The sequence below is a fragment of the Streptomyces sp. 3330 genome, from assembly GCF_031456635.1.
Classification (GTDB): Bacteria; Actinomycetota; Actinomycetes; order Streptomycetales; family Streptomycetaceae; genus Streptomyces.
Genome location: NZ_JAVDVA010000024.1, coordinates 57,026 through 143,288 on the forward strand (window position 1 = coordinate 57,026; position 86,263 = coordinate 143,288).

The window sequence follows — 86,263 nt, forward strand, 5'->3', positions numbered from 1 at the left end:
CGGCGACTGCCGGGTGCGGCACCACGGGGACGTCGCCCGGATCGAACTGCCGATCGTGGAGATCGCGCGGGCCGCCGGCCCCTTGCGCGAGGAGCTGCTGACAGCGGTGCGCGACGCGGGGTTCCGGATGGTGGCGGTGGATCTGGCGGGTATCCAGTCCGGTGCGTTCACCCTGCCGCTGGTGGAGGTGTCGCATGGCTGAGGCCTGGACACCGCCGACGGAGCTGGCCGCCTTCGCCCGGCTCGACCACGACCGGGCCGTCCGGCGAGGCTACCCGGAGGCGGTGTACTGCGAAGGGAAGACCGCCCGCCAGGTGGGCGCCATCGCGGCGGCGGTGCGGTCCCGAAACACGAGCACGCTCTTCACCAGGGCCGGTGCGGAGCACGCGGCCGCCGTCCTGGCCGAACTGCCGGATGCCCGGCACGATCCGGAGGCCCGCCTGCTGGTCTGGCCGCCCGAGCCTCCGGCGCCCTCCGGCGGCCGGGTCATGGTGCTGGCAGCGGGAACGTCCGATCTGCCGGTCGCCCGCGAGGCGGAACTCACTGCCCGTCACCTGGGCCGCTCCTGTGAACTGGTGGTCGATGTGGGGGTGGCAGGTCTGCACCGGGTACTGGCCCACCTCGACCGGCTGCGCGAGGCCCGAGTCGTGGTAGTGGCCGCCGGCATGGACGGCGCGCTGCCCAGTGTGGTGGCGGGCCTGATCGCGGCCCCCGTGGTGGCGGTACCCACCTCCGTCGGGTACGGCGCGGCACTGGGTGGCCTCGCGCCGCTGCTGTCGATGCTCAACTCCTGTTCCCCGGGCGTCGCCGTGGTCAACATCGACAACGGCTACGGGGCCGGGCACCTCGCGGCGCAGATCGCGGCACCCGGCGGAGAATAGCCCCCACACCTAACAGCGCCGTACGCCTGAACACCTGACCGCGATTCCGCGGCGGGCCTCACGGATCAGTCCGCCGCAGGTTCGCCGTACGGCTCCCGGCGCCCCAGCCCCGCCGGCACCGGTGCCCCGGGCGTCAGGCCGCGGTCCGCCGCCGCGGCGGCGGTCTCGGCCAGCACCACCCGGGGCGGCAGGCCCAGATCGGCGGCCAGCCGGGCGACGTCCTCGAACTCCGGGGTGGCCTGCACGATTCTCCCGTCGCGGTGGCCGACCTTCACCGGGAGCCGGGAGCCAAGCACGTCGACGCCGCACCAGCCCCGTTCCAGCGCCGTCTTGCGCACCCGGTGCTCGCGCACCCCGAGGGTGCTCGTCTGCCGGAACACCGTGTCGCGCAGCGCGTCGGCCCGTCCGTACGGCGCCAGCACGCACAACGTGTGGGCCGGCCGCCCCTTCTTCATCAGCACCGGCACCAGCCACGCGTCCGAGGCGCCCCCCGCCAGCAGCGCCGACAGCACCCCGGGCCACAGGCGGGGGTCGAGATCGTCCACGTTCGCTTCCAGGACGACGTCCCCTCCGGGCCCGGCGGTGTCGCCGAAATCCGGGGCGGGGGTGCCCAGAAGCACGCGGACCACATTGGGCCGCCCCGGAATGTCGCGGGTGCCCGCACCCACTCCGGTGGCCTCCAGGCGCATCGGCGGCAGGTCCGAGCACTCCTCGGCGAGGGCCGTGACCAGCGCCGCTCCGGTGGGTGTGGCCAGTTCGCCCCGGCCGCCGGCGAAGACCTGCCAGCCGGTGGCGAGCCGGGCGACGGCGGGGACGGGTACCGGGATCTCACCGTGGGCGGCCCGAACCGTGCCGGCCCCGACAGCAAGGGGGCTGGCCACGACCCGGCCCGCGTCGAGCAGGTGGAGAGCGGCGCAGACCCCGACCACGTCGGCGACCGAGTCCCAGGCACCGACCTCATGGAAGTGGACCTTCTCCGGGTCCACCCCGTGGACATGTGCCTCGGCCTCGGCCAGCCGGGCGAAGACGGCCAGGGCGTTTCCGCGCGCCTGCTCCGGCAGAGCCGGCGGCGCATGTTCCAGGAGGGCCCGGATGGTGCGCCAGGTGCGGCGCGGCTGGTCGGTAGCCGTGGCCAAGACCCGCACGCGGGTGGCGCGCAGCCCGGCCCGGGTGACCTGTTCGCAGGTCAGCCGCACGGTGTACGGGAGCACCGCGTCGACTGCTGCGCGCACGCCGTCCAGGGGGGCGCCCGCATCGAGGAGGGCACCGAGCAGCATGTCGCCGGCGACGCCCGCGGACACGTCGAGCCATGCCGTCCGCATCTCAGTGCCCGCCGCCCGCGCCGGGCTGTCGCAGCCGGTACAGGACCTCGCCGGCCTCGGGCACCACCAAGGTGTCCGGGGCCGCGGCGTACGCCGCGATGTCGACTTCGGCGGGGTCGAGGTGACCGAGATTGGCGGCGCGGACGACGTCCTCCGGGATGCCCGTGGCCAGCGTGACGGTCACCCGGCAGCGCTCCCCGTTCTCCGGGTCCCAGCTGCCGGCCCCGCGCAGGTGGGTGGAGTGCGCGAGGACGCCCCAGTGAAGGTCCTTGAAACGGTCCCACTGCCCGGTGAAGTAGTCACGGCAGTGGTATCCCACCTGTTCGATCTCTGGGTGCATCTCGGAGATCCGGGTCACGTGCGGGGCGTAGAGGATCACCTCACCGCCGTCAGCGACCACCGGTTCAAGCTTGTAGAAGCCCTTGGCGGCGGTCCAGATGTCGTCGTACTTGGCCGGCATCAGCGACAGTACCCTCCGCACTGGAGCGTCGAGATAACGCACATGGGTCTCGGCGGAGACGTCGGCCGCCGCCGACCAGGCGTCCTCCGGGGTGCCGTACGCGGCCGCGTGCAGATCTCCCGTACCGGACCGGGCGACGACGCACAGCGCCCGCCGGCGGCTGGGGACGAGCGCGGCGGCCTCGTCGATCAGGGCCCGTACGGGGGTGATGCCGCGGGTGCCGATGATCTCGGCGCTGGTGATGAGCGCGCCGAGCCAGTGGGAGACGTCGATGATCTCGGGGCCGGCCACACCGGGGAAGAAGTATTTGTTGCCGCCGGAGAAGCCCACCACCTCGTGAGGGAACACCGGTCCCACGACGAGCGCGACGTCGTGCTCCACGACCGCCCGGTTCAGCCGCACGTCGACCTTTTGGCTGAGCAGTCCTCCGGAGAGCTCCTCGACCCGGGAGGCGGGGATGGTGCCCACCGACGCGAAAGCGGCCGGCTCCCACCATTCGTGGTTGACGACCGTCATGCCGGGATAGGTCTCCTCCAGCCGCCCCTCCTGGTAGCCGAGGTGGGCAGCCAGCTCGGGCTCGGCCATGGGAGCGTGGGTGCCGAGCGCGATCAGCACGGTCAGCCGGTTCACCCGTCCGTGGAGGGCGGCGTGGATGCCGGAGAGCAGCAGCGGCAGCGGGCAGCTGCGGGTTCCGTCGGGCACCACCAGGCAGACGCTGCGCCCGTCCAGGTCCTCACCGGCGAGTTGTCCGCCCACGAATCGCCGCAGCCGTTCCTCGGACAGGACCTCGTCCGGCCCCCCGATGCGCGCCGCGGGCAGGGAACCGGCCGCGCCGGCGATCGGGGTGGGAAGCGTCGTCATGACCGCCAGCCGACCACGGTCCCGCCCTGACTGGCAAACGCGCGGGGCAACTCACGGCAACCGGTTGCTGTCCGGCTCCCGGACGTCCGACACTCCACCTCATGCCAGGTTCCATCACTCCCCTTCACCTCTCTCCCGACCGGCTGCTGCCTGCCGATCCGGGGGTCCGCGCGCTCGCACGCCGGCTGTACGACAGTGTGCGCGAGCTGCCGGTCCTCTCCCCGCACGGTCATGTCGACGCCCGGATGCTGGCCGACGACACACCGTTCAGCGATCCGGCCAGCCTGCTGATCACCCCGGACCACTACGTGACCCGGCTCCTGCACGCCGACGGTGTGCCGCTGGAGGAGCTGGGGGTCGGCCGAGGGCCCCTGGAAGAGTCCGAGGCGCGTGCGGTGTGGCACAGGCTCTGCGAGCACTGGGCCGTCTTCCGGGGCACCCCGGTACGCCACTGGCTGGAGTCGGAACTGGCCGGGATCTTCGGCGTCACGGAACGGCCGGGTACCGACAGCGCGGACCGGATCTACGACCAGATCGCCGAGCGGCTCGGCGATGACGCCTTCCGGCCCCGTGCCCTCTTCCGGAGCTTCAACATCGAGGTGCTGGCCACCACCGACGACCCGTGCGACGACCTGGCGGCGCACCGGGAACTCCGTGAGGACCCCGGCTGGCGAGGACGGGTCGTGCCGACCTTCCGCCCCGACCGCTACCTGGAGCCGGGCCGGGCGGACTGGGCCGAGAACATGGCGCGGCTGGGCAAGGCCGCTGACGTCGACACCGGTGACTACGGAGGGTACCTGCGGGCGCTGCGGGACCGCCGCCGCCACTTCGTCGAGCACGGCGCCACCTCCGCCGACCACAGCCACGCGGACGTACGAACCGACCCGCTGCCGCCCGCCGAGGCCGCCCGGATCTACCGGGCCGCCCTCGCGGGTGAGGCGGACGAGGCGCAGAGCACCGCCTTCCGTCGGCACATGCTGCTGGAGATGGCCCGGATGTCCTGCGAGGACGGCCTGGCGATGACCCTGCACCCAGGCGTGCTGCGCGACCACCACGCTGCCACGTTCCACCGGTACGGCCCTGACACCGGTCACGACATCCCCGTGCGGGCCGAGTTCACCAGGGCGCTGCGCCCCCTGCTGCAGCGCTTCGGCACCCGTCCCGGTTTCCGGCTCGTCCTGTTCACCCTGGACGAGAGTGTCTTCTCCCGGGAGATCGCCCCGCTGGCCGGCTTCTATCCGTCGGTGTACGCAGGTGCCCCGTGGTGGTTCCTCGACGCGCCGGACGCCATCCGCCGCTTCCGCGGCGCGGTGACCGAGACCGCGGGATTCACCCGTACATCCGGCTTCGTCGACGACACCCGCGCCTTCTGCTCCATCCCGGCCCGCCACGACATGTCCCGCCGTCTGGACTGCGGATACCTCGCCGGACTCGTCGCCGAGCACCGCCTCACGGAGGACGAGGCGTTCGAGACCGCGACCGAGCTGGTGACCGTCAACCCTCGTAAGGCGTTCAAACTGTGAACTGCGCCCCCGGCACCGCCGTACCGGTCCTGTCCCGGTCCCACCACCGCGACGCCCGGCAGGCCGCCCCTGTCCGCATCCTCCACCTCGGGCTCGGCGGGTTCTTCCGCGCCCACCAGGCCTGGTACACGGACCGCGCTCCGGACGCCGCGGAGTGGGGCATCGCCGCCTTCTCCGGCCGTCGCCCCGACCTCGCCCACGCGCTGGCCTCCCAGGACGGCCTCTACACCCTCGTCACCCGGGGCTCCGACCGGGACCGTCACGAAGTGGTGGGTTCGCTCTCGGCCGCGCATCCGGGCGGCGACCACGCCGCTTGGCTCGCCTACTGGGAGCGGCCCCGGCTCGCCGTGGTCACCCTGACCGTCACCGAGGCCGGCTACACCCGCGGCGGCGACGCCCCCGTCCTCGACACGGGTCGCGCCGACGTCGTCGCCGACATCGCCGCGCTGCGCGCGGACGCGCGGGCCCACGTCGGCACCGCCGCCGCCCGGTTGCTCGGCGGCCTGGCGGCGCGCCAGGCCGCCGGCCACGGACCGGTCGCCCTCGTGTCCTGCGACAACCTGCCCGGCAACGGCCGCGTGCTGCGCCACGTGATGCGGGAACTGGCCGAGGCGACCGGGCGGCCCGACCTCGTCGCCGCCGCCCGGCACGCGTCGTACGTGACCACGATGGTGGACCGCATCACGCCCGCCACCACCGACGAGGACATCGCCGCGCTGCGCACCGTCACCGGCGGCGCGGACGCCGCGCCGGTGCTGACCGAACCGTTCTCCGAGTGGGTGCTGGAGGGGGAGTTCCCCGCAGGACGTCCCGCCTGGGAGAAGGCAGGCGCACGGATGGTCTCCGACGTGTCCCACCACGAGGAGCGCAAGTTGTGGCTGCTCAACGGCGGACACTCGCTCCTCGCCTACACCGGCTCCGCGCTGGGACACGACACAGTGGCGGCGGCGGTCGCCGACCCGCGGTGCCGCGACCGTCTGACCCGGTGGTGGGCCGAGGCCTCCCGTCATCTGCGGCTCCCCCCGGCCGACCTCGCGGCCTACCAGGAAGCCCTGCTGACGCGCTTCGCCAACGCCCGGATACGGCATACCCTCGCCCAGATCGCCACCGACGGTTCGCAGAAGCTCCCGGTCCGCGTGCTGCCCGTATTGCGCGCGGAACGCGCCGAGGGCCGGCTGCCGCCGGCCGCCGTACAAGTGATCGCGGCGTGGCTGCTCCACCTCCGGGGCGTCGGTGCACCGGTCAAGGACATCTCGGCGAACACCGTCACCGCCGCGGCCCGCGGTCCGCTCCCCGAAGCCGCGCGCCGAGTCCTCGGCCACCTCGACCCCGCCCTGGCGCACGACGAGGAGCTCTGCGCTGGCGTGACCGCGTGCGCCGAGGAAGGGTTCGCGTGGTGAACGAGTAAGAGCCGCGTCGCAAGCACCCCTGTCCGCAGTTCCGCGGGCCGGCCACGCACCCTCACCAGGAGCTACCCATGTACCGCATCGAATTCCGGGAACGCGTGGACGGCTCGGGACACCGCGTGACGGAACTGCTGCACGCCGGACGCGTGCTGGGCCACCCGTACACCGAGTCCCCGGCGACGGTCCCGGGTTATCGCTACCTCCCCGTGTTCTTCCTGGCCAACGCCGTCTGTCTGCGCTGGTCGCCCACGCTGCAACGCCTCAGCCCCGGAGCGTTGCTCCCCGACGACCCCGTCGGCGCCGACGGCGAGTCCGCCGAACTGGCGGCCGCCGCACTCGCCCACGTCTTCGCCGTCGACCGGCTGAACACCGACGTGGAGAACCTCCTGGACCCGGATCTCGTCACGGCTGCCACGCGGCTGACCGCCCCCGCCGCTCCCCACCTCGGCACCGCGGACTGGGAATACGCCCTGGGGACGGGGCTACGGGCATGGCGACAGCTCTACGGGGGTTCCGGCGGGGTGGTAGTGGCATCCGTGGAGCGACGCCACCTGTATGTGGGCGAGTGACCGGTGACCTGGCCCCATCGCCGGTGCTCTGCCGAGGCGGGACACCGGCGCCCGTCCGCCCGGTGGTAGAACGCTCGGTCGCGCTGCCGATCAGCGGCTCCCTCCCCCGGGAACACCACCGTCGCTCATTCGATCCGGTCGGCCGGGCCGACCGTGGAGACGGCCGCTGAAGTCCGCTCAGGTGTGCGGACGGTCGGCGCCACAAGGCGCGCGCCATCCCAGAAAGCAGCGCGGGCGGGGTGGCTGTCTCTGCACCGCCCGCCGTCAACGAGATCGAGATGCACCCCAGGTTCCCGCAGGACAATCTGCGCGCCCTGCAGCCGAGCGCTGCATCGCCACCGTCTGCTACAGCCCGCCGGGCCGCGGCAAGGGCCTGATGAACGACCGTGGTGTCACCGATGCCGCCCGGACCCACGGTGTCACCCCGGCCCAGGTGATCCCTCGCCGGCACGTCCAGCTCGGCGCCGTACCGGTGCCGCGGCGCCGGCGCCCCCAGCGCCGGCGCGACAACCTGGACGTGTTCAGATGCACCCTCACCGAGGAGAAGATGGCCATCGTCGGCGACAGACGCCATCGCCGTGTCGGGCATGAGCCGGACGATCACGACGAGTTCTGACCGGTGATGGTGCGCGGAAGGTGAGTCTGCCGGGTCTCCCACGGCCCAGCGCGACGCCGGCGGTCCACTGGATGCGGCCTCGGCGAAGCTCATTCCGGGACCGGCCGGCGTGCCGCGGTCCAGAGGGACAGAACAGATAGGCACCGCCTATACAGGGCATCGATTTTTGGTCGTGGACCCCCTCATCTGTGCCCGGTTCACTGTGGCGAAAGCTGGCGCGGTACCGATCGGGCTCGGTACCGCGCGATCAGGGAGGCTGCAATGACGCATACCCCGGGCAACGAGCGAGCCGGGCAGGCCGCGCGTATCGCGGCCAAGCCGTGGTACCGGCAGTTGTACGTCCAGGTGCTGGTGGCAATAGTGATCGGCATCGTGCTGGGCTGGGGGTGGCCGGATCTGGCCACCGCCATGGAGCCGATCGGTTCGACGTTCATCACCGCGATGAAGATGCTGATCGGCCCGATTGTCTTCCTGACGATCATCGGCGGCATCGTCGGTGTCGCGGACCTGAAGAAGGTCGGCCGCACCGGCATCAAGGCGCTGACCTACTTCCAGGTCGGCACGATCGTGGCGCTGCTGACAGGCCTCGTCGCGATCAATATCTTCCGCCTCGGCGACGGCGTGCACGCCGATCCGTCCACACTGCAGACGTCGGGCGACGCGAGCCAGTACGCCGAGACGGGTGAGCACCAGCACTGGTGGGAGTTCCTCACCAACATCGTGCCGGACAGTTTCTTCGGCCCGTTCGTCGAGGGGAACATCCTCCAGGTCATCTTCCTGGCCGTCGTCTTCGGCATCGCGATCAAGCTGGTCGGGAAGACCGGCGAGCCGATCACGGCGGCCGTGGGAAGGCTGACCGAGGTCGTGTTCAAGGTCCTGTCCTTCGTCATGAAGGCCGCGCCGCTCGGTGCCTTCGGCGCGATGTCGTACGCCATCGGGAAGTTCGGTCTTTCCACGCTGACCAGCCTCGGCTCGCTGGTCGTGCTGTTCTACATCACCTCGGCCCTGTTCGTCGTGGTGGTGCTCGGCGGTGTGCTCGCCCTGTACGTGCGGCTGAACATCTTCCAGCTCTTCCGCTACTTCAAGGAGGAGTTCTGGCTGATCCTCGGCACCTCGACCGCCGAGCCGGCGCTGCCCGGCCTGATGCGCAAGCTTCAGTTCATGGGCGCGGAGCGGTCCACGGTCGGTCTGGTGGTGCCGACCGGCTACAGCTTCAACCTCGACGGCGCCGCGATCTACCTCTCGCTGGCCACCCTCTACATCGCCCAGGCCACCGACACCTCCCTGTCGATCGGGCAGCAACTCGGGCTCCTGGCCGTCATGTTGCTGACGTCGAAGGGAGCGGCGGGCGTCGCGGGCGGCGGGTTCATCGCCCTCACGGCGACCCTCTCGACGGTCGGGTCTGTGCCGGCAGCGGGCATCATGCTCATCTTCGGCATCGACAAGTTCATGTCGGAGTGCCGGGCCCTGGTCAACTTCTTCGGCAACGCCGTCGCCACCCTGTTCGTCGCCCGGTGGGAGAACGGCCTGGACCTGGAGCGGGCCCGGCTGGTGCTGGCCGGCAGGGCAGGCGAGCCACCCCTGACGAGTCAGGCCGAGTTCGAGCCAGAGGCCGAGCCCCGCGTCGAACTCGACAAGCATCGCTCTGCAGTGGCGCAGCCCACGCCCCAGGCGGCCGAGGCGGCCTCCTGATGCCCTCTGTCCTGATCGCCCCGGACAAGTTCAAGGGGTCCCTCACCGCCGACGACGTGGCCCGCGCGCTGGAGCGCGGGCTGCGGGAAGCCGCGCCACACACCCGCGTGACCCGGCTCGCCCTGGCCGACGGGGGCGAGGGCAGCGTGGCCGCCGCCTGCGCGGGTCGCTTCCGCGCCGAGACGGTCACCGTGACCGGGCCGACGGGGGCACCCCTCACGGCTCCCGTCGCGGTCGATGGCCGTACCTTCCTGGTCGAGGCCGCCGCTGTCTGTGGCCTCGGCGTCCTGCGGGAGGGGCGCAAGGCGCCGCTCACGGCCACCAGCCGGGGCATCGGCCAGGCCCTCCGGTATGCGCTCGCGGGCGAGGCCGACACCATCGTCCTCGCCCTCGGCGGGGTCGCGACCACCGACGGCGGCGCCGGCCTGCTGCAGTCCCTCGGCGCGGTGATGACCCGCGAGGACGGCTCCCCGATCGGCCCCGGCGGCCAAGGCCTCGCCGACCTCCACACCGTGGACCTGTCGGAGGCCCACACCGCCCTCGCCGGCGTCGACCTCGTCCTCGCCACCGACGTGGACAATCCGCTGCTCGGAGCGGCAGGCACGGCCGCCGTCTACGGCCCCCAGAAGGGCGCCACCGAAAAGGACGTACGCGAGCTGGACGCGTCCCTCGCCCACTTCGTACGACGGCTGGAGGCAGCCGGAGTGCCGGACGCGGCGCGCCTCGCCCGCACCGCCGGGGCCGGGGCGGCCGGCGGGCTCGGATACGCCGGACTCCTGCTGGGCGGCCGGGTCTGTTCCGGCGCCGGCTACTTCCTCAGCCTGCTGGGCGCCGACGAGTTGATCGCGGGTGCCGACCTGGTCGTCACCGGGGAAGGCAGCCTCGACGAGCAGTCCCTGTCGGGCAAGCTGCCGGTCGCCCTCGCGAGGGTGGCCCGGCGCCAGGGTGTCGCGGTGCACGCCGTCGCCGGCCGCTGCATCCTGCCCCCCGAACGGACCGCCGCCTACTTCCGCTCCGTACAGGCGCTGACGGATCTGACCGACGAGGACTGCGCGCACGACAGCGCCTTGTCCGCCCGGCTGCTCGCGCAGTGCGGACGGACGCTCGCCGAGCGCTGGATCGAAGACGGGGGTCCGGTGGATACATTGGCGCTGCACTAGGACGGATCAGCAGGCGGAGGCACCGTGGACGCCCGACAGCTGGAGTACTTCCTGGCCATCGTGGAGCACGGCGGCTTCAGCAAGGCCGCCGCCGCGCTCCACGTGGCCCAGCCGTCGCTGTCGCAGGCCATGGCGAACCTGGAGGCCGACCTCGGAGTGGCCCTCTTCCACCGAGTCGGACGCGGGGTCGTCCTCAGCGAGGCGGGCACCGAACTGCTGGAGCCCAGCCGCCGCGTCCTGCGCGATCTGGCCGCCGTACGCGACACCGCCGCCGCGCTCGCCGGACTGCACGGCGGCACCGTCGAGCTCGCCACCATGCCCTCGCCCGGCATCGAGCCGCTGACCACCCTCATCCACCGGTTCGCCGAGCTGCACCCCTCGGTGACGGTCAGCACGCAGGCCGCGTTCACTCCAGACGAGGTCGTGGCCCTGGTCCGCAGCGGTGCCTGCGAACTGGGGCTGTTGGGCTCGTCGAGCCCGGTCAATCCTTCAGGGCTGGAGGTCCTGCACGTCGAGGACCAGCCCTTCGTGGTGGTCGCCGCGCCGGGCGGGGCGATCGAGGACGGCGTCGAGATCCGGCCCGAGGAGCTGGCCGGCCAGAAGCTCATCGCCTCGCGCACCGGCAGCCTGATGCGGAGCATCGTGGACGACGTCACCGCGGGCGGCGCCGGCACGGAGATCGTGGCCGTCGTCGACCACCGCACCTCGATCCTGCCGCTGGTCCTGACCGGGGTCGGCCTCGCCGTCCTGCCCTCCTCCTGGACCCGGCTGGCCCGCCGCTGCGGGGCGGTGGTCGCCCCCATCGAGCCGACCGCCCACCTCCATGTGGCGATGGTCAGTCTGCCCGCGCATCTCACACCTGCGGCCCGTGCCTTCCTGACACTCACCAGGTCGCTGGCGGAGCGGCGGGCACGCCTCGCCTGACGCGGGACCGATCGGCCACGCCTATACGTCGTATCGAAAGCAGGTCTTGGACGGGCGGCGACGGCGGTGTGTTGACTCGAGAACGACCGCACGACCGCGAGCCGGAGGGCAAGAAATGACCACCTCACCCCGTACGTTCCGTATCGCCGCCATCCCCGCGGACGGCGTGGGCAAGGAGGTCGTCGCCGCAGGACGTGCCGTCCTCGACGCCCTGGCCGAGGACTCCGGCGGTGCCTTCGCCTTCCAGTGGGAGGAGTTCGACTGGGGCTGCGAGTACTACGAGCGGACCGGCAAGATGATGGACGACGGCGGCCTCGACCGGCTCAAGGACTTCGACGCGATCTACTTCGGCGCCGTCGGCTGGCCCAGCGTCCCCGACCACATCAGCCTCTGGGGCCTGCGCCTGCGGATCTGCCAGAACTTCGACCAGTGGGCCAACGTCCGCCCGGTGCATTTCCTGCCCGGCGTGCAGAGTCCGTTGCGTAAGGCCGACGACACCGAGCTGAACTGGGTCGTCGTGCGGGAGAACAGCGAGGGCGAGTACGCCGGGCTCGGCGGCCGCAACCTCGGCGGTCGCGGGCCGGGCGGTGAAGTCGCCGTCCAGTCGGCCCTGTTCACCGAGGTGGGCTGCGAGCGGATCATGCGCTTCGCCTTCGACCTGGCCCGCACCCGGGCCCACAAGAAGGTCTCCTCGGTCACCAAGAGCAACGCCCAGCAGTACGGCATGGTCCTGTGGGACGACGTCTTCAAGCGGGTCGCGCTCGACTACCCGGACGTGGAGACCGAGAGCGTCCTGGTCGACGCGATGTCGGCGAAGTTCGTGCTGAAGCCCGAGGACCTCTCCGTCGTCGTCGCCTCCAACCTCAATGCAGACATCCTCTCCGACCTCGGCAGCGCCCTCGCGGGCAGCCTGGGGCTGGCCGCCAGCGCCAACCTCAACCCCGAGCGCCGCTTCCCCAGCATGTTCGAGCCGGTCCACGGCTCCGCCCCGGACATCGCAGGCCAGGGCCTGGCCAACCCCATCGGCGCGGTGGGCAGCGCGGCCCTGATGCTGGAGCACTTCGGGCTGCCGGACCATGCGGCCCGCCTGAACAAGGCGATCGAGGCCACGACCGCCGCGGGCGTTCTCACCCGTGACGTCGGCGGCCACGCCTCGACCGAGGACGTCGTCAAGGCGCTGATCGACGCGCTGAACGCCTGACGGAGAGCGAGGAGGGGATTCCCTGCCACCACGGACCGGAACCCCCGGGGTGGCAGGCGGCACCGGCAGCTTTGGAGGGCGTCTGTCCAGGGCAGGCCCTGGATGCGACTCTCGTCCCTGCCATACTCCGAGAGCCTTCATCCCGTAGGCGGCGAATGACCTTCTCAGGGGCGAACGCTCGGTCACCCGTCTCGTTCGCTTCCGTACCTGGAAGTCTGTTCGCGCCGGACGTGGTCGGAACCGCGGAGCAGATCCTGGAACGGCTGGCCGCGGACCCCGTGGTGTCGGCCGTGTCGGAACTGCGCCTGGAACTGCCGTACGAGTTCCACCGGGGCGACTACGAGCAGATCCCGCACGACGTCCGGCACCTGATCGCGCCGGAGCTGGGCCGGCGTCCCTCCGGTGCGGTCACCCCGGCCGCACGGCCGGTCGCCGCCCGGGGCGGCAGCGGCCGGTGAGCGGGGCCGACCGGTGAACACGGCCGGCCGGTGTGCGGGGCCGGGCAGGGGCCGGGCGGTCAGACCAGCCGTCGGATGTCACCGCGGACCCGGTAGAAGCCACCGGCCGCCGTGTGCAGGGCGTCCACCACGTACCGTGCCCCGGGCTGGCGTATCTCGCGCGGGAACTGGACGTTCCAGGACGTGTCGTAGCCGTCGGACACCACGTGCACCCGGACCCGGCCGGCCTCCTGGACGCACTCGACGACGACCGCTCCGGAGGGCGCCCGGGTCACGGTCGCCACCGTGGCCGCGGCCGTGGCCGGGGCGTACGTCGGCAGCGCCTCGGCGAGCTTGACGTCACGCGCCACCGGCACCGTGCCCTGCTGCGCCGCGGCGATGGCCGTCTCGCTCGCGTCCACGCACACCAGCGAGCCGTCGGTGGTCACCAAATACAGCCGCTCGTCGCGGTACTGCATGGACAGCGCCGAGCCGCCGCCGGTGCCCAGCTTCCACAGGCGCGTGCCGTCCCGGTCGAAGCAGTAGACGGACGACGAGGAGTCACCCGCGAACACGAAGCGCCCGTTGGGCGAGGTGGCGCACGAGTACACCGCGCTGTCGCAGCCGTACGTGGCCTCGACCGCGCCGGTCGTCTTCGACAGCCGCTGCACCACCTTGTGCGCGGTTCCCGCGTACACGGCGTCCTCCTCCTGCCAGCCGAACAGGACACCGCCCCTGGTCGGGGTGTGCCAGAGTTCGCCGCCGCCGTCGGGCGCGTAGGCGGTGACGCCCCGGTGGTGACCGTGGTACACGGCCCGGTCGTCCGCCCGGACCATCCAGGCGTGCTCGCCCTGGCTGCGGCGGGCCCACTGGTGCTCGTCCTCGTGGTCGATGACGGTGAGCCGGCCGTCGCGGTCCGAGACGTTCAGCAGGCCCTCGTGGATGTCCAGCCAGAAGATGTCGACGTCCGCCGCGATGTCGTACGCCGCGAACGGCAGCTTCGAGGAGAGGTCGTAGACCTTGCCGTCGTCGCAGCCCGCGTAGATCCAGAAGTCGTCGGCGACCAGGCACTTCACGCCGTCCGGCAGGCTGAAGCGGGCCAGGACGCCACCCTCGTGGTCCAGGGTGTAGACGTCACCGGACTGGTTGCCGACCCAGCAGCGGTCGTCGTCCACATGGATGCCGAACGCCGAGGAACCGGTGCGGAACCGCCACAGCACCGGGGCCACCGCCCGCGCGGTGGACGGCGCCGAGGCGACCTGACGGCGGGTCACCGCACGCGGGGGACGCTGTCCGGCGACGGCCGGGGCGTATCCCTTGCGGACCTTCTCGCCGACCTTCCGCGCGGCGGCCGCCCGGGCCTTCTCGACGGTGGGGAACGTCGTCGTCTGCAGCTGGCCGGCGGCGCCGATCCGCCCGTACCGCACGGTCACCACCACGCCGTCGACGACCACTTCGTAGAACTTGTGCGCTCCGCCGCCGTCCTGCGACAGCTCCAGATACGTCGTCGACACCGTGCTGGAACCGGTAGCCATGACAAACCCCTCCCCAGGGTGGACCCGCGGCCGTTCCGGCGAGTCCCACTGCCTGAACCGTAGGCCCAGGCACTGACAATCACGTCTGCCGGTGCCCGCCCGCTCAGCCCGCCGGCTCAGCCCGCTCGGCCTCTCGTCGCGTCGGCCGGCCCGGCGCGGAGGGCGATCGTCACGTCAGCTGTCGGGGTCCTTCGCGTCCGTGATGCCCCGGGTGCCCCTGGTGTCCTGCGCGTCCTCGGCGTCTGCCGTGTTCTTCGGGTCCCTGGCGTTCCCGGTGCCCGGCGTGCTCGTCGTCTCCCCGGAGTCCTTCGCGCTCGCCGGATCCTTCGCGTTCTCGGTGTCCGGTGGGCCCGTCGTCTCCTCGGTGTTCTTCGTGGGGCGGCCGGGCGGGGCCTCGCCCGCGGTGAGGTGTTCCAGGACCTCCACCAGTTCCTGACAGGCGCGCTCCACGGAACGTCTGGTGTTGCGCTGTTCGGTGATCACGGCGGAGAGCAGCAGGGCGGTCAGGGCCATCGTGCCGTTGAAGGCCTGGAGCTTGATCATCACCTCGATGCGGCTCAGCCGTTCGAAGGGGCCGACTCTGTCCGTCGCGGCGACGGTGGCCATGACCGACGTGAACAGGGCGCACAGCATGCTGCCGGCGAGCTGGAAGCGCAGGGCGGCCCAGATCAGCAGGGGATAGACGAGGAAGAGCAGGCTGACCCGGCTGTGGGTGGCCAGCGGCACGAGGGCGCAGGTGATGAGGACGAGTCCCGCCGCCTCCTTCCAGCGCGACAGCCGGAGGGGCCGGGTGACCGCGTGCAGCACGAGCAGGACCGGGGTGACGATCAGTACGCCCATCGCGTCGCCGACCCACCAGGCCAGCCACACCGCCCAGAAGCTGTGCGCGGCGAGCTTGTCGGTGAGGACGAGGGTCCCGACGCCGATGGTCGAACTCAGCAGCATCGCGGTGAGCGCGCCCAGGAAGACCAGCGCGAGGCCGTCGCGCAAGCGGGCGAGGTCGTTGCGGAAGCCCACTCTGCGGAGCATGAGGTACGCGCAGACGGGTGCGGCGGTGTTGCCGATGAGGTTGCCGATCACCGCGAGCCGTAGCGAGGTCAGGGACATGATGACGAAGAGCGAGCCGAGGGCGATGCCCGGCCAGGCCCGGATCCCGAGGAGCAGCAGACAGGCGACCGCCACACCGGTGGGCGGCCAGATGGGGGTGAAGACCGCGCCCTCCACGACGAGCTCGCGCCTGAGCCCCAGCCACCCGGCGACGTAGTAGCCCAGGGCAACGGCCAGCGTCTGCAGGGCGAAGACGGCTGGCCGACGCAGATCCGGGGTACCCACCACAGCAGCCATCAGACACCTGCGTGGCGCGGTCTGCGAGGCGAGACGCACGGTGTCCGGCCCTATGGCTGAACCAGGGGGACGTCCGGCGCCACCAGGCCGTCGTGTCCGACCACCAGCACGGCCGCGTCGTCCTCGTGCCCCACGCGCTCGGCGCCCTTGATCACCGCGGCGGCGAGCGAGTCCGCCGACATGCCCGCGACGGCGGCGATGCCGGCGAGCCGCACGACCTGGTCGAGTCCCTTCTCGACGGTCAGGGTCGGCCCCTCCACCACGCCGTCCGTGAGCAGGACGAACACTCCGCCCTTGGTGAGCCGGTAGCGGGTGACCGGGTAGTCCATGCCCTCCTGGACTCCCAGGGGCGGGCCGCACTCGTCCTCGGCGACGCCGGACTTGCCGTCCGCCGTGGCCCACACGCACGGGATGTGCCCGGCCCGGGCGCTCTCCAGGACTCCGGTGGCGGGGTCGAGCCGCATGAAGGTGCAGGTGGCGAAGAGGTCGCTGCCGAGGGAGATGAGCAGGTCGTTGGTCTGGGCGAGGAGCTCGCCGGGCTCGCTGGTGACGGAGGCGAGGGCCCGTAGGCCGACCCGCACCTGACCCATGAACGCGGTCGCCTCTATGTTGTGGCCCTGGACGTCGCCGATGGACAGGCCGATGCGCCCGTCGGGCATCGCGAAGGCGTCGTACCAGTCGCCGCCCACATTGAGGCCGTAGCACGCCGGCGCGTACTTGACGGCCAGCCGGAAGCCGGGCGCCATGGGCAGATCCCTGGGCAGCATGCCGCGCTGGAGGGCGAGGGCCAGCTCCACACGGGAGCGTTGCAGCTCCGCGCGCTCGCGCGCCTGGGCGGTCAGCGAACCGAGTCTGGCCAGCAGCTCGTCGCCGTCGTCCGTGGGGCGCTTGCGGGACATTGATCACTCCGGCGGGACGGCAGCTCGTCGGGAGGGCAGCCCCATCGGGCAAACCTCACATTTTACCTTGAGATGATGATAGCGACCTTGAGGCGCGACCCGACAGGATCGGCATCGCACGGTCCTTCGACGGCCACGACGCGAGGCCTGTACCCGAGGAGAAGTCCCGCGCGTCCGGCACAGTTCTGCCGGTCCGCCCGGGCGCCACGAAGCCGGGCACCGCCCGCCCCCCGCAGGGCCGTCAGCCCGCCGGGGCGAGGGAGGGAAGGGGCCGGGCCGGCGTCCGGCGCGAGCCTGTCAGCGCGCGCCGGACGGCGTGCGGTGCATCAGAGCGCCGACCTCCTCCGCTCCCCTCCCCTCGCCTCCGCTCCCCTCCACATCACTCCCCTCGATACCGCTCCCCTCGATACCGCTCCCCTCGCCTCCGCTCGCGCCCTGGGGCCTGTGGGCCCGGCGCCGGGTGGCCCCGTGAACGGCCCGGCGCGGTCCTCCCGGGCTCACACGCTGAGCGCCGCCCGGACGGTCTGCTCGGCGGCCGTTCCGCCGTCGCCTGTGGAGGTCACGCGGCCCGCCTCCAGCACGTAGTAGCGCTGGGCGGCCCGCATGGCGAAGCCCACGTGCTGTTCGACGAGGAGGACGGAGAGTCCGCCACGCCGGGCGAGGGCCAGGATCGTCTCCTCGATCTCGCCGACGACGGACGGCTGGATGCCCTCGGTCGGTTCGTCCAGCAGCAGCAGCCTCGGCCGGGTGACCAGGGCGCGGGCGATCGCGAGCTGCTGGCGCTGGCCGCCGGAGAGCAGACCGGCCCGGCGGCCGGACAGCTCGCGCAGGACGGGGAACAGGTCCAGGGCCTCGGCGATCGCCTCCTTCCCTCCCCCGCCCCCCGGCCGGCCCCGCGGGGCCCGCGGGCGGCCGTCCGCGACGAGCTGGAGGTTCTCGGCGGTGGTGAGGTGCGGGAAGGACTGCTGACCCTGCGGGACGTAGGCCATCCCGCGTGCGACCCGCTGATGCGGCGCGAGACGGGTGATGTCCTCGCCGTCGAGCAGGACGGTCCCGCCGGTCGGCCTGATCAGGCCCATCGCGGCGCGCAGCAGGGTGCTCTTGCCTGCCCCGTTGTGCCCGAGCACGGCCGCGACGCCGTCCTCGGGGACGGCGACGGTCACCCCGTGCAGCACGGTCGTGCGGTCGTACCCCGCCCGGACGGTGTTGATCTCCAGCATGGGCTTCACGCCTCCTCGGCGACGGCTGCGGGGGCGGGCGCGGGCCGGGAGGCGGGCTCGGGTTCGGAGGCGCGCCCGAGGTAGACCTCCTGGACCTTGGCGTCGGCCTGGACCTCGGCGACGGAACCTTCGCTGAGCACCTTGCCCGCGTGCAGGACGCTGACGCTCCGGGCGTAGGCGCGCATGAAGTCCATGTCGTGCTCGATGACGACGACCGTGCGGTCCTCGCTCACCCGCCGCAAGAGCTCACCGGTGGCCTCGCGTTCGTCATGGCTCATACCGGCCACGGGCTCGTCCAGCAGCAGCAGCCGTACGTCCTGGACGAGCAGCATGCCGATCTCCAGCCACTGCTTCTGCCCGTGGGCCAGCACCCCGGCGGGGCGGTCGCGCAGCTCGCCCAGGCCGATGGTGTCCAGGGCCCTGGCGACGGGCTCGGGCACGCCCTTGCGTCGCCGCAGCATGGTCCGGACGCCCCGGCCGGCACCGGCGGCGATGTCCAGGTTCTGCACGACGGTCAGCTCCTCGAAGACCGTCGCCGTCTGGAACGTGCGGCCGATGCCCAGCCGGGCGATCTTCTGCACGGGCTTGCCCAGCAGGTCCTGGTCACCGAAGCGGACCGATCCCGTCGCCTTGACCAGCCCGGTGACCGCGTCGACGAGGGTGGTCTTGCCCGCGCCGTTCGGTCCGATGAGGAAGCGCAGGTCGCCGGGGCGGATGTCCAGGTCGACGCCGTCGACGGCCGTGAACCCGTCGAACGTCACCCGCAGGTCGCGCACGGTCAGTCCCTCGCCGCTCATGCTGTCTCTCCCGTCGCAGGGGTACGGGTACGGCGCCGCCACAGGACGACGCCGAGGGAGGCGAGGCCGCCCGGCAGGAATCCGACCGCCAGGACGAAGAGCAGGCCCTGGAGGTAGGTCCACGCGCCCGGGAAGGCGTCGGAGAGCGTGCTCTGCGCCCAGGCGACGGCGATCGCTCCGAGCACCGCGCCCACCAGCGAGGCCCGGCCGCCGACCGCGGCCCCGATGACGAACCCGATGGACGGCACGATCCCGATCAGCGCCGGCGAGATGATGCCCACCGCCGGGACGAAGAGGGCTCCGGCGAGGCCCGCCATGCCGGCGGCGACGACGTACGCGACGAGTTTGACGTTGGCAGGGTTGTAGCCGAGGAAACGGACCCGTTCCTCGGAGTCGCGCACGGCGACGAGGAGTTCGCCGTAGCGGCTGACGAACAGCTGGCGGGCGCCCGCCATCAGCAGCAGGAGCACGGCGGCGATGACGAAGTACACCATCCGCTGGTTGACGGGGTCGTCCAGCGAGTAGCCGAAGAAGCCCTGGATGTCGGTCAGGCCGTTGGTGCCGCCGGTGGTGGCCTGCTGGCCGATCAGCCAGATTGACAGGGCAGCGGCCAGGGCCTGGCTGAGGATCGCGAAGTAGGCGCCCTTGACCCGGCGTCGGAAGACGAGGAAGCCGAGCAGCGCGGCGACCGCCATGGGCAGCAGCACGGTCATGGCCAGCGCGAAGGCCGGATCGGCGAACGGCTTCCACCACCAGGGCAGCGCGTCGCCGGTGCCGTACAGCTGCATGAAGTCGGGCAGCGTCTCGCCGGTCGCGGCGGCGTCGGTGAGCTTGAGGTGCATGGCCATGACGTAGCCGCCGAGGCCGAAGAAGACGCCCTGGCCGAGCACCATGAGCCCGCCCCGGCCCCAGGCGAGGCTGACGCCGACGGCCACGATGGCGTAGCAGAGGTACTTGGCGAGGAGGGAGAGACGGAAGTCGGAGAGGGCGAGCGGGGCCACGCCGAGGAGGAGGACGGCGCCGAGGACGAAGGCGCCGGGGACGCGCAGCCGGGCCGTCAGTGGCGCGGGCGGGGTCTCGGTGATCGTCGTCATGCCAGGCTCCTGGTGCGCAGTGTGTACAGGCCCTGGGGTCGCCACTGGAGGAAGGCGACGATCGCCACGAGCACGATGACTTTGGCGACGCTGACCGTCGTCGAGTACTCGAGGACCGACTGGAGGACGCCGAGCGCGAAGGCGGTGATGACGCTGCCCTTGAGCTGCCCGATGCCGCCCACGACGACGACCAGGAAGGCGTCGACGATGTAGTTGGTGCCCATCGTCGGGCCGATCGGGCCGACCAGGGTGAGGGCGACGCCCGCCACGCCCGCGAGGCCCGAGCCGACGAAGAAGGTCACGCGGTCGACCCGGCCCGTGGCGATGCCGGACACCTCGGCAAGGTCGCGGTTCTGCACGACGGCCCGGATCCGGCGGCCGAGCGGGGTGAGCCGCAGGACGATCATGAGGGCGAGGACGCTGAGCAGGGCCAGGCCGAGGATGAACAGGCGGCTGCTGGCGAGGGTGACGCCGCCGCCCATCGAGATGTTGCCGGTGAGCAGGTCCGGGGCGTGGGTCTGCACGTTGGGGGCGCCGAAGACGTCCCGGGCGAGCTGCTGGAGCATCAGGGAGACGCCCCAGGTCACCAGCAGGGTGTCCAGCGGTCGGGTGTAGAGGCGCCGGATGAGCAGCCACTCCAGCAGCGCCCCCATGGCGCCGGCCACCAGGAAGGCCACCGGCAGGGCGACGATCAGGGAGACGCCCGCGCCGCTGATGGACTTCTGGAGGACGTACGTCGTGTAGGCGCCGGTCATGATGAACTCGCCGTGCGCCATGTTGATCACGCCCATCTGACCGAACGTCAGGGTCAGGCCGAGCGCGATGAGCAGGAGGACGGCGCCGATGCTGATGCCGGTGAAGGACTGATTGAGGATGACCGTCATGAAGCGGCTCCTGGTCGGGGACGGGGGTGCGGGCGTGCGAGCGGTCCCGGGGGTGCCCCGGCCCCTGGACGGGGCCGGGTCCACCACGGGAACGGGGAGCGGGGCGCGGGCGGCGAGCCGGGACCGGACCGGACCGCCCGGGGACAGGACACGACGCAGATCAGGACGGGCCGGATGCAGGGCGGGCCGGTATCGGGGCGGGAATCTCGGCGGGGTCAGGACAGGCCGGAGGCCCAGTCGTAGCCCTTGAGGTAGGGGTCCGGCTTGATCGGGCCGCCCGAGTTCCAGACCTCGGTGATGAGGCCGTCCGCGCCGACCTTGCCGATCCGGGCCGTCTTGTAGACGTGCTGGCTCGCTCCGTCGACCGTCACCTTGCCCTCGGGGGCGTCGAAGGTGATGCCGTCCGAGGCCGCCTTGACCTTGGCGACGTCGAAGGAGCCGGCCTTCTCCACCATCGCCTTCCACAGGTGGACGGAGATGTAGGCGGCCTCCATCGGGTCGCTGGTCGGCTTGTCCTTGCCGTATTCGGCCTGGTAGGCCGCCACGAACGTGGTGTTGGCCGCGCCGGGTGTCGTCTCGTAGTAGTTCCACGCGGTCAGCTGGTCCTGGAGGTACTGGGTGCCGATGCTCTTCACCTCTTCCTCGGCGATGGACACCGACAGCACCGGCATGCTCTTCGCGGTCAGCCCGGAGGACTTGTACTCCTTGAAGAAGGCCACGTTGCTGTCACCGTTGAGGGTGTTGAACACGGCGTCCGCGCCCGAGTCCTTGACCTTGTTGACGATGGTGCCGAACTCCGTGGAACCGAGCGGCGCGTAGTCCTCGCCGACCACGGTCATTCCCTTGGCTTTCGCATAAGCCTTGATGATCTTGTTGGCGGTGCGCGGGAACACATAGTCGCTGCCGACCAGGTAAAGCTTGGTCAGGCCCTGCTTCTTGAGATAGTCGAGGGCCGGGACGATCTGCTGGTTGGTGGTCGCGCCGATGTAGAAGATGTACGGCGACTCCTCCAGACCCTCGTACTGCACCGGGTAGAACAGCGGCGACCTGTACCGCTCGAAGACCGGTTTGACGGCCTTGCGGCTGGCCGAGGTCCAGCAGCCGAAGGTGGCCGCGACCTTGTCGTCCTTGATCAGGGCCTCGGCCTTCTCCGCGAAGGTGGGCCAGTCGGAGGCGCCGTCCTGGCTGACGGCCTTGAGCTTCTTGCCGAGCACGCCACCGGCCGCGTTGATCTCCTTGATGGCGAGCAACAGGGCATTGTGGACGGTGACTTCGCTGATGGCCATCGTGCCCGACAGGGAATTCAGCAGACCGACCTTGACCGTGCTGCCGGAGGTGTCGGCGGAGGCGCCGGCCGCGTCCGTCGAGGAGCCCTCACCCGTCTTGGCGCCACAGGCGCTGAGGGCGGCGGAGGCGCCGACCGCCGAGATACCGGCCAGCAGGCCACGCCTGCTGATGCTGAGCCCGGACATACAAAACCTCCATGCCCCGAAGGGCGGTGCGAAGTGAGCGGAAGGACTCTGGGGAGGAAGGGGACACAACGCGCTTCCGTAGCCGCGGCGTTGGCGCACAGCCTGCGAGCAAACTGTTTCCGCCGCGTTTCCGCGCAATTGATGAACAGTTTCCGCTGAAAGCAATAAAGCGCGCATTGATACTTCCTGCGGAAAGGACCATTTACGGTAGGCTCGCGCCCAACCCCGCACGGGGAACCCCGGCTTCGAGCGGAGGAGTGCGATGGCGAGACGGCCCCAGGAACTGCTCCGGCTGCTGACCCGGGCCGAGCGCCTCGCCGCGCGCCGACTCCAGTGCGTGCTGGCGGAGTTCGACTGCTCGGTGGAGGCGTGGTGGGTGCTCGACCTGCTCTCGGACGGGCAGGGACACCACATGACGGCCCTCGCCGAACACGCCTTCATGCCCGCCCCCAGCGCCACCAAGCTCATCGACCAACTCGTCGACCAGAACCTGGTGTTCCGCAGGGTCGACCCCGCCGACCGGCGCCGCGTCCTCGCCTACCTCACCCCGCGGGGCCTGGAGCGCCGGCAGCAGCTGGTCCGCGAGGTGCGGGCCGACCGGGCCCGGTGGGAGCCGCGGTGGGGGGAAGAGCGGGGCGAACGGCTGGAGGTCCTGCTGGACCGGCTCGCGGACGTCCTCGAGGAGGGAGACGGCGCTACGACAGCTCGTGCGGAGCGCGCAGTTGAGCGAGGACGTTGAAGTCGAGGCCGTCCGCCTGCGCCAGATAGATGCGCTGGCGCACATGCCGGCCCTCCAGGCCGACCAGGCCCCTCGGGCCCTCGTACGACACGGTGTCGGCCGCGGCCCCGATGGCGTTCACGTCCAGGGTGCGGGCCCGTTCGACGAGCGCGGCGAGCAGCAGCACGCCCTCGTAGCACGATTCGCCGAGACTGCCCGGGGTCGGGGCCGCCACCCCGAAACGGTCGGCGTAACGGCCGTGGAAATCCAGGGTGTTCCGGTCGGCGAGCGACGCGAAGAAGCCTGCCGTGCTGAACAGGTCGACGGTGGCCTCGGGACCGCTGCCGAGCAGCATGTTCTCGTCCATCAGCGTGCTGAGTCTGAGGCAGCGCTGGTCCAGCCCGGCGGCGGCGAAGGCCCGGTTGAAGCGGACCGCGTCACTGCCGACCAGCAGCATCAGCACGGCGTCGGCGTCGGCCCGCTCGATCCGGCCCAGCACCTCGTGGAAGTCGTCGGCGCCCAGCGGAAGATACGCCTCGCCGCACACCCGGCCGCGGGAGTCGCGTGCGTAGCGGCGGGCGGCCCGGGCGGTGTGCCGGGGCCAGACGTAGTTGTTGCCGACGACGAACCAGCGGCGCACACCTCGCGCCTCGGTCAGCAGCCGCATGGCGGGCAGCAGTTGCCAGGCCGGGGTCTCGCTGGTCAGGAAGACGCCGTCGGTGCGCTCACCGCCCTCGTACAGCGCGGTGTAGACGTACGGCACGCGGTGCGCGATGCGCGGGGCCACCGCCTGCCGCACCGAGGAGATGTGCCAGCCCGTGACCCCCTGCACCGCCCCGGTGGCCACCAGGGCCTCCACGGCCTCGGCGACCTGCTGCGGTGCGGCGCCCCCGTCGACCTCGATGAGCCGCAACTCCTTGCCGAGGACTCCACCCGCCTTGTTGATCTCCTCGGCGGCCAGCCGTGCGCAGGTCTCGCAGGTGGGTCCGAACACCCCGGCGGGGCCCTGCATCGGGTACACGAGCGCGACGTTCAGGGTCGAGTCGTCGACCGTGAACCACTCGGGGGTGCGAAGACGGACGGGCCGGTGCATGGCCCCATGATTGCCGCACCGCTCCGCCGGCCCAAGCGGCGGCCCGGATCGAGACCCATTCTTGAGATGCCCCTGCGACCGATGACCGACGGGCGATGACCGAAGGGTGATGGACCGGTCCGGTCCCGCCGTCTGTTCGGCGGTCCTCCCCCGGCCGGTGGGACGGCGCCCCGGCCGGGCCTCTCGCGGGCGCCGGCCGCCGGCGCCGGTCAGCCGGGCCGTTGGGTGCGGTTCTCGTGGGCGAGCCCGTCCGGGTGGGCGTCCGGGCGCGGACCGAGGTCGAGCGGAAGGACCAGGGCGCGGAGCGCCACGGGGTCCGACGGCCGGAGAGCCTGCTGGTCCGGCGGCCGGCGCACCAGCCCGATGTCCTGCCAGCCCCACGACAGGAAGGCGTCGCAGACCGCCGGACGGCCTTCTTCCACCAACGTCGCCCCGAGCGAGGCGTGATGGTCGGCGAGCAGGCGGTGCTGGAGGCGGCGGGCCAGGCGCCGCTCGTCCGTGTGGGGATGGACGACCGTCTCGGTGATCGCGAACACATGGCCGGACGCGGTGAGTTGCTCGACGCTCCGCGGAAGGGGTCCGTCGAACCCCCGCCACCACGTCCCCTCGCGCCGCACGGGGAATCCGTAGACGCACCCGGCGAAGGCGGTGCTCTCCGCGACGAGCAGGGCGAAGCCGGGCCGGCGGATGTCGCCGGTCAGCCGCCGCAGGAACGCCTCCCGGTCCCGGTACCCCTCCCCGGGTCGCGCACGGGAGGACTCCACGTACAGATCGGCCAGGTCCTCCTTGAGGGTCTCGGCCTGCCAGCGGTTCAGCCGGCGCAGGCGTAACACGTCGACGGCGGACGGTGTGCCACCGTCACCCTGCGGCGGCTGCCACCGCCCCGGGAGCGCCGTCACGGTGCACCGCCCATGACGACGGGGATCCCGGACGGCCGCCCGCCGCCGACGGGAACCGGGTACAGCAGGAAGCCGGAGCCGGTGATCTCGATGACGCGGGCCACGCTCCGCGACGGGTGGTGCAGCCGCAGGGTCCTGCCGCCGTCCGTGGCGAACCGTGATGCCAGGAGGAAGGCGTTGAGTCCGCTGGCGTCGCAGAAGGTGACCGCCGTGAGGTCGACGTCGATGCTGCGGATGTCAGGGCTCAGGCACTCGGCCAGCGCCCTCCTCACCTGCGCCGCCGTGACCAGATCGATCTCTCCCGCGAGGGTGATCAGCGCGCGGGCGCCGCATTCGTACCGGTGGACGTTCAGTTGTGGAAGGGCCATGGCTCCTCTGTCCGGACGCATGAGGACGGGGGTGTTCGTGTGCGGTGCGTGGTGACGGACGGGATGAGCCTCCGGTCCGGCGAACCGAGGTGCTGCCCTCGGCGCTTGAACCCGTTCACGGGACGCGGCCTCCGGCTGCGCAGTGCGCTGGGCGACCTGGGCGCTACCGGTCGGGGGCACCGGGCAGTCGGGACATCCGGTCGACGCGGACGGCGCGAGCGCCGACGATCCGGCGGCCGGGACCGGTGACCCCGGCGCCCGTGCCCCGGACTCCCGTGTCGGGGCCGGCCCGGGCGAGCGAACCTGGTCGACAGGTCGACACGGTGTGTGGTGCGGGGAGTTCGGGGGTGGCGTCCGTCGAGGGGCCGGAAGAAGAGGTGGCGGAGGAGGACGGGGGCCGGTCTTCACATGTCGGCGAGAGAGAGCATGTCGGCGAGGTAGAGACGTTCGCAGTCATGACGCGAGCCCTGCTCCGGACCGATCGCGACCGACCCGGCCTGTTCGATCGCCGAAAACGACACGGGCATGGCAGCCGGTGCGCGAAATATCCTCGGTGTTCTCACCCTACTCCTCGGCGGAGGGGTAGGGACCGGCCGAGGAGCACGGACCGGACAAGGCCCATGATCATCGGGCCGGAAGCACCGCTGCCCGGTGGCGGGCGCGACCTCCCCGCGCCGAGTCCCCGCGCGAACCCCGGCCGACGGGCCGCCGGGAAGAGTGGCTGGTCGTACGCCCCACCCTCGGGGACGGGAGTAAGCTCGAAGCACCGGGAACACCTCGCACACCGGATCAGATGCTGGTGCCGTTCGCGGCGAGCAAAGATGACCGGAACGTCGAAGACGAGCCCGGAGACAGGTTCGCGCCATGACCGCGACCAGCAGCCGAAGTCCCCTCCCCGAACACGCCCCTTCACGTTCCCTCGCGTGCGCTCCGGCCGAGGGGGTGAGGACGTGCACCTCGTCGTCACCGCGGCACTGATCATCGCCGTGATCGTCCTGCGGATCGTCTGGCGGACCGTCCTGGTCCGGCAGCCCGTCACGCTGCACGGCGCGAGCCCCTCGGCCGTCCGCCACGGCGATGTGCTGCCGGGGATCGGTCGTCCGCCGGCGAGGAGTCGCCGGTCGGCGAAGACGTCCGCGGCACCCGCCGTCGCACCGCGTCGCGCCGACACACCTCACGCCGGGTCAGGTCCCGCCGGTGCACCTCCTGCCGGGTCACGTCCCGTCGAGACGCCTCCCGTCGGCCCGCCTCGTGCGGTGGACGCCCGGCCGGCCGATGCCGTGGAGGAACCGGCCGGTCCCCCGGCGGAGGCAGTGGGCAGGCACGGTCGGCGGAACCACCGCGTGGAGTCACCGGAACAGCTGTCCGCCGGGAACGTCGACGTACGCCTCGTCGCCTCGTCCCCCGAGGCCGCCCGCCAGGTCGCGGAGGTTCTCCGTCGCTGCTTCGACTCCTCCGAGCAGCGCAGCTATCCCGGCGCGGTGCCCGGCGGAACCCGCCTCCACCTCACGGTGGACACCGAGCGTACGGCGGAACCCGCGCGCTCGTGGCTGGTCACCAGCCGGTCCTCCGGGAACGGCCGTACGCATACGGACGAAATCCGAACCGACGTCCCCCTGACCACGGTGCGAGCGGACGAGGACACCGGGACGACCGACGCCCGGAACGGACGACAGGCGTGAGAGAACGGCGGGGCGGCCCCCTCCCCAGCCGCCCGGCCGGCGTGGAAGGCCGACCCCGGCGCGTGTCCCGCCGAGGTCGTCGGCACAGCGGCGTGTGAGACCCGGCTGCCAGGGAACTCGCCCTCGGACAGAGGGCCTGCGCTGCCGTGACAGACGAAGCAGACGTCGTCCTTGCTCCGCGGTCGCGCCACGCGCACATCGCAACGGTGGAGGCGCACGCCCACGTACGGCCCGGTCTCAGCACTTCCCGAGGCGGCGCCGAGCCAGTCTGCCTCCTTCGGAAAGAGCTGCATCCTCATGACCACGAACACCCCGGTCCGTCCCCCGCCCGCCGAGACCCCGGGCAGCGACTTCGCCCGGCTGTCGAGAAAGATCACCGATGCCGGCCTGCTGGAGCGCCGTCCCGGCTACTACGCTCTGCGGATCACCGCGGTGGCGGTCCTCTACGTCGGCGGCTGGGCCGCCGTCGGACTCCTCGGCGCCAGCTGGTGGACGCTGGCGGTCGCCGCCTTCCTCGCCGTCGTCTTCGGCCAGGTCGCCCTGCTCGCCCATGACGCCGCCCACCGCCAGGTGTTCCGCCGGCGCCGGGCCAGCGAGACGTCCGGACGCATCGCGGGCGCCGGGGTCGGGATGGGCTACGGGTGGTGGCAGGACAAGCACACCCGCCACCACGCCAACCCCAACCACGAGGGACTCGACCCCGATCTCGACCCCGACCTGCTGGTCTGGTCCGAGGACCAGGCCCGAGTCGCCAAGGGCCTCCCCCGGCTGATCGGCCGCTGGCAGGCGTTCCTATTCTTCCCGCTCCTCACGATGGAAGGCTTCAACCTGCACGTGGCGAGCGTGCGGGCGCTGGCCAACCGCTCGCTCAAGCACCGGGCGCTCGACGGAACCCTGCTGTTCGCGCACTTCGCGCTCTACCTGACGGTCCTGTTCTGGCTGCTGCCGCCCGGCATGGCGATCGCCTTCCTCGCCGTCCACCAGTGCCTGTTCGGCGTGTACCTCGGCTCCCTCTTCGCGCCCAACCACAAGGGCATGCCGATCCTGACCGGCGACGACCGCCCGGACTTCCTCCGCCGTCAGGTGCTCACCTCACGCAACGTGCGCGGCGGCCGCCTCACCGACATCGCTCTCGGCGGGCTGAACCACCAGATCGAGCACCACCTGTTCCCCAGCATGCCGAGCCCCAACCTGCGCAAGGCCCGGACCATCGTCCGACGCCATTGCGAGGAGCTGGGTCTGGAGTACCTGGAGACCGGGCTGATCGCGTCCTACCGGCAGGCCCTCGCCAGCCTCCATCGGGCCGGGGCGCCGCTGCGGCAGACCCGCGTCCCCGCCCAGGCAGCAGCCGTCGGCGGCGGCGACGCCTAGCGGGACCCGGCAGGGCCGGGCCCGAAACGGCGACCGGCGCTGCGGACCCGGCAGGGCCGGGCGCGAAACGGTGACCGGCGCTGCGGGCCCGGCGGCCGCAGCCACGGTCGCCGTGACGACGTGACGCCCGGACGCCGTCCAGCCCGGTGAGGTCCGACGTGGTCACGCAGGCCGCGCGGTCGTGCCGCCGACGGTCAGATCGGTGGCGCCCGGGGCGGTCACCGGTTCCATGGTCACCAGTGGCCGCCCCGCCGCACGTCGGCGATGCTTCCCGGTCGCCCCTGTCGTCGGCCTCGTCCACTCCCCAGGGCGAGCTTCGACCCGGGTGGCTCAGCCGGCGAGTGCGGCGTCGACCACGTCCTTGGCCTCCTCCTGGACCCGCCGCAGGTGCTCGGGACCGTGGAAGGACTCGGCGTAGATCTTGTAGACGTCCTCGGTGCCCGAAGGACGGGCCGCGAACCAGGCGTGGGCGGTGGTCACCTTGATGCCGCCGATTGCCGCGCCGTTGCCCGGGGCCTCGGTGAGCACGCCGGTGACCGGCTCCCCGGCCAGCGTGTCGGCGGTGACCTGCGCGGGCGAGAGCTTGCCGAGCAGCGCCTTCTCCTCCCGGGTGGCCGGGGCGTCGATGCGCGCGTAGGCGGGCGAGCCGAAGCGGTCCGTCAGGGCCGCGTAGTGCTCGGACGGGGTCTTCCCGGTCACCGCCGTGATCTCGGAGGCCAGCAGCGCCAGGATGATGCCGTCCTTGTCGGTCGTCCAGACGGAGCCGTCACGGCGCAGGAAGGAGGCGCCGGCCGACTCCTCCCCGCCGAAGCCGAGCGAGCCGTCGACCAGCCCGTCCACGAACCACTTGAAGCCGACCGGCACTTCGACGAGACGGCGCCCGAGGTCGGCGGCGACCCGGTCGATCATCGAGGACGACACGAGCGTCTTGCCGATCCCCGCGTCGGCCGGCCACTGCTCGCGGTGCGCGAAGAGGTAGGCGATGGCGGCGGCCAGGTAGTGGTTGGGGTTCATCAGGCCGGCGTCCGGGGTGACGATGCCGTGCCGGTCGGCGTCGGCGTCGTTGCCGGTCGCGATCCGGAACCGGTCGCGCTGCTCGATCAGCGAGGCCATCGCGTACGGCGACGAGCAGTCCATGCGGATCTTGCCGTCCCAGTCGAGCGTCATGAAACGCCAGGTGGGGTCGGTGAGCGGGTTGACGACGGTCAGGTCGAGCCGGTGCTCCTCGGCGATCCGGCCCCAGTAGGCGACGGACGCCCCGCCCAGCGGATCGGCGCCGATGCGGACACCGGCGGAGCGGATCGCGTCCAGGTCGAGGACGCTCGGGAGGTCGGCGACATAGGCGCCGAGGAAGTCGTGGCGGCCGGTCGTGGGCGCGGCGAGGGCCCGGGCGTAGGGGATGCGCCGCACGTCCTTCAGGCCGGAGACGATGATCTCGTTGGCCCGGTCCTGGATCCACGACGTGGCGTCGGAGCCGGCCGGGCCACCGCTCGGCGGGTTGTACTTGAAGCCGCCGTCGGCGGGCGGGTTGTGCGACGGGGTGACGACCACGCCGTCGGCGAGCGCGGCGGTGCGGCCGCGGTTGTGGGTGAGGATCGCGTGGGAGACGGCGGGCGTCGGCGTGTAGCCGTCGGCGCTGTCGACGAGCACCGTCACTCCGTTGGCCGCGAACACCTCCAGGGCGGTGACCCGGGCGGGCTCGGACAGGGCGTGGCTGTCGGCGCCCAGGAAGAGGGGGCCGTCGGTGCCCTGCGCGGTCCGGTACTCGCAGATGGCCTGGCTGGTCGCGGCGATGTGGTCCTCGTTGAACGCCGTGTTCAGCGACGATCCCCGGTGCCCCGAGGTGCCGAACGCCACGCGCTGCCCCGGATCGGCCGGGTCCGGGTGCAGCGCGTAGTACGCCGTGACCAGCCGGGCGACGTCGACGAGATCCTCGGGGCCTGCCTTCGTGCCCGCTCGCTCGTGCTGCATGTGCCCGCTCCTCCGCATCGGTCGATCAAGGCTTGCGCCTTCCATCTTCCCTTGTGGGGGCGGCTGTCCGCGAGTACGGGTCGGTTCGCGCCCGGGGCGCTCAGCGCCGGCGGCCGCGCACCGACCATCCGCTGCCTATGCCCGCGACGTGGAGGGCGAGCACGGTCAGGCCGAGGAGCATGAGGTTCGTGGAGGTGAAGGTGTCGTTGGTGGAGATCTCCGCCGCGTTGATCAGAAAGGCGATGAAGAACAGCACTGCCGAGATGATGGCGAGCAAGGGGTCCGTCCCTTCGGTGTGTCGGCTGGTTCGGGGGTGACGCCGGTGCGGTGTCGTTGCTCTTTCCGTGTCGTTGCTCAGCGGATGCCCCCGACCGGGCGGTGAACACCACGTATTCGGCCCTGGTGACCGACTGCCAGGGAGCGGGGAGAGGGCAGGGGCGGGTCCGGTGCGCGTCGTGCGCGCGTGTGCGGCCGAGCCGCGGCGACCGGCGGGGCGTCGAGCGGGGTGCGTCCCGTCGTCAGCCGAGGTCGGGCAGCGGGCGCCGGGCGACGTCGTGGGCGTCCTGCGGCGGGAGGCCCAGCATCCGCAGCAGCATTTCGGCCGGGTTCGAGGCCGCCTTGCTCCGGCCGTCGCATCGCGCCTCGGGGCGCCAGGCCCCGCCCACCGGCCGGTGGGCGTAGTTCGAGGATCGTGGCTCCGGCACCTCCGGCACCTCCGGCACTCCTGGCAACGAAGCTCCACCCACCGGCCTCGGTCACACCCCTACTTGAGTGACCACCACCGGCAGTTCACCTCCAGCGCAGACTGCCCGGCCCGGCTGAACGGACCGCACCCACCGTCACACGCATGCTGCCGGTCACACCCCCCGCGCTGACGCGGGCGAACGCGTTGTCCGACCGGACATGCCACCCCGGGCAACGCTGTCCGATCGGACAGACCCGGGAGGCCGGGTGGGCCCTAGGTTCACCTTCTGTTCGCGTTCTGCGACGACCACCCGTCTGACACCCACCGCCCCGAGCCACCGGAGCATGCCATGAGCACCACCCCACCCGCGCCCACCGCCTCCGCTCTCGCGCCGGAATCCCCGGAACCGAGCAATATGCGTCGGGTCGCCACGGCCAGTTTCATCGGCACGGCGATCGAGTTCTACGACTACTACATCTACGGAACCGCCGCAGCCCTCGTCCTGAACGAGGCGTTCTTCCCCGAACTGTCCAAAGCGGCGGGCACGCTCGCGACCCTGTCCACGTTCGCCATCGGCTTCGCCGCCCGTCCGCTGGGCGCCGCGGTCTTCGGTCACTTCGGTGACCGGGCGGGCCGCAAGGGCGTCCTCGTCGTCTCGCTGCTGATGATGGGCCTCTCCACCGGTCTCATCGGCCTGTTGCCCGGATACGCCACGCTCGGGGTCTGGGCCCCGGTCCTGCTGGTGCTGCTCCGCGTCGTCCAGGGACTCGGCCTCGGCGGGGAGTGGGGCGGAGCGGCCCTTCTCGCCGTCGAGCACGCGCCGAAGAAGAAGCGCGGTCAGTACGCGGCGGCACCCCAGATTGGTTCGCCCGTCGGCTACTTCGCCGCCACCGTCACCTTCCTGGTCATCTCCTCCGTCCTCGACGACGGAGCGTTCCAGAGCTGGGGATGGCGCATCCCCTTCCTGCTCTCCTTCGTCCTGGTGGCCGTCGGCCTGGTCATCCGTCTGAAGATCGCGGAGAGTCCGGCCTTCGCGAAGGTCACCGAACGCCGTGAGACCGCCAAGGCCCCGCTCGCGGAGGCGTTCCGCAGGCATCCGAAGGAGATGCTGCTCGGCGCGGGCATGATCACCGTCGTGTACGTGATGTTCTACACGGCCGCCACCTACTGCATGACCTACACCACCAAGACGCTCGGCATCCCGAAGAACGACATGCTCGCTCTCACCCTGGTCGCCGTGGCGGTCCTCGGTGTCTCGACGTTCTTCGTCGCCCGCTGGTCCGACCGCGTCGGCCGCCGAAAGCTGATCATCGCCGGCGCCGCGTTCGGGGTCGTGTGGGGAGCGGTGCTCTTCCCGCTTCTCGACACCCGCAACTACTTCCTGATCGCCGTCGCGCTCAGCGGCGCCCTGCTCTGCATGGGCATCATCTACGGCCCGGCCGGTGCGTATCTCCCCGAGCTCTTCGCCACCCGCGCGCGCTACTCGGGCGCCGGCTTCTCCTACAACCTCGGAGGTGTCCTGGGCGGGGCGGCCGCACCGCTCATCGTCACCGCGCTGGCCGAGAACTACCGTCCGTCGGTGGGCGGATGGTTCATGAGCGCGATGGCCCTGCTCTCCCTCGTCTGCATCATCGCGCTCCCCGAGACCAGGGAACGCGACCTCGACCTCGTCTGAGACACATGCGACGCACGGACCGCCGCGAGGACGCGCCGGACAGCGGCCGGACAACGGAAGGGGCTGAGACATTCCTCATGGGCAGCACGCGTGACTCCGCCTACCCTGGGCGGGTGGACCACACCTCCGGCGTCATCGCGCGCGGTGACGATGGCGTACAGCTGAGGCAGATCCTCGCCGCGCTCACCGTGCCCGTCGTCGTGGCGGGAGGTGATGCTGTGATCACGGACGTCGTCATGACCGACGTCATCGTCACCGAGCCGGGCGAGCATCTCGGGCCCTCGCACGGAGCACTGGTGCTCGCCGTCGGCGCGCGCGGCGCGGCCACGGTTCCGGTCTTCATGGCGGCCGCTCGTTCGGGCGCCGCCGCCGTGATGGTCAAGGTGGGCGCCGACGGACTTCCCGCACGGCTCCGGGAGGCCGCACGCGAGGCGGACATCGCGGTGCTCGCGGTGCAGGAGCACGCACGCTGGGACCACCTGGCCCAAGAGGTGCGCGCAGGATTGACCCGCCTCGGGGCCTGGCCCGCCACGGCCCCGGGCACACCGGGTGATCTCTCCTCGCTGGCCCAGACTCTGGCCACAGTCACCTACGGAGTGGTCAGCATCGAGGACTCCGCCGGACATGTGCTCGCGTACTCCAGGTCCGGCGAGGAGGCCGACGAGCTGCGGCGACTCACGATTCTGGGGCGCGCCTGCCCCGAGCCGTACCTCAAGGTGCTGCGCGACTCGGGCGTGTTCCAGCGGCTCCGCTCCGGTGAGGAGGTCGTCGAGACCGCGGAGCAGCCGGACCTCGGATACCGGCGCCGGCTGGCGATCGGCATCAACGCCGGCCATCGCCCCCTGGGCATGATCTGGGTCCAGGAAGGGGACCGTCCGCTCTGCGAGAGCAGTGCCGAGACCATGCGGGGAGCCGCACGGCTCGCCGCGCCCCAACTGGTGGATCACTACTACCAGGGGAACGCGTCCGCCCGGTTGGCGTCCCGTGTCGACCTCGCCCACGGTCTGTTGACCGGACGCTTCGACGCCGAGGCTCTCGCCCGTCACCTGGGGCTCGACCCGGCGCAGGGTGCCACCGTGATCGGGGTCGACCTGCGTGAACCACGGCACCCAGGCTCCTCGGCGGCCCTGGACCTACGGCGCGAGGAATCCGCCGGCATCATCTCCCTGCATGCCTCGGCGTTCCGCCGCGACGCCCTCGTCACACAGGCCTGCGGCCAGATCTACGTGCTGCTTCCGGCGAGGAACGGCGCCGCCGACGACACCGCGATCCAGCGCTGGGCCACCGAGCTGGTCACGGTGCTCCGACGGCAGTCCGGTACGCCTGTCCAAGCGGCCCTCGCCGGCCTCGCGCCGCGCCTCGAAGCCGTGCCCACGGTCAAGATGCGCGCTTACCACGCCTTGCAGCTGATGGCACGCACACCCGAACGCGCGGTAGCCACCTGCACGGAGCTCCAGGCGGCGCTGCTCCTCGGGGACATGCTGCGACTGCTCGACGAGCACCCCGACAGCCGCCACGCGGGCCTCGAGACACTCGCCACCCACGACGCCGAACAGGGATCCGAACTGGCCCGCTCCCTACTCGCCTACCTTGACGGCTTCGGAGACGTGACGCGGACCGCCGAGGCACTCAACGTCCACCCGAACACCCTCCGCTACCGGGTCCGCAAGGCGATCTCCCTGAGCGGAATCAGTATCGACGACCCCGATCAGCGGCTCGTGGCCATGCTCCAGCTGCGCCTCGCCCTCAACGGCGGGCCCACGGCAAAGGCCCCTTTCCCAGCCTCGTGACGGCGCCGGGGTGCACGGCCACGCGCGCGGCCGCCGGCCGGTCGATCACTTCCCGGCTCCAGCGGGTCTTCGACCCGGCATCCGATGGGACGTGGGGAAGGATCGTCTCGCGGTGAGGTCACTCCCGTGGTCGATGGCCTGCTACGGTCGCAACTCACGCACTCGGGCGCGGAACACGCGCCAGCGCCTCTCGTTCTCGTGGACGAGTGTCGCCGACTCCGTCATCAGATCGGCGGCCCGGTCGAACAGCTCGGAAGCCGAATAGAGGTAGGCAGGGCTCCTCCGCCCGCCTCGCAGGTCGGCCCGCAGCGACGCCGGGGAGAAGTCGACCTGATCCAGCAGGTCGAGGGCTCGGCGCAGCAGCCGCGCGATCAGAGCCTGCATGCCCGCCGACTGCCAGTCGTCGGCGATGATCCGGTGACGCTCCCCCAGCAGGTCGGCGAGCGCCGGGTAGGCAGCCAGGCTGCCCGCGATCTCCCACGCCTGTTCCATCGCCTGGGCGAGCCAGGCACCGCCCTGCTCGGTTTCATCGGCAAGCATGCCGACTTCACGCTTCATCCTCCGAAGTTCGGCGGGCTCACCCTCCCCTTCCATGAAGAGGATCCCCGACTCCGCAACGAGCCCTGGAGCATTCAGGTCGTCCGCGCCGGCGAACGCGATCCCTGACGCCTGTTCAGCGGCCTCGACTTCACTCCACCGATCAGCCAGCGATTTCAGGGCCCGCGAGCGTCCCTGGAGCTCCGCCGCCTGCCGCAGTGGCGCCTGGGAGTAGTACTCCTCATGTTCCCGATGGAAACGCGAGAGGTTGTCGATCACCTGCAGCAGTGACTCGGGAGGGGTGGAAGGCGCCTCGTCTTCGGGCATGCCAGCAGTCTGCACCACGTCTCACGGCGGCGATATCGGGGCACGCCCATCAGGTCCACACCTGCTCGCCGGGCTGGAGGCGGGACGGGACGGGCCGCGTTACGCCTTACGGAGTGCGGTCCTCGTCGCCCTCGGCGCCTAACGCCCCCGTCGGCCGCGCACCAGCAGGTACAGGAAGTACGGCGTCCCGATGACCGCCGTCATCAGTCCCGCGCCCAGCTGGGCGGGGGCGATGACCGTACGGCCCAGCAGGTCGGCCGTGCAGACGAGCGCGGCCCCGAGGAGGACGGCGACCGGCACCACCCGCACGTGCCGTCGGCCCACGAGGGCACGCGCCGCGTGCGGCGCCACCAGGCCCACGAAGCCGATGGTGCCGGCCGAGGCCACGGCCGTCGCGCTCAGCAGGACGCCCACCACCAGGAACCCGAGCCTGGCCCGGGACAGTCGCAGGCCGAGCAGCAGGGGCGTGTCCGGGTCCAGCGAGACGAGGTCCAGTTCGGTGCGCCGGGCGACGGCGACGGCGAGGCCGGCCGTCAGCACCAGCGCGACGGGCAGGACGTCCGGCATGGTCCGGCCGTACGTCGAACCGGACAGCCAGGTCAGCGCCTTGGTCGCGTTGAACGGGTCGGTGAGCACGATGAGCAGGCTGATCAGCGCCGTGGTGCCGGCCGCCGTGCCGATGCCGACGAGCACCAGCCGGTTCTGCCGGTAGCCGCCCCGGGCGGCGAGCCCGAAGACGAGGACGGAGGTCGCCGCCGCGCCCGCGAACGCGGCGCCCGCGACGCCCCAGGTCCCCGCGACGGGCACGGTGGTCACCAGGAGCACGGCGCCCAGCGCGGCTCCGCCGGACACCCCCAGGACCCCCGGCTCCGCGAGCGGATTGCGCGTCACGGCCTGCACCAGTGTGCCCGCGAGGGCGAGCGCCGCGCCCGCGCACAGCGCCGCGAGGACGCGGGGCACCCGGGTGTCGAGGACGAAGGACACCGCCCGCCCGGCCCGCCCCTGCGCCCAGTTCGCGACATCGCCGAGCAGCAGCTTGCTGTCGCCGAGCAGCACGCCGGCGATCGTCACGCCGACGACCACGACGACGAGCACGGCCACCGTGGCCAGGAACGCCGTCCGGCTGGGGACGCGCAACCGGTCCGGCGCGTCGGCCTCGGCCGTGTCCCGCAGCCGCAGGGCCATCACCACCAGGAACACGGCGCCGACCAGGCTGGTGACGACCCCGGTGGGCACGGCGACCGCCGTGTCGGCGGGCACGAGGGCGCGGAGCAGCACGTCCGCCCCGAGGACCAGTCCCGCGCCGACCAGGCCGGCCACGGGCAGGGTCGTCCGGGCGCGGACGAAGCCGCGGTACCGGCGGGCCAGCGGTCGCACCAGGGCCGGGGCGCACAGCCCGACGAAGCCGATGGGCCCGGCGAGGGTGACGGCCGCCGCGGACAGCAGGGTCGCCAGGACGACCACCGTCAGCCGGGTGGCGCGGACCGGGACGCCCAGCCCGCGCGCCGCGTCGTCGCCGAGGGCCAGCGCGTCGACCCGACGGGCCGTCAGGAGCAGGCCGGTCAGGCCCACCAGCACGACGGGCAGCATCTGGAGGACGCCGTCGAAGCCGTTCTGGCTGATGCTGCCCTGGTTCCACTGGTAGAGGCCCTCGGTCTCCTGGGGGAACAGCAGCAGGAGACCTTCGGTCACGGAGGTCAGCCCCAGCGCCAGCGCGGTGCCGGCGAGGACCAGTCGGACGGTGCCGGTGCCGAGGCCCGACAGGGCGAGCACGACGGTCGCGGCGAGGAGTCCGCCGACGAAGGCGACCCCGGAGGAGGCGATCATCGGCAGCGAGACGCCGGTGACGCCGACCAGCCCGAGCGCCAGGTACGAACCGGCGTTCACCGCGAGGGTGTCGGGAGCGGCGAGCACGTTGCGGCTGACGGCCTGGAGCACGGCGCCCGCCGCGCCGAGGACGACGCCGACCATGATGCCGGCGGTCATCCGCGGCAGCCGGGAGGCGATCACGACGGAGGCGTCCGCCGGATCGGACCGCCCGGTCAGGGCCTTGAACACCTCGGCCGGTCCGACGGCGGCGGTGCCCTGGGTGATGTCGACGACGGCGAGGGCCGCGACCAGGAGGACGAGCGCGGCCGTCACCGCGGCCGCGCCCGTCCGGGACGCGGCGGCCGGCGGACGGAGCGCGGGGGGCGTTGCGGTGACGGCCATGGCACGCGCTACTTCGTCAGGGCGTCGACGACGGCGTCGATGTACGCCTCCATCGACTCGGGACCGCCGAACATCCAGATGCCGTCGGGCAGTCGGTGCACCTCGCCGGCCTTCACGAACGGCAGGGACGTCCACACGGCGTTCTTCGCGAGCGCGCCGGTGAAGGGGGTGCTGCTCGCGTCGTCGTCGTTGCCTATGTAGGCGAACCGCACGTCCTCGGGGAGGCCGGTGAGGCCTTCGACGTCGGTGGTGCCGAGGCCGTAGGCGGCGTCGCCCTTGACCGTCCAGGCGTTCTTCAGGCCGACCGCCTCGTTGACGGCGCCGATGAGCGAACCGCTGGTGTACGGGCGCAGGGAGACCTGGTTGGAGGCGACGTAGCCGTCGGCGAAGGCGTACCGGGCCCCGGCCAGACCGGCGGCGGCGAGGGCCTTCTTGCCCTCGGCGACCTTGGTCTCGAAGGCCGTGCGGGCCGTCTCGGCCTTGCCGGTGGTGCCGGTGGCCTTGGCGATGAGGTCGAGGTTCTCCAGCATCTGCCCGATCTGGTCGGCGGAGTCGGCGGACGTCACCTCCAGCACCGGGGCGACCTTGCGCAGCTGCTTCACCGCGGCGGGGGTCAGATCGGTGGTGGCCACGATCAGGTCGGGCGCGAGCGAGGCGATGGTGTCCATGCTCGGCTCGCCGCGCGTGCCGATGTCCTTCGGCTCGTTCTTCAGCGGGACCGCGGTGTCCCAGGTCTTGTAGCCCTTGACGTCGGCCACGCCGACGGGGTCCACGCCGAGCGTGACGAGGCTCTCGACGACGTTCCACTCGGTGGCGACGACCTTGGTGGCCGGGCCGTCGAGCTTGATCTTCGCTCCGGTGGCGTCGGTGAGGCTGATGGCCTGCGAGGGCTTCTCGGAGCTGTCGGCGGCAGGCTCGGTGGTGCCGCACGCGGCGAGGGTGAGCGCCGCGGCGGTGGTGGCCGCGGTGAGCAGGAGGCGTCTCATGAGGTGGTGCCGAGCCTTTCGGTGCGTGTGCGTCGGGTGTGGTGGCGGCCGATCGGGCGGGTGCGCAGTCGGCCGGTCAGGGGGTCGGTGTCGACGTCGATCCGGATGCCGTAGACAGCCGTCAGACGTTCCGGTGTGAGGACGTCCTCGGGCGGGCCGTCGGCGACGATCCGGCCCGCTTCGAGCAGCGTGATCCGGTCCGCGACGGCCGCCGCCTGGTCGAGGTCGTGCAGGACGACGCCGACGGCGATCCCGTGGTCGTCCGCCAGGTCGCGGACGAGGTCGAGGAGTTCGACCTGGTAGCGCAGGTCGAGATAGGTGGTCGGCTCGTCCAGCAGCAGCACGCCGGTCTCCTGGGCGAGGCAGCCGGCCAGCCAGACCCGCTGGAGCTGGCCGCCCGACAGGTGGTCGGCGCCCCGCTCGGCGAGGTCCGTGACCCCGGTCAGCGCGAGGGCCCGGTCGACCGCGGCCGAGGCGTCCGGATCGGGCCGGCCGAAGCGGCCCCGGTAGGGGTAGCGGCCGAACTCGACGACATCGCGGACGGTCAGTCCGCTGGGCGTGGGGCGACTCTGGGTCAGCAGGGCGACGTGCCGGGCGAACTCACGGGTGGTCAGGGTCAGGCCGTCGGTGCCCGCGTCGATCCTGAGCGTGGCGCGGCGGGCCGGCTGCAGTCGGGCGATGGCCCGCAGGAGCGTCGACTTGCCGCTGCCGTTGGGGCCGACCAGCACGGTCACCTCGCCTGGCCGGAGCACGACCGAGGCGTCGTGCACGACGTCGACGCCGTCGTACGACACGGTCACACCCGTGGCCGACAGTTCATGACCGCGCAGGCGCGGGGTGCCGGCTGCTTCTTCACCAGATCTCACGTGATGAAGGTTAGCCTAACCTAAATAGAAGTCGATCAGGGGTGCCCCGGCCGCGGCTCAGCCGGTCCGCCACGACTCCGGATTCCACACGCCCGAGCGGCGCAGCGACTGCGGGCAGTGCAGGTACACCTCGTCGATCTCCAGGACCACGGCGAGCGCGGGCGGCCGGCCGTCGAGCGCCATGGCCGCGAAGAAGGGCGCGTCGGTGAGGATGCGGGCCCGGCCGTTGACGCGCAGCACCTCCTTGCCCCCGGGGATCAGATAGAGCAGGCCGGCGTGCGGGTTGGCCAGGATGTTGTGGAAGCTGTCCCCCCGGCGGTTGCCCGGCCGGTCGGGCAGGGCGAGGGTGCCTTGGTCGACGACATGGGTGAACCCCGGGGCGTCTCCGCGCGGGGACACGTCGCAGTTGCCGTGCGCGTCGGAGGTGGCCAGCAGACAGAGCGGCGAGCGCGCGAGGATGTCCAGGTCCTGCTCGGTGAGCCGGTCGTGGACCTTCTCGATCACCACGGGCCAGGGCTCGCCGAGGAGGGCCCGCAGTTCGGCCTGCGACCCCAGCTCCACCCACCCCTTCCCGGTCACGGCGTCCGGTGCGGCCCGGGCGGTATCGATGGTGTGCGGCAAGGCCGACTCCCCCTGTGCGTGCGTGCTTCCGGCAGGTAGTTGCACAGAGAACATTATCGGAAGTTAGGCATGGCTCGCCTTACCTGGACAGGCAGCTCCGGCCGGCACATGCGGCCGCGCCTCGCCGAACACGCCGGCGCAGCCGCCGCCCGGGAGTGCCCAGCACCGGCAGCCGCCGCGGACCCAACCGCTGCGCCTCCTCGGGGAGTCGACCGATGCTCCCGGCGCCGAAGACCACCCGCACGGCCAGCGCCTCGTACGTGAACGTCATCGCGACGGCCCCCTCTCCGGCGGTGCTTTCGACCCCGCTTCGGGCGCCAGGACGATGTCGAACCCGGCGTGGGTGAAGGGCACCGTCACTCCGAAGCGTTCGGCCGCGCGCGCGTCGTGCGACTCCGCGAAGTCGGTGATCAGGCCCTGCTTGACGGCGAAGACGGCGTCGGAGTCGAGAGAGGGGCCGCCGGCGACGAAGGTGTGGGTGGTGACCGGCCGGTGGCCCTCGGCGCGCGCGATGAAGTGCACATGGGCGGGCCGGAAGGGATGCCTGCCGGCGGCCCGGAGCAGAGCGCCCACCGGCCCGTCCGTGGGGATCGGGCAGGGGGTCGGCACGACGGTGCGGAACCAGAAGCGGCCCTCGTCGTCGGTGCGGAACAGCCCGCGCCCGTTGCCCGGCGGCTGGACGTCGGGCCGCTGCACGTCGTAGAAGCCCTGCTCGTCGCACTGCCACGCGCCGAGCTCGGCGCCCGGGAGCGGGCTGCCGTCGGTGGCGAGCGTACTGCCGGAGACCACACAGGGGCGGCCGGTGCCGAGGAGGTCGATGCTGTCGCCGAGATCCCTGCGGGACGACTCGGTCATGTGGAAGGGGCCGAGGACAGTGCTCTCGGTGCCCTCCTCCACCCGTTGAGCGTCTCGACGAGCATGGAGACGCCCAGGACGTCGGAGAGCAGGACGAACTCCTGCCGGGTGTCGTCGCACTCGTGCCCGACGGCGGTGAGGAAGTCGATCGCCGCCTCCCACTCCCCCACGGTGGGCCCGACGTCCCGCACGAAGGCGTGGAGGTGGCGGGTCAGGCTCTCCAGCACCTCCCGCAGGCGGGGGTCCTCGGTGCCGCGGAAGCTGTCACGACCGCTGCGGTGGCGGTCTCGACGGCGAAGTCCATGATCGTCCCTAGCGGTTCGGGCCCCCTGGCCGACGGGCCGGCCCTCGGACCAGTCTCCACCGGCACGCAGAGCCCCGGCGCGGGAAGCACCGGCCCGAAGGTCACCGGCCCGGCGGACGCCTGCCGCGAAGGCGATCCGCCGACCGTCCGGACCTCTCCGCCGCCACCTCCGCCCGGGCCGACAGGACGCACCTGGGATCGATATGCCTCGAATATCACAAGAAGGGATAATTCGGGGAACAAGAGGGCGCTCGACCGGCGCCTTCACTGACCAGGAACAGGCAGGTCGGACCATGTCGAAGAAACCACGTTCGTCCGAGCCGCCGCACGGCAAGGGTCCGAGCCGGCACGAGGGCGCCGGGCAGCACGGCTGGTCGCCCGACGTGGACGAGACGCGTCAGCAGGACAACCCGAGCGCCCACCGCTCCTTCCACACCGCCGAGCACGCGGGCGGGAAGGGCCCGGGGCGGACCAGGTCCGCCGAGGAGACGAAGTCCGTGCCCGGTGACACGGTCAAGAGTCGGGGCGCGCGCGGCGAGGAGTACGCCGGCACGGACGAGAAGGGCCGCCGCGACACCGGCCCCAAGGGCCGTTCCCAGCGCCCCAGCGGGACCAGGGACGCGTCCGCCACGACCGGTGTGGACCCGCAGGACCCGCCGCCCGGACACCGATAGGGCCGACGGCCCGCCCGGGGCGTGGACGGCCGGCGCCGCCGCGCCCCGGCGGCCGCGCCGTGGATCCCCACGGTGCGGCCCCGCGGCGCGCTCCACGGCTGCGGAGCGCGCCGACGGATCCGCTCGCGCACCGAGCGGATCCGCGTCAGCAGATCCGCGGCAGTTGCTCCCCGATCGGGAGATCGACCACCCGTGTGCCGCCCAGCCCGGTCCTGGCCACGACCATCCCGGCATGCGCGTCGACCGCCTCGCCGATGATCACGGAGTCGGCGCCCAGCGGATGGGCCCGCATCGCCTCGAGGACGGCGTCGGCGTGCTCGCGCGGGACGAAGGCCACCAGCTTGCCCTCGTTGGCGATGTACATGGGATCCAGCCCCAGGATGGCGCAGGCGTTGGCCACGGCCTGCGGGACCGGGACGTCGCGCTCCCGGATGACCACGCCCGTACCGGAGGCCGCCGCGATCTCGTTGAGCGCGGCCGCCAGACCGCCCCGGGTGGGATCGCGCAGCACGTGCAGATCCGGGGTGACCGCGAGCATGGCGTCGACCAGGCCGCCGAGCGCCGCGCAGTCGCTCTTGATCTCGACCCCGAACTCCAGGCCCTCGCGCACGCTCATGACCGCGACGCCGTGGACGCCGATGGCGCCGCTGACGATCACCACGTCACCGGGGACGACCCGCTGCGGCCGCAGGTCCACGCCCGCGGGGACGACACCGATGCCCGCCGTGTTGACGTAGACGCCGTCGCCGTGTCCGGCCTCCACCACCTTGGTGTCCCCGGTGGCCACCTCCACGCCGGCGGCGCGCGCGGCCGCGCCCAGCGCCTCGGACACCCGCCGGACCACGTCCAGTTCGACGCCCTCCTCCAGGATGAATCCGCAGGAGAGGTAGGCGGCACGGGCGCCGCTCATGGCGAGGTCGTTGACCGTGCCGTTGACCGCCAGGTCGCCGATGCTGCCGCCGGGGAAGAACAGCGGCCGCACCACGTAGGAGTCGGTGGAGAACGCCAGCCGGGCCCCGCCCACGGTCAGGACCGCGGAGTCGCCCAGCTGGGCGAGCACCTCGCCCCCGAAGGCGGGCGCGAAGATCTGCTGGACCAGTTCGGCGGAGAGCACTCCCCCGCCGCCGTGCCCCATGACGACCCGGGGCCGGTCGCGCAGCGGCGCCGGACAGGTCCAGCCCTCGACGTCGAGAGCGGGGGCGGCGCCGGGGGCGGGCAGATCGGTGATGTCAGACAACGGGGGTCGCCTCCCGGGTCTTGGTGGTGGGCATGTCCAGCCGCCGGTAGAGGTAGTACGCGGCGCAGGCGCCCTCGCTGGAGACCATGGTGGCCCCCAGGGGGGTGCGGGGGGTGCACAGGGTGCCGAAGGCCTCGCACTCGTGCGGCTTGAGCAGTCCTTGCAGGACCTCGCCGCTGCGGCACTCGGCCGGCTCCTGCGTCCGGATCCCCTCGACCGAGAAGCGGTGCTCGGCGTCGTGGTCGCGGTACTTCGACGACAGCCGCCAGCCGCTGCCGGGGATCACGCCGATACCGCGCCAGGCCCGGTCGGTGACCTCGAAGACGTCCTCCAGCATGGCCCGGGCTGCCGGATTGCCCTCCGGGCGGACGGCACGGGCGTAGGCGTTGTCGACGGTGTGCTCGCCGCGTTCCAGTTGGCGGACGGCCCGGCGCACGCCTTCGAGGATGTCCAGCGGCTCGAAGCCCGTCACGACGATCGGGACGCGGAAGCGCTCCGCCAGTTCCGGGTACTCCTCCACGCCCATCACGCTGCACACGTGCCCGGCCGCGAGGAAGCCCTGCACCCGGCAACTGGGCGACGACATGATCGCCTCGATGGCCGGGGGAACCCGCACATGGGACACCAGCATGCTGAAGTTCGGGATCCCCAGCTTGCGGGCCTGGTGGACCGTCATGGCGTTGGGAGGTGCGGTCGTCTCGAAGCCGATGCCGAAGAACACCACCTCGCGGTCGGGGTTCTGCCGGGCGATCCGCAGCGCGTCCAGCGGCGAGTAGACGACGCGCACGTCGCCGCCCTCCCCGCGGACCTGGAACAGGTCCCGTCCGGTGCCCGGCACCCGCAGCATGTCCCCGAAGGAGCAGAAGATCACCTCCGGCCGGGAGGCGATCTCCAGGGCCTTGTCGATGACCTCGAGCGGGGTCACGCACACCGGACAGCCCGGGCCGTGGATCAACTCAACCTGTTCCGGGAGGAGTTGGTCGATACCGTGCCGGATGATGCTGTGCGTCTGGCCGCCGCAGACCTCCATGAGCGCCCACGGCCTCGTCACCGTGGCATGGATGTCGTCGAGGAGCCGACGGGCCAGCTCCGGATCCTGGAACTCGTCGATGTACTTCACTGGTGGTGCGCTCCTTCCACCGGCTCCGCGCCCGCCTCGGCCGCCGCCATCTCCCAGGCGTCGCCGAACTCCTCCTGCAGCATGCCGAGTTCGGCGAACAGTTCGAGCGTCTGCCGCGCCGACTCCTCGTCCAGCCGCTGCAGGGCGAAGCCGACGTGGACGATGGCGTACTCGCCGACCTGGAGATCGGGCAGATACTCCAGGCACACCTCCTTGACCACACCGCCGAAGTCGACGGTGGCCATCCGGGTGCCGTCCCGGTCCTCGATGTCCAGCACTCTGCCGGGTACCGCCAGGCACATGAGCCTCTCCTCGCTGTGGGTCGCGCGTTACTCAGTCGGTGGGGGCGGTGCGGGCGGCCACCATCAGCTGGCCCAGTGCCAGACCGCCGTCGCCCGGCGGCACCAGCCGGTGCCGCAGGACCGTGAAGCCGTCCTCGCGCAGGGCGGCGGCACAGGCCGAGGAGAGAAGCGTGTTGGCGAACACGCCTCCGGTCAGGGCGACCGTGTCCAGGCCGTGCCGCTCCCGGGCCCGCGCGCAGATCCGGTGCACCAGGCCGGTCACCGCCCGGTGGAAGCGGGCCGCGATCAGCTCGGGTGCCACGCCGGCCCGCAGGTCGGCGACGATCGCGGCGAGGACGGGCGCGGGGTCGGCCCGTACCGCGTCGCCCGCTGCGCGCCCGGAGGTGCGGAGGCCGAAGGCGTACGCGGCCCGGTCTCCGGCGGGTGCGCGCAGCGCCGCCGCCTCCAGCTCCACGGCGGCCTGCGCCTCGTAGCCGGCGCGGTGGCACACCCCCGCCAGGGAGGACACGGCGTCGAAGAGCCGCCCCATGCTGGAGGTGGGGACACAGTGCAGGCCGCGCTCCACCTGCCGCTCCAGCACCCGCAGTTCGTCGGGAGGGCAGGCGGCCGTGCAGGGGAGGTCGGCCGCCCGGTCGATCCCGGCCGCCCGCAGATGGGCCAGTGCCATGCGGTACGGCCTGCGCACGGCGGTGTCGCCACCGGGCAGCGGGACGTACGCGAGGTGCCCGAACCGGCTGAAGCCGTCGTAGTCCGCGAGCAGGAACTCCCCGCCCCACACGGCTCCGTCGTCCCCGTGGCCCGTGCCGTCGAAGGCGACGCCGATCACCGGGCGGGTGCCGTCCAGTCCGTGCTCGGCCATCGCGGCGGCCACGTGCGCGTGATGGTGCTGGACACGTACGACGGGCCGGTCCGCCGCATGGCGGTCGGCCCAGCGGGCGGAGCGGTAGCCGGGATGCCGGTCGGCCGCCAGGGTGCCGGGCCGTACGCCGGTGAGGGACTCCAGGTGTGCCACCGCGCCCTCGAAGGCCCGCTGGGTCGCGAGGTCGTCCATGTCGCCGATGTGCGCCGACAGCCAGGCGCGCCGGCCGGCCCCGAGGCAGAAGGCGTTCTTCAGGTCGCCGCCGACGGCGAGGGCGGGGCGGACGGGCAGCGGGAGGGAGACCGGCAGCGGGGCGTAACCGCGGGAGCGGCGGATCACCAGCGGCTCCCCGTCGCAGACGCGGACCACGGAGTCGTCGCAGGGGACGTGGATCGGCCGGTCGTGCGCGAGCCAGGCGTCGGCCAGCGGCGCGAGCCGCTCCAGCGCCTCGGTGTCGTCGGTGACGATCGGTTCGCCGGACACGTTCCCGCTGGTCATGACGAGCAGCCGGGGACCGTCCGGGTCGCCGGGCAGGCCGAGCAGGAGATGGTGCAGCGGGGTGTACGGCAGCATCACGCCGAGGTCGGGGCTGCGGGGCGCGACGCCCTCGGCGGGGCGCGGGTCCCCCGCCGCGCACACCGGGTCCGGGCACCGGCGCAGCAGGACGACGGGCCGGACACCGCCTTCGAGCAGCTCGCGCTCCTCGGGGCCGAGCCGGACGAGGTGCTCGACGTCGGCCGCGGCCCGGGCCATCACGGCGAACGGCTTGTCCCCGCGTGCCTTGCGGCGGCGCAGGCGGGCGACCGCCTCCTCGTTCGTGGCGTCGCAGGCCAGGTGGTAGCCGCCCAGTCCCTTGACGGCGAGGATCGCGCCGCCCGACAGCAGCGCGCGGGACTCGGCGACCGGGTCCGTCCCCACGGGTTCGCCGGACGACGGGACCAGCAACCGCAGCCGCGGCCCGCAGGACGGGCAGGCGACCGGCTGGGCGTGGAAGCGGCGGTCGGCCGGATCCGTGTACTCGCGGGCGCAGTCGGGGCACAGGGCGAAGCCGGCCATGGTGGTGTGGGCCCGGTCGTACGGCACGCCGGTGACGATCGTGAAGCGCGGGCCGCAGTGCGTGCAGTTGACGAACGGATGGCGGTACCGCCGGTCCGCCGGGTCGGCCAGCTCGGCGAGGCAGTCGGCGCAGGTGGCGGAGTCCGGGGAGACCAGGGTGCGGGCCGGTCCGCCGGTCCGGGAGGTGAGGATGGCGAACGCGGTGTCGCCGACGGGCGGCAGTTCGTGGTGGTGGACGGACTCGACGCGGGCCAGCGGGGGCGCCTGGGCGGCGATCAGGTCGCAGAACCGGGCCACGGCCGACGCGCTGCCCTCGACCTCCGCGACGACGCCCTCCGGGGTGTTGGTCACGTGTCCGGCCAGCGCCAGCTCGGTGGCGAGACCGTACAGGTAGGGCCGGAAGCCCACGCCCTGCACCACTCCGCGGACGGTGACCCGGCGGCGCAGCGGCGGTTCGCCGACGACGGCCGGCGGGGGCGGAGCGCTCACGAGCGGGTGGGGGCGAGGTCGCCGTCGGTCTCGTCGGCGTGGGTGTGCGGGTGGGGATGGGAGTGCGCGTGACCGGGGTCCGGCCGGCCGGCCATCACCGGCGTGTGCGGGGGCGCGCCCTCCGCGGCGGCGAGCGCCCGGTCGAGCAGCGCGCCCACGCCCTTCCCCCGGCGGGCCGAGGTCAGGACCACCTCGACGCCCGGGTTGACCCGCTGCACGTTCGCGCGGAAGGCGATCTCGTCGAACTCCACGGCCTCCGCGAGGTCGATCTTGGTGACGACGACCAGATGGGCGAGGCCGAACGCGGTGGGGTACTTGAGCGGCTTGTCCTCGCCCTCCGTCACCGAGGCGAGGACGACCCGCAGGGTCTCCCCCAGGTCGTAGCCGGCGGGGCAGACCAGGTTGCCGACGTTCTCCACGAACAGCAGCCGGGTGTCGTCGGGCAGCCACCCGTCCAGGTGCCCGGCGAGCATCCCCGCCTCCAGATGGCACAGTCCGTCGGTGAGGACCTGCTTGACCGGCGCGCCCGACCGGGCCAGCCGGATCGCGTCGTTCTCGGTGGCCAGATCGGCGGTCAGCGCCGCCACGGGCACCGCCCGCTCCCGGGCGCGCAGCAGTTCGCTCTCCAGCAGAGCGGTCTTGCCGCTGCCCGGGCTGGACAGCAGGTTGACGACCGTGGTGCCGTGCGCCGCGAGGCGGGTGCGCAGCGTGTGGGCGCTCGCGTCGTTCTTCGCAAGCACGGCCTGGCGCAGGTCGACGACACGGCACATGGTTCAGCACTCCTCGGAGATCGGTTCGCGGGTGGGCGCGGGGTCGCCGGTCTGCCACTGCACGGCGGCGATCCGCAGTTCCCGGCCCGCGAGCAGATCGGTGGTCGTCCCGTCGCACGCGGGGCAGGTCAGCCGGGGTGGCATGCCGACGGCCCACTCGTGGCCGCAGGGTGTGCAGCGGGCCCGCCCCGGCACCGCCTCGGTGACCAGTTCGGCGCCTTCCAGCAGCGTTCCGGCGCATACGAGTTCGAAGCAGAAGGCGAGCGAGTCGGGTACGACGCCGGCCAGTTCGCCGACCTGGAGCCGTACCGATCGCACCGCCGTGACATCGCCGGCCCGCTCGGCGGCCTCGGCCACCTGGTCGACGACGGCCAGCGCGACGGACATCTCGTGCATGGGTCTCCGTCCTTTCGCGGCCTGCCTCGGGTCGGCCTTCATTAGAGGCGCGCGCGCCGGGGCCGCCCGGTCCGGCACGCCGTCGCCGGCCGCCGGGTACGCCGTTCGACGCAACCGCGCGGCACCCCTGTGGCGGCCGCGGTCACATCCGCCGGATGCGCAGGTAGCGCCGCACGTCGGGAAACACCTCGGCGCCGATGACGACCAGGGCCGCGAGGGCCGCTCCGCCGATGACGATCTTCTTCATCCCGTCTCTCCTCATGTCGAGATCCCGTCGGCCGTGGCCCGCGTCGCGGACTCTCCCGGCTCCCCGTCGCACAGCAGCTCCTCGATCAGCCGGACCGCTTTGGGCACCGCGTCGGACACCGGCGGGCTGAGACCGACGCCCTCGTCCACCGTGGCCGGTTCGCACCCGACGACCAGGACACGCCGTGGCGGCTCGCCGCCGGTCCCGGCGCACAGGGTGCCCAGGAGCGCCAGGACGGCGTCGGGGGTCATCCGGTGGCCGTCCAGGGCGGGCGCCGCGCCGGGCGGCGGGGCGCCGTCGCCGACGTCGTGTTCGATGACGTACAGCGTGCCGGGGGCTTCACCGCGGGCCGTGGCGTCCACCAGGACGAGGGTGTCGTAGCCGTCCAGGAGCTGGTAGGCGAGGTGGACCCCGCGCACGCCGATGTCCACGACCTCGACGTGTCCGGGCAGGTCGCGGTCGGCGAGCAGGCGGGCGGTCTCCACGCCGAAGCCGTCGTCCGAGAGGAACATGTTGCCGATGCCCGCCACGAGGGTGCGCGCAGCGGCCGGTGCGGGAAGGGTCACACGTCCTCCTGCGCCAGGGTGACCTCGTCGGGCTGGAAGTACAGGAACCGGCCCTGTTCGCGGCGGATGTCGGCGCCCGGGTCGCCGTCGACCGTGACGGCCAGGTGCACGCCGCCGTCGACGTCGTGCAGCACCGCCTCGACGGTCGCGGTGCGGCCGCGCAGGAAGATGTCCTGCGCGTCGGTGCGCCGCAGGCCGGGGCGCAGCTCGACGCGGCTGCCCTTGGCCACCGGCCGGCCGTCCACCAGCACCTCGTCCTGCGCCGGGTCGAAGCCCGCCTCGCTCGCGGGATCCCACCAGGGGGTGTCCGGGCGCTGCACGCCGTATTCGTCGGGAAAGCCGCCGTCCGCGGCGGCGGGGGCCGGGCCGGTCGCCTCGCGCAGGCTGCGCACCGCCCCGTGCAGCCGCTCCAGGACCTCGGCCGGCATCGAGTCCGCCAGCTCGATCACCGCGGCCGCCCGCTCGTCGGTGCCGCGGGCCTCGCGTTTCTCCTCGTCGGTGAGGGCCGCGGTGCGCAGTGCGAGGATCTCGTCGATCTCGGTGGCGTCGTAGAGCGCGCCGGGGCTCTCCGGCGCGATGGCCGGATGGTCCTCCAGGATGATCGGCGAGGACAGCACGAGGTCGGCGGTGCCGGGCTCGCCCGCGAGCACGGGCCAGGTGTGCAGGTTGCGGCAGGCGGCGACCGCACCCTTCGCCCACTCGGGGGGATCGGTCATCGACAGGAACGATCCGGCGCTGAGGGCCATGAGGAGGTGGGTGGCCACCAGGGAGCGCGGCAGCGCGGCGTCGCGGCCGGCGTCGGCGGTGTCGGACGGCGTCCAGTCACTGGTGTTCTCGACGACGGCGGTCAGCCGCACGGTCCGGTAGGGGCCGTCGAGCTCACGGGCGGACAGCCGGATCGTCCCGCTGATCTCCTCGCACCGGCGCACGAGCCGGCCGACGGTGCGGCCGGCCGCGTCCAGGACGGGTTCGACGTCCTCCCGGGCGGGACGGCGGAAGGGACGCGTGACGCCGTCGCCGAGGAGTTCGTCCACCGGGGCGACCACCTCGACGCGCTCCTCGCCTCCCTCGTCCCAGGGCATCAGCACCCGGTCGTCGAGGCGGAGTTCGGCGACCGTCTCGAAGCCGCCGTCGGGGCGTGCCCGCTGCACGGTGCGCCGTCGGGCGTGCAGGAAGCGCACCTCGACGGAGAGCGTCGCGCCCGGCTTCGGTTCCATCAGGCACTCGGTGTGCTGGAAATCGTGCTCCTCGCACTCGGCGCCCCAGCCGGGCGGCACCAGCACGCCGAACTGCCAGCGCAGCCGGTTCTTGGCCGCGGAGGCGCGGTACGGATAGAGCACATAGCCCTCGAAGAGGACGGCGTCGGCCACCTGCCGGGCGAGGGCGAACCGCTCCTGCGTCTCGGAGGCGAACGCGGTCACGGTCACGGATCCGTCCTTCCGGTGGTGCCGGTGAGCGCGCGCAGCGGGTCGTGCGGGGGCGGGACCGCGTCGGCTCCTTCGTCGAGCAGGGCCTTGAGGGTGGCGTCCCAGGAGGGCAGCGCGTGCCGGGAGCGGTAGGCGAGGAGCGCGGCCATGGTGTCGCGCGGCAGCCGGAGCCATCCGCACCCGGGGAAGTGCTGCTCGACCATCTCCCGCCAGGTCTCGACCGGCATCCGGAAGGCCGCCTCCCGGTCCCACGGCACCGGCTCGACCCGGAAGCCGCCCTCGCCGGTGAACGCGGTCCCGGAGAACAGCATCAGCAGCGGCACCTCGCCGGTGGTGAGGGCGTCGAGGTAGCGGGTCGCCGCGATGTCCATGTCGTAGGTGCAGGGCACGACGAGGTCCGTCTCGGTCTCTCCGGTGAAGCCGGGGACCATGTGCGAGATCTGCGCGAACTGCACCGGCTGGAGGGTGCTTCCCCAGCGGGAGCGCTCGCCGAAGAGGTCGGCCAGCCCGTCGGCCTCGGCGGGTTCGTAGCCGCGGCGGGCGGGTTCGACCCGGATCTGGCAGCGCAGCGCGAGGGCGTGCACCCGGGCGTCGTCGGCGGCGGTGACCCGCAGCCGGAAGACGAGGGTCGGTCCGGCGGCGTAGCGGTCGGCCCGGACGCCGGTGCAGGAGAAGGAGAACTCCGTCACGGCCGTGCCTCCTCGTCCACCGGCCGGGCCCGTCGCGCGACGTCCGCGAAGAACGCGTCCAGCGCCGCCCTGGCCTCGGCCCCGCCGTCGAAGCCCTGCCACAACAGGCGCATACGGCCGACCAGTTCGTAGCAGATGTCGATCGGCACGAGGTGGCATTCGATGCGGCCGTCGGTGCGGCGCAGCAGCAGCGCCTCCACGTCGGGTTCGAGCAGGGCGGCGAGCCGGCTGCCGCCGAGGACCGCCGTCCAGGTGGCTGGTTCGAGTTCGCTCTCGGTGGCGCCGGCCGGGCTCGGGTAGAGGGCGACCAGCCGGTCGAGGGCCGCGTTGCGGAAGAGGAAGGCGACGCCGACCGGGATCTGCAGCGCGTCCCAGGCGGTGTCGTCGAGGCCGTGCGCGGGGTCGGTGAGACAGCGGGCCGGGACCGTGCGGAAGCGGCCCGCGGCGGCGCCCGGCTGTTCCATCAGCAGCGCGCAGGCCGCACAGGCGCAGACGAGGGCGCGTTTTTCGGTGTCGACCAGATGACGGTGGTCCGCCTCGACCGGCACGGCGCACAGCTCGCACCGTTCGGCCCGCGCAGGCCGCTCGGTGAGGAACCTCCGCAGGCCGGGGGGGCGCGTCGCCGGGGACGCCGTCATCGGGCGCCCGTCGGTGCGGTGCCGATCTGGAGGAGCGTGGGCCCCGACGGCGCTGTCCGCACCTCGACGGTCCTGACCTCCGGTGCGAAGCAGGCGAGGGCCGCCCGCGCGGCCTCCCGGGCGCTGTCGCCCGAGCCGCATCCGCAGCCGCCGGCCTCCCGGGCCCGCAGCGTCAGGGTGCCGCTCTCCTCGTCGAAGTCCTCGACGTCCAGGGCGTGTTCGCGGACGCTGTCGAGGGCGCGGGTGATGCGGGTGTCGCGGTCCTCGGGGTGCAGATCGTGCAGGACGAGCAGGCTCGCGACGAGTTCGTCGCCGAGCAGGCGCGCCAGCGGGTCGCCGCCCGGGGCGGCGGACAGCAGGTGGAGGACGCGGGCCAGGCCGGCGCCGTAGAAGTCCATGAGGGAGCGGACGAGTTCCTCGGCGGCCTGGGCGGCGGCCGGGTCGCCGCTCGCGGCGAGCCGGTCCAGGACCTCCTCGACCCGGCGGCCGGTCTGTTCCGCGTCGACGGGGCGCGCCGTCGTCGGCGCGCTCATCCGCCCAGTCCGCTCAGGCCGGTGGGCACGTGCATCGTCTTCACCGTCTTGCCGCCGCCGACGTACATGTGGACGCCGCAGGGCAGACAGGGGTCGAAGCTGCGGACGGCGCGCATGATGTCGATGCCCTTGAAATTCTCCGGGGTGTTCTCCTCGAAGATGGGCGTGTTCTGGACGGCGTCCTCGTACGGGCCCGGCGTGCCGAAGGTGTCCCTGGTGCTGGCGTTCCAGGGGGTGGGCGGATACGGGTGGTAGTTGGCGATCTTGCCGTCGCGGATCACCATGTGGTGGGACAGGACCCCGCGGACCGCCTCGGTGAAGCCGACGCCGAGCCCCTCGTCCGGGACCTCGAACTTCTCCCAGGTCTGGGTGCGTCCGGCGCGGACCTCCTCGAGGCCCTTCTCCGCGAAGTGCAGGGCGACGGCGGCGGAGTAGGCCTGGAAGTAGGTGCGCGCGCGGTTGCGCTCCAGCGCGTTGGACCACTTCGGGATCCGCCACTCGAAGCTGGTCTCCGGCTTGGTCATGGTGCGCGGCAGGTTGATGACCACGCTGTGGCCGGTGGCCTTGACGTACCCGATGTCGACGAGCCCGGACAGCGCGGTCGACCACAGGCGGGCGATGGGCCCGCCGCCGGTGTCGAGGGCGAGGTGGTCCTTGCCGTCGAACCAGCGCGGGGACATGACCCAGCTGTACTTGTCGTCGAAGTTCCGCTTCTGCGGGGCGGGGATGGTGTGCTGGTTCCACGGGTGGCGCGGATCCACCGGGTTGCCGAGCGGGTCGTGGGTGACGAACTGCTCCTGGCCCTGCCAGTCCTCGTAGTACGAGCTGCCCAGCAGGATGCGGATGCCGAGGTTGATCTCGGTGAGGTCGTTGGTGACGAGTTTGCCGTCCACGACGACGCCGGGGGTGACGAACATCCGCCGGCCCCAGTCCGTCATGTTGGCGTAGGTGAAGTCGCAGTACTCGGGGTCGTTGAGCGCGCCCCAGCAGCCGAGGAGCACCCGGCGGCGGCCCACCTCCTCGTAGCCCGGCAGCGCCTCGTAGAAGAAGTCGAACAGGTCGTCGTGCAGGGGCACGACGCGCTTCATGAACTCGACGTAGCGCATCAGGCGGCTGAGGTAGTCCGTGAACAGCTGCACCGAGGCGATGGTGCCGACGCCGCCCGGGTACAGCGTGGAGGGGTGCACATGGCGGCCCTCCATCAGGCAGAACATCTCGCGCGTGTAGCGGCTGACCTGGAGGGCCTCGCGGTAGAACTCCCCTTCGAGGGGGTTCAGCGAGCGCATGATGTCGGCGATGGTGCGGTAGCCGTGCTCGGCCGCGTGCGGGGCCTCGGTGCGCTCGGCGAGTTCGAGGACGCCCGGGTTGGTCTCCCTGACCATCTTCTCGCAGTAGTCGACCCCCACCAGGTTCTCCTGGAAGATGTTGTGGTCGAACATGTACTCCGCGGACTCGCCGAGGTTGATGATCCACTCGCCGAGGTGCGGGGGCTTCACGCCGTACGCCATGTTCTGCGCGTACACCGAGCAGGTGGCGTGGTTGTCGCCGCAGATGCCGCAGATGCGGCTGGTGATGAAGTGGGCGTCGCGGGGGTCCTTGCCGCGCATGAAGACGCTGTAGCCGCGGAAGACCGACGAAGTGCTGTAGCACTCCGCGACCCGCTTCTGCTTGAAGTCGATCTTCGTGTGGATGCCCAGGCTGCCCACGATCCGGGTGATCGGATCCCAGGCCATCTCCACCAGGCCGCTGCCGTCGCCGGCCGCCTTCGTCCTTGCCATCGTCTTTGCCGTGCCCTTCGTTGCGCGGGGTTCGGGTGGGGGTGCGCGAAGCAGAAGCGGGTCACTCGCGGTGGGGCGTCACCAGGGGGGCCGGTAGCCGGTGGTGATCTTCTCTCCGGTCCGGCGCCACTTGGGCTCCTGGTCCACCGTCTTCGCCGTGAACGAGCGCAGCTTGCGGACCACGGCTCCGTAGGCGCCGCTGGCGGTGCTGGAGAGCTTGGCTCCGGGCGGCTCGTCCATGAACGGCATGAACTTGTCCGGGAACCCGGGCATGGTGCAGGCGATGCAGATGCCACCGACGTTCGGACAGCCGCCGATGCCGTTCATCCACCCGCGCTTGGGCACGTTGCACTTGACGACCGGACCCCAGCAGCCCAGCTTGACCAGGCACTTCGGCGAGTCGTAGGACAGGGCGAACTCGCCCTGCTCGTAGTAGCCCGCGCGGTCGCAGCCCTCGTGGACGGTGGCCCCGAACAGCCAGGTGGGACGCAGCTTGTCGTCCAGCGGGATCATCGGGGCGGCGCCGGTCGCCTGGTAGAGCAGGTACGTGAGCGTCTCGGAGAAGTTGTCGGGCTGGATGGGGCAGCCGGGGACGCACACGATGGGGATGCCAGCCCGGGACTTCCAGTCCCAGCCGAGGTAGTCCGGCAGGCCCATGGCGCCGGTCGGATTGCCCGCCATGGCGTGGATGCCGCCGTAGGTGGCGCAGGTGCCGATGGCGACGACCGCCAACGCCTTGGGGGCGAGCCGGTCGATCCACTCGCTGGTGGTGATCGGCTGACCGGTCTCCGGGTTGTCGCCGAAGCCGCACCAGTACCCCTCGGGCTTGATCGCCTCGTTGGGGATCGAACCCTCGACGACCAGCACGAACGGGTCGATCTCGCCGCGCTCGCCCTTGAAGAACCACTCGATGAACGTGTCCGCGCCGCCGACCGGACCGCACTCGAAGTCGATCAGCGGCCAGTGGACGGCGACCTTCGGCAGCCCCGGCAGCGCGCCGAGCACGATCTCCTCGATGCTGGGCTGCATGGCCGCCGTCAGGGCGACCGAGTCGCCGTCGCAGCTCAGCCCCGCGTTGATCCAGAGAATGTGGATCGTGGGTGTCTCGTCGGCGGGAGCAGCGCCGACCGTCTTCGTCGTCGCCTCAGTCATGGGACCGCCTCCTGGGGAGGTATGGAATGAAAGCCCCATTTCAGGACTTTCCACGTTCATCGAATTCTTGGTATCAGCCGATGGCCCGCGACGGGATGCCGAGGGGGGCCGTTCCGGTGAATCCGGTGGCGGACGGGCCCGGATCGGTTTGAAAGGCGCAGACATGCGACGGGGTGGCCGCGGGGCGCTCCTTGCGGACGAACGCCCGGCGCAGCGCGTGGTACGGGGCGTCCGGGTCGTCGAAGGTCCGCCGCATCCGGGCGAGCTCCCGCTCCCGGAAGGCGGCCGGCGGGGTCTCGCTCTCCCGCCGCTCCAGCTCCGTCTTCTTGGCGGCGATCCGGGTCGCGGTCGCCGGCCGGGCGGACAGGTGCGCGGCCAGCCGGCCGACCTCCCCCGCGAAGGCTTCCGGACCGGCGTCCACCACCCGGTCGACGAGCCCGAGGCCCAGCGCGCCCGCCGCGCTCACCGGCAGCGCCTCCCGCATGAGGCGTTCCGCCACCGCCGGACCGACCCGGCGGGGCAGGGTGTACGTCCAGTACTCGGAGCCGTACAGGCCCATCAGACGGTAGTGCGGGTTCAGCACGGCGCCCGAGCGGCACCAGACCTCGTCCGCCGCCAGGGCGAGCATCACCCCGCCCGCCGCGGCGTTGCCCGCGACCGCGGCGACCACCAGGCGGTCGGTCGTCGTCAGGACCGCCTCGACCAGGTCGTCGACGGCGTTGATGTTCGCCCAGGACTCGGCCGCGGGGTCGTCGGCGGCCTCGATGACGTTGAGGTGGATCCCGTTGGAGAAGAAGTCCCGCTCGGCGCCCAGGACCAGCACCGACGTGGGCCGCTCGCACGCCTCCCGGTACGCGTCGAGCAGCCGGCGGCACTGCGCGGTGCTCATGGCGCCGCCGGGGAAGGCGAACGACAGGAAGCCGACGTCGCCGCTCTCCCGGTAGCGGATGTCGGACCAGGTGGCCTCCGGCGCCTCGGGCAGCGGCGGCAGCAGGTCGCCGAGGGCCAGGACGGCGGGCAGCTTGTACGTGGGCGGCTGCCCGGCGAGCCGCCGGGGGCGCAGCTCCGGGAGCCACACGGCACCGTCCCCCGTGGCCCGGCAGACTGCTCCGGCCCGGGTCGCCAGCAGCTCGCCCGGGCGTCCGCGCAACGCGCTCTCGGGGTGGCCGCCGTGCAGGTACCACTCGCGGCCGAGCAACGTGTCCAGCACTCCGGGCTGCGAGTCCGCCGCCCTCAGCTTGCGCAGGACCGTGTCGGTCGTGTCCTCGGCCCAGTCGATCCGCCGGACACTCTGGTCGAGGTACGGGCGCGGACGCAGGCGGGCGTCGGCCGCGCGGGCGGCGCCCTGCCGCTGCGGCACATGGGTGCCGCCGGCGAAGCGCTCCACCGCCAGCAGGACGGCATCGAGCGCGGCGTCGGCGACCTCGCCCCGGTACAGCGCGCTCTTGGACACCTGCGAGAGCCGGCAGGGCACACAGGCCCACACGTCACCGGCGTCCATCTCCCCGTCGGCCTGCAGGACGGTGACGCCCCACTCCTCGATGCCCTCGTGGATCGCCCAGTCGAGGGAGGACGGTCCGCGGTCGCCCACGGGGCCGGGGTGGACGACGAGACACGGGTAGGCCGCCCAGACCTCCTCGGGGATCACCGACTTCAGCATCGGCGCCACGACGAGCTGCGGTGCGTGCCGCCGCACGGCGTCCGGCAGCGAGCCGCCCGGCAGGGCGAGTTCCACCGCCACCCGGTGGCCGCGGTCGCGCAGCTCGGCGTGGACACGCTGGGTCAGGCTGTTGAACGCGCTGGCTAGGAGCAGGATGCGCACGGCTGCCTCCGGGCGGGACGATCGGCAGGCAGAGATGACCGCCGACGCGATCCTCGGCCCCAGCGGCCCGCCGCCCCCGGCGACAGGCGGTCGGATCATCCGAAATCATCCGAAAGCGGGCAGCCGTCGGCCGTCCGGTGTCATCGACGGCCGCCGGCCCACCCGCGGTGGCGGCAGCTCGGCGACCCCGGCGTCCCGGGTCGGCCGCCGCAGGGCGTCAGTGGCGGCGCAGTCCGCTGGTGATGCGCTCCCACGGGGAGCGGGTGGCGCCGAAATGCGTCTCGTGGGCCCAGATGTGGGTGCACGACCGGCACTGGAGGTGGAGCAGGCTGCCGGTGTTGGAGAGCAGATAGCGCCAGTGCTCGGAGCAGGTGCGCCCCTGCTCGCACGGGGCGCAGCCACGACGGTCGTCGCAGTGGGGGCAGGCCACCCAGGCCCGGCGCCCGATGTCGGCCTGGGGGTCAAGCGGCAGCATGGCCGTCCCCTCGGCGCGGCAGCACACCGGCCGCCACCAGCTCGTCGTACACGCGCTGCTGCTCCGCGCCGAGATCCGAGTACAGCAGCGCGTACGCCGCCTCCTCGTCGCGCAGCGCGGCGACCGGGTCCCACTCGGGGCCGAGGGCGTCCAGGACGTGGGCGCGCCGGAGCATCTCGTGGGAGGTCAGGTCGATGGTCAGGTCCGCCGGTGCGGGGGCGCCGGGCCGGCCCGTGGTGGGTCCGCCCGCCGCGCCGGATTCGTCCGGCTCGTCAGGAAGGGCACGATCATGGGGGGACATGCGACCGAACGTAGGTAACCCTTCCTCGCCCGGACAAGAGCAGGTGGGAGAAGTCACAGCCCTTGGTCCCGGTCCGCCCCTGCCGGGAAGGGACCACCCAGGCCGGTACGTCCCCGCCCGGGAAGGGGCTCCCGCCGCGCTCGGTCGTGGCGTCGGCGCCCGCGATCGGCGGGATCCCGGCGCCGTGTCGGCCGAGCGGCGGAGGCCGGTACGGCGCGGGCGCGGACGGGCAGCGCGACGGTCGGCCCGTCGGCGCTCGTCCGGGTCGTCCTCGCCCGTCCCCGCAGGGCGGGCCGCCGCGCCGGTGACGCGCGGGCCGCCCTGCGGGAGACGGGCTCGTCTGCCTCGTCGGCCTCGCCGGCCTTGTCCGCGCGGTCGGAGCGGGCCAGGATGCTGCGCGTCGCCCCGCCCGCCGCCGGGGCGCGTCGACCCTCGCCCGCCGACGCCCGCCACGCGGCCGAAGCGGCCCGCCCGGCGGGGAAGAGGCCGAGGTCACAGGGGGCGAGCGGTCAAGGTCACAGCCGCGCCCTCTGCTCTCGCTCGGCCCGTCTGGCCTAGCATCCGAGCATGACGGTCCTGCCCGAAGACGGGCTTTCGCTGGCCGCCGAGTTCCCTGACGCGACTCCTGAGCAGTGGCAGCGCCTCGTGGCGGGTGTGCTGCGCAAGTCGGGCAGGGACGTCTCGGACGCGGCAGCCGAGGAAGCCCTGTCCACCGCGCTGGAGGACGGGCTCCGCCTCCGGCCCCTGTACAGCGCCCACGACCCCGCGCCCGACCCCGGCCTGCCCGGTTTCGCGCCCTTCGTCCGGGGCGGCCGGGCGGAGGGCAACTCCGTCGGCGGCTGGGACGTGCGGCAGCAGCACACGTCCGGCGGCGCGGTCCTCACCGACCTCGAGAACGGCGTCACCTCGCTGTGGCTGGTCCTCGGCGAAGGCGGCATCCCGGTCGCCTCGCTCGAGCGGGTGCTCGACGGCGTGTATCTCGACCTGGCGCCCGTCGTCCTGGACGCCGGAGGCGATGTCGAGTCCGCCGCACGGGAGTTGCTGCGCCTGTACGAGGAGCGAGGTGTCGCCCCGGAGGCGGCGCGCGGCAACCTCGGCGCCGACCCGCTGGGCCACGAGGCCCGTACCGGCCGCGGCCACGACTTCACCCCCGTGACCGGTCTCGCGCGCCTGTGCGCCGAGAGGTATCCCGGGCTGCGGGCGCTGACCGTGGACGCGCTGCCGTATCACGAGGCCGGCGGTTCGGCCGCGCAGGAGCTGGGCTGTTCCATGGCGACCGCCGTGGCCTACCTGCGGGAGCTGACCGAGGCGGGCCTGCCGGCGGATCTCGCCGCCGGCCAGCTGGAGTTCCGGTACGCGGCCACCGCCGACCAGTTCCTGACCGTCGCCAAGCTCCGCGCGGCGCGCCGGCTCTGGGCGCGGGTCACCGAGGTCTGCGGGGCCGCGGCCGGTCAGGTGCAGCACGCCGTGACCTCGCCGGTGATGATGGCCCGGCGCGACCCCTGGGTGAACATGCTGCGCACGACCGTCGCGACGCTCGCGGCCGGGGTGGGCGGCGCCGACGCGGTGACCGTCCTGCCCTTCGACCACTCGCTGGGGCTGCCGGACGCCTTCGCACGGCGCATCGCCCGCAACACGTCCACGATCCTCATCGAGGAGTCCCACCTGGCCCGGGTCGTCGACCCGGCCGGCGGCTCCTGGTACGTGGAGCGGCTCACCGACGAACTCGCCCACGCGGGCTGGGAGTCCTTCCGGGAGATCGAGCGGGCGGGTGGCCAGGCCGCCGCGCTGCGCTCGGGCCGGATCGGCCGGGACCTGGCGGACACCTGGGAGGCCCGCAGCGCCAAGCTGGCCGGGCGACGCGAACCCGTCACCGGCGTCAGCGAGTTCCCGAACCTCGCCGAGCGTCCGGTCGAGCGCGAGCCCGCGCCCGCGCCCCGCTCCGGCGGGCTGCCCCGGGTACGGCGCGACGAGTCGTACGAGAGACTGCGCGCCCGCTCCGACGCCCACCTCGCGGCGACCGGCTCCCGCCCGCGGGTCTTTCTGGCCGCCCTCGGTCCCGCCGCCGCGCACACCGCCCGCCTCGGCTTCGCCGCGAACCTGTTCCAGGCCGGCGGCATCGAGCCCGTCACGGACGGCTCCTTCGCGGACAGCGGCGCCACCGAGGCCGTCCTCTGCTCCAGCGACGCCCTGTACGAGGAGCAGGCGGCGGCCCTGGCCCACGAGCTCCGGGACGCGGGCGCCTCGCACGTGTTCCTGGCGGGCCGCCCGGGGCAGTACCCGGGTGTCGACACGTACGTCTTCGCGGGCTGCGACGCCGTCGCCGTGCTCTCCGCCGCCCTCGACCGCATGGGAGTGTCCTGATGGGAATCCCCGACTTCTCCGGGATCGAGCTGGGGACCCCGGCCGTCGACGGCGGCCCCGACGAGTGGCGTACCGCCGTCAAGCAGGCCACCGGCGGTGACGAGCCGCTGTGGGAGACCCCGGAGGGCATCGCGGTCAAGCCGCTGTACACGGGCCGCGACCTGGAGGGCCTGGACTTCCTGGGCACCTACCCGGGCATCGCCCCGTACCTGCGCGGCCCGTACCCGACGATGTACGTCAACCAGCCCTGGACGATCCGCCAGTACGCGGGCTTCTCCACCGCCGAGGAGTCCAACGCCTTCTACCGGCGCAATCTGGCGGCGGGCCAGAAGGGCCTGTCGGTCGCCTTCGACCTCCCCACCCACCGGGGCTACGACAGCGACCACCCGCGCGTGACCGGCGATGTCGGCATGGCGGGCGTGGCCATCGACTCCATCCTCGACATGCGGCAGCTCTTCGACGGCATCCCGCTGGACAAGATGACGGTGTCGATGACGATGAACGGCGCGGTGCTGCCGGTCCTCGCGCTCTACATCGTGGCGGCGGAGGAACAGGGCGTGCCGCCCGAGAAGCTGGCCGGGACCATCCAGAACGACATCCTCAAGGAGTTCATGGTCCGCAACACCTACATCTACCCACCGAAGCCGTCGATGCGGATCATCTCCGACATCTTCGCGTACACCTCGCAGCGGATGCCCCGCTACAACTCCATCTCCATCTCCGGCTACCACATTCAGGAAGCGGGCGCGACGGCCGACCTGGAACTGGCGTACACGCTGGCCGACGGAGTCGAGTACATCCGGGCCGGGCGGGCGGCGGGGATGGACGTGGACGCGTTCGCGCCGCGGCTGTCGTTCTTCTGGGCGATCGGCATGAACTTCTTCATGGAGATCGCCAAGATGCGGGCGGCGCGGCTGCTGTGGGCGAAGCTGGTCAGGCAGTTCGACCCGCAGAACGCCAAGTCGCTCTCCCTGCGCACCCATTCGCAGACCTCGGGCTGGTCGCTGACCGCGCAGGACGTGTTCAACAACGTGACCCGCACCTGCGTCGAGGCGATGGCGGCGACGCAGGGCCACACGCAGTCGCTGCACACCAACGCCCTGGACGAGGCGCTCGCGCTGCCCACCGACTTCTCGGCGCGCATCGCCCGCAACACCCAGCTGCTGATCCAGCAGGAGTCCGGCACCACCCGGGTGATCGACCCGTGGGGCGGCAGCGCGTACGTCGAGAAGCTGACGTACGACCTGGCCCGCCGGGCCTGGGCGCACATCCAGGAGGTCGAGCAGGCGGGCGGCATGGCCAAGGCCATCGACGCAGGCATCCCCAAGCTGCGCATCGAGGAGGCCGCGGCCCGCACCCAGGCGCGCATCGACTCCGGCCGCCAGCCGGTCATCGGCGTCAACAAGTACCGCGTCGGGACCGACGAGCAGATCGACGTCCTCAAGGTCGACAACTCCTCCGTCCGCACCCAGCAGATCGAGAAACTGCGCCGGCTGCGCGCGGAGCGGGACGAGCGGGCCTGCCAGGACTCGCTGGACGCGCTCACCCGGGCCGCGGGCGGCGACGGCAATCTGCTGGAGCTGGCGGTGGACGCGGCCCGCGCGAAGGCGACCGTCGGCGAGATCTCCGACGCCCTGGAGAAGGTGTACGGACGTCACGCGAGCCAGATCCGTACGATCTCCGGCGTGTACCGCAACGAAGCAGGCGAGTCCCCGTCCGTGGACCGCACCCGCGCTCTCGTGTCCGCGTTCGCGGACGCGGAGGGCCGCCGCCCGCGCATCCTGGTCGCCAAGATGGGCCAGGACGGCCACGACCGCGGCCAGAAGGTGATCGCCACCGCGTTCGCCGACCTCGGCTTCGACGTGGACGTCGGCCCGCTCTTCCAGACCCCGGCCGAGGTGGCCCGCCAGGCGGTGGAGGCGGACGTGCACATCGTGGGCGTCTCGTCGCTGGCCGCCGGCCACCTGACCCTCGTGCCGGCACTCCGCGAGGAGCTGGCGGCGGAGGGCCGGGAGGACATCATGGTCGTGGTCGGCGGGGTCATCCCGCCGCAGGACGTGCCCACGCTCCTGGAGATGGGCGCGGCGGCCGTCTTCCCGCCCGGGACGGTGATCCCGGACGCGGCCTACGACCTGGTGGCACAGTTGTCGGCCGACCTCGGACACGACCGGTGATCGATGTCGACGCCTATGTGAAGGGTGTGCTCGACGGGAAGCGCGCGGTCGTCGCCCGCGCCATCACACTCGTCGAGTCCACCCGGCCCCAACACCGTGCGCTCGCGCAGCAGTTGCTGACCGAACTGCTTCCGCACAGCGGCCGGGCCCGGCGGATCGGCGTCAGCGGGGTGCCCGGCGTGGGCAAGTCGACGTTCATCGACGCGTTCGGCACCCTGCTCACCGGACTCGGCCACCGGGTCGCGGTGCTCGCCGTGGACCCGTCGTCCAGCCGCACCGGCGGCTCGATCCTCGGCGACAAGACCCGCATGGAGCGTCTGGCCGTCGACCCTGCGGCCTTCGTCCGCCCCTCCCCCACCGCCGGCACGCTCGGCGGCGTCGCCAAGGCGACGCGCGAGTCGATCGTGGTGATGGAGGCCGCGGGCTACGACGTGGTGCTGGTCGAGACGGTCGGCGTCGGCCAGTCGGAGACCGCGGTCGCGAACATGGTCGACTCCTTCCTGCTGCTCACCCTCGCCCGCACCGGCGACCAGCTCCAGGGCATCAAGAAGGGCGTCCTGGAACTGGCCGACGTGATCGCCGTCAACAAGGCGGACGGTCCGCACGAGCGCGACGCCCGGACGGCGGCCCGCGAACTGGCGGGCGCGCTGCGCCTGATGCACGGCCGGGACGCGGCCTGGACACCCCCCGTGCTCAGTTGCAGCGCCCGCGAGTCGACCGGCCTGGACACGGTCTGGGAACGCCTGGAGCAGCACCGCACGCTCCTCGACTCCACCGGCCGTCTCGCCGCCAAGCGCCGCGACCAGCAGGTCGACTGGACCTGGACCATGGTCCGCGACGAACTCCTCGGCCGTCTGCACGCCGACCCGGCGGTGCGGGCGCTGGCCCCCCGTCTCGAACAACAGGTCAGGGACGGCGAGTCGACCGCCACCCTGGCCGCGGAGCACATCCTGAAGGCGTTCGGCGCAAAGGAGAACTGACCGGCCCCGGACGACGGCGTCCGCCGGACGTCCGCCCTCGCGGCGAGGTTCGTCCCGCCGCCGAGGACACCCGGGCCGCAATCGCCCTTCCCGCTCGTGCCGTCGGCGTCGCCGCCGACCGGACCGTACGTGACGCGGTCGCGCCGTCACCCCGTCGCGCCGTCACGGAGAAGCCGGGACGCGGACACGCACCCTCACACGCGAAGACACAACCGCCCGCTCAAGGCACCCTTGTGCCAGTATCTGCACCCGAGTTCGCCCTTCGGGGGACGGCGGCGGCACTTTCCCCATATTTTCTACAGTGCTGTAGATTCGATGTGGCGCATCCGCGCACGACATCTCCATCAGACTCGACCATCTCAACCAGGAGGAAGACAGTGGGAGTTTCCCTGTCCAAGGGTGGCAACGTATCCCTCAGCAAGGCGGCGCCCGGCCTGACCGCGGTCCTGGTCGGCCTGGGCTGGGACGTGCGGACGACCACGGGCACCGACTACGACCTCGACGCCTCCGCCCTGCTCCTGGACGCGTCCGGCAAGGTCCTGTCCGACCAGCACTTCGTCTTCTACAACAACCTGAAGAGCCCGGACGGTTCGGTCGAGCACACCGGCGACAACCTCACCGGTGAGGGCGAGGGCGACGACGAGTCGGTCAAGGTGAACCTCGCCGCCGTGCCCGCCGAGGTCGACAAGATCGTCTTCCCGGTCTCCATCCACGACGCCGAGAACCGCGGCCAGAGCTTCGGCCAGGTCCGCAACGCGTTCATCCGCGTCGTCAACCAGGCGGGCGGCCAGGAGATCGCACGGTACGACCTCTCCGAGGACGCCTCGACCGAGACCGCGATGGTCTTCGGCGAGCTGTACCGCAACGGCACGGAGTGGAAGTTCCGCGCCGTGGGCCAGGGGTACGCCTCCGGACTCGCCGGGATCGCCTCCGACTTCGGCGTCAACGTCTGACCGGGGCGGCCTTCTCGGACCCGGCCGCCCCGCCGCGGGGCGGGGCAGGCCGGCCGGCCGCCGGACCGCACCGGCACGCCCGTCTCCTCGCCCGGCGGAGTCGTCCCGACGCCCGGTGCGTCGCCTCCGTGCGCGCGGCCGGACCGGTGTGCTCCCGCCGGCACGGGCGCGGGAAGAGCCAAGGGCGGGGTGGGGACGAGCCGCTCGTCCGGTGCACCCGTCGAGCAGGTGAGTATCCATACTCAGGCGCGTTCCCCGCCCCCGGCACGACACTGAGGCTCCGATCGCCCTTACCGGAGGTTCCCTCGTGTTCAGCCGTGCCGTCATCGCCCTGACACCGTTCTTCGGGCGGCTCACCGTCACCAGTGAGATCAAGCTGCGCCTGCCCGCGGGGACCCTCTTCGTGGCCAACCACGACTCCCTGGCCGACCCCGCCGTCGTGATGACCGCGCTGCGCAGACTGGAGCTCGAACCGGTCGTGATGGCGACCGCGGGACTGTGGCGCATACCGCTGCTCGGCCGGGCGCTGACCCGGGAGGGTCACATCCCGGTCCACCGCCGGACGGCGCACGCGGCGCTCGCGCTCGACGCCGCCGCCGAGGCGCTGGCCGGAGGACGGCACGTGCTCCTCTACGGCGAGGGCCGGCTGCCGCGACGCAGGGACGCGGCGGCCACCGCGCCCGAGCCGTTCCGTACCGGGCTCGCCCGGCTGGCGCAGGCGACCGGCGCGCTGGTGGTGCCGGTGGGGCACGCGGGCGCGCGGCGGATCGCCTCCGGGTCGGCCGCGAAGCAGCTGGCGGGCACCTTGACGGCGCCGGTCAGGCGACCGCACTGCCATGTCCACCTCGGCGCACCGCTGCGGCTGCCCGCGGAGACGGAACGCGGCACGGCGGCCGCCCGGCTCGCCGTCACCACGGCCTGGCGCACGGCGGCCCGCGCCGTGGGCGAACACCCCAGGTAGTCACGGCAGAGGACCCGGGCCGGACGGGGGCGAACCCCCGGGAGGCCCTCGCGACGGCCATGGACGAACACGCGGGCTTTCACGACACGTCGGAAACCCACGACACGTCGGGAACCCGAGACACGTCGGAAACCCACGACAAGGCGGGAACCTGCGACACGGCGCGGCCGACACCCCGCCACTGCCGCACCCACCCGGCGTCCGCCGCTCGCGCCGCGGGCCCCGTCGTCCGGCGCGGCCCTCACCGCTCCGCGGGCGGCGGCGCCGTGCTCTGCCGCATCACCAGCCGCGTCGGCACGAGCGTCGTTCCGTGTTCCGAGCCGTCCGGACGCATCTTGCGCAGCACGGCCTGGACGCAGAGCCGGCCGACCTCCGCGAAGTCCTGGTGCAGGGTGGTGAGCGGGGGCAGGAAGGAGCCGGCCTCGGGGATGTCGTCGAAGCCGATCACGCTGACGTCCTCCGGCACCCGGCGCCCGCCCTCGTGCAGGGCGCGCAGCAGGCCCAGGGCCATCTGGTCGTTGGCCGCGAAGACCGCGGTGCAGTCCTCACGGGCGGCCAGCTCGAGGCCGGCCAGATAGCCGGACTCCGCCGACCAGTCGCCCCTGACCAGGGGCGGGGCGGGGCGGCCCGCTTCGACGAGGGCCGCCCGCCAGGCGTCGGCGCGGCGCTGCGCCGCGAACGAACCCTCGGGACCGCCGAGATGCCAGACGGTCCGATGGCCCAGGTCGAGCAGATGCTGGACGGCGGTCCTGGTGCCGCCCGCCTGGTCGGTGTCCACGACGGTGTAGTGGTCGCCCGCGTCGGAGTCCACGACCACGACCTGGACGTGCGGCGGGAGTTTCACGGTGGCCGCGTCCAGCAGGTGGACCTCCATGATGACGATCACCGCGTCGACGGCCAGTTCCTCCAGCCGGGAGAACGCGCCGCGCACCTCGTCGGTGGTGGGCACCGCCACCGGGAGCAGGGTCACCGCGTAGCCCTCGGCGGCCGCCGAGGTCGCGATCGCCTCCAGGGTGCGCACGTTGCCGGTCGTGGACAGCGTGAACGTGATGACGCCGATCGTGCGGAACTCACCGCGCTTGAGGGCGCGGGCCGCGCTGTTGGGCCGGTAGCCGAGTTCCTTCATGGCCGCGAGGACCTGCTGCCGGGTCTCCTCGTTCACACCCGCGTAACCGTTGGAGACCCGCGAGACGGTCTGCGAGGACACCCCGGCGAGCCGCGCGACGTCCGCCATGGAAGCGGTGGCCCGGGAGCGTCCCTGCACTTGGGCCGGTGTTCTTTCAGCCATGTCCACTCGGTGTGCCCACCTCTCTGTCGGCGCAGGTGCCACGGTCTCCCCGGAGGACCCTTGACCATCGTTATCGGGGCAGTGTAGACATGCCGCCATCAGATGTTTACGTAAACATAACAGCTCGCCGAGCCTCTTGCGTGGCTGATGTTTACGTAAACATCATGGTGGCGGTGGGGCGTTCGGAAATCTCCGCGCACCACCGCCCCGGTTCCAGGACTGGATGAGCGAGGAACGACATGACGACGCTGCAACCGCCGGTGGCCGCCGAGCCGCGGCCGGCACCTCCTCCGGCGAAAGGGGACCGCCGCTCCTGGACGGGGTGGGGTTTCATCGGCCCCTTCGTGGCCGTGTTCGCCCTGGTCTTCCTGGCCCCGATCGCGTACTCGGTCTATCTGAGCCTCTTCCGGGACCAGCTCATCGGCGGCAACCAGTTCGTCGGCCTGGACAACTACACGCGAGCGCTCCAGGACGACGCGTTCTGGTCGGCGGTGGGCCGGGTGGCGCTCTTCCTGGCCGTCCAGGTGCCGATCATGCTCGGCATCGCCCTGCTGGTGGCGCTGGCGCTGGACAGCGGCCGGCTCTACGGCAAGAGCTTCTTCCGGATCACGATCTTCCTGCCGTACGCCGTGCCCGCCGTGGTCGCCACCCTGATGTGGGGCTTCATGTACGGCACCAAGTACGGCCTGGTGGGCGACATCAACTCCGCGTTCGGCGTCACCCTTCCCGACCTGCTCTCCCCCAGCTGGGTGCTCGCCTCCATCGGCAACATCGTGACCTGGGAGTTCGTCGGTTACAACATGCTGATCTTCTACTCGGCGCTGCGGGTCATCCCCACCTCGCTGTACGAGGCGGCGGAGATCGACGGCGCCGGCCAGTGGCGGATCATCAGCTCCATCAAGCTGCCCGCGATCCGGGGCGCGATCGTCATCGCGACGATCTTCTCGATCATCGGCAGCTTCCAGCTCTTCAACGAGCCGAGCATCCTGCGTCCACTGGCGCTGAACGCCATCACCACGGACTACACGCCGAACTTCTACACCTACTCGCTGTCCTTCAACGGCCAGCAGCACAACTACTCCGCGACGGTGGCCATCATCATGGGCGTCATCACGATGATCGTCGCCTACGCCGTCCAGCTGCGCGGCATGCGCAAGGGAGCGTGACCCGATGAGCACCTCTGTCACCGCCTCCCCCGCGAAGAGCTCCGCGCCCAGGCTGCGGACCCCGCGCAAGAAGCACAACCCGGGCAAGCCGAAGCGCAATGTGCTGCTCACGGTGCTGATGGGCCTGATGGTCCTCTACACCGTGGTGCCGTTGATCTGGCTGGTCATCAACGCCACGAAGACCCAGACGGGCCTGGCGTCGTCCAACGGCCTGTGGTTCGCCCACGACTTCGCCCTGTGGGACAACATCCGGGACACCTTCACCTACCACGACGGCATCTTCGGCCGCTGGCTGGTGAACACGCTGCTGTACGTGGTGCTCGGCGCGGGCGGCGCGACGCTGCTGGCCGTGCTGGGCGGTTACGCACTGGCGAAGTTCCAGTTCCCCGGGAAGCGTGCCGTCTTCGCCGTCGTCATCGGCGCGGTGGCCGTGCCGGGTACGGCACTGGCGGTGCCGACCTTCCTCATGTTCAGCAAGATGGGGCTCACCGACACCCCGTGGGCGGTGATCATCCCGTCGCTCGTGTCGCCGTTCGGCCTCTACCTGATGTGGGTGTTCGCCGCGGAGGCGATCCCGACCGAGCTGCTGGAGGCGGCCCGGATGGACGGGGCGAGCGAGGCACGGACCTTCTTCCAGGTCGCGCTGCCGCTGCTGGCCCCCGGGATCGTGACCGTGCTGCTCTTCACCACGGTCGCCACCTGGAACAACTACTTCCTCCCGCTGATCATGCTGAAGGACCCGGACTGGTACCCGCTGACGCTGGGTCTGAGCGCCTGGAGCTCCCAGGCACAGACCATCGGCGGCGACGTGATCTTCAACCTGGTGATCACGGGGTCCCTGCTCACCATCCTCCCCCTGATCGCCGCCTTCCTGTTCCTCCAGAAGTACTGGCAGTCCGGCCTCGCCGCCGGAAGTGTCAAGGAGTGACGTGGGCCGCGTCCACAAGCCCCACATTTGAGCACCACCGGCACCACCCCCACCCTCACCTGTCCCACCCACGAAGAAGTGGAAGCAGCCCCATGCGCAGAACAACGAGCCGCATCCTGCGCGGCATCGCCCTCGTCTCGACCCTCGCCCTGGGCGTCACCGCCTGCGGTGGCTCGGACGACGACTCCGACACGAAGGCCGTCTCGGCCGGCGACATCCAGGCCGCGCTGGACAAGGGCGGCGACATCACGGTCTGGGCCTGGGAGCCCACCCTGAAGACCGTGGCCGCCGACTTCCAGAAGAAGTACCCGAAGGTCAAGATCAACCTGGTCGGCGAGCGCTCCGGTGACAAGCACTACACCGCGCTGTCCAACGCGATCTCGGCCGGCAAGGGCGTCCCCGACGTGGCCCAGGTCGAGTACTTCGCGCTCGGCCAGTACTCGCTGACCAAGGGCCTGACCGACCTGGCTCCCTACGGCGCCGACAAGCTCGCCTCGAAGTACACGCCCGGCCCGTGGAACGCGGTCAGCGACGGCGACAAGGTGTACGGCCTGCCGATGGACTCGGGCCCGATGGCGCTGTTCTACAACAAGACCGTCTTCGACAAGTACAAGATCGCCGTCCCCACCACCTGGGACGAGTACCTGGACGCGGCCCGCAAGCTCCACAAGGCCGACCCCAAGGCCTACATCGCCAACGACCTCGGTGACGCGGGCTTCACCACCTCCCTGCTGTGGCAGGCCGGTTCGCGCCCCTACAAGGTCGACGGCACCACGGTCGCCATCGACTTCGACGACGCGGGCGCCAAGAAGTTCGAGACGGTCTGGCAGAAGCTGATCGACGAGAAGCTGCTCGCCCCCGTCAACGGCTGGACCGACGACTGGTACAAGGGTCTGGGCGACGGCACCATCGCCACCCTGGCCACCGGCGCGTGGATGCCCGCCAACTTCGTCACGGGCGTCCCGAACGCCAAGGGCCAGTGGCGCGCGGCGGCGATGCCGGCCTGGACCGCGGGCGACAAGGCGAGCGCGGAGAACGGCGGCAGCTCGCTGGCGGTCCCGGCGCTGGCCAAGAACAAGGAACTGGCCTACGCCTTCACCGAGTACGCCAACTCCGGCGCCGGTGTCGCCACCCGCGTCGGCGAGGGCGCCTTCCCCGCCACCAAGGCGGAGCTCGAGTCGGCCGCGTTCCAGAGCAAGAAGTTCGACTACTTCGACGGCCAGGAGGCGAACAAGATCTTCGCCGAGTCCGCCGCGAACGTGGCGAGCGACTGGTCGTACCTCCCGTTCCAGCCGTACGCGAACTCGATCTTCAACGACACCGTCGGCAAGGCCTACGTCTCCAGCACCAAGCTGGCGGACGGCCTGAAGGCCTGGCAGGACGCCTCGATCAAGTACGGCGAGGAGCAGGGCTTCACCGTCGAGAAGTAGTCGGCGAGCAGTCGGCCGACATACGACACGCACTCGGCAAGCAGCCGAGAAGCACCAAACGCCGGGCGGCGCGGCTCCCGGGCCGCGCCGCCCCCGTGCACCACCTCCGGAAGGACCGCCATGATCTCCACCCTCCAGTCCCGCATGCTGCGCGGGGCGGACGGTGACCCCGCTCCGCGCCTGGCCTACGGCGCCGACTACAACCCCGAGCAGTGGCCCCGGGACGTGTGGGAGGAGGACGTGCGGCTGATGCGGGAGGCCGGCGTCACCGTCGTCTCCGTGGGGATCTTCTCCTGGGCCCGCATCCAGCCGGGGCCGGACACCTGGGACTTCGGCTGGCTCGACGAGATCATGGACCTGCTGCACGCGGGCGGGATCGGCGTCGACCTGGCCACCGCCACCGCTTCCCCGCCGCCCTGGCTCACCACCGCCCACCCGGAGATCCTGCCGGTCACGGCGAACGGCGAGACGCTCTGGCCGGGCGCGCGCCAGCACTGGCGGCCCACGTCGCCCGTCTTCCGCGAGCACGCCCTGCGGCTGGTCCGGAAGATCGCCGACCGGTACCAGGACCACCCGGCCCTGGTCGCCTGGCATGTCTCCAACGAGCTGGGCTGCCACAACATCTACGACCACTCGGACGACGCGGCCCGCGCCTTCCGGGTCTGGCTGCGCGCCCGCTACGGCTCGCTCGACGCCCTCAACCACGCCTGGGGCACCGCGTTCTGGTCGCAGCGCTACAGCGACTGGGAGCAGATCCTGCCGCCCCGGCTGGCCGCCTCGCACCCGAACCCCACCCAGCAGCTGGACTTCAAGCGGTTCTCCTCGGACGCGCTGAAGGACCACCTGGTCGCGGAGCGGGAGATCCTGCGGGAGATCACGCCGGACATCCCGGTCACCACCAACTTCATGGTGATGGGCGGCACCAAGGGCATGAACTACCCGGACTGGGCGGGCGAGATCGACTTCGTCTCCAACGACCACTACGTCCACCCCGGCCCGCAGGACCGCGACGAGCTGTCCTTCTCCGCGAACCTCGTCAGCGGCATCGCGAGCGGCCGGCCCTGGTTCCTGATGGAGCACTCCACCAGCGCCGTCAACTGGCAGCCCGTCAACGTCGCCAAGCGGCCCGGCGACCTGGCCCGTGACTCGCTGCTGCACGTGGCGCACGGCGCGGACGCGGTGTGCTTCTTCCAGTGGCGGCAGTCGGCGGCCGGCGCCGAGAAGTACCACTCGGCGATGGTCCCGCACGCCGGCGAGGACAGCGACCTGTTCCGCGCGGTGGTCGAGCTCGGCGCCACGCTGAAGGCCCTCGCCCCGGTGGCGGGTTCGGAGCGGGAGCCGGCGGCCGTCGGCATCCTCTACGACTGGGAGTCGTGGTGGGCCAGTGAGCAGGACTCCCACCCCACCGCCCTGCTGGACTACCGGCAGGAGGCCCTCGACTGGTACTCGGCGCTGCTCGCCCTCGGCATCCGCGCCGACCTCGTCACCACCCGCGCCGACCTCTCCCGGCACCAGGTGCTGATCGCGCCCGTGCTGCACGTGGTGCCGGCCGAACTGGCCAAGGACCTCACGCGCTACGCCGAGCAGGGCGGCCACCTCGTCACCACGTATTTCTCCGGGGTCGTCGACGAGAACGACCACATCTGGCTCGGCGGCTACCCGGGCGCCCTGCGCGACCTGCTCGGCATCCGCATCGAGGAGTTCGGCCCGCTGCTCGCCGGGGAGTCCGTGGAACTGGACGACGCCACGTCGGGCAGCCTGTGGACCGACCGGATCACCGTCACCGACGGCGACACCGAGGTACTGGCGCACTACCGCACCGGGGTGTACGCCGGACGGCCCGCCGTCACCCGGCGCCCGACGGGCGGCGGATCCGCCTCGTACGTCTCCACCCGGCTCGGCGTCGACGGGCTCACCTCGCTGCTGCCCCGGCTGCTGGAGCCGGCCGGGGTCGGCAGTGAACTCCCGGCGGACATCCGGGGGTCGGTCGAGCTGACCGTCCGGCGCGGCGCCCAGGAGCGGTTCCTGTTCCTCGTCAACCGGACCGACGACACGGTTCCGGTGACCGGGCTGGCCGGAGAGATCCTGATCGGCACCCGCGGCACGGAGGGCGCCCTCGTCCTCGGCCCGCGGGAGGTCGCCGTACTGAGCAGGCCCGGCGACTGACGTCACGCACCCGCACCGCCCACGACTCCTCGGCGCGGAACGCACCCGCGCCGAGGGCCATCCCCTCCTGCCCGCGCGGCAGAAGGGGCCCACCACAGCGACCGCACCGCAGTTGGGAGCACAGATGGCACGCCGTACCCGCAGCAGACGCAACCTCGGGGCCGCCGCACTCACCGCGCTGGCCACCGGGGCCGCCCTCCTCAGCGTCCCCGTGCAGGCGCACGCCGAGGCCGCCGTCACCGTGACGCCGGACCCGTCGTACCAGCAGCAGAAGTTCGAGGGCTGGGGCACCAGTCTGGTCTGGTTCGCCAACGCCACCGGGGACTATCCCCCGGCGATCCGCGAGAAGCTCGCCGATCTGCTGTTCGGCGACGACGGCCTCGCGCTGAACATCGCCCGGTACAACATCGGCGGCGGGAACGCCCCGGACGTCACGGACTATCTGCGGGCCGGCGGTGCCGTCGAGGGCTGGTGGAAGGCACCCGCGGGCACCACCCGCGAGGACACCGACTGGTGGAGCGCGGACGACCCGGCCGACTGGAACAAGGACGCCGACGCCACCCAGCGCTGGTGGGTGGACCGCATCAAGAAGGACATCACCCACTGGGAGACGTTCAGCAACTCCCCTCCGTGGTTCATGACCGAGAGCGGGTACGTCTCCGGCGGCTTCAACGCCGGCACCGACCAGCTCAAGGCCGACTCGGTCGACGACTTCGCCGCCTATCTGGCGGGTGCGACGAAGCGGCTGGAGAAGGCCGAGGGCATCAAGGTCGACACCGTCGACCCGTTCAACGAGCCCAACACCGGCTACTGGAGCACCCGGCTGGACGCGAACGGCCGGCCCGTCGGCGGCCGCCAGGAGGGCGCCCACATCGGCCCCGAGCTCCAGCAGAAGGTGCTCGCCGCGCTGGCGCCCGCGCTGCAGAAGGCGAAGACGAAGGCCGGGATATCGGCGATGGACGAGACCAACCCGTCCCTCTTCGCGACGAACTGGAACGCCTACTCGCAGGCCTCCAAGGACCTCGTCGACCGGATGAACGTCCATACCTACGGCACCGGACAGCGCACCACCGTGCGCGACCTCGCCAAGGCCGCCGACAAGCCGCTGTGGATGAGCGAGGTCGAGGGCGACTGGGGCGACGGGCAGAGCTTCACGGACATGCGTCCGGGCCTCGGGCTGGCCCAGCAGATGGTGAACGACCTGCGCGAACTGGAGCCCACCGCCTGGGTGTTCTGGCAGCCGGTCGAGGACTACGACAACATGAAGCCGGGCGGCGAGTCCGCGAAGGGCGGCAACTGGGGTTCCATCCAGCTCCCGTTCAGCTGCACGAGCACGGACACCCTCCAGTCCTGCCCGATCCACACCAACACCAAGTTCGACACGGCCCGGAACTTCACGCACTTCATCAAGCCCGGCGACAAGCTGATCAAGGTGGACGACACCTCCAGCGCCGCCGCCGTGACCCGGGACGGCAAGGGTGCCTCGGTCGTCCACGTCAACAGCACCACCGAGGCCCGTACGGTCACCCTCGACCTGTCCAGGTTCCGCACCGTCAAGGGCAACGCGACCGTCACCCCGACGGTGACCAGCGCCGACGGCAAGCTGCAGCGGCAGGCCCCGGTCAAGGTCGTCGACGGCAAGGCCACCTACACCGTCCCCGCCCAGTCCGTGACCTCCTTCGCCGTCAAGGGCGTCTCCGGTGTGGCGAAGGACGCGGGTCTGTTCAGCAAGGGCCACTCCTACACGCTGACCGGTGTGCAGAGCGGCAAGGCGGTGACTGTCGCGGCCGACGGCACGAACCTGGTCATCGGTTCGGCGAACGGCAGCACCGCGCAGCAGTGGCGGCTGGACGCCCGGTACGGCACGACAGGCGCCCGCCGGCACTACGTCTTCGCCGACCCGGCGGAGGGCAGGCGCCTCGCCGTCCGCGACAACGTGCCGGTGGTCGAACCCGACACCGGCGAGCGTGACCCGGCCACCGAGTGGATCATGTCGACCACCGGCGACGGGACGTGGACCCTGGTCAACGTGGCCACCGGACGCCTCCTCGAAGTCGGCGGCCAGGCGACCGGCGAGGGCGCGGCCGTCACGACCTGGCAGGCCAACTCCGGTTCCAACCAGCGCTGGAGGGTCACGGACGTGACGCCGTAGCCCCCGGTCCGTCCGGCAGGATCTCCCGGTCCGTCGTCTCCGCCCGCATCGCGATCCTCGTGCTGCGGGCGGAGTGCTGTGCGGGGACGGCTGCCGGGATCCGCTCCAGGACCCCGCCCGCGAAGACGTCGTACAGCGGCAGCGTCTCGAGGTGGACGTAGCCGATGTGGCAGTCGCACACGGCGAGCGGACAGGGGCGGGGGCGCAGCGCGGCGCGGTACGAACCGTCGTACAGGTTGCCGAGTTCCGCGCGGACGAAGTGGCAGCGCCGGACGGTGCCCTCGCCGTCGACCGAGATCACCGAGTCGCCGGTGCGGCAGGGCAGGCCGGCGCTGGTGTGCGGACGGCGGCTGTACGGGAAGAGCGGGTCGAGGGCGGTCCACCGGTCGGCCTCGGCGTCCTCGTAGGCGTGGCCCTCGGCGGCGTTGATCCACAGGTAGACGTGCGCGGGCAGGTCGGCGCGCAGGCGGCGGGCCGCGTCGAGGTGCTCGGGCAGTCCGACGACGCCGACGCTGAAGCGGATGCCCCGCTCCGCCAGGCCGCGGCACTTGGCGAGGAAGCGGTCGTACGGCGTCTGGCCCGGGTGGTACGTGCACCACAGGGCCAGGGTGTCGGGGTCGGCCTCGGCGAGCCAGTCGGTGCGGCAGCTGAGGTTGGTCTGGATGGCCACCCGCCGGATGTGCGGGAGGCGGGAGAGGTCGGCGAGGGTGCGCCGGTACCAGGAGCGGACCAGACCCTCGCCCCACGGGGTGAACAGGAGCGAGAGCCGGTCGTCGGTGTGCGCGGCGGCCCATCGCGCGAACCGTTCGAGCGCGGCCCGGTCGGCGCGCAGCTGTTCCGTGCTGTCGCGCCGCTTGGCGAACGGGCAGTAGGGGCAGTCGTAGTCGCAGGAGGCGAGGGGGCCGCGGTAGAGCAGGGTCAGATCCATGGCGGCGGGGTCACTTCCGCTCGTAGGCGGCCATGGCCGCCCGCACGGCCGGGGAGAACAGCTCGGGGCCGATGGCGTCGGAATGGGCCAGGCCTTCGGGGGTGAGCCTGAGGACCGTCGGGTCGGTGTCGGTCAGCCAGCCGCGGTCGGCGAAGCGTTCGAGTTCGGGACCGAAGTCGTCGGCGGGGGCTCCGCCGAACCGGGCCCGGTAGTCGTCGAGGCGCAGGCCCTCGGCCTGGAGGAGCGACTGGAGGAGGTGACGGCGGCGCGCCTCCCGGGGGTCCATGGGGTGGCCGACCTCGGCATGGGCGAAGCCGGACGCGTCGGTGGCGACGTAGTCGTCGATGATGCCCCGGATCTGGTGCATGCCGACGGCGTAGTCGAAGGAGTAGTGCAGGCCGGCCGTGTAGGAGCGGGCGCCGCAGCCGAGGCCGATCATGCCGTCGGTCTGGCAGGCGTAGTCGTCCGCGCCCTGCGGCGGGGCGTCGGCGCGGCGGAACATGCGCATGGACTGCTGGGTGTAGCCGTGCGCGAGCAGGTGGTCGCGGCCCGCGCGGTACAGACGCAAGCGCTGCTCGTCCCAGGCCGGGTCGGGGGCAGCGGTCCGGTCCGGGCCGCGGCGGTCGAGGCCGGTCAGCGGACGGACGTAGAGCGGGTACAGGTAGAGCTCCTCGGGCCGCCAGGCCAGGGCCGCGTCGAGGGACTGCAGCCAGGTCCGCTCGTTCTGGCCGTCGATGCCGTAGATGAGGTCGATGTTGAGGACCGGGAGGGCGGCGTCGCGCACGCGGGCGAGAGCCGCCTCGACCTCGGCGCGGCGCTGCGGGCGAACGGCGGCCCGGGCCTCGGAGTCGACGAAGCTCTGGACGCCCAGGCTCAGCCGGGTGGCGCCCCGGTCTGCCAGGACGGCGAGGCGGTCGGCGGTGGCCGTGGCGGGGGAGGCCTCAACCGACAGCGGGACCGCGCGGAGGTAGGCGCCCATGCGGTGCTCGGCGATGTCGCAGAGCCGGTCCAGCTCCGCCGCGGTGAGGAAGGTGGGGGTGCCGCCACCGAAGGCGGCCGTGGCGAAGCGGACCTCTTCCGTCTCCCCCAGTGCCTCCCGCACGGCGGTCGCCTGCCGTTCCAGGGCGTCCAGATAGGCGCCGGTCAGCCCGTCGGGGGCGCCGATGCGGGTGAAGAGGTTGCAGAAGCCGCAGCGGACCTCGCAGAACGGTATGTGCAGGTAGAGGGAGAGCGCGTCCTTGGGCTCGGCCGCCCAGAGGGCTTTCAGCGACGGGCGGTCGGGGAGCTCGCGGTAGGCCGTCTTGTGCGGGTAGGCGTAGACGTAGTGCTGGTAGGGGCTGACGCGGGTGGCCGCTTCGGCGGTGGTCATCGGGCGGCCTCCGCCGGACGGGGTGCGGGGTCGAGGAAGAAGTGGGCGTACGGCACGGTCCACACGGACTCGTGGCCGAGGCGGTGGCCGGTGTAGCCGTCGTCGCCGTAGGCGGTGCCGTGGTCGGAGCAGACGATGGCGAAGCAGCGGCGCCTGCTGCTCGCGGCGGCGAACAGGCGCCCGATGTGCCGGTCCACGTACTCCAGCGCGGCGGCGTGCGTTTCCCTGCTGTCGCCGGTCTGCCGGGTCGCGCCGGGCAGATGGAACCAGTTCGGCTGGTGCAGGGCGGACACGTTGACGAAGAGGAACAGCCGCTGTTCGTGCGGGAGGCGGCCGATGACGCGCTCGGCGTGGGCGACCTGGTTCTCGAAGGAATCGGGTGAGGTGACCCCGAACTCCGGTGCCCAGTGGGACTCGTGGAAGAGCCCGGGCAACACCGAGCCCAGCGGCCCCTGCTTGTTGAAGAAGCCCACTCCCCCGATGCACACGGTGTGGTACCCGTCCTGGGCGAGGCCGGAGACGAGGTCGGGGGTCTCGTAGACGTAGGTGCCGTCCGCGGTGGTCTCGCTGCCCGCGAAGCTCGCCGCGAACAGGCGCGGATGCGGTCCGGGAGCGGCCGGGGTCGGCAGGAAGCCCGCGAAGATCGCCTGGTGGCTGGCGTAGGTGAAGCTGCCCGGCGCGTGCCGCTCCTCCCAGCGGCCGCCGGGGAGGTGGCGGGCCAGGTGGGGGATGCGGCCCTCGGCGGCCAGCTCGGCGGCGACGTCGTGGCGGAGGGTGTCCAGGGTGACGAGCAGCAGGTCGTGGCTGCCCACCACCTCGTTCATGTCGGGCTCAGGCATGCGGTGTTCCTGTTCTGTACCGGGCGGTGTCACCCAGGACGGCGGCCACTTGGGCCGCGTAGGTGTCGAGGCCCTCCGCGCCGCTGCCGGGCAGCCCGGTGAGCCGGGGCAGCAGGTCGCCGAAGGCGTTGACCTCGCCGATCGCGGCCCTGCGCCAGCCGACGGCCGGCAGCACGTCGACGCCGACGCACAGGGTGCGCGGGAAGCAGGCCGCGGCCCGCTCGCACACGTCCAGCAGGTCGGTCCAGCGGGCGCCCGCCGCCTCGACGGCCTCCCGGGCCGCGTCCAGGTCGCCCCGGCGGCCGCCGAGATGGAGGTTGGTCAGGGGCGTACGGCTGGTGCGGACCACCGCGTGGGTGGCGCGGCCGGCCACGGCGACGACCCTGAGGTCGGCGGCCCGGCCGCCCTGTGAGGCCTTCGGCAGCCAGCGCTCGAGGTGCAGTCCGTCCGGCGCGAGGGCGTCGACGATGGCCGCGATGTCCTGCTCGCGTTCGTAGCGGCGCGTTCTGAGGGAGTTGTACAGGCCGCCGTCGGCGGCGAGTTCCACGGAGGTGGTGGCCCTGATCCGGCCGCCGCCGCCCGATTCGACGGCGAGGACGCCCGAGGCGGACGATCCGTGGGCGGGCTTCACGAAGAGCCGGGGCATCCGGTGCTCGCGCATCGACGCGCGTACGTCGTCCCAGCCGCGTACCGGCGCGCCCCGCGGGCCCGAGGTGGGTGAGGCGGGCACCGGGACGCCCGCCGCGTCCAGGACGGCGTGGCAGAGCCGCTTGTCGAACAGCACCGCGAGCTCGTCCGGGTCGTCGAGGCGGACGCCGCCGCGCAGGCTGCGCACCGCGCCGGTGAAGCGGGCGTACCAGCGGCCCGAGCCCTCGACGCGCGTCGGATCGACGGCACCGCGCAGCAGCCGGTCGACCTCGGGGTTCTCGCCGGGCGAGTCCAGGCGGACGATCTCCTCGGTCCCGAAGTCGGCGCCGCCGGCGCTCAGTACGTCCGCCCACGGCACGACACGCGGGGCCGGCAGGCCGGCCGCGCGTACCGCGTCCTCGAAGAGGGCGACCCGGCGGTTCTCCGGGTTGCCGACCACCGCCAGGCGCGGCTCGGACGGCCGCCCCCGGCGGAGCTCTTCGAGGGAGGGGGGACGGTGGCCCATGGACGGGGTGCTCACTCCCCGACGGCGACGTAGCGCCACGGCGTGCCGTCGTCGTCGGCGTCCTCCTCGGCGTCGTCGGGGTCGAGGTCCACCTCGACGCCCGCGGTCTCCACCGTCCGCCGGACGCGCTCCTGGAGGGTTTCGCTCAGGTAGTGGTAGTGCAGGTCGAGCTTCTTGAGGTGGGTGAGCGGCTGGCCGCCGAGCAGGGCGGCCGCGCCCTCGTCGGTCAGCACGCCCATGGAGAGGTCCAGCACCTCCAGCCGGGCCACCACGGGCGCGGAGGCGACCGCCGCGGCCACGGCGTCCTGCATCTCGCTGTTGCGCAGGGCGAGGTGACGCAGGCTCGGCAGACGCGCGCCGGACAGGATGGGCTCCAGGTCGGCGACCTCGGCGTCGCCGCCGTACTCGGGGGTGCCGAGCCACAGGTCGAGGTGGACCAGCTCGGGCAGATCGCTGCCGCCGACGCCGCGCACGACCTCGGCGGGCAGCCCGCCCGTCTCGATGACGAGCCTGCGCAGCGCGCGGTGGCTCACGGCGGGGAACCGCAGCCCGGACCCGCCGCGCACGCCGAGTTCCTCCAGCGCGGGGTAGGCGGCCAGGACCGGGGTCACGTCGCTCTGGTTGATCCAGGAGATCTCGCACTCCTCCCCCACCATGTCGCCGAGGAACACCGCCCGCAGCGCGGGGAACCGGTCCCGGGCGGCCACCAGCGCCTCGATGACGTCGGAGGGGTCCGTGTCGTAGGCCTCCTGCCAGGCGCCGACGATCAGGGCGCGCACGCGGGTGGTGTCGACGGCGGAGCAGAAGCGGGCGAACGCCTTCGTCCAGTCCTCGTCGGCGTCGTAGACGTCGCTGGCGACGCGCCAGGCGACGGTCTCGGGGTCGGGCAGGCCGTCCGTCCTGCCACCGGGACCCGGGAAGGTGTGGGCGGGCAGCCGGTACAGAGTGTGCAGGTGGTCGGTGACGGTCATGCGGCTGCTCCCCGGGAAAAAAGATGCGCGGTCCGTGATGTGTCCGCAGTTCTACCAACAGGCACTGACAGCCTCCCTCGGCGGGTCCTCGGTTCGGAGGCGTTGTCAGTAGTGGTCCGTACCGTCTTCGTCATGAGGCCGGTGCGCGAGGCGCCCGGCGGGCAGACGCGCTGATCGTGCCCTTCGCGGAGGAGGCGGCGCACAGCTTCACCGGCGGCACGGGCACCGTGCCGCGGCCCTTTTCTCATGATCGGGGCCGCAGACACCGACGACGGTCCGTTCAGACGACCGCTGACAGACGATGCAGCGCGTGCGTGGGCTCTCCACAGCCGGTTCCCCCCACGAGGAGTGGGACGCCGCTCACGGTTCCGAGCGGTTGGACTTCCCCGACCCCGCGCCGGCGGGAGGGGGCTCGTTGTGGCAACTGGCTGTCGAGCCCTCGCCAAGAGGCACCGGTCTGGGACGACGACTGCTGGCTCCGGCCGAGTCACGCATTGTCGCCCTCGGGTCGACACAGGTCGTCATCGACACCTCCTCGCAGGCAACAGACCTCGTCGACCGGTACTGCCGGCGAGGCTACGCGCCGGTCGGCACTTGGCGGTGGGACGTCACCAAGTACGACAGCGTCGTCCTGATGAAGAACCTGCCGCCGACAACCTCGTGATCGCCCCCGACAAGTCCTGGGTGTATTGCCCGCGCGCCTTGATCGTGGACGGCACCCTCGTCTCGGCTCCGGCGGGGCCGCCCGGTTCGGTGGGCGGGCGGCCCGCGGGAGCGGCGGGTCAGAGGAGTTCGAGGAGCTTGTCGGTGAACTCCGCCGTGGAGGCGGTCCCGCCGAGGTCGCGGGTGCGGACGTCGGTCTTGGCAAGGACGGCGGCGATCGCGTCGGTGATGTCCTTCGCGGCCCGGGGGTGGCCAAGGTGGTCGAGCATCATGGACGCCGACCAGATGGCGCCCAACGGGTTCGCGATGCCCTGGCCGGCGATGTCGGGGGCGGAGCCGTGCACCGGCTCGAACATGGACGGGAAATTCCGCTCCGGGTTGAGGTTGGCGGCCGGGGCGATTCCGATGGACCCGGCGACCGCGGCGGCGAGGTCGCTGAGGATGTCCCCGAAGAGGTTGGAGCCGACGACGACGTCGAAGCGGGCGGGCTCCAGGACGAACTTGGCCGCGAGCGCGTCGATGTGCTCCTGGTCCCAGGACACCTCAGCGAAGCCCTCGGCCCGCTCGGCGACCAGCTCGTCCCAGAACGGCATGGTGTGCACGATGCCGTTGGACTTGGTCGCGGAGGTCAGCCGGCCACGGCGGCGGGCGGCCAGGCCGAAGGCGTAGTCCAGGACCCGGGTGACGCCTGCCCGGGTGAACACGGTCTCCTGCACGGCCATCTCGTCGGCGAAGCCGCGGTTGAGCCGGCCGCCGACCTCGCTGTACTCGCCTTCGACATTCTCGCGGACCACGACGAAGTCGACCTCGCCAGGGCCGGCGCCGCGCACGGGGCTGTCGATGCCCTCGAAGACGCGGATGGGCCGGAGGTTGACGTACTGGCGGAAGCCGCGGCGGATCGGGATCAGCAGCCCCCACAGCGAGATGTGGTCGGGCACTCCCGGGTAGCCCACCGCGCCGAGCAGGAGGGCGTCCTTGTCGCGGAGCTGGTCGAGGCCGTCCTCGGGCATCATCGCGCCCTCGCGCAGGTACCGCTCGCACGACCAGTCGTCGTACGACGTGTACCCGAGGGTGAAACCGTGCCGGCGGCCGAGGACATCGAGTACCTGCTGCGCAGGAGGCAGCACCTCGGCGCCGATTCCGTCGCCGGGGATCAGGGCAATGCGGTGGTTGGTCATGGCCTCGATCTCAGCAACGTGCCCGGCACCGCGTCCAAGACCCGCTGCGTATCTGCCTTATAAGCAGCGCCTATCAGGCAGGTGCCGCAGTGGCGCTCGCCGTCGCCAGGAAGGCCGCGGCGGCTGGGGACACCGGCCCGCGACGGCTGACCAGGCCGATGTGCAGGGCGGTCGCCGGCTCGATGTCCAGGACGTGGGCGCCGGCCCTCCAGGCCAGGTCCCGCCAGGAGTCGGTGACCACGGCCAGCCCGAGGCCGGCCAGGACCAGGGGCAGCACGGCCACCCGGTGCTCGATCTCGGCGGCGACGGAGAACGCGACGCCCTGATCGCGCAGGGAGTCGACGTACGCGCGCATGCCCGTTCCCGGTTGGCCGACGATGAGTCTTCGCCCGGACAGTTCCTCGCTCGTCAGACTCCCCCGCCCACCGAACGGGTCGCCGGGCGGAACCAGCAGCACGAACCGCTGCCTCCCCAGGTCCAGGGTGGCCACCTCGGTGCACGGCAGCGGCCCTGCGGTCGCCAGCAGGCCCAGTTCCACGGTCCCGGTGCGGACGGCTTCGGTGACGTCCCGGGCGGTGAAGACCGCCTTCACCGTGACCACCACGCCGGGGTGGCGGTCGCTGAAGGCGCTGATGAGGGTGGTGAGCGGTTCGACCGCCTGGGAGGGCATGGACGCCACGTCCAGGCGGCCGGTGCGCAGTTCGTGGACCGACGCGACGCTCGCGCGGGCGGTCTCCAGACTGCGGACGGCCGCCCGGGCCGGTTCGATCAGCGCCCGGCCGGCCTCGGTGAGCACGACACGCCGCCCGATCCGGTGGAACAGGTCGGACCCGAGATCACGCTCCAGTGTCCGCACCGCCTGGGAGAGCGAAGGTTGCGACACGTACAGGGCCGAGGCCGCCCTGTTGAAACCGCCGGAGTCGACGATGGCGAGGAAGTACTCCAGCTGTCGGATGTCCATGGGCTCACTCCGCGCGGGTCAGCGGTGTCACAGCGTCTTCAGGGGGACGATCCCTCGCGGTACTCCAGGGCGCTGATGGCGGTGGCGGTGAGGCTGTGGTTGATGTGGTCGCGCATCAGCTGTCCGGCGTCCTCGGCCTGTCCCGCCTCGATGAGGTCGACCAGCTGGTGGTGCTCCTGGAGATCGCGGGTGCGGGGCTCGTCGCCGGGCGGGAGTTCGAGGCCGAGGCGACGGTAGCGGTCGGACTTGTCCCACAGGTCGTCCAGGAGACGCACGAGGACGTCATTGTGCGAGGCCCGGTAGAGGGCCCGGTGGAACGTGCGGTGTGCCGTGAGCGCTTCCTCACCCCACTGGCGGGTGACGGGCAGCAGTCGGTCGACGGCGGCCCGCATGGACGCCACATCGTCCTCGGTACGCCGCCGCGCCGCGAGTTCCGCGGCGGTCGGGTCCAGGGACAGCCGGACCTCGAACAACTGCCGGGCCTCGTCCGAATTCATCACGGAGACCCGCACGTCACGATGGGTCTCGACGGTCAGCAGCCCTTCGCTGCTGAGGCGGCGGATCGCCTCCCGCAACGGGGTGATGCTCATGTTCAACGACTGCGCGAGGTCGTACTGCGCGAGCCGCGCTCCGGCGGCAAGAGAGCCGGACAGGATCTGTCCGCGCAGCTCCGCGTAGGCGTAATCACTCTTGCTGACGAACAGGTTCGTGTCGGCCATCGCCCCCGAAATTTCCTTCCCGGGTGCTCGCACCCCTCTTGACAGCCCCCGTGATGTCACCTCAGCCTAACACCGACGCAACTTATAAGATATGAGAAAGGCGCCACCGTGAAGATCACCAACGTGTACGAGGGCGTAGTCCCGATCAGCTCCTCGATCCGCAACGCCTGGATCGACTTCAGCTCCATGGACTGCTCGATCGTGGCGATCGAGAGCGACGTCATCCGTGACGGCAAGCCCGTCGTCGGCTACGGCTTCAACTCCAACGGCCGCTACAGCGCCGGCGAGATCCTGCGCCGCCGCGTCCTGCCCCGCCTCACCGCCGCCGAGCCCGGCAGCCTCCTGGACCAGCAGGGCCGCTTCGACCACGCCAAGGCGTGGGACGTCATGATGAACAACGAGAAGCCCGGCGGCCACGGCGAGCGCTCGGTCGCCGTCGGCGTCGTCGACATGGCCCTGTTCGACCTCGCCTCCAAGATCGAGGGCAAGCCGCTGTACCGCTACCTGTCCGAGCGCTACGGCGACGGTCAGCCGGACGACTCCGTCTTCGTCTACGCGGCCGGCGGCTACTACGCCCCCGGCAAGACCCTCACCGACCTTCAGGACGAGATGCGCCGCTTCCTCGACCTCGGGTACGACGTCGTCAAGATGAAGATCGGCGGCGCCGACCTCGCCGAGGACCTGCGTCGCATCGAGGCCGTCATCGACGTCCTCGACGGCGACGGCTCCCGCCTGGCCGTCGACGTCAACGGCCGTTTCAATCTGAACACCGCCCTCGAGTACGGCCGGGCCATCGAGCCCTACGGCCTGTTCTGGTACGAGGAGATCGGCGATCCGCTCGACTACCACCTCAACGCCACCGTCGCCGAGCACTACAGCGGCGCCATCGCCACCGGTGAGAACCTCTTCTCCCTCCAGGACGCCCGCAACCTGATCCGCTACGGCGGCATGCGCCCCGACCGCGACACCCTCCAGTTCGACCCCGCGCTCTCCTACGGCCTGGTGGAGTACCTGCGCATCCAGGACATGCTGCGCCAGCACGGCTGGTCCTCGCGTCGCTGCATCCCGCACGGCGGGCACCAGTTCTCCCTGCACATCGCCGCCGCCCTCAAGCTCGGGGGCAACGAGTCCTACCCGGGCGAGTTCCAGCCCACCGGCGGCTTCGCCGACGACGCCGTCGTCGAGAAGAGCCGCGTCGGCCTGACCGACACCCCCGGCATCGGCTTCGAAAGCAAGGCCGCCTTCTACAAGGTGCTGCGCGCCCTGCACGGCTGACCGGCACCACGGCGGCAGCACGACTCGTGCTCGCCGCGAGCCTCAGCCGCTCTGCGCGCGCCACGTACGAACCCGGGGGACGCACGTCGCGTCCCCCGGCGCACACCCCCCACGGGACAGGGCTACACACGATCGTCGTGCAAGGGAGCACCAACGATGACAAGCACCACCCCGACCGCGGCCGGCCGCCCGCAACGGTCACGGCTGAACCGACTGATACGTGAGCTGTGGTTCCAGGTCGTCCTGGCCGCAGTCCTCGGCATCGCCGTCGGCATTCTCGCCCCCGGGCTCGGCGAGGAACTCAAGCCGCTCAACGACTGGTTCATCGCTCTCGTCAAGATGATCGTGATCCCGGTCGTCTTCTGCGTGGTGACCACGGGCATCGCCTCCATGGACAACCTGCGCAAGGCGGGCCGGATCGGCGTGAAGGCGATCGGCTACTTCCTGGTGCTGTCCCTGGTGTCCATGCTCATCGGCCTGGTCGTCGCCAACATCTTCCAGCCCGGCTCCGGCCTGCACGTCGACCCCTCCTCGCTCAACGCCGACGACATCCCCCAGACCGCCACCGAACACGCCACCTTCACCGGGTTCGTCTCCTCCCTCATCCCCGCCTCCCTGCTCGGCGCGATCACCGGCGACGCCATTCTGGCCGCGCTCATGGTCTCCATCGTCTTCGGCGTCGCCCTGAACATGGCCGGCGAGGACGGCGCACCCCTGACCCGTGGTATCAAAGCCCTCTCCGACGTCGTCTTCCGCATCGTCGGCTGGGTGATGCGGCTGGCGCCGCTGGGTACCTTCGGAGCGCTGGCGACCGTGGTCGCCACCTACGGCGCCGAAAGCCTCAAACAGCTCGGCTACCTGATCATCCTGTTCACCGCGACCTGCGTCGTCTACGTCCTGGTCGTCCTCGGGGCCATCATGCGGGCCTGCCGCCTGAGCCTGTTCGGCCTGATGCGCTTCCTCAAGGCCGAGCTGCTCGTCGCCCTGAGCACCTGTTCCAGCGAGGCCGTGCTGCCGCAGCTGGTGCGCAAGCTGGAGATCCTCGGCATCGGCAGGCCCGTGGTCGGCATCGTCATCCCCTCGGGCTTCTCCTTCAACCTGGACGGTTCCGCGGTCTACCTCACGATGGCCTCGCTGTTCCTGGCCCAGGCCATGGGCATCGACCTGTCCTGGCAGCAGCAGCTCGTCATGGTCGGCGTCATGATGCTCACCAGCAAGGGCACCGCGGGCATCGCGGGCGGCGCGTTCATCGTGCTCGCCAGCACCGTCACCGCCGTCGGTCACATCCCGCTGGCCGCGCTCTCCCTCATCGTCGGCATCGACCGCATCCTCAACGAGGGCCGCGTCTTCATCAACGTCCTCGGCAACGCGGTGGCCACGATCGTGATCGGCAAGTGGGAGAACGACTTCGACGCCGACCGGGCCCGCAGGATCCTGAAGTCCGGCGAGGAAACCCCACCGCCCGCGGCAACGGCCGACGCGGACACCCCCAAAGTGGGCGCCGACACCTGACATCCCCCGCCAGTCATCGGGCGGCGGACCAACTCCGCCGCCCCGCACCATCGCAGAAACAGAAGAAGAGGACAGGTCCCATGAGCGCGCCCAGCGTCTCCTACTCGATCACCGTACGGCTCGAAGTGCCCGCGGGCGGCAGTGCCGTCTCGCAGCTGACAGCCACCATGGAGGCGCTGGGCGGCTCGGTCACCGCCCTCGATGTCATCCACTCCGACGCCGACCGTCTCGGCATCGACGTGACCCTCTCAGCCACCTCCACCGCCCACGCCGACGAGATCGTCGAGCAGCTGCGCGGCATCGAGGGCGTCACCCTCGGCAAGGTCTCCGACCGTACGTTCCTGAT

At 72.0% G+C, this 86,263-nt stretch carries 76 protein-coding genes and 4 pseudogenes (1 of these 80 only partly in view); 31 read left to right on the forward strand and 49 right to left on the reverse strand.

The window, feature by feature from the left end; translation table 11 throughout:
* Together larE and larB are read left to right on the forward strand one after the other, a co-directional pair.
* A protein-coding gene (gene larE, locus J2X68_RS31760) for an ATP-dependent sacrificial sulfur transferase LarE (protein WP_310436051.1) crosses the window boundary here: on the forward strand, positions 1-202 show its final stretch. Its footprint begins 656 nt before the window's first position; only the last 202 of its 858 coding nucleotides appear in the window; its start codon lies off the left edge, out of view; it ends in the stop codon at positions 200-202.
* Positions 195-881, forward strand: coding sequence for a nickel pincer cofactor biosynthesis protein LarB (gene larB / locus J2X68_RS31765; RefSeq protein ID WP_310436052.1), 687 nt, complete (start codon positions 195-197; stop codon positions 879-881). The genes larE and larB overlap by 8 nt, the downstream gene beginning before the upstream one ends.
* 65 nt (positions 882-946) lie before the next feature.
* Here larB and larC read toward each other — a convergent pair whose 3' ends face one another.
* Positions 947-2,203, reverse strand: coding sequence for a nickel pincer cofactor biosynthesis protein LarC (larC, locus tag J2X68_RS31770; RefSeq protein WP_310436053.1), 1,257 nt, complete (start codon positions 2,201-2,203; stop codon positions 947-949).
* Between the two features lies 1 nt (position 2,204).
* On the reverse strand, positions 2,205-3,524 hold the full coding sequence (locus tag J2X68_RS31775; protein ID WP_310436054.1) for a lactate racemase domain-containing protein: 1,320 nt from the start codon (positions 3,522-3,524) through the stop codon (positions 2,205-2,207).
* 101 nt (positions 3,525-3,625) lie between these two features.
* On the opposite strand from J2X68_RS31775, the gene uxaC reads away from it, so the two are divergent.
* The 9 genes from uxaC to J2X68_RS31820 all read left to right on the forward strand — a co-directional run bounded on the left by uxaC (position 3,626) and on the right by J2X68_RS31820 (position 13,073).
* Positions 3,626-5,047, forward strand: coding sequence for a glucuronate isomerase (gene uxaC, locus J2X68_RS31780; protein WP_310436055.1), 1,422 nt, complete (start codon positions 3,626-3,628; stop codon positions 5,045-5,047).
* Complete coding sequence (locus tag J2X68_RS31785; RefSeq protein WP_310436056.1) at positions 5,044-6,447, forward strand: mannitol dehydrogenase family protein; 1,404 nt, start codon at positions 5,044-5,046, stop codon at positions 6,445-6,447. Before uxaC ends, J2X68_RS31785 begins: the two co-directional genes overlap by 4 nt.
* A 77-nt stretch (positions 6,448-6,524) precedes the next feature.
* Complete coding sequence (locus J2X68_RS31790) at positions 6,525-7,022, forward strand: hypothetical protein (protein WP_399041322.1); 498 nt, start codon at positions 6,525-6,527, stop codon at positions 7,020-7,022.
* A gap of 376 nt (positions 7,023-7,398) precedes the next feature.
* Positions 7,399-7,638, forward strand: coding sequence for a hypothetical protein (locus J2X68_RS31795; RefSeq protein WP_310436057.1), 240 nt, complete (start codon positions 7,399-7,401; stop codon positions 7,636-7,638).
* A gap of 261 nt (positions 7,639-7,899) precedes the next feature.
* On the forward strand, positions 7,900-9,330 hold the full coding sequence (dctA, locus tag J2X68_RS31800; protein ID WP_310436058.1) for a C4-dicarboxylate transporter DctA: 1,431 nt from the start codon (positions 7,900-7,902) through the stop codon (positions 9,328-9,330).
* Complete coding sequence (locus tag J2X68_RS31805; protein WP_310436059.1) at positions 9,330-10,490, forward strand: glycerate kinase; 1,161 nt, start codon at positions 9,330-9,332, stop codon at positions 10,488-10,490. The genes dctA and J2X68_RS31805 overlap by 1 nt, the downstream gene beginning before the upstream one ends.
* 24 nt (positions 10,491-10,514) lie before the next feature.
* Positions 10,515-11,414, forward strand: coding sequence for a LysR family transcriptional regulator (locus tag J2X68_RS31810; protein ID WP_310436060.1), 900 nt, complete (start codon positions 10,515-10,517; stop codon positions 11,412-11,414).
* A 115-nt stretch (positions 11,415-11,529) separates the two neighbouring features.
* The gene (locus tag J2X68_RS31815; RefSeq protein ID WP_310436061.1) at positions 11,530-12,615 is read left to right on the forward strand and encodes a tartrate dehydrogenase; all 1,086 of its coding nucleotides are present in this window, start codon (positions 11,530-11,532) and stop codon (positions 12,613-12,615) included.
* Between the two features lie 230 nt (positions 12,616-12,845).
* The gene (locus tag J2X68_RS31820) at positions 12,846-13,073 is read left to right on the forward strand and encodes a hypothetical protein (protein ID WP_310436062.1); all 228 of its coding nucleotides are present in this window, start codon (positions 12,846-12,848) and stop codon (positions 13,071-13,073) included.
* Positions 13,074-13,132: 59 nt separating this feature from the next.
* Here J2X68_RS31820 and J2X68_RS31825 read toward each other — a convergent pair whose 3' ends face one another.
* The 8 genes and pseudogenes from J2X68_RS31825 to urtA all read right to left on the reverse strand — a co-directional run bounded on the left by J2X68_RS31825 (position 13,133) and on the right by urtA (position 22,297).
* Positions 13,133-14,587, reverse strand: a complete 1,455-nt coding sequence (locus tag J2X68_RS31825; protein WP_310436063.1) for a WGR domain-containing protein — start codon at positions 14,585-14,587, stop codon at positions 13,133-13,135.
* A 369-nt stretch (positions 14,588-14,956) separates the two neighbouring features.
* Positions 14,957-15,931: pseudogene (locus J2X68_RS31830) on the reverse strand (MASE1 domain-containing protein); the annotation flags it as partial.
* 50 nt (positions 15,932-15,981) lie between these two features.
* On the reverse strand, positions 15,982-16,830 hold the full coding sequence (locus tag J2X68_RS31835; RefSeq protein ID WP_310436064.1) for a PP2C family protein-serine/threonine phosphatase: 849 nt from the start codon (positions 16,828-16,830) through the stop codon (positions 15,982-15,984).
* Positions 16,831-17,327: 497 nt separating this feature from the next.
* Positions 17,328-18,050 carry an urea ABC transporter ATP-binding subunit UrtE gene (gene urtE, locus J2X68_RS31840; protein WP_310436065.1) on the reverse strand — a complete coding sequence of 241 codons (723 nt, stop codon included), beginning with the start codon at positions 18,048-18,050 and terminating at the stop codon, positions 17,328-17,330.
* Positions 18,051-18,055: 5 nt separating this feature from the next.
* On the reverse strand, positions 18,056-18,847 hold the full coding sequence (gene urtD / locus J2X68_RS31845) for an urea ABC transporter ATP-binding protein UrtD (RefSeq protein WP_310436066.1): 792 nt from the start codon (positions 18,845-18,847) through the stop codon (positions 18,056-18,058).
* Positions 18,844-19,941, reverse strand: coding sequence for an urea ABC transporter permease subunit UrtC (urtC, locus tag J2X68_RS31850; protein ID WP_310436067.1), 1,098 nt, complete (start codon positions 19,939-19,941; stop codon positions 18,844-18,846). The genes urtD and urtC overlap by 4 nt, the downstream gene beginning before the upstream one ends.
* Complete coding sequence (urtB, locus tag J2X68_RS31855) at positions 19,938-20,825, reverse strand: urea ABC transporter permease subunit UrtB (protein WP_310436068.1); 888 nt, start codon at positions 20,823-20,825, stop codon at positions 19,938-19,940. Before urtB ends, urtC begins: the two co-directional genes overlap by 4 nt.
* A 215-nt stretch (positions 20,826-21,040) precedes the next feature.
* On the reverse strand, positions 21,041-22,297 hold the full coding sequence (gene urtA, locus J2X68_RS31860) for an urea ABC transporter substrate-binding protein (RefSeq protein WP_310436069.1): 1,257 nt from the start codon (positions 22,295-22,297) through the stop codon (positions 21,041-21,043).
* Positions 22,298-22,559: 262 nt separating this feature from the next.
* Between urtA and J2X68_RS31865 the strand changes: the two genes are divergently transcribed.
* Positions 22,560-23,036 carry a MarR family transcriptional regulator gene (locus tag J2X68_RS31865; RefSeq protein WP_310436070.1) on the forward strand — a complete coding sequence of 159 codons (477 nt, stop codon included), beginning with the start codon at positions 22,560-22,562 and terminating at the stop codon, positions 23,034-23,036.
* Here the strand turns inward: J2X68_RS31865 and J2X68_RS31870 are convergent.
* From J2X68_RS31870 to J2X68_RS31885, 4 genes are all read right to left on the reverse strand, one after another.
* Positions 22,993-24,108 (reverse strand): substrate-binding domain-containing protein, encoded by a 1,116-nt coding sequence (locus tag J2X68_RS31870; RefSeq protein WP_310436071.1) that lies wholly within the window; start codon positions 24,106-24,108, stop codon positions 22,993-22,995. The genes J2X68_RS31865 and J2X68_RS31870 overlap by 44 nt on opposite strands.
* Before the next feature lie 209 nt (positions 24,109-24,317).
* On the reverse strand, positions 24,318-25,007 hold the full coding sequence (locus tag J2X68_RS31875) for a hypothetical protein (RefSeq protein WP_310436072.1): 690 nt from the start codon (positions 25,005-25,007) through the stop codon (positions 24,318-24,320).
* The gene (locus tag J2X68_RS31880) at positions 25,004-25,375 is read right to left on the reverse strand and encodes an STAS domain-containing protein (RefSeq protein ID WP_310436073.1); all 372 of its coding nucleotides are present in this window, start codon (positions 25,373-25,375) and stop codon (positions 25,004-25,006) included. The genes J2X68_RS31875 and J2X68_RS31880 overlap by 4 nt, the downstream gene beginning before the upstream one ends.
* 404 nt (positions 25,376-25,779) lie before the next feature.
* On the reverse strand, positions 25,780-25,902 hold the full coding sequence (locus J2X68_RS31885) for a hypothetical protein (RefSeq protein WP_310436074.1): 123 nt from the start codon (positions 25,900-25,902) through the stop codon (positions 25,780-25,782).
* 816 nt (positions 25,903-26,718) lie between these two features.
* Between J2X68_RS31885 and J2X68_RS31890 the strand changes: the two are divergent.
* Positions 26,719-26,973: pseudogene (locus J2X68_RS31890) on the forward strand (hypothetical protein); the annotation flags it as partial.
* Between the two features lie 381 nt (positions 26,974-27,354).
* A complete protein-coding gene (locus J2X68_RS31895) occupies positions 27,355-28,428 on the forward strand; it encodes an acyl-CoA desaturase (RefSeq protein ID WP_310436075.1) in 1,074 nt (357 codons plus the stop codon).
* A gap of 330 nt (positions 28,429-28,758) precedes the next feature.
* On the opposite strand, the gene pgm is transcribed toward J2X68_RS31895, so the two are convergent.
* From pgm to J2X68_RS31910, 3 genes are all read right to left on the reverse strand, one after another.
* Positions 28,759-30,399, reverse strand: coding sequence for a phosphoglucomutase (alpha-D-glucose-1,6-bisphosphate-dependent) (gene pgm / locus J2X68_RS31900; RefSeq protein ID WP_310436076.1), 1,641 nt, complete (start codon positions 30,397-30,399; stop codon positions 28,759-28,761).
* Positions 30,400-30,499: 100 nt separating this feature from the next.
* Positions 30,500-30,676, reverse strand: a complete 177-nt coding sequence (locus J2X68_RS31905; protein WP_020126694.1) for a hypothetical protein — start codon at positions 30,674-30,676, stop codon at positions 30,500-30,502.
* A 241-nt stretch (positions 30,677-30,917) separates the two neighbouring features.
* Positions 30,918-31,103 (reverse strand): hypothetical protein, encoded by a 186-nt coding sequence (locus J2X68_RS31910; RefSeq protein WP_399041331.1) that lies wholly within the window; start codon positions 31,101-31,103, stop codon positions 30,918-30,920.
* A 330-nt stretch (positions 31,104-31,433) separates the two neighbouring features.
* Here J2X68_RS31910 and J2X68_RS31915 point away from each other — a divergent pair, with 330 nt between their 5' ends.
* Both J2X68_RS31915 and J2X68_RS31920 read left to right on the forward strand, forming a co-directional pair.
* The gene (locus J2X68_RS31915; protein WP_310436077.1) at positions 31,434-32,759 is read left to right on the forward strand and encodes an MFS transporter; all 1,326 of its coding nucleotides are present in this window, start codon (positions 31,434-31,436) and stop codon (positions 32,757-32,759) included.
* Between the two features lie 113 nt (positions 32,760-32,872).
* Positions 32,873-34,549: a helix-turn-helix domain-containing protein gene (locus J2X68_RS31920; RefSeq protein ID WP_310436078.1), complete on the forward strand. Its 1,677-nt coding sequence runs from the start codon at positions 32,873-32,875 to the stop codon at positions 34,547-34,549.
* 141 nt (positions 34,550-34,690) lie between these two features.
* On the opposite strand, the gene J2X68_RS31925 is transcribed toward J2X68_RS31920, so the two are convergent.
* The 6 genes and pseudogenes from J2X68_RS31925 to J2X68_RS31950 form a co-directional block, all read right to left on the reverse strand.
* Complete coding sequence (locus J2X68_RS31925; RefSeq protein WP_310436079.1) at positions 34,691-35,413, reverse strand: hypothetical protein; 723 nt, start codon at positions 35,411-35,413, stop codon at positions 34,691-34,693.
* 138 nt (positions 35,414-35,551) lie between these two features.
* The gene (locus J2X68_RS31930) at positions 35,552-37,624 is read right to left on the reverse strand and encodes an iron ABC transporter permease (RefSeq protein WP_310436080.1); all 2,073 of its coding nucleotides are present in this window, start codon (positions 37,622-37,624) and stop codon (positions 35,552-35,554) included.
* 8 nt (positions 37,625-37,632) lie between these two features.
* A complete protein-coding gene (locus J2X68_RS31935; RefSeq protein ID WP_310436081.1) occupies positions 37,633-38,610 on the reverse strand; it encodes an iron-siderophore ABC transporter substrate-binding protein in 978 nt (325 codons plus the stop codon).
* Positions 38,607-39,476: an ABC transporter ATP-binding protein gene (locus tag J2X68_RS31940; RefSeq protein ID WP_310436082.1), complete on the reverse strand. Its 870-nt coding sequence runs from the start codon at positions 39,474-39,476 to the stop codon at positions 38,607-38,609. The genes J2X68_RS31935 and J2X68_RS31940 overlap by 4 nt, the downstream gene beginning before the upstream one ends.
* A 57-nt stretch (positions 39,477-39,533) precedes the next feature.
* Positions 39,534-40,097 (reverse strand): MSMEG_1061 family FMN-dependent PPOX-type flavoprotein, encoded by a 564-nt coding sequence (locus J2X68_RS31945; RefSeq protein ID WP_310436083.1) that lies wholly within the window; start codon positions 40,095-40,097, stop codon positions 39,534-39,536.
* 267 nt (positions 40,098-40,364) lie between these two features.
* A pseudogene (locus J2X68_RS31950) lies at positions 40,365-41,218 on the reverse strand (dioxygenase); the annotation flags it as partial.
* Between the two features lie 331 nt (positions 41,219-41,549).
* Here J2X68_RS31950 and J2X68_RS31955 point away from each other — a divergent pair.
* The gene (locus J2X68_RS31955) at positions 41,550-41,930 is read left to right on the forward strand and encodes a hypothetical protein (protein ID WP_310436084.1); all 381 of its coding nucleotides are present in this window, start codon (positions 41,550-41,552) and stop codon (positions 41,928-41,930) included.
* 145 nt (positions 41,931-42,075) lie between these two features.
* Here J2X68_RS31955 and hypE read toward each other — a convergent pair whose 3' ends face one another.
* The 17 genes from hypE to J2X68_RS32035 all read right to left on the reverse strand — a co-directional run bounded on the left by hypE (position 42,076) and on the right by J2X68_RS32035 (position 57,787).
* Entirely contained in the window at positions 42,076-43,167 is a 1,092-nt protein-coding gene (hypE, locus tag J2X68_RS31960; RefSeq protein ID WP_310436085.1) for a hydrogenase expression/formation protein HypE, read from the reverse strand.
* On the reverse strand, positions 43,160-44,287 hold the full coding sequence (hypD, locus tag J2X68_RS31965; RefSeq protein WP_310436086.1) for a hydrogenase formation protein HypD: 1,128 nt from the start codon (positions 44,285-44,287) through the stop codon (positions 43,160-43,162). Before hypD ends, hypE begins: the two co-directional genes overlap by 8 nt.
* Positions 44,284-44,589 carry a HypC/HybG/HupF family hydrogenase formation chaperone gene (locus J2X68_RS31970; RefSeq protein WP_310436087.1) on the reverse strand — a complete coding sequence of 102 codons (306 nt, stop codon included), beginning with the start codon at positions 44,587-44,589 and terminating at the stop codon, positions 44,284-44,286. Before J2X68_RS31970 ends, hypD begins: the two co-directional genes overlap by 4 nt.
* 31 nt (positions 44,590-44,620) lie before the next feature.
* Positions 44,621-46,993, reverse strand: coding sequence for a carbamoyltransferase HypF (hypF, locus tag J2X68_RS31975; RefSeq protein WP_310436088.1), 2,373 nt, complete (start codon positions 46,991-46,993; stop codon positions 44,621-44,623).
* Positions 46,990-47,763, reverse strand: coding sequence for a hydrogenase nickel incorporation protein HypB (hypB, locus tag J2X68_RS31980; RefSeq protein ID WP_310436089.1), 774 nt, complete (start codon positions 47,761-47,763; stop codon positions 46,990-46,992). The genes hypF and hypB overlap by 4 nt, the downstream gene beginning before the upstream one ends.
* Before the next feature lie 3 nt (positions 47,764-47,766).
* Positions 47,767-48,159, reverse strand: a complete 393-nt coding sequence (gene hypA, locus J2X68_RS31985; protein WP_310436090.1) for a hydrogenase maturation nickel metallochaperone HypA — start codon at positions 48,157-48,159, stop codon at positions 47,767-47,769.
* A 142-nt stretch (positions 48,160-48,301) separates the two neighbouring features.
* Positions 48,302-48,406, reverse strand: coding sequence for a DUF6893 family small protein (locus tag J2X68_RS40350; protein ID WP_399041339.1), 105 nt, complete (start codon positions 48,404-48,406; stop codon positions 48,302-48,304).
* Positions 48,407-48,417: 11 nt separating this feature from the next.
* The gene (locus J2X68_RS31990) at positions 48,418-48,918 is read right to left on the reverse strand and encodes a hydrogenase maturation protease (protein ID WP_399041351.1); all 501 of its coding nucleotides are present in this window, start codon (positions 48,916-48,918) and stop codon (positions 48,418-48,420) included.
* Positions 48,919-48,968: 50 nt separating this feature from the next.
* Positions 48,969-50,399: a hypothetical protein gene (locus J2X68_RS31995; RefSeq protein WP_310436092.1), complete on the reverse strand. Its 1,431-nt coding sequence runs from the start codon at positions 50,397-50,399 to the stop codon at positions 48,969-48,971.
* Positions 50,396-51,088, reverse strand: a complete 693-nt coding sequence (locus tag J2X68_RS32000; RefSeq protein ID WP_310436093.1) for a DUF6084 family protein — start codon at positions 51,086-51,088, stop codon at positions 50,396-50,398. The genes J2X68_RS31995 and J2X68_RS32000 overlap by 4 nt, the downstream gene beginning before the upstream one ends.
* Complete coding sequence (locus J2X68_RS32005) at positions 51,085-51,726, reverse strand: DUF5947 family protein (RefSeq protein WP_310436094.1); 642 nt, start codon at positions 51,724-51,726, stop codon at positions 51,085-51,087. The genes J2X68_RS32000 and J2X68_RS32005 overlap by 4 nt, the downstream gene beginning before the upstream one ends.
* Positions 51,723-52,259 carry a hypothetical protein gene (locus J2X68_RS32010; protein ID WP_310436095.1) on the reverse strand — a complete coding sequence of 179 codons (537 nt, stop codon included), beginning with the start codon at positions 52,257-52,259 and terminating at the stop codon, positions 51,723-51,725. Before J2X68_RS32010 ends, J2X68_RS32005 begins: the two co-directional genes overlap by 4 nt.
* Positions 52,256-54,037, reverse strand: a complete 1,782-nt coding sequence (locus J2X68_RS32015; protein ID WP_310436096.1) for a nickel-dependent hydrogenase large subunit — start codon at positions 54,035-54,037, stop codon at positions 52,256-52,258. The genes J2X68_RS32010 and J2X68_RS32015 overlap by 4 nt, the downstream gene beginning before the upstream one ends.
* Before the next feature lie 78 nt (positions 54,038-54,115).
* Positions 54,116-55,189, reverse strand: coding sequence for a hydrogenase expression protein HypE (locus J2X68_RS32020; protein WP_310436097.1), 1,074 nt, complete (start codon positions 55,187-55,189; stop codon positions 54,116-54,118).
* 73 nt (positions 55,190-55,262) lie between these two features.
* Positions 55,263-57,011: an enoyl-CoA hydratase-related protein gene (locus tag J2X68_RS32025; protein ID WP_310436098.1), complete on the reverse strand. Its 1,749-nt coding sequence runs from the start codon at positions 57,009-57,011 to the stop codon at positions 55,263-55,265.
* A gap of 217 nt (positions 57,012-57,228) precedes the next feature.
* The gene (locus J2X68_RS32030; RefSeq protein ID WP_310436099.1) at positions 57,229-57,486 is read right to left on the reverse strand and encodes a hypothetical protein; all 258 of its coding nucleotides are present in this window, start codon (positions 57,484-57,486) and stop codon (positions 57,229-57,231) included.
* Positions 57,473-57,787, reverse strand: a complete 315-nt coding sequence (locus tag J2X68_RS32035) for a DUF6400 family protein (RefSeq protein WP_310436100.1) — start codon at positions 57,785-57,787, stop codon at positions 57,473-57,475. Before J2X68_RS32035 ends, J2X68_RS32030 begins: the two co-directional genes overlap by 14 nt.
* Positions 57,788-58,354: 567 nt before the next feature.
* Here J2X68_RS32035 and J2X68_RS32040 point away from each other — a divergent pair.
* The 5 genes from J2X68_RS32040 (at position 58,355) to J2X68_RS32060 (ending at position 65,219) form a co-directional block, all read left to right on the forward strand.
* On the forward strand, positions 58,355-60,151 hold the full coding sequence (locus J2X68_RS32040; protein WP_310436101.1) for a methylmalonyl-CoA mutase subunit beta: 1,797 nt from the start codon (positions 58,355-58,357) through the stop codon (positions 60,149-60,151).
* Positions 60,151-62,325 (forward strand): methylmalonyl-CoA mutase, encoded by a 2,175-nt coding sequence (gene scpA, locus J2X68_RS32045; RefSeq protein ID WP_310436102.1) that lies wholly within the window; start codon positions 60,151-60,153, stop codon positions 62,323-62,325. Before J2X68_RS32040 ends, scpA begins: the two co-directional genes overlap by 1 nt.
* Positions 62,322-63,305: a methylmalonyl Co-A mutase-associated GTPase MeaB gene (gene meaB, locus J2X68_RS32050; RefSeq protein ID WP_310436103.1), complete on the forward strand. Its 984-nt coding sequence runs from the start codon at positions 62,322-62,324 to the stop codon at positions 63,303-63,305. Before scpA ends, meaB begins: the two co-directional genes overlap by 4 nt.
* A 377-nt stretch (positions 63,306-63,682) precedes the next feature.
* Complete coding sequence (locus J2X68_RS32055; protein WP_310436104.1) at positions 63,683-64,258, forward strand: TerD family protein; 576 nt, start codon at positions 63,683-63,685, stop codon at positions 64,256-64,258.
* 307 nt (positions 64,259-64,565) lie between these two features.
* Positions 64,566-65,219 (forward strand): lysophospholipid acyltransferase family protein, encoded by a 654-nt coding sequence (locus J2X68_RS32060; RefSeq protein WP_310436105.1) that lies wholly within the window; start codon positions 64,566-64,568, stop codon positions 65,217-65,219.
* 241 nt (positions 65,220-65,460) lie between these two features.
* On the opposite strand, the gene J2X68_RS32065 is transcribed toward J2X68_RS32060, so the two are convergent.
* The gene (locus tag J2X68_RS32065) at positions 65,461-66,453 is read right to left on the reverse strand and encodes a LacI family DNA-binding transcriptional regulator (protein WP_399041353.1); all 993 of its coding nucleotides are present in this window, start codon (positions 66,451-66,453) and stop codon (positions 65,461-65,463) included.
* 293 nt (positions 66,454-66,746) lie between these two features.
* Between J2X68_RS32065 and J2X68_RS32070 the strand changes: the two genes are divergently transcribed.
* From J2X68_RS32070 to J2X68_RS32090, 5 genes are all read left to right on the forward strand, one after another.
* Positions 66,747-67,673: a sugar ABC transporter permease gene (locus tag J2X68_RS32070; protein ID WP_310436107.1), complete on the forward strand. Its 927-nt coding sequence runs from the start codon at positions 66,747-66,749 to the stop codon at positions 67,671-67,673.
* Positions 67,674-67,677: 4 nt separating this feature from the next.
* Positions 67,678-68,601, forward strand: a complete 924-nt coding sequence (locus J2X68_RS32075) for a carbohydrate ABC transporter permease (protein WP_310436108.1) — start codon at positions 67,678-67,680, stop codon at positions 68,599-68,601.
* A 92-nt stretch (positions 68,602-68,693) separates the two neighbouring features.
* Entirely contained in the window at positions 68,694-70,031 is a 1,338-nt protein-coding gene (locus J2X68_RS32080) for a sugar ABC transporter substrate-binding protein (protein ID WP_310436109.1), read from the forward strand.
* Between the two features lie 120 nt (positions 70,032-70,151).
* Positions 70,152-72,197 (forward strand): beta-galactosidase, encoded by a 2,046-nt coding sequence (locus tag J2X68_RS32085; RefSeq protein WP_310436110.1) that lies wholly within the window; start codon positions 70,152-70,154, stop codon positions 72,195-72,197.
* Positions 72,198-72,321: 124 nt separating this feature from the next.
* Positions 72,322-74,349, forward strand: a complete 2,028-nt coding sequence (locus J2X68_RS32090; protein WP_310436111.1) for a glycoside hydrolase — start codon at positions 72,322-72,324, stop codon at positions 74,347-74,349.
* Here the strand turns inward: J2X68_RS32090 and J2X68_RS32095 are convergent.
* Genes J2X68_RS32095 through J2X68_RS32115 form a run of 5 tightly spaced genes read right to left on the reverse strand, consistent with a single transcriptional unit; the run spans position 74,330 to position 79,609 of the window.
* Positions 74,330-75,277, reverse strand: coding sequence for an STM4011 family radical SAM protein (locus J2X68_RS32095; RefSeq protein ID WP_310436112.1), 948 nt, complete (start codon positions 75,275-75,277; stop codon positions 74,330-74,332). The two genes, J2X68_RS32090 and J2X68_RS32095, sit on opposite strands and share 20 nt — an antisense overlap.
* Positions 75,278-75,287: 10 nt before the next feature.
* A complete protein-coding gene (locus tag J2X68_RS32100) occupies positions 75,288-76,646 on the reverse strand; it encodes an STM4012 family radical SAM protein (protein WP_310436113.1) in 1,359 nt (452 codons plus the stop codon).
* Positions 76,643-77,470 (reverse strand): STM4013/SEN3800 family hydrolase, encoded by an 828-nt coding sequence (locus J2X68_RS32105; RefSeq protein ID WP_310436126.1) that lies wholly within the window; start codon positions 77,468-77,470, stop codon positions 76,643-76,645. Before J2X68_RS32105 ends, J2X68_RS32100 begins: the two co-directional genes overlap by 4 nt.
* 7 nt (positions 77,471-77,477) lie before the next feature.
* Entirely contained in the window at positions 77,478-78,638 is a 1,161-nt protein-coding gene (locus J2X68_RS32110; protein WP_310436114.1) for an STM4014 family protein, read from the reverse strand.
* An 11-nt stretch (positions 78,639-78,649) separates the two neighbouring features.
* Entirely contained in the window at positions 78,650-79,609 is a 960-nt protein-coding gene (locus J2X68_RS32115) for an STM4015 family protein (RefSeq protein ID WP_310436115.1), read from the reverse strand.
* A gap of 310 nt (positions 79,610-79,919) precedes the next feature.
* On the opposite strand from J2X68_RS32115, the gene J2X68_RS32120 reads away from it, so the two are divergent.
* Positions 79,920-80,273, forward strand: a complete 354-nt coding sequence (locus tag J2X68_RS32120; RefSeq protein ID WP_310436116.1) for a GNAT family N-acetyltransferase — start codon at positions 79,920-79,922, stop codon at positions 80,271-80,273.
* Between the two features lie 118 nt (positions 80,274-80,391).
* On the opposite strand, the gene J2X68_RS32125 is transcribed toward J2X68_RS32120, so the two are convergent.
* From J2X68_RS32125 to J2X68_RS32135, 3 genes are all read right to left on the reverse strand, one after another.
* On the reverse strand, positions 80,392-81,450 hold the full coding sequence (locus J2X68_RS32125; RefSeq protein ID WP_310436117.1) for a tartrate dehydrogenase: 1,059 nt from the start codon (positions 81,448-81,450) through the stop codon (positions 80,392-80,394).
* A gap of 73 nt (positions 81,451-81,523) precedes the next feature.
* A complete protein-coding gene (locus tag J2X68_RS32130; RefSeq protein WP_310436118.1) occupies positions 81,524-82,411 on the reverse strand; it encodes a LysR family transcriptional regulator in 888 nt (295 codons plus the stop codon).
* Positions 82,412-82,449: 38 nt separating this feature from the next.
* Entirely contained in the window at positions 82,450-83,130 is a 681-nt protein-coding gene (locus J2X68_RS32135) for a GntR family transcriptional regulator (protein ID WP_310436119.1), read from the reverse strand.
* A 108-nt stretch (positions 83,131-83,238) separates the two neighbouring features.
* Here J2X68_RS32135 and J2X68_RS32140 point away from each other — a divergent pair, with 108 nt between their 5' ends.
* The 3 genes and pseudogenes from J2X68_RS32140 to J2X68_RS32150 all read left to right on the forward strand — a co-directional run.
* Positions 83,239-84,405, forward strand: coding sequence for a mandelate racemase/muconate lactonizing enzyme family protein (locus tag J2X68_RS32140; protein WP_310436120.1), 1,167 nt, complete (start codon positions 83,239-83,241; stop codon positions 84,403-84,405).
* A gap of 156 nt (positions 84,406-84,561) precedes the next feature.
* The gene (locus J2X68_RS32145) at positions 84,562-85,917 is read left to right on the forward strand and encodes a cation:dicarboxylate symporter family transporter (protein WP_310436121.1); all 1,356 of its coding nucleotides are present in this window, start codon (positions 84,562-84,564) and stop codon (positions 85,915-85,917) included.
* 80 nt (positions 85,918-85,997) lie between these two features.
* Positions 85,998-86,263: pseudogene (locus tag J2X68_RS32150) on the forward strand (NAD-dependent malic enzyme); the annotation flags it as partial.

Excerpts from the sequence above, each read along its gene's own strand:
- larB (WP_310436052.1), top strand. The coding sequence starts at position 195 with ATGGCTGAGGCCTGGACACCGCCGACGGAGCTGGCCGCCTTCGCCCGG.
- larC (WP_310436053.1), bottom strand. The coding sequence starts at position 2,203 with ATGCGGACGGCATGGCTCGACGTGTCCGCGGGCGTCGCCGGCGACATG.
- J2X68_RS31775 (WP_310436054.1), bottom strand. The coding sequence starts at position 3,524 with ATGACGACGCTTCCCACCCCGATCGCCGGCGCGGCCGGTTCCCTGCCC.
- uxaC (WP_310436055.1), top strand. The coding sequence starts at position 3,626 with ATGCCAGGTTCCATCACTCCCCTTCACCTCTCTCCCGACCGGCTGCTG.
- J2X68_RS31790 (WP_399041322.1), top strand. The coding sequence starts at position 6,525 with ATGTACCGCATCGAATTCCGGGAACGCGTGGACGGCTCGGGACACCGC.
- J2X68_RS31795 (WP_310436057.1), top strand. The coding sequence starts at position 7,399 with ATGAACGACCGTGGTGTCACCGATGCCGCCCGGACCCACGGTGTCACC.
- dctA (WP_310436058.1), top strand. The coding sequence starts at position 7,900 with ATGACGCATACCCCGGGCAACGAGCGAGCCGGGCAGGCCGCGCGTATC.
- J2X68_RS31805 (WP_310436059.1), top strand. The coding sequence starts at position 9,330 with ATGCCCTCTGTCCTGATCGCCCCGGACAAGTTCAAGGGGTCCCTCACC.
- J2X68_RS31815 (WP_310436061.1), top strand. The coding sequence starts at position 11,530 with ATGACCACCTCACCCCGTACGTTCCGTATCGCCGCCATCCCCGCGGAC.
- J2X68_RS31825 (WP_310436063.1), bottom strand. The coding sequence starts at position 14,587 with ATGGCTACCGGTTCCAGCACGGTGTCGACGACGTATCTGGAGCTGTCG.
- J2X68_RS31835 (WP_310436064.1), bottom strand. The coding sequence starts at position 16,830 with ATGTCCCGCAAGCGCCCCACGGACGACGGCGACGAGCTGCTGGCCAGA.
- urtE (WP_310436065.1), bottom strand. The coding sequence starts at position 18,050 with ATGCTGGAGATCAACACCGTCCGGGCGGGGTACGACCGCACGACCGTG.
- urtD (WP_310436066.1), bottom strand. The coding sequence starts at position 18,847 with ATGAGCGGCGAGGGACTGACCGTGCGCGACCTGCGGGTGACGTTCGAC.
- urtC (WP_310436067.1), bottom strand. The coding sequence starts at position 19,941 with ATGACGACGATCACCGAGACCCCGCCCGCGCCACTGACGGCCCGGCTG.
- urtB (WP_310436068.1), bottom strand. The coding sequence starts at position 20,825 with ATGACGGTCATCCTCAATCAGTCCTTCACCGGCATCAGCATCGGCGCC.
- urtA (WP_310436069.1), bottom strand. The coding sequence starts at position 22,297 with ATGTCCGGGCTCAGCATCAGCAGGCGTGGCCTGCTGGCCGGTATCTCG.
- J2X68_RS31865 (WP_310436070.1), top strand. The coding sequence starts at position 22,560 with ATGGCGAGACGGCCCCAGGAACTGCTCCGGCTGCTGACCCGGGCCGAG.
- J2X68_RS31870 (WP_310436071.1), bottom strand. The coding sequence starts at position 24,108 with ATGCACCGGCCCGTCCGTCTTCGCACCCCCGAGTGGTTCACGGTCGAC.
- J2X68_RS31880 (WP_310436073.1), bottom strand. The coding sequence starts at position 25,375 with ATGGCCCTTCCACAACTGAACGTCCACCGGTACGAATGCGGCGCCCGC.
- J2X68_RS31885 (WP_310436074.1), bottom strand. The coding sequence starts at position 25,902 with ATGCCCGTGTCGTTTTCGGCGATCGAACAGGCCGGGTCGGTCGCGATC.
- J2X68_RS31895 (WP_310436075.1), top strand. The coding sequence starts at position 27,355 with ATGACCACGAACACCCCGGTCCGTCCCCCGCCCGCCGAGACCCCGGGC.
- pgm (WP_310436076.1), bottom strand. The coding sequence starts at position 30,399 with ATGCAGCACGAGCGAGCGGGCACGAAGGCAGGCCCCGAGGATCTCGTC.
- J2X68_RS31915 (WP_310436077.1), top strand. The coding sequence starts at position 31,434 with ATGAGCACCACCCCACCCGCGCCCACCGCCTCCGCTCTCGCGCCGGAA.
- J2X68_RS31925 (WP_310436079.1), bottom strand. The coding sequence starts at position 35,413 with ATGCCCGAAGACGAGGCGCCTTCCACCCCTCCCGAGTCACTGCTGCAG.
- J2X68_RS31930 (WP_310436080.1), bottom strand. The coding sequence starts at position 37,624 with ATGGCCGTCACCGCAACGCCCCCCGCGCTCCGTCCGCCGGCCGCCGCG.
- J2X68_RS31935 (WP_310436081.1), bottom strand. The coding sequence starts at position 38,610 with ATGAGACGCCTCCTGCTCACCGCGGCCACCACCGCCGCGGCGCTCACC.
- J2X68_RS31955 (WP_310436084.1), top strand. The coding sequence starts at position 41,550 with ATGTCGAAGAAACCACGTTCGTCCGAGCCGCCGCACGGCAAGGGTCCG.
- J2X68_RS31970 (WP_310436087.1), bottom strand. The coding sequence starts at position 44,589 with ATGTGCCTGGCGGTACCCGGCAGAGTGCTGGACATCGAGGACCGGGAC.
- hypB (WP_310436089.1), bottom strand. The coding sequence starts at position 47,763 with ATGTGCCGTGTCGTCGACCTGCGCCAGGCCGTGCTTGCGAAGAACGAC.
- hypA (WP_310436090.1), bottom strand. The coding sequence starts at position 48,159 with ATGCACGAGATGTCCGTCGCGCTGGCCGTCGTCGACCAGGTGGCCGAG.
- J2X68_RS40350 (WP_399041339.1), bottom strand. The coding sequence starts at position 48,406 with ATGAAGAAGATCGTCATCGGCGGAGCGGCCCTCGCGGCCCTGGTCGTC.
- J2X68_RS31990 (WP_399041351.1), bottom strand. The coding sequence starts at position 48,918 with ATGTTCCTCTCGGACGACGGCTTCGGCGTGGAGACCGCCCGCCTGCTC.
- J2X68_RS32005 (WP_310436094.1), bottom strand. The coding sequence starts at position 51,726 with ATGACGGCGTCCCCGGCGACGCGCCCCCCCGGCCTGCGGAGGTTCCTC.
- J2X68_RS32010 (WP_310436095.1), bottom strand. The coding sequence starts at position 52,259 with ATGAGCGCGCCGACGACGGCGCGCCCCGTCGACGCGGAACAGACCGGC.
- J2X68_RS32015 (WP_310436096.1), bottom strand. The coding sequence starts at position 54,037 with ATGGCAAGGACGAAGGCGGCCGGCGACGGCAGCGGCCTGGTGGAGATG.
- J2X68_RS32020 (WP_310436097.1), bottom strand. The coding sequence starts at position 55,189 with ATGACTGAGGCGACGACGAAGACGGTCGGCGCTGCTCCCGCCGACGAG.
- J2X68_RS32030 (WP_310436099.1), bottom strand. The coding sequence starts at position 57,486 with ATGCTGCCGCTTGACCCCCAGGCCGACATCGGGCGCCGGGCCTGGGTG.
- J2X68_RS32035 (WP_310436100.1), bottom strand. The coding sequence starts at position 57,787 with ATGTCCCCCCATGATCGTGCCCTTCCTGACGAGCCGGACGAATCCGGC.
- J2X68_RS32040 (WP_310436101.1), top strand. The coding sequence starts at position 58,355 with ATGACGGTCCTGCCCGAAGACGGGCTTTCGCTGGCCGCCGAGTTCCCT.
- scpA (WP_310436102.1), top strand. The coding sequence starts at position 60,151 with ATGGGAATCCCCGACTTCTCCGGGATCGAGCTGGGGACCCCGGCCGTC.
- J2X68_RS32065 (WP_399041353.1), bottom strand. The coding sequence starts at position 66,453 with ATGGCGGACGTCGCGCGGCTCGCCGGGGTGTCCTCGCAGACCGTCTCG.
- J2X68_RS32070 (WP_310436107.1), top strand. The coding sequence starts at position 66,747 with ATGACGACGCTGCAACCGCCGGTGGCCGCCGAGCCGCGGCCGGCACCT.
- J2X68_RS32075 (WP_310436108.1), top strand. The coding sequence starts at position 67,678 with ATGAGCACCTCTGTCACCGCCTCCCCCGCGAAGAGCTCCGCGCCCAGG.
- J2X68_RS32080 (WP_310436109.1), top strand. The coding sequence starts at position 68,694 with ATGCGCAGAACAACGAGCCGCATCCTGCGCGGCATCGCCCTCGTCTCG.
- J2X68_RS32085 (WP_310436110.1), top strand. The coding sequence starts at position 70,152 with ATGATCTCCACCCTCCAGTCCCGCATGCTGCGCGGGGCGGACGGTGAC.
- J2X68_RS32090 (WP_310436111.1), top strand. The coding sequence starts at position 72,322 with ATGGCACGCCGTACCCGCAGCAGACGCAACCTCGGGGCCGCCGCACTC.
- J2X68_RS32095 (WP_310436112.1), bottom strand. The coding sequence starts at position 75,277 with ATGGATCTGACCCTGCTCTACCGCGGCCCCCTCGCCTCCTGCGACTAC.
- J2X68_RS32100 (WP_310436113.1), bottom strand. The coding sequence starts at position 76,646 with ATGACCACCGCCGAAGCGGCCACCCGCGTCAGCCCCTACCAGCACTAC.
- J2X68_RS32105 (WP_310436126.1), bottom strand. The coding sequence starts at position 77,470 with ATGAACGAGGTGGTGGGCAGCCACGACCTGCTGCTCGTCACCCTGGAC.
- J2X68_RS32110 (WP_310436114.1), bottom strand. The coding sequence starts at position 78,638 with ATGGGCCACCGTCCCCCCTCCCTCGAAGAGCTCCGCCGGGGGCGGCCG.
- J2X68_RS32115 (WP_310436115.1), bottom strand. The coding sequence starts at position 79,609 with ATGACCGTCACCGACCACCTGCACACTCTGTACCGGCTGCCCGCCCAC.
- J2X68_RS32125 (WP_310436117.1), bottom strand. The coding sequence starts at position 81,450 with ATGACCAACCACCGCATTGCCCTGATCCCCGGCGACGGAATCGGCGCC.
- J2X68_RS32130 (WP_310436118.1), bottom strand. The coding sequence starts at position 82,411 with ATGGACATCCGACAGCTGGAGTACTTCCTCGCCATCGTCGACTCCGGC.
- J2X68_RS32135 (WP_310436119.1), bottom strand. The coding sequence starts at position 83,130 with ATGGCCGACACGAACCTGTTCGTCAGCAAGAGTGATTACGCCTACGCG.
- J2X68_RS32145 (WP_310436121.1), top strand. The coding sequence starts at position 84,562 with ATGACAAGCACCACCCCGACCGCGGCCGGCCGCCCGCAACGGTCACGG.